This is a genomic window from Profundibacter sp. (genome assembly GCF_965277155.1).
Lineage (GTDB): Bacteria > Pseudomonadota > Alphaproteobacteria > Rhodobacterales > Rhodobacteraceae > Profundibacter.
Genome location: NZ_CBDIBV010000007.1, coordinates 1 through 112,408 on the forward strand (window position 1 = coordinate 1; position 112,408 = coordinate 112,408).

At 58.0% G+C, this 112,408-nt stretch carries 106 protein-coding genes and 10 pseudogenes (1 of these 116 cut by a window edge); 59 read left to right on the forward strand and 57 right to left on the reverse strand.

The genetic code is table 11. The annotated features are described in order from the left end of the window. Positions 1-1,016 precede the first annotated feature (1,016 nt). Positions 1,017-2,243, forward strand: coding sequence for an IS256 family transposase (locus ACQY4M_RS06280; RefSeq protein WP_428539582.1), 1,227 nt, complete (start codon positions 1,017-1,019; stop codon positions 2,241-2,243). Positions 2,244-2,491: 248 nt separating this feature from the next. On the opposite strand, the gene ACQY4M_RS06285 is transcribed toward ACQY4M_RS06280, so the two are convergent. Beyond that, the gene (locus ACQY4M_RS06285; protein ID WP_428542196.1) at positions 2,492-2,911 is read right to left on the reverse strand and encodes a PaaI family thioesterase; all 420 of its coding nucleotides are present in this window, start codon (positions 2,909-2,911) and stop codon (positions 2,492-2,494) included. Positions 2,912-2,967: 56 nt separating this feature from the next. On the opposite strand from ACQY4M_RS06285, the gene ACQY4M_RS06290 reads away from it, so the two are divergent. The 3 genes from ACQY4M_RS06290 to ACQY4M_RS06300 all read left to right on the forward strand — a co-directional run bounded on the left by ACQY4M_RS06290 (position 2,968) and on the right by ACQY4M_RS06300 (position 5,248). Then, entirely contained in the window at positions 2,968-3,756 is a 789-nt protein-coding gene (locus ACQY4M_RS06290; protein ID WP_428542199.1) for an enoyl-CoA hydratase, read from the forward strand. A gap of 64 nt (positions 3,757-3,820) precedes the next feature. Beyond that, entirely contained in the window at positions 3,821-4,477 is a 657-nt protein-coding gene (locus ACQY4M_RS06295) for an IS1595 family transposase (RefSeq protein WP_428539609.1), read from the forward strand. A gap of 114 nt (positions 4,478-4,591) precedes the next feature. Further along, on the forward strand, positions 4,592-5,248 hold the full coding sequence (locus ACQY4M_RS06300) for a hypothetical protein (protein ID WP_428542202.1): 657 nt from the start codon (positions 4,592-4,594) through the stop codon (positions 5,246-5,248). A gap of 59 nt (positions 5,249-5,307) precedes the next feature. Here the strand turns inward: ACQY4M_RS06300 and ACQY4M_RS06305 are convergent, their stop codons facing one another. The 7 genes from ACQY4M_RS06305 to ACQY4M_RS06335 all read right to left on the reverse strand — a co-directional run bounded on the left by ACQY4M_RS06305 (position 5,308) and on the right by ACQY4M_RS06335 (position 13,521). Then, positions 5,308-6,630 carry a 3-deoxy-D-manno-octulosonic acid transferase gene (locus ACQY4M_RS06305; RefSeq protein ID WP_428542205.1) on the reverse strand — a complete coding sequence of 441 codons (1,323 nt, stop codon included), beginning with the start codon at positions 6,628-6,630 and terminating at the stop codon, positions 5,308-5,310. Beyond that, on the reverse strand, positions 6,627-8,132 hold the full coding sequence (locus ACQY4M_RS06310; protein ID WP_428542208.1) for a GMC family oxidoreductase: 1,506 nt from the start codon (positions 8,130-8,132) through the stop codon (positions 6,627-6,629). Before ACQY4M_RS06310 ends, ACQY4M_RS06305 begins: the two co-directional genes overlap by 4 nt. Further along, complete coding sequence (locus ACQY4M_RS06315; protein WP_428542211.1) at positions 8,107-8,811, reverse strand: cytidylyltransferase domain-containing protein; 705 nt, start codon at positions 8,809-8,811, stop codon at positions 8,107-8,109. Before ACQY4M_RS06315 ends, ACQY4M_RS06310 begins: the two co-directional genes overlap by 26 nt. 3 nt (positions 8,812-8,814) lie before the next feature. Beyond that, positions 8,815-9,951 carry a DegT/DnrJ/EryC1/StrS family aminotransferase gene (locus ACQY4M_RS06320; protein WP_428542214.1) on the reverse strand — a complete coding sequence of 379 codons (1,137 nt, stop codon included), beginning with the start codon at positions 9,949-9,951 and terminating at the stop codon, positions 8,815-8,817. A gap of 78 nt (positions 9,952-10,029) precedes the next feature. Further along, on the reverse strand, positions 10,030-11,508 hold the full coding sequence (locus ACQY4M_RS06325) for a carboxypeptidase M32 (protein ID WP_428542217.1): 1,479 nt from the start codon (positions 11,506-11,508) through the stop codon (positions 10,030-10,032). A gap of 4 nt (positions 11,509-11,512) precedes the next feature. Next, positions 11,513-12,655, reverse strand: coding sequence for a heme A synthase (ctaA, locus tag ACQY4M_RS06330; RefSeq protein WP_428542220.1), 1,143 nt, complete (start codon positions 12,653-12,655; stop codon positions 11,513-11,515). 110 nt (positions 12,656-12,765) lie between these two features. After that, positions 12,766-13,521: an RNA methyltransferase gene (locus ACQY4M_RS06335; protein ID WP_428542223.1), complete on the reverse strand. Its 756-nt coding sequence runs from the start codon at positions 13,519-13,521 to the stop codon at positions 12,766-12,768. 108 nt (positions 13,522-13,629) lie between these two features. On the opposite strand from ACQY4M_RS06335, the gene ACQY4M_RS06340 reads away from it, so the two are divergent. The 4 genes and pseudogenes from ACQY4M_RS06340 (at position 13,630) to ACQY4M_RS06355 (ending at position 15,953) form a co-directional block, all read left to right on the forward strand. Continuing rightward, a complete protein-coding gene (locus tag ACQY4M_RS06340) occupies positions 13,630-13,926 on the forward strand; it encodes a thiamine phosphate synthase (RefSeq protein WP_428542226.1) in 297 nt (98 codons plus the stop codon). 32 nt (positions 13,927-13,958) lie between these two features. Beyond that, positions 13,959-14,713 (forward strand): annotated as a pseudogene (locus tag ACQY4M_RS06345) (IS5 family transposase). 13 nt (positions 14,714-14,726) lie between these two features. Further along, a pseudogene (locus ACQY4M_RS06350) lies at positions 14,727-15,110 on the forward strand (thiamine phosphate synthase); the annotation flags it as partial. Positions 15,111-15,341: 231 nt separating this feature from the next. Next, positions 15,342-15,953 carry an efflux RND transporter periplasmic adaptor subunit gene (locus tag ACQY4M_RS06355; RefSeq protein WP_428542229.1) on the forward strand — a complete coding sequence of 204 codons (612 nt, stop codon included), beginning with the start codon at positions 15,342-15,344 and terminating at the stop codon, positions 15,951-15,953. Between the two features lie 12 nt (positions 15,954-15,965). Here ACQY4M_RS06355 and ACQY4M_RS06360 read toward each other — a convergent pair whose 3' ends face one another. Beyond that, positions 15,966-17,192 (reverse strand): IS256 family transposase, encoded by a 1,227-nt coding sequence (locus tag ACQY4M_RS06360; RefSeq protein WP_428539582.1) that lies wholly within the window; start codon positions 17,190-17,192, stop codon positions 15,966-15,968. A 45-nt stretch (positions 17,193-17,237) separates the two neighbouring features. Between ACQY4M_RS06360 and ACQY4M_RS06365 the strand changes: the two genes are divergently transcribed. Continuing rightward, positions 17,238-17,753 (forward strand): efflux RND transporter periplasmic adaptor subunit, encoded by a 516-nt coding sequence (locus tag ACQY4M_RS06365; protein WP_428542232.1) that lies wholly within the window; start codon positions 17,238-17,240, stop codon positions 17,751-17,753. Then, positions 17,753-18,811 carry an efflux RND transporter periplasmic adaptor subunit gene (locus ACQY4M_RS06370; protein ID WP_428542235.1) on the forward strand — a complete coding sequence of 353 codons (1,059 nt, stop codon included), beginning with the start codon at positions 17,753-17,755 and terminating at the stop codon, positions 18,809-18,811. Before ACQY4M_RS06365 ends, ACQY4M_RS06370 begins: the two co-directional genes overlap by 1 nt. A gap of 191 nt (positions 18,812-19,002) precedes the next feature. On the opposite strand, the gene ACQY4M_RS06375 is transcribed toward ACQY4M_RS06370, so the two are convergent. The 3 genes from ACQY4M_RS06375 to ACQY4M_RS06385 all read right to left on the reverse strand — a co-directional run bounded on the left by ACQY4M_RS06375 (position 19,003) and on the right by ACQY4M_RS06385 (position 21,873). Beyond that, complete coding sequence (locus ACQY4M_RS06375; RefSeq protein WP_428539227.1) at positions 19,003-20,046, reverse strand: IS5 family transposase; 1,044 nt, start codon at positions 20,044-20,046, stop codon at positions 19,003-19,005. Between the two features lie 75 nt (positions 20,047-20,121). Beyond that, a complete protein-coding gene (locus ACQY4M_RS06380) occupies positions 20,122-21,543 on the reverse strand; it encodes a tetratricopeptide repeat-containing sulfotransferase family protein (protein ID WP_428542238.1) in 1,422 nt (473 codons plus the stop codon). Positions 21,544-21,594: 51 nt separating this feature from the next. After that, positions 21,595-21,873: a DUF3572 domain-containing protein gene (locus tag ACQY4M_RS06385; protein WP_428542241.1), complete on the reverse strand. Its 279-nt coding sequence runs from the start codon at positions 21,871-21,873 to the stop codon at positions 21,595-21,597. Between the two features lie 94 nt (positions 21,874-21,967). Between ACQY4M_RS06385 and ACQY4M_RS06390 the strand changes: the two genes are divergently transcribed. Continuing rightward, entirely contained in the window at positions 21,968-23,350 is a 1,383-nt protein-coding gene (locus ACQY4M_RS06390) for a diguanylate cyclase (RefSeq protein WP_428542244.1), read from the forward strand. Between the two features lie 325 nt (positions 23,351-23,675). Here ACQY4M_RS06390 and ACQY4M_RS06395 read toward each other — a convergent pair whose 3' ends face one another. Together ACQY4M_RS06395 and ACQY4M_RS06400 are read right to left on the reverse strand one after the other, a co-directional pair. Continuing rightward, positions 23,676-24,350, reverse strand: a complete 675-nt coding sequence (locus ACQY4M_RS06395; protein ID WP_428542247.1) for an NUDIX hydrolase — start codon at positions 24,348-24,350, stop codon at positions 23,676-23,678. A gap of 41 nt (positions 24,351-24,391) precedes the next feature. Continuing rightward, positions 24,392-24,784, reverse strand: a complete 393-nt coding sequence (locus tag ACQY4M_RS06400; protein ID WP_428542250.1) for a DUF983 domain-containing protein — start codon at positions 24,782-24,784, stop codon at positions 24,392-24,394. 138 nt (positions 24,785-24,922) lie between these two features. Between ACQY4M_RS06400 and ACQY4M_RS06405 the strand changes: the two genes are divergently transcribed. Genes ACQY4M_RS06405 through ACQY4M_RS06420 form a run of 4 tightly spaced genes read left to right on the forward strand, consistent with a single transcriptional unit; the run spans position 24,923 to position 26,846 of the window. Next, positions 24,923-25,372 (forward strand): EF-hand domain-containing protein, encoded by a 450-nt coding sequence (locus ACQY4M_RS06405; RefSeq protein ID WP_428542253.1) that lies wholly within the window; start codon positions 24,923-24,925, stop codon positions 25,370-25,372. A gap of 45 nt (positions 25,373-25,417) precedes the next feature. Next, on the forward strand, positions 25,418-26,005 hold the full coding sequence (locus ACQY4M_RS06410; RefSeq protein WP_428542256.1) for an RNA polymerase sigma factor: 588 nt from the start codon (positions 25,418-25,420) through the stop codon (positions 26,003-26,005). Continuing rightward, a complete protein-coding gene (locus ACQY4M_RS06415; protein ID WP_428542259.1) occupies positions 25,995-26,351 on the forward strand; it encodes a hypothetical protein in 357 nt (118 codons plus the stop codon). Before ACQY4M_RS06410 ends, ACQY4M_RS06415 begins: the two co-directional genes overlap by 11 nt. Positions 26,352-26,354: 3 nt before the next feature. After that, positions 26,355-26,846 carry a periplasmic heavy metal sensor gene (locus ACQY4M_RS06420; RefSeq protein ID WP_428542262.1) on the forward strand — a complete coding sequence of 164 codons (492 nt, stop codon included), beginning with the start codon at positions 26,355-26,357 and terminating at the stop codon, positions 26,844-26,846. A 25-nt stretch (positions 26,847-26,871) separates the two neighbouring features. Here the strand turns inward: ACQY4M_RS06420 and ACQY4M_RS06425 are convergent, their stop codons facing one another. Further along, the gene (locus ACQY4M_RS06425) at positions 26,872-27,774 is read right to left on the reverse strand and encodes an EamA family transporter (RefSeq protein WP_428542265.1); all 903 of its coding nucleotides are present in this window, start codon (positions 27,772-27,774) and stop codon (positions 26,872-26,874) included. Positions 27,775-27,840: 66 nt separating this feature from the next. Then, positions 27,841-28,047, reverse strand: coding sequence for a DUF2061 domain-containing protein (locus ACQY4M_RS06430; RefSeq protein WP_428542268.1), 207 nt, complete (start codon positions 28,045-28,047; stop codon positions 27,841-27,843). Between the two features lie 101 nt (positions 28,048-28,148). On the opposite strand from ACQY4M_RS06430, the gene ACQY4M_RS06435 reads away from it, so the two are divergent. Then, positions 28,149-29,009: a helix-turn-helix domain-containing protein gene (locus ACQY4M_RS06435; RefSeq protein WP_428542271.1), complete on the forward strand. Its 861-nt coding sequence runs from the start codon at positions 28,149-28,151 to the stop codon at positions 29,007-29,009. On the opposite strand, the pseudogene ACQY4M_RS06440 reads toward ACQY4M_RS06435, so the two are convergent. Beyond that, a pseudogene (locus tag ACQY4M_RS06440) lies at positions 29,006-29,554 on the reverse strand (thioesterase family protein); the annotation flags it as partial. The gene ACQY4M_RS06435 and the pseudogene ACQY4M_RS06440 sit on opposite strands and share 4 nt — an antisense overlap. Before the next feature lie 85 nt (positions 29,555-29,639). On the opposite strand from ACQY4M_RS06440, the gene ACQY4M_RS06445 reads away from it, so the two are divergent. Both ACQY4M_RS06445 and ACQY4M_RS06450 read left to right on the forward strand, forming a co-directional pair. Continuing rightward, on the forward strand, positions 29,640-30,662 hold the full coding sequence (locus ACQY4M_RS06445) for an IS110 family transposase (RefSeq protein ID WP_428541975.1): 1,023 nt from the start codon (positions 29,640-29,642) through the stop codon (positions 30,660-30,662). A gap of 535 nt (positions 30,663-31,197) precedes the next feature. Beyond that, positions 31,198-31,626, forward strand: a pseudogene (locus ACQY4M_RS06450) (IS110 family transposase); the annotation flags it as partial. A 50-nt stretch (positions 31,627-31,676) separates the two neighbouring features. Here the strand turns inward: ACQY4M_RS06450 and ACQY4M_RS06455 are convergent. Next, a protein-coding gene (locus ACQY4M_RS06455; protein ID WP_428539245.1) for an IS3 family transposase occupies positions 31,677-32,809 on the reverse strand; the annotation gives its coding sequence in 2 pieces (ribosomal slippage) (positions 31,677-32,557 and positions 32,557-32,809; 1,134 coding nt in all). 73 nt (positions 32,810-32,882) lie between these two features. Then, positions 32,883-32,957: pseudogene (locus ACQY4M_RS06460) on the reverse strand (IS1595 family transposase); the annotation flags it as partial. Here ACQY4M_RS06460 and ACQY4M_RS06465 point away from each other — a divergent pair. From ACQY4M_RS06465 to ACQY4M_RS06480, 4 genes are all read left to right on the forward strand, one after another. Then, positions 32,922-33,503 (forward strand): hypothetical protein, encoded by a 582-nt coding sequence (locus ACQY4M_RS06465; RefSeq protein ID WP_428542568.1) that lies wholly within the window; start codon positions 32,922-32,924, stop codon positions 33,501-33,503. The pseudogene ACQY4M_RS06460 and the gene ACQY4M_RS06465 overlap by 36 nt on opposite strands. A 40-nt stretch (positions 33,504-33,543) precedes the next feature. Beyond that, positions 33,544-34,926: a pyridoxal phosphate-dependent decarboxylase family protein gene (locus ACQY4M_RS06470; RefSeq protein WP_428542274.1), complete on the forward strand. Its 1,383-nt coding sequence runs from the start codon at positions 33,544-33,546 to the stop codon at positions 34,924-34,926. A 9-nt stretch (positions 34,927-34,935) separates the two neighbouring features. Next, entirely contained in the window at positions 34,936-35,784 is an 849-nt protein-coding gene (locus ACQY4M_RS06475) for a TPM domain-containing protein (RefSeq protein ID WP_428542277.1), read from the forward strand. A 105-nt stretch (positions 35,785-35,889) separates the two neighbouring features. Then, complete coding sequence (locus ACQY4M_RS06480; protein WP_428542280.1) at positions 35,890-36,645, forward strand: SDR family NAD(P)-dependent oxidoreductase; 756 nt, start codon at positions 35,890-35,892, stop codon at positions 36,643-36,645. On the opposite strand, the gene ACQY4M_RS06485 is transcribed toward ACQY4M_RS06480, so the two are convergent. Beyond that, entirely contained in the window at positions 36,642-38,450 is a 1,809-nt protein-coding gene (locus ACQY4M_RS06485) for an ABC-F family ATP-binding cassette domain-containing protein (RefSeq protein ID WP_428542283.1), read from the reverse strand. The two genes, ACQY4M_RS06480 and ACQY4M_RS06485, sit on opposite strands and share 4 nt — an antisense overlap. 41 nt (positions 38,451-38,491) lie before the next feature. Beyond that, positions 38,492-39,214, reverse strand: coding sequence for a GNAT family N-acetyltransferase (locus ACQY4M_RS06490; protein WP_428542286.1), 723 nt, complete (start codon positions 39,212-39,214; stop codon positions 38,492-38,494). Between the two features lie 83 nt (positions 39,215-39,297). Between ACQY4M_RS06490 and msrB the strand changes: the two genes are divergently transcribed. Continuing rightward, on the forward strand, positions 39,298-39,687 hold the full coding sequence (msrB, locus tag ACQY4M_RS06495) for a peptide-methionine (R)-S-oxide reductase MsrB (protein WP_428542289.1): 390 nt from the start codon (positions 39,298-39,300) through the stop codon (positions 39,685-39,687). 49 nt (positions 39,688-39,736) lie between these two features. Here msrB and fdhF read toward each other — a convergent pair whose 3' ends face one another. The 3 genes from fdhF to ACQY4M_RS06510 all read right to left on the reverse strand — a co-directional run bounded on the left by fdhF (position 39,737) and on the right by ACQY4M_RS06510 (position 46,597). Next, the gene (gene fdhF / locus ACQY4M_RS06500) at positions 39,737-42,490 is read right to left on the reverse strand and encodes a formate dehydrogenase subunit alpha (protein ID WP_428542292.1); all 2,754 of its coding nucleotides are present in this window, start codon (positions 42,488-42,490) and stop codon (positions 39,737-39,739) included. Then, positions 42,490-44,178: an NAD(P)H-dependent oxidoreductase subunit E gene (locus tag ACQY4M_RS06505; protein ID WP_428542295.1), complete on the reverse strand. Its 1,689-nt coding sequence runs from the start codon at positions 44,176-44,178 to the stop codon at positions 42,490-42,492. The genes fdhF and ACQY4M_RS06505 overlap by 1 nt, the downstream gene beginning before the upstream one ends. Positions 44,179-44,503: 325 nt before the next feature. Continuing rightward, on the reverse strand, positions 44,504-46,597 hold the full coding sequence (locus ACQY4M_RS06510) for a bifunctional aldolase/short-chain dehydrogenase (RefSeq protein WP_428542298.1): 2,094 nt from the start codon (positions 46,595-46,597) through the stop codon (positions 44,504-44,506). Positions 46,598-46,663: 66 nt separating this feature from the next. On the opposite strand from ACQY4M_RS06510, the gene ACQY4M_RS06515 reads away from it, so the two are divergent. Beyond that, on the forward strand, positions 46,664-47,635 hold the full coding sequence (locus ACQY4M_RS06515; RefSeq protein WP_428542301.1) for a sugar-binding transcriptional regulator: 972 nt from the start codon (positions 46,664-46,666) through the stop codon (positions 47,633-47,635). Between the two features lie 159 nt (positions 47,636-47,794). Here ACQY4M_RS06515 and mtnA read toward each other — a convergent pair whose 3' ends face one another. Together mtnA and mtnK are read right to left on the reverse strand one after the other, a co-directional pair. Beyond that, a complete protein-coding gene (mtnA, locus tag ACQY4M_RS06520) occupies positions 47,795-48,895 on the reverse strand; it encodes an S-methyl-5-thioribose-1-phosphate isomerase (RefSeq protein WP_428542304.1) in 1,101 nt (366 codons plus the stop codon). Beyond that, complete coding sequence (gene mtnK, locus ACQY4M_RS06525) at positions 48,892-50,166, reverse strand: S-methyl-5-thioribose kinase (protein ID WP_428542307.1); 1,275 nt, start codon at positions 50,164-50,166, stop codon at positions 48,892-48,894. The genes mtnA and mtnK overlap by 4 nt, the downstream gene beginning before the upstream one ends. 196 nt (positions 50,167-50,362) lie before the next feature. On the opposite strand from mtnK, the gene ACQY4M_RS06530 reads away from it, so the two are divergent. From ACQY4M_RS06530 to lsrF, 6 genes are all read left to right on the forward strand, one after another. Further along, a complete protein-coding gene (locus tag ACQY4M_RS06530; RefSeq protein WP_428542310.1) occupies positions 50,363-51,895 on the forward strand; it encodes a sugar ABC transporter ATP-binding protein in 1,533 nt (510 codons plus the stop codon). A gap of 6 nt (positions 51,896-51,901) precedes the next feature. Next, positions 51,902-52,948 carry an ABC transporter permease gene (locus tag ACQY4M_RS06535; RefSeq protein ID WP_428542313.1) on the forward strand — a complete coding sequence of 349 codons (1,047 nt, stop codon included), beginning with the start codon at positions 51,902-51,904 and terminating at the stop codon, positions 52,946-52,948. Between the two features lie 35 nt (positions 52,949-52,983). Next, positions 52,984-54,036 carry a substrate-binding domain-containing protein gene (locus ACQY4M_RS06540; RefSeq protein WP_428542316.1) on the forward strand — a complete coding sequence of 351 codons (1,053 nt, stop codon included), beginning with the start codon at positions 52,984-52,986 and terminating at the stop codon, positions 54,034-54,036. 76 nt (positions 54,037-54,112) lie between these two features. Next, the gene (locus ACQY4M_RS06545) at positions 54,113-54,556 is read left to right on the forward strand and encodes an RbsD/FucU family protein (protein WP_428542319.1); all 444 of its coding nucleotides are present in this window, start codon (positions 54,113-54,115) and stop codon (positions 54,554-54,556) included. Between the two features lie 10 nt (positions 54,557-54,566). Then, positions 54,567-55,244, forward strand: a complete 678-nt coding sequence (locus tag ACQY4M_RS06550; protein ID WP_428542322.1) for a ribulose phosphate epimerase — start codon at positions 54,567-54,569, stop codon at positions 55,242-55,244. Between the two features lie 23 nt (positions 55,245-55,267). Continuing rightward, on the forward strand, positions 55,268-56,149 hold the full coding sequence (gene lsrF / locus ACQY4M_RS06555; RefSeq protein ID WP_428542325.1) for a 3-hydroxy-5-phosphonooxypentane-2,4-dione thiolase: 882 nt from the start codon (positions 55,268-55,270) through the stop codon (positions 56,147-56,149). Positions 56,150-56,271: 122 nt separating this feature from the next. On the opposite strand, the gene ACQY4M_RS06560 is transcribed toward lsrF, so the two are convergent. From ACQY4M_RS06560 to ACQY4M_RS06570, 3 genes are all read right to left on the reverse strand, one after another. Next, entirely contained in the window at positions 56,272-57,882 is a 1,611-nt protein-coding gene (locus ACQY4M_RS06560; protein ID WP_428542328.1) for a phosphate ABC transporter substrate-binding/OmpA family protein, read from the reverse strand. Beyond that, positions 57,848-57,973, reverse strand: a complete 126-nt coding sequence (locus tag ACQY4M_RS06565) for a hypothetical protein (RefSeq protein WP_428542331.1) — start codon at positions 57,971-57,973, stop codon at positions 57,848-57,850. Before ACQY4M_RS06565 ends, ACQY4M_RS06560 begins: the two co-directional genes overlap by 35 nt. Before the next feature lie 65 nt (positions 57,974-58,038). Then, complete coding sequence (locus ACQY4M_RS06570; RefSeq protein ID WP_428539227.1) at positions 58,039-59,082, reverse strand: IS5 family transposase; 1,044 nt, start codon at positions 59,080-59,082, stop codon at positions 58,039-58,041. Between the two features lie 93 nt (positions 59,083-59,175). Here ACQY4M_RS06570 and istB (ACQY4M_RS06575) point away from each other — a divergent pair, with 93 nt between their 5' ends. Both istB (ACQY4M_RS06575) and ACQY4M_RS06580 read left to right on the forward strand, forming a co-directional pair. Further along, a complete protein-coding gene (gene istB / locus ACQY4M_RS06575; RefSeq protein WP_428542334.1) occupies positions 59,176-59,871 on the forward strand; it encodes an IS21-like element helper ATPase IstB in 696 nt (231 codons plus the stop codon). A gap of 121 nt (positions 59,872-59,992) precedes the next feature. Next, complete coding sequence (locus ACQY4M_RS06580; RefSeq protein ID WP_428542538.1) at positions 59,993-60,376, forward strand: GFA family protein; 384 nt, start codon at positions 59,993-59,995, stop codon at positions 60,374-60,376. A 110-nt stretch (positions 60,377-60,486) separates the two neighbouring features. Here the strand turns inward: ACQY4M_RS06580 and ACQY4M_RS06585 are convergent, their stop codons facing one another. From ACQY4M_RS06585 to ACQY4M_RS06620, 8 genes are all read right to left on the reverse strand, one after another. Beyond that, on the reverse strand, positions 60,487-61,728 hold the full coding sequence (locus ACQY4M_RS06585) for a 4Fe-4S double cluster binding domain-containing protein (RefSeq protein WP_428542541.1): 1,242 nt from the start codon (positions 61,726-61,728) through the stop codon (positions 60,487-60,489). Between the two features lie 113 nt (positions 61,729-61,841). Further along, positions 61,842-62,426, reverse strand: coding sequence for an HNH endonuclease (locus ACQY4M_RS06590; protein WP_428542337.1), 585 nt, complete (start codon positions 62,424-62,426; stop codon positions 61,842-61,844). A 134-nt stretch (positions 62,427-62,560) separates the two neighbouring features. Continuing rightward, a complete protein-coding gene (locus tag ACQY4M_RS06595) occupies positions 62,561-63,226 on the reverse strand; it encodes an alpha/beta hydrolase (RefSeq protein WP_428542340.1) in 666 nt (221 codons plus the stop codon). Next, on the reverse strand, positions 63,223-63,891 hold the full coding sequence (locus tag ACQY4M_RS06600; protein ID WP_428542343.1) for an alpha/beta hydrolase: 669 nt from the start codon (positions 63,889-63,891) through the stop codon (positions 63,223-63,225). Before ACQY4M_RS06600 ends, ACQY4M_RS06595 begins: the two co-directional genes overlap by 4 nt. Further along, a complete protein-coding gene (locus ACQY4M_RS06605) occupies positions 63,892-64,458 on the reverse strand; it encodes a DNA-3-methyladenine glycosylase family protein (protein ID WP_428542544.1) in 567 nt (188 codons plus the stop codon). It abuts the gene before it with no gap. A 53-nt stretch (positions 64,459-64,511) separates the two neighbouring features. Then, positions 64,512-65,246: a cobalt-precorrin-6A reductase gene (locus ACQY4M_RS06610; protein WP_428542346.1), complete on the reverse strand. Its 735-nt coding sequence runs from the start codon at positions 65,244-65,246 to the stop codon at positions 64,512-64,514. After that, the gene (locus ACQY4M_RS06615; protein ID WP_428542349.1) at positions 65,243-66,292 is read right to left on the reverse strand and encodes a cobalt-precorrin-5B (C(1))-methyltransferase; all 1,050 of its coding nucleotides are present in this window, start codon (positions 66,290-66,292) and stop codon (positions 65,243-65,245) included. Before ACQY4M_RS06615 ends, ACQY4M_RS06610 begins: the two co-directional genes overlap by 4 nt. A 269-nt stretch (positions 66,293-66,561) precedes the next feature. Continuing rightward, positions 66,562-67,605 carry an IS5 family transposase gene (locus ACQY4M_RS06620; protein ID WP_428539221.1) on the reverse strand — a complete coding sequence of 348 codons (1,044 nt, stop codon included), beginning with the start codon at positions 67,603-67,605 and terminating at the stop codon, positions 66,562-66,564. A gap of 100 nt (positions 67,606-67,705) precedes the next feature. Between ACQY4M_RS06620 and ACQY4M_RS06625 the strand changes: the two genes are divergently transcribed. From ACQY4M_RS06625 to ACQY4M_RS06645, 5 genes and pseudogenes are all read left to right on the forward strand, one after another. Next, on the forward strand, positions 67,706-68,437 hold the full coding sequence (locus ACQY4M_RS06625; RefSeq protein WP_428542352.1) for a hypothetical protein: 732 nt from the start codon (positions 67,706-67,708) through the stop codon (positions 68,435-68,437). Continuing rightward, positions 68,434-69,111, forward strand: coding sequence for a hypothetical protein (locus tag ACQY4M_RS06630; RefSeq protein WP_428542355.1), 678 nt, complete (start codon positions 68,434-68,436; stop codon positions 69,109-69,111). The genes ACQY4M_RS06625 and ACQY4M_RS06630 overlap by 4 nt, the downstream gene beginning before the upstream one ends. A gap of 38 nt (positions 69,112-69,149) precedes the next feature. Then, positions 69,150-69,839, forward strand: a pseudogene (gene cobA, locus ACQY4M_RS06635) (uroporphyrinogen-III C-methyltransferase); the annotation flags it as partial. 48 nt (positions 69,840-69,887) lie between these two features. Continuing rightward, positions 69,888-71,159, forward strand: coding sequence for a cobyrinate a,c-diamide synthase (locus ACQY4M_RS06640; RefSeq protein WP_428542547.1), 1,272 nt, complete (start codon positions 69,888-69,890; stop codon positions 71,157-71,159). A gap of 76 nt (positions 71,160-71,235) precedes the next feature. Further along, positions 71,236-72,450: an MFS transporter gene (locus ACQY4M_RS06645; protein ID WP_428542358.1), complete on the forward strand. Its 1,215-nt coding sequence runs from the start codon at positions 71,236-71,238 to the stop codon at positions 72,448-72,450. Here the strand turns inward: ACQY4M_RS06645 and ACQY4M_RS06650 are convergent. The 3 genes and pseudogenes from ACQY4M_RS06650 to ACQY4M_RS06660 form a co-directional block, all read right to left on the reverse strand. Next, positions 72,431-72,721 (reverse strand): hypothetical protein, encoded by a 291-nt coding sequence (locus tag ACQY4M_RS06650; protein ID WP_428542361.1) that lies wholly within the window; start codon positions 72,719-72,721, stop codon positions 72,431-72,433. The genes ACQY4M_RS06645 and ACQY4M_RS06650 overlap by 20 nt on opposite strands. A gap of 74 nt (positions 72,722-72,795) precedes the next feature. Beyond that, positions 72,796-74,046 carry an IS256 family transposase gene (locus ACQY4M_RS06655; protein WP_428539230.1) on the reverse strand — a complete coding sequence of 417 codons (1,251 nt, stop codon included), beginning with the start codon at positions 74,044-74,046 and terminating at the stop codon, positions 72,796-72,798. 96 nt (positions 74,047-74,142) lie between these two features. Beyond that, positions 74,143-74,232: pseudogene (locus ACQY4M_RS06660) on the reverse strand (KPN_02809 family neutral zinc metallopeptidase); the annotation flags it as partial. Between the two features lie 120 nt (positions 74,233-74,352). Between ACQY4M_RS06660 and ACQY4M_RS06665 the strand changes: the two are divergent. Both ACQY4M_RS06665 and ACQY4M_RS06670 read left to right on the forward strand, forming a co-directional pair. Next, positions 74,353-74,931, forward strand: a complete 579-nt coding sequence (locus ACQY4M_RS06665; protein ID WP_428542550.1) for a YqaA family protein — start codon at positions 74,353-74,355, stop codon at positions 74,929-74,931. Continuing rightward, positions 74,928-75,386 (forward strand): disulfide bond formation protein B, encoded by a 459-nt coding sequence (locus ACQY4M_RS06670; RefSeq protein WP_428542364.1) that lies wholly within the window; start codon positions 74,928-74,930, stop codon positions 75,384-75,386. Before ACQY4M_RS06665 ends, ACQY4M_RS06670 begins: the two co-directional genes overlap by 4 nt. A 93-nt stretch (positions 75,387-75,479) precedes the next feature. Here ACQY4M_RS06670 and ACQY4M_RS06675 read toward each other — a convergent pair whose 3' ends face one another. The 3 genes from ACQY4M_RS06675 to ACQY4M_RS06685 are packed head-to-tail and all read right to left on the reverse strand — an operon-like array spanning position 75,480 to position 77,069. Beyond that, a complete protein-coding gene (locus ACQY4M_RS06675) occupies positions 75,480-76,157 on the reverse strand; it encodes an RES family NAD+ phosphorylase (RefSeq protein ID WP_428542367.1) in 678 nt (225 codons plus the stop codon). After that, positions 76,154-76,591 (reverse strand): MbcA/ParS/Xre antitoxin family protein, encoded by a 438-nt coding sequence (locus tag ACQY4M_RS06680; protein ID WP_428542370.1) that lies wholly within the window; start codon positions 76,589-76,591, stop codon positions 76,154-76,156. Before ACQY4M_RS06680 ends, ACQY4M_RS06675 begins: the two co-directional genes overlap by 4 nt. Before the next feature lie 49 nt (positions 76,592-76,640). After that, on the reverse strand, positions 76,641-77,069 hold the full coding sequence (locus ACQY4M_RS06685; RefSeq protein ID WP_428542373.1) for an Lrp/AsnC family transcriptional regulator: 429 nt from the start codon (positions 77,067-77,069) through the stop codon (positions 76,641-76,643). Positions 77,070-77,188: 119 nt separating this feature from the next. Between ACQY4M_RS06685 and rocF the strand changes: the two genes are divergently transcribed. Continuing rightward, positions 77,189-78,103, forward strand: a complete 915-nt coding sequence (gene rocF / locus ACQY4M_RS06690; RefSeq protein WP_428542375.1) for an arginase — start codon at positions 77,189-77,191, stop codon at positions 78,101-78,103. Positions 78,104-78,105: 2 nt separating this feature from the next. Then, positions 78,106-78,876 (forward strand): annotated as a pseudogene (locus ACQY4M_RS06695) (ornithine cyclodeaminase); the annotation flags it as partial. A gap of 17 nt (positions 78,877-78,893) precedes the next feature. Here ACQY4M_RS06695 and ACQY4M_RS06700 read toward each other — a convergent pair. Then, positions 78,894-79,550, reverse strand: coding sequence for an IS1595 family transposase (locus tag ACQY4M_RS06700; protein ID WP_428539609.1), 657 nt, complete (start codon positions 79,548-79,550; stop codon positions 78,894-78,896). Positions 79,551-79,595: 45 nt separating this feature from the next. On the opposite strand from ACQY4M_RS06700, the pseudogene ACQY4M_RS06705 reads away from it, so the two are divergent. From ACQY4M_RS06705 to gluQRS, 4 genes and pseudogenes are all read left to right on the forward strand, one after another. After that, a pseudogene (locus tag ACQY4M_RS06705) lies at positions 79,596-79,883 on the forward strand (ornithine cyclodeaminase); the annotation flags it as partial. 249 nt (positions 79,884-80,132) lie between these two features. Beyond that, positions 80,133-82,787 (forward strand): DNA gyrase subunit A, encoded by a 2,655-nt coding sequence (gyrA, locus tag ACQY4M_RS06710; protein WP_428542553.1) that lies wholly within the window; start codon positions 80,133-80,135, stop codon positions 82,785-82,787. A gap of 80 nt (positions 82,788-82,867) precedes the next feature. Further along, entirely contained in the window at positions 82,868-84,235 is a 1,368-nt protein-coding gene (trmFO, locus tag ACQY4M_RS06715) for a methylenetetrahydrofolate--tRNA-(uracil(54)-C(5))-methyltransferase (FADH(2)-oxidizing) TrmFO (protein ID WP_428542378.1), read from the forward strand. 10 nt (positions 84,236-84,245) lie between these two features. Then, positions 84,246-85,094, forward strand: a complete 849-nt coding sequence (gene gluQRS / locus ACQY4M_RS06720; RefSeq protein ID WP_428542381.1) for a tRNA glutamyl-Q(34) synthetase GluQRS — start codon at positions 84,246-84,248, stop codon at positions 85,092-85,094. On the opposite strand, the gene ACQY4M_RS06725 is transcribed toward gluQRS, so the two are convergent. Beyond that, positions 85,091-85,915: a hypothetical protein gene (locus ACQY4M_RS06725; RefSeq protein ID WP_428542384.1), complete on the reverse strand. Its 825-nt coding sequence runs from the start codon at positions 85,913-85,915 to the stop codon at positions 85,091-85,093. The genes gluQRS and ACQY4M_RS06725 overlap by 4 nt on opposite strands. Positions 85,916-85,980: 65 nt before the next feature. Beyond that, positions 85,981-87,024, reverse strand: coding sequence for an IS5 family transposase (locus ACQY4M_RS06730; protein WP_428539227.1), 1,044 nt, complete (start codon positions 87,022-87,024; stop codon positions 85,981-85,983). A gap of 267 nt (positions 87,025-87,291) precedes the next feature. On the opposite strand from ACQY4M_RS06730, the gene ssb reads away from it, so the two are divergent. Then, positions 87,292-87,783 carry a single-stranded DNA-binding protein gene (gene ssb / locus ACQY4M_RS06735; RefSeq protein WP_428542387.1) on the forward strand — a complete coding sequence of 164 codons (492 nt, stop codon included), beginning with the start codon at positions 87,292-87,294 and terminating at the stop codon, positions 87,781-87,783. 148 nt (positions 87,784-87,931) lie between these two features. Here ssb and aroB read toward each other — a convergent pair whose 3' ends face one another. The 4 genes from aroB to ACQY4M_RS06755 all read right to left on the reverse strand — a co-directional run bounded on the left by aroB (position 87,932) and on the right by ACQY4M_RS06755 (position 90,890). Beyond that, positions 87,932-89,044 carry a 3-dehydroquinate synthase gene (aroB, locus tag ACQY4M_RS06740; RefSeq protein ID WP_428542390.1) on the reverse strand — a complete coding sequence of 371 codons (1,113 nt, stop codon included), beginning with the start codon at positions 89,042-89,044 and terminating at the stop codon, positions 87,932-87,934. Further along, positions 89,045-89,602: a shikimate kinase gene (locus ACQY4M_RS06745; RefSeq protein ID WP_428542393.1), complete on the reverse strand. Its 558-nt coding sequence runs from the start codon at positions 89,600-89,602 to the stop codon at positions 89,045-89,047. 244 nt (positions 89,603-89,846) lie between these two features. Next, positions 89,847-89,993 (reverse strand): hypothetical protein, encoded by a 147-nt coding sequence (locus tag ACQY4M_RS06750; RefSeq protein ID WP_428542396.1) that lies wholly within the window; start codon positions 89,991-89,993, stop codon positions 89,847-89,849. A gap of 12 nt (positions 89,994-90,005) precedes the next feature. Next, on the reverse strand, positions 90,006-90,890 hold the full coding sequence (locus tag ACQY4M_RS06755; protein ID WP_428542399.1) for an IS5 family transposase: 885 nt from the start codon (positions 90,888-90,890) through the stop codon (positions 90,006-90,008). A 176-nt stretch (positions 90,891-91,066) separates the two neighbouring features. Here ACQY4M_RS06755 and ACQY4M_RS06760 point away from each other — a divergent pair, with 176 nt between their 5' ends. The 3 genes from ACQY4M_RS06760 (at position 91,067) to ACQY4M_RS06770 (ending at position 94,942) form a co-directional block, all read left to right on the forward strand. After that, positions 91,067-92,599 carry a hypothetical protein gene (locus ACQY4M_RS06760; protein ID WP_428542402.1) on the forward strand — a complete coding sequence of 511 codons (1,533 nt, stop codon included), beginning with the start codon at positions 91,067-91,069 and terminating at the stop codon, positions 92,597-92,599. Between the two features lie 4 nt (positions 92,600-92,603). Continuing rightward, complete coding sequence (locus tag ACQY4M_RS06765; RefSeq protein WP_428542405.1) at positions 92,604-93,533, forward strand: site-specific tyrosine recombinase XerD; 930 nt, start codon at positions 92,604-92,606, stop codon at positions 93,531-93,533. A gap of 101 nt (positions 93,534-93,634) precedes the next feature. Then, the gene (locus tag ACQY4M_RS06770; RefSeq protein ID WP_428542408.1) at positions 93,635-94,942 is read left to right on the forward strand and encodes an HlyC/CorC family transporter; all 1,308 of its coding nucleotides are present in this window, start codon (positions 93,635-93,637) and stop codon (positions 94,940-94,942) included. Between the two features lie 10 nt (positions 94,943-94,952). Here the strand turns inward: ACQY4M_RS06770 and ACQY4M_RS06775 are convergent, their stop codons facing one another. Then, on the reverse strand, positions 94,953-95,156 hold the full coding sequence (locus ACQY4M_RS06775; RefSeq protein ID WP_428542411.1) for a hypothetical protein: 204 nt from the start codon (positions 95,154-95,156) through the stop codon (positions 94,953-94,955). A gap of 68 nt (positions 95,157-95,224) precedes the next feature. After that, the gene (locus tag ACQY4M_RS06780) at positions 95,225-96,709 is read right to left on the reverse strand and encodes a helicase HerA-like domain-containing protein (RefSeq protein ID WP_428542556.1); all 1,485 of its coding nucleotides are present in this window, start codon (positions 96,707-96,709) and stop codon (positions 95,225-95,227) included. Between the two features lie 505 nt (positions 96,710-97,214). Here ACQY4M_RS06780 and ACQY4M_RS06785 point away from each other — a divergent pair. Further along, on the forward strand, positions 97,215-97,901 hold the full coding sequence (locus ACQY4M_RS06785) for an invasion associated locus B family protein (protein WP_428542414.1): 687 nt from the start codon (positions 97,215-97,217) through the stop codon (positions 97,899-97,901). Positions 97,902-97,987: 86 nt separating this feature from the next. On the opposite strand, the gene lpxD is transcribed toward ACQY4M_RS06785, so the two are convergent. Further along, on the reverse strand, positions 97,988-99,076 hold the full coding sequence (gene lpxD / locus ACQY4M_RS06790) for a UDP-3-O-(3-hydroxymyristoyl)glucosamine N-acyltransferase (RefSeq protein WP_428542417.1): 1,089 nt from the start codon (positions 99,074-99,076) through the stop codon (positions 97,988-97,990). A gap of 33 nt (positions 99,077-99,109) precedes the next feature. Beyond that, positions 99,110-100,705 carry a L,D-transpeptidase family protein gene (locus ACQY4M_RS06795; protein WP_428542420.1) on the reverse strand — a complete coding sequence of 532 codons (1,596 nt, stop codon included), beginning with the start codon at positions 100,703-100,705 and terminating at the stop codon, positions 99,110-99,112. A gap of 341 nt (positions 100,706-101,046) precedes the next feature. Here ACQY4M_RS06795 and ACQY4M_RS06800 point away from each other — a divergent pair, with 341 nt between their 5' ends. Both ACQY4M_RS06800 and ACQY4M_RS06805 read left to right on the forward strand, forming a co-directional pair. Further along, positions 101,047-101,631, forward strand: a complete 585-nt coding sequence (locus ACQY4M_RS06800) for a YcbK family protein (protein WP_428542423.1) — start codon at positions 101,047-101,049, stop codon at positions 101,629-101,631. Positions 101,632-101,876: 245 nt separating this feature from the next. Next, a pseudogene (locus tag ACQY4M_RS06805) lies at positions 101,877-102,203 on the forward strand (acyltransferase family protein); the annotation flags it as partial. Between the two features lie 66 nt (positions 102,204-102,269). Here ACQY4M_RS06805 and ACQY4M_RS06810 read toward each other — a convergent pair. Next, positions 102,270-103,496, reverse strand: a complete 1,227-nt coding sequence (locus ACQY4M_RS06810) for an IS256 family transposase (RefSeq protein ID WP_428539582.1) — start codon at positions 103,494-103,496, stop codon at positions 102,270-102,272. Between the two features lie 282 nt (positions 103,497-103,778). On the opposite strand from ACQY4M_RS06810, the gene ACQY4M_RS06815 reads away from it, so the two are divergent. After that, a complete protein-coding gene (locus tag ACQY4M_RS06815; RefSeq protein WP_428542426.1) occupies positions 103,779-104,054 on the forward strand; it encodes a hypothetical protein in 276 nt (91 codons plus the stop codon). A 118-nt stretch (positions 104,055-104,172) separates the two neighbouring features. On the opposite strand, the gene ACQY4M_RS06820 is transcribed toward ACQY4M_RS06815, so the two are convergent. Together ACQY4M_RS06820 and ACQY4M_RS06825 are read right to left on the reverse strand one after the other, a co-directional pair. Continuing rightward, positions 104,173-104,481 (reverse strand): hypothetical protein, encoded by a 309-nt coding sequence (locus ACQY4M_RS06820; protein WP_428542429.1) that lies wholly within the window; start codon positions 104,479-104,481, stop codon positions 104,173-104,175. A 199-nt stretch (positions 104,482-104,680) separates the two neighbouring features. Next, a protein-coding gene (locus ACQY4M_RS06825; protein WP_428539245.1) for an IS3 family transposase occupies positions 104,681-105,813 on the reverse strand; the annotation gives its coding sequence in 2 pieces (ribosomal slippage) (positions 104,681-105,561 and positions 105,561-105,813; 1,134 coding nt in all). Positions 105,814-106,186: 373 nt separating this feature from the next. Here ACQY4M_RS06825 and istA point away from each other — a divergent pair. The 6 genes from istA to ACQY4M_RS06855 form a co-directional block, all read left to right on the forward strand. Beyond that, entirely contained in the window at positions 106,187-107,686 is a 1,500-nt protein-coding gene (istA, locus tag ACQY4M_RS06830) for an IS21 family transposase (protein ID WP_428539289.1), read from the forward strand. Further along, positions 107,683-108,414: an IS21-like element helper ATPase IstB gene (gene istB / locus ACQY4M_RS06835; protein WP_428539322.1), complete on the forward strand. Its 732-nt coding sequence runs from the start codon at positions 107,683-107,685 to the stop codon at positions 108,412-108,414. The genes istA and istB (ACQY4M_RS06835) overlap by 4 nt, the downstream gene beginning before the upstream one ends. A 37-nt stretch (positions 108,415-108,451) precedes the next feature. Continuing rightward, positions 108,452-108,643: a hypothetical protein gene (locus ACQY4M_RS06840; RefSeq protein ID WP_428542432.1), complete on the forward strand. Its 192-nt coding sequence runs from the start codon at positions 108,452-108,454 to the stop codon at positions 108,641-108,643. After that, positions 108,636-109,349: a DUF4391 domain-containing protein gene (locus ACQY4M_RS06845; protein ID WP_428542435.1), complete on the forward strand. Its 714-nt coding sequence runs from the start codon at positions 108,636-108,638 to the stop codon at positions 109,347-109,349. The genes ACQY4M_RS06840 and ACQY4M_RS06845 overlap by 8 nt, the downstream gene beginning before the upstream one ends. Positions 109,350-109,420: 71 nt before the next feature. Further along, positions 109,421-110,671 carry an IS256 family transposase gene (locus tag ACQY4M_RS06850; RefSeq protein ID WP_428539230.1) on the forward strand — a complete coding sequence of 417 codons (1,251 nt, stop codon included), beginning with the start codon at positions 109,421-109,423 and terminating at the stop codon, positions 110,669-110,671. Positions 110,672-110,708: 37 nt separating this feature from the next. Beyond that, positions 110,709-112,408: the 5' portion of an efflux RND transporter permease subunit gene (locus ACQY4M_RS06855; protein ID WP_428542438.1), read on the forward strand. The gene runs 1,255 nt beyond the window's last position; 1,700 of the gene's 2,955 nt are visible here — the first part of the coding sequence; the start codon lies at positions 110,709-110,711; the stop codon falls past the right edge of the window.

The following is a 112,408-nucleotide window of genomic DNA, read 5'->3' on the forward strand; positions in this document are numbered from 1 at the left end:
CCATCAGCGCGTCGATCTTCGACAGAACGTCATCCGCGCCGATCCGTGCCGCCGCTTCGTGCAGGAAAAGGTCCATCTATTCACCCCAGAGATTTCCCGGCTAGCTTACCAAAACGGCCAACCCGGGGGAATCCCGATGTTATGCAGAGGTCTTGTGTATAAAAAGGGAGACTAGTTTGTATTAGTATAAAGGCATATCACAGTTTTGGTCGCACCCATTATAAGTAGGCGCTCCGAGGATACCGAGTGCAATAACGAAAAATTTGAAGGGAGGATTAATGATGTTTGGATTGCGATCAATCGGAAAAACAATATTACCCGTTGGGGCTGTTGCGCTGATGGCATTGGCTTTAAGCGGTGCAGCAAATGCACAAGAAAACAAGACTGTCACTCTTAAATCTGTGGGCGGTGAATTGAAACTGATTGGTGAATTGGATGAATTCACCGACGGAACATATTTCATCACTGTTAAAGGGATGGGCAATATAGAGATCAATGCGAATGACGTGACTTGTGAAGGTGCTGCATGTCCGGTGATCAAGCAATATGAGCCATATTTCGGCATTTACGGTTCAAGAACCGTTGGAACAAATCTGATACCCAATCTGATGCGAGGTTATGCCAAGCATGTCGGCGCGACATATGAAATCGCGGCAACCGATAAGGCGGCTGAACGGAAAATCCGCCTGACGAACCCTGATGGCACCCTTCGGTTGGAGGTCGATCTTCAATCGCGCGGCTCGGGCACAGCCTTTCCTGCGCTGGCGGACGGGTCTGCCATGATCGGGGTGGCTGACCGCCGGATGAAGGATAGCGATCTTGCCAAATTACAAGCGGCTGGGATTGGCGAACTGCGTGATACCGACAATGAAATTGTCATCGGTGTCGACGGGATTGTGGTTATCCTTAATCCGGATGGTAGTGTCGCGAGTTTGGTGGAAATTCGAGGACGGCGTAATCTCCGGGTGCATCGAAGCCACCCAACCGGCGGCTGGAACCGCCAAGGAGATCACGCCATGACAAAGAATACAGCAACATCGACATCCGCGCTACTGGCCAATGAAGCAGGCTATGACCCGATTGAAGACCGGCTGCGCCAGAACATCCGCGCGACGATCGAGGCGGTTTTCGAAGAGGAGCTGGAGCAGTTTCTGGGCCGTTGCCGGTATGGCCGCAGCGGCGGGGCAAAGGCCGGATACCGCCACGGGCATCGCGAGCGGCAACTGGTCGGAACATTTGGAACCGAAACGGTGCGCGTGCCGCGTGCGCGGATCACAGGCGAGGCCGGCAAGGCCAGAGAATGGCGCTCGAAGGCATTGCCCCGCTACCAGCGGCTGACGAAGAAGGCCGAGGCGCTGATCGCTGCTGTCTACCTTTCGGGCACCAACACACGGCGGGTAAAACGCGCCCTGTTCGGCCTGTTTCAGGGGGCGGTCAGCAAGGATGTGGTGAGCCGCGCCTGGCGCAAGGTGAAGGTGGACTGGCAGGCGTGGTGCGCCCGCAGCCTTGCGGATGAAGACATCGTGCGGCTGATCCTGGACGGCACCGTGATCAAAACGCGGATTGACAGGAAGGCCACCAATATCTCGGTTCTGGCCGCGATTGGCGTGCGCCGGGATGGGCAGAAGGTCTTGTTATCACTGATGAACATGGGCGGCGAAAGCACCTCCGCCTGGCGTCAGTTCATCAACGATCTGGATGCGCGCGGGTTGAAACGGCCCGAATTTGTCATCGTGGACGGGGCACCGGGACTTGAGGTCGCTCTCATTGCCCTCTGGGGTGAAGATCTGCCGATCCAGAGGTGCACGGTGCACAAGCACCGCAACCTTCTGGCCAAGGCACCCAAGCGTATGCATGATGAGTTGACAGAAGATTACCGCGACATGATCTACGCCAAAACACCCGAGGAAATCGCCACCCGCCGCAAGGCATTTCTGCGAAAATGGCGGCTGAAATGCAAGGCCGTCGCTGACAGCTTGGAAGAAGCAGGAGATAAGCTTTTCACCTTCACGCGTCTGCCACAAGGCCAGTGGAAATCGGCCAGAACGACAAATGCGATCGAACGCCTGAACGAGGAATTCCGCCGCCGCATCAAGACCCAGACCGTGCTGCCATGCGCCGAGACCGTGCCGATGCTGCTTTGGGCTCTGATGGCCTCGGGGCAGATCGTCATGCGAAAGGTCGATGGCTGGGAAACGCTCGCTCAGCCCGTCGCCGACGCAACCCTTGACCAAGCCGCCTGACCGGCGCATAACTCAACCCGCTCGGAGGTGCCTGAAATCAATTTCCACCACTTTCGAGACACAACCGCAAAGTCGGCCATCTGGCCAGTGCCGCGTTCGAAACCTGCGATCGCTGTCTGTGCACTCGGATTGCGTGCGTTGTCATGGCGCTCCCGTGGAAAACCTGTCCCGTAATGCTTCCTTCTGATGATTGCACCATCATTACCAGGGACTAAATACCTAGCGTTTGCGCTCCATCATATCCCTTTTTATTTCGGAGGAATTGAATAGGTCATCCCTGCCCGTGCCACCGGCGCCCCCTGCCCGTCGGAATAGATCAGCACATCCCCCACCGCCAACACACGGCCCAGTTTCAGGATCTGCGCCTTGCCGATCAGATCCTTGCCTGCCGCCGGTTTACGCATGAAATCAATCGAACAATTCGTGGTCACCGCCAGCGCCAGCGGCCCGATCATCGCCATCAGCGCCAGATAGAATGTCACATCCGCCAGCGCAAACATGGTCGGCCCGTTTACCGTGCCACCCGCCCGCAGGTTGCGTTCACTCACAGGCAGGCGCAGGGTGGCGCGGTTCTCGGATACGCCTTCGACAATGAATTCTTCGGTCATATGCGGGAAATGCTCGGCCAGAAAGGCCTGCAACTGTTCCACATTCATCTTCATGCCCACTTCCCCTTTTGCATATCTCTGCGTAAACTTCGCGCGAAACCTATGAAAGAGCAAGCATGACCGACATTCTATTGCGCAACGATGCGGATGGCATCGCCACCCTGACCCTGAATTCCCCCCAGAGCCTGAATGCATTGTCCGATGCAATGCTCGCCGCCCTGCAAGCGCAGTTCGATGCACTGGCCACCGATATGGACACCAAGGTGGTGATCCTCGAAGGCGCGGGCAAAGTGTTCTGCGCCGGTCATGACCTAAAGGAAATGACACAGGGGCGACAGGCCGAAGACGGCGGGCGGGCCTATTTCCACGATCTGTTCACCCGTTGCAGCCGCGTGATGCAGTCGATCACCCGCCTGCCCCAACCGGTGATTGCCAAACCCCACGGCATCGCCACTGCTGCCGGTTGCCAGTTGGTCGCCACCTGTGATCTGGCTGTGGCAGCACATGGCACACGGTTCGGCGTGAATGGCGTTAACCTTGGCCTGTTCTGTTCCACCCCGATGGTGGCGCTAACCCGCAACATCCCGCGCAAACAGGCGTTTGAAATGCTGACCACAGGGTCCTTCATCAACACCACCCGGGCCGAAGAACTGGGCCTGATCAACCGCGCCGTGGATCATGACAATCTGGATGCCGCAACGCTGGAAATGGCGCAGGTGCTGGCCAGCAAGATGAAGGGTGTGCTGGGTATTGGCAAAGAGGCGTTTTACAAACAGATCACCATGCCGCTTAAGCAGGCCTATGAATACACCGGCGAGGTGATCACCGCCAATATGATGATGCGCGATACCGAAGAAGGCATCGCGGCATTTCTGGAAAAACGCGCGCCGGACTGGGAAAGGTAAACCTTTTCTCAACAAAAAATTGGGGCTGACCCAGATAACCTAAAAAGAGGTTATGATGGGAAGCATGAGAAAGAGTCGCCTGAGCCACTACAAGCAAGACCGTCTTACGGAGCATTTTGTTTCGGGATCGACAGCACGAACAGCAGCCAGTTTGTGTGGTGTAAACCGCAAGACCGCAGCGTTTTATTTTCTACGCCTGCGCGAGATAATCGCCTATGAGCTGGAGGCGGAAAGCCAAGCTATGTTCGGCGGAGAAATAGAAGTGGACGAAAGCTACTTTGGCGGCAAACGCAAAGGTAAACGCGGGCGTGGTGCGGCAGGTAAAATTCCCGTTTTTGGTATATTAAAAAGGGGTGGGAAGGTTTACACCAAGATCATCCCGGACGCCAAATCCGCCACTCTGATCCCGATCATAGAGCGCAAAGTCGTGCCGGATTCCATCGTCTATTCCGATTGTTGGCGCGGTTATAATGTGCTGGATGTGTCAGACTTCCACCACTTTCGCATCAACCATTCCAAGCTCTTTGCAGACCGTCACAACCACATCAATGGCATCGAGAATTTCTGGAACCAAGCCAAGCGCCACATGCGCCGATTTAACGGTGTCCCCAAGGCCCAATTTGGGCTATATTTGAAGGAATGCGAGTGGCGTTTCAACAACAGTGACCCTTCAGCTCAGTTATTGCAGCTAAGACAATGGGTTAAGCGTTACTTGAAGTAGTTATCTGGGTCAGCCCCCAAAAATTTTGTGAGGGATTAAACCCATGCCTTACGGTGTATTTCCAGTAAGGGGTCGCAACGGCACGCCTGTTTAGTTTCATACCGGAGTTCACAGATGACACTTCCAATCAAACATTCGATAGTAACGGCCCTTTTGCTTTCTGCAATCATCCTTGGCGGTTTTGCCACGGCGGCAAAGGCCAATATGGTGCAAGATCATATGAACCATATCACCGAAAGCTGGACCGACACGCCCGAGGAAAAGGGTTTGCTGCCGATTGCAATTGCCGAAGCGGAAATAGCGGTACTTCACGCACGGGTAGCCGCCAACCAGACACATGATCTGGTGTGGATGCAAAAACATACCAGACATGTGCTTCATGCGATTGATCCAAGTGTTGTTGATGATGGGCCTGGCTATGGATACGGAGTATTACGCGCGGCACAGGGTATTGCAAAGCAAATTACCCTTGCAGCCCAGCAGGACGATGCAAGTGAAAATGTAAAAACACACGCCGTCCATGTGGCGACATCAGCCAACAACACGATTGCGCGCGTTGCCCGGATCAAAGTGCTGATCAATCAGATTCTGGCCGCCGACAATGCCGAACAAGCCGCCCCTGTCGTCATCGAATTGGAAGAGGCCACCCATCAGTTGCTGGACGGTTTTGATGCCAATGGCGACGGCGAAATCACTTGGGAAGCTGGCGAAGGCGGGTTGAACGAATGCGCCAAACATATGGCTATTATGCGTGCCGGCGAAGGGGTGTAGGGCGGGGTTCACCCCGCCGCTTGCGAGCCATAAAAAGCAAAGGCGGGGTGAACCCCGCCCTACAGCAGCCCTGCATTTGATAGATGGTGCAGGGCTTTTTGCGTGGCACCGCCGTGTTGCGTCAGAAAATCCGTGATCTGTTTACCCGTGGCGCCGTTCTCGCGGCTCCAGTGTTCAAATAATTGATCCGGCGTTTCCAGTTTTACCAGCACTCCTGCCTCCAGCGCTTCGAGCGCCGGATATTCAATGCCCCAGATGCTGGGGCCAACCACCACGGGTTTGCCAAGGCTGAGCGGCTCGATGATATTGTGCGACCCTTCATCATTGAAACTGTCGCCAATGAACACGCGGTCGGACAGGGCAAAGTAGAAGTTGATTTCCCCCAGTGAATCCCCGAACAGCCCGTCCAGATTCTCAGCCAAGGGGGCTTTGGGCGACAATGCATCGTCCAGATCAGTCGAGCGTTGTAGCATGTTTACCCCCGCCGCCTGCAAACGCGCGCCCGTGGCCACAAAATCTTTGGGGTGGCGCGGGACATAGACGATGAAGGGGCGCGGTTTACCGGCCTGATTGGCTTCGTCCAACAATTTGCGCAGCACGGGGATCAGCAGCGCATCCTCGTCCGGCGCGGTGCTGGCAAGGCAGAACACTTGGCGCTCCGGTGCGATTTGTGCCCGCAGGGTTTTGGCGGCTTGCAAATGGTCGGGCGGGATTGGCTGTTCAAACCGCAATTCGCCCATCACCTGCACATTCTGCGCCCCAAGCTGGCGAAACCGTTCGGCATGGCGTTCGGATTTCGCCATGATCAGATCAAACGCCCGCACAACATGCGCCCTGATCTGCAAGCCTTTGGTATCACGCGCAAAACTCTTGTTCGGATATTGCGCCTGCGCCTGCACCAGCGGCAGACCTTTGGCGTGGCAAGTGGCAATCAGACGGGGCCAAAGCTCGATCTCCATGATCATGCCGAAACGGGGTTTGTGTTTGTCCAGAAACCGGCGGATGGCCCATGCATATTCCGCCGGACACCAGCGCACATGAAGTTGACCCTGCTTAATCGCATCGGCAAACAGTTTCAGGGTTTCGGCACGGCCTGCGGCGGTGATGTTGGTGATCAACACCTGTTCGCCCCGCTTAAGCAGCGCCTCAATCAGCGGCCTTGCCGCCCGCATCTCGCCCAGCGAAACCCCGTGAATCCAGATCGCCCCCGCTGGCACAGCCGCGCCGCCGCCAAAGCGTTCCGCCATATGCTGGCGATAAAGCGGCTCTTTGCGCCCGCGATGCCACAGATACAGCAACACCAGCGGCAGCCCCGCGTGCCACGCAATATCCCACAGCAGCAGCGCCAGCCGGTCAATCAGCCGTGCGGGGTATCGTTTCATGCCGCCCACCCCCGCTGTTGCGCAAACATCCGCGCCATGGCGATGGTCGGCAGATAGCTGTGACTGGACAAATGATCCGGCATCACCGAGGCATCGCAGATCGACAGCCCCTGCAACCCGTGCACCACAAAATCAGGCCCCACCACGCCGCTGCCTGCGTCCTGCGACATGCGGTTGCTGCCAATCAAGTGATAGCCGGAGTAGACGCCGCCACGCAAAACTTCCTCGTCCGGCGCAACCACTGGATCCGCCTCGAACCCCATTTCCGCCATCAACGCGCGGGCCTGCGCCATGCCGCGCAAGGAGGTTGCCACATCCGCCGGATCGGTCAAGAACCCCGGATCAATCTGCGCGCCTTCTTTGGTAATCCGCACCGACCCTTCGGATTTCGGCCACAGCGCATAGATTCCCAGCGATGCCTTTTGCGCCTGCTCGAACACGATACCCTTGTCGGACACCTGCGAGCGGTCCTGCGTGAAATGCACCAGTTGGATGCGGTAGGCATCACGAAAAATATCGCCATCGGCAAAATTCGCCCCGGCCGAGGCCCCCGGCCCCCTAAGGATGCTGTCCTTGCGCCCCAGTACGTATTTCACCCCTTCCCACAACGCCCGCACCCCGCGGGTTTTCTGGTTCAGCGTGTTGTAACCGGGGCAGGAAAATTGCAGGCGCAGGTTGGCGTGATCCTTCAAATGTTGCCCGACATGGGGCAGATCATGCAGTACGGGTAAGCCCGCCGCGTGCAACATTTCCGCCGCGCCTATGCCGCTGCGCATCAGCAACAGCGGCGAGGATATGGCACCAGCGCTTAACACCACTTCGCCCGCATAGATTTCGCCGCCTTCATAGGCTACACAGGTGGCGCGTTTGCCATCCAGTATGATCCGTTCCACCGGCGCGCGGATAATGCGGATATTTTGCGGCGCGGCATTGGCGCGGAAGGCTTCAAGATGGTTGTGGCGCAATCCATGCTTGGTGTTCACATGCAGCACCGAAGCGCCCGTGAATTCACCAGCAATATCAGGATCATCCACACGCGGCGCACCCAGTTTGGCAGCGGCCGTCAGGAATTTCTCCGACAAGCCATCGGCCCAACTGTGCGGGCGCGGTACATTAATATCGCCATGTAGCGCATTTAATACATTGGTATAATCATGATTAAGGCCCTCAAACACATGCCGATACCGCTCTTGTGGTCCCGCATAGGCCACATTGCCATTCACCCGCGATGAACCACCCAGCCCCCGCCCCGTCAGCACCGGCAATTTCCGGTTGCCAGCAGCCACTTGCGGGGCCGAATCCTGAGCATCGACAAACCGGCGATTGCCGATGATCTTGCCCACCATCAGCGGGATACGCTGGAACAAATGCCGCCCGTTTGGCGCGCCCTGTTCAAACAGCACCACTGCCAGCCCTTGGCGGGACGCCATCCGCGCCAGCTCCAGCCCGGCGGCACCGGCACCGATGATGATAATATCAGCGGCGCGGGCGGACAAATTCATACCCCTGCGCCTGCAGCCAGTCGTGCTGTGCCTCGGCCATGGCCCAATCGTGCGGCGTGTCGATATCAACGCCCGTTGGCATGGTCAGCGTGTGGTAACGGGTATCGGCGGGCAGAAAACTGTCGTGCTCGCGCAGGGTCTGCACCCGTCCCGCGTAATAGCTGCCGTCAACAAAGCGGTATTCGGTCGCCCGATCCTGCCGGCGGGCGGACTTAGGCGCGGCAATAGCGGGGGTTCCGTGTTCGCCATCCAGCACGATCAGGTCTTCGGGATGTTCACACGGGTTGGTGCAGGACACCATGGTTTCATGCGCCTGCGTTTCCGTCACCAAAGCCCGCAAATCCGCCACCAGCCGCAAGGGCGATGTCGGCTGCAACAGCACATAGCGGCTGGCCCCGAACCGTTTGCACACATCCAGTACCACCCCCGCCATGCCCGCATTATCATCGGCCAGATTGGCGGCGCGGTCGTGAATCAACACCTGATCCGCATAGTTCACCTGAACCAGCGCGCCAATGGCGGCGTCATCCGTAGTGCAGACCACTGGCGCGCCCAGATCGCAGGCAATCGCCAGCCCTGCGGCAAAGCTCCACTCGACCAGCGGCGCGCCGCGAAAATCTTTGGTATTCTTGCCCGGCACCCCCTTGGAGCCTTGGCGGGCAGGCACAATGACCAGCATCGGCTAACCCGTCAGCCCGTTCAGGGCCACCGCAAGTTCGGTAAATTCATCCACCGATTTGCCCAGCATCACCGGAATGGCAATTTGGCGTTCCAACAGCGCCAGCGTGTCCAGTTGTGCTTGCGTTTTGGTGTCAAACCCCATGTGATCCCAGAACACCGAACAATGCCAGTTCATCGCGTCCGGCAGGTTCTTGGTGCCAAAGCCCATGTCGCCCAGCAACTGGATCGCATGCTCCCTGATCTGCGCATCCGCCACTTCGACGATATAGGTGTCATAGGCCGGTTCCGCCCTCTCCGGCACCGCGCGTTTCTTGTAAACGCCTGATGTGATGCCCTGATCCAGCGCCTTATACCGCTTGCCGGATTCCGCGACGATATAGTCCAGCTTTTTCAACTGCGCCTGCCCCACCACGGCGCTTAACTCGCTCATCCGGTAGTTAAATCCGACCACCCCAGCCCGATCCAGCCCGCGCGGGATGTCGGGCAGGTTCATATGCCCATGATCGTGGTATTGCCGCGCGGTCACGGCCATATCGGCAACGTTCAGAATGACCAAACCGCCCTCGCCCGTGGTGATCGCCTTGCCATAGTCGAAACTGAACACGCCCGCCGCCCCCAAGGTGCCCGCGTAACGGCCGTTATACTTCGCACCGATCGCCTCGCAGGCGTCCTCGATCACGGGGATGTTGTGGCGGGCGGCGATTGCGAATATTTCATCCAGCCGCGCGGGCACGCCCAGCATATGCACCGGCATAATCGCCTTGGTTTTATCGGTGATCAGGCCCTCAAGCTGCTTTGGATCCATGTTCAGCGTATCATCCGATCCGGCCACCACGGGGGTAGCGCCGCAATCTATGATCGCCTCGAAATCGGCAATGAAATTAAAGCCTTGGGTGATCACTTCATCCCCAAAGCCAACCCCCAATGCTTTTAACGCCACCTTGATTGCCGCCGTGCCCGAGGATACGCAAAGCGCATCATGACAGGACAGGAATTCGCGAAATTCCGTCTCCAGTTCGCGCACGTGATACCGCTTGCGTTTGGCATCGAAACCGTGGGCAAAGAACACGCCGCCCTCGTCCATCAACGCGTTCAATGCGTCGCGTTCTTCCTGTCCGATCAACTCAAAGCCTGGCATGGTGCTGTCCCCTGTAATGCTTGGCAAATTTTTCGCACATCACAGGGGGCGCTTCAAGCGCTGTTCGGCGGGTAGGAGTTAAACCCCGTAAATGGCGCCGAATTTCGCTTCAAGATAATCCAGCAAGGGGGCCTCGGACGGAGCAAAGCCGCAGGCCTTTTCGATCAGTTCTTTGGGCCGGTACAACCCGCCGTATTGCTGCACATTTTCCCGCAACCATTCAGTTGCTGGTGCTGTGTTGCCTGCTACCAGTTCGGTATCCAGATCAGGCAGCGCATCGCGCATCGCCTTGTTCAGGCAACCGGCGTACACATTACCCAGACTGTAGGTCGGAAAATAGCCAAACAGCCCGACCGACCAGTGCACATCCTGCAAACAGCCGTTTGACGGCTTGTCCACCACGACACCGAAATCATCCTTAAACCGTTTGTTCCATGCGTCCGGCAGATCATCCACGTCCAGATCACCGGCGATCATCGCCCGTTCCAGATCAAACCGCAGCAGCACATGCAGGTTATAATGCACCTCGTCCGCCTCGGTGCGGATATAGCCGGAATTCACGCGGTTGACGGTGGCATAGAAGGCATCCGCATCCGCCACCCCGAAATCGCCAAACACTTCGTTCATTTGACCAAACAGCCAGCGGGTAAACGCCTGTCCGCGCCCGATCTGGTTTTCATAGATCCGGCTCTGGCTTTCATGCACCCCCATGGAAACGCCCTGCCCCAGCGGGGTCAACAGATAGGCATCATTGATGTTTTGCTCGTAACAGCCATGCCCCGTCTCGTGGATAGTGGAATAGAAACAGTTGAACGGATCATAGGGGTTGGTGCGGGTGGTGATGCGCACGTCGTGGCCCGAGCCCGAGGAAAACGGATGCACAGCCTTGTCGATCCGCCCGTGGGTCAGGTCATAGCCGAAGGTGACCGCCAGCTTGCGGGTCAGTTCCAGTTGCAGCGCCTCGTCAAATTTGTGCGACAGCGCGGCGGGCTGGTTTTCCGCCCCCAGCACCCGTTCCCGCAGTGCCACCAGACGCGGGCGCAGGGCGCCAAACATCGCTTCCAGCTCGGACGCCTTGGCGCACGGCTCGTAATCATCCAGCAGCGCATCATACAGATCACCGCCATCCGCCAGCGCCGCCGCCTCTTCGCGCTTCAGTTTCAGAACCTGCTTTAGCGTCGGGGCGAATGCTGTGAAATCCTCGGCCGCGCGGGCCTGTGCCCAGATGCCTTGCGCCATGGAATGCAGCTTGGCCTGCTCGCTCGCCAGCCGTGCCGGTATCCGCATCGTACGAGTATAGCCGCGCCGGATGTGGCGCATGTTGGCCTGCCCGACCGCGTCCAGCGTGGTGTCATCAATCGCGGCCAGCCAATCGCCCACCTTCGGGTCGGTGCGCCGCGCGTGCAAAACGGATGACATCGCCGCCATTTCCTCGCTGCGCTGCGTGGCCGCGCCACGGGGCATCATGGTTTCCTGATCCCAGCCCAAACGGCCCGAAACCTGCGCCAGCGCCTGCGTGTCGCGCTCATGCGCAATCAGATCATCATATGCTTTCATTGCCTTAGCCCCTTACACTCTGGGCTACAGGATAGCCCGCCAGAAAACGTGACCGCAGGATCATCACCCACAGCAGAATTGCACCAAACTGATGGGTCAGCGCCACATGCGATTGCGCCGCCATCATCACCGTTGTGATGCCCAGCACCACCTGCACCAGCACCATCGCCATCAGCATGTTGAACGCCGCCTTGGTCTTGCGATTGCCACAGGCGCGCGAGCGCCGCCAGACCACGATGGCAAAGGCCAGCACCAGATAACCGACCAACCGGTGAATAAATTGCACAAGGGCCGGGTTTTCAAAGAAATTGCTCCACCAGGGCTCAAAATCGAATATTTCATCCGGGATCACCTGCCCGCCCATCAGGGGCCAGTCGATATAGCCGCGACCGGCATCAATGCCCGCCACCAAGGCCCCCAGCAGGATTTGCAGAAAGACCAGATGCAGCAGGCCGGTAGAGATGGAAAACAGCTTGCCTTCCCTGCCCCGCCGCGCCTGCATGATCTCGGCCTCTGGTCGTGACAGCAGGAAAATATACCACGCCGAAAGGCCCAGAATGATAAACGCCAATCCTAGATGCGTCGCCAACCGGTACGAGGCCACATCGACCATCCGCCCCGTCAACCCGCTCGAGACCATCCACCAGCCGATCGCGCCCTGCAATCCGCCCAGAACCCCAAGGCCCAGCAAACGGGAAGTCCAGCCCGCCGGTATCTTTTTCGTCAGCCAAAAGAACAAAAATCCGATGGCCCAGACCACACCGATAAACCGGCCCAATTGCCGATGTCCCCATTCCCACCAGTAGATGGATTTGAATTCGGCCACCGTCATCTTGCTGTTTTGCAACTGGAATTCGGGGCTGGCTTGATATTTGGCAAATTCACTGGCCCAATCCGCATCATTCATCGGCGGGATTGCCCCCGTAACGGGCTTCCATTCGGTGATCGACAGGCCGGAATCGGTTAGCCGCGTGGCCCCGCCGACCAGAACCATCAAAGCGACCAAAGCAAAGATCAGCATCAGCCAGCCACGAATGGCCCGCCGCGCGCCTTTGGGGGCTTTGTCGATCACGCCGGTTTTGGGCGCAATTTCCTCCGGCTTCACATCAGCCCCGACCTCTTCAAAAATACTGCGCTTCTTGCTCATGCTCGCACCCTTCCTGTTTCCTGCTAAATTAGGCTGCGACTTTATCAAGGGCAAGCGCCAACTGCCCCATTATCGTTCCATAAATATCCGCGCCGCAGGCATAGAATCTCTTATTCCCCGCGATCTTTCCAGCGCACCAACTGGCGCAGCATCCCATGCAACGTCTGCACATCCGCCCGCGTCAGCGGCAATCGCGCCCACATGTTGCGCAGAGCCAGCTGCATCCGATCCGCCTTGGCCTCGGGAAAAAAGAACCCCGCCTCGGCCAAACGCTCCTCGAAATGGTCGCCCAGCTTTTCAATCTCCAGCCCCCCGGCGAATTCGGTTTTCACCATTTCCATCACCTCGGGCGCGGCCTGTTCCACCTGCCGGCGCCACTCATAGGCGGTCAGCAATACCGACTGCCCCAGATTAAGCGATGAAAACGCCGGATTGACCGGCACCGAGATAATCGCATTGGCCCGCGCCACATCGTCGTTTTCCAGTCCCGCGCGCTCGGGGCCAAACAGGATGCCCACCTTTTGCCCCTGATCCAGCAGGCCGCGGGTGTACTGCATCGCCCGTTCCGGTGTCATAACCGGTTTGGTCAACCCGCGGTGTCGTGCGGTGGTGGCAAATACATAGTTGCAATCGGCAATCGCATCTGCCGTGCTGTCAAACAGCCCCGCCTGATCCAGCAGCCGCCCCGCGCCCGAGGCCATTGCCACAGCACGTTCATTCGGCCAACCGTCGCGCGGCGCTACAATGCGCATCCGGTCCAGCCCGAAATTCCACATCGCCCGCGCCGCCGCGCCAATGTTTTCGCCCATCTGCGGGCGCACAAGGATCATCGCGGGCTGTGGTCCAGCCCATTCATCTTCTGCCATTTCACACTTGTTTATCCATCCCCGCCCTGATAGGGTGCAACTGCCCCGTGGTCAAACCGCAAAACCTGCGTTATATCCGGCAGCAACAGCCAGCCAAGGATAGTGATGATGAGCGAAGATTTTCCCGAAAAAGAACAGGCCCAGCTATACCTGATCACCCCGCCCGCCTTTGAACTGGCCAGCTTTGCCGATACCTTCCAGCGGGTGCTGGATGTTGCCCCCGTGGCTTGCGTGCGCCTTGCCATAGCCACCAAGGACGAAGACCAGATCGCCCGCGCTGGCGATGCCTTGCGCGAAATCTGCCATGGGCGCGACATCCCGCTGGTGATTGAAAGCCATCTGATCATGGTTGAGCGCCTAGGGTTAAAACCCAATCAACCTGTTGATTTTGCGATATGTGTCTGATTCACTGCGGGAAAACGAGCCGGAGGTGGATGATGACGGAAGGGTTTTGGCTCTCGGATCAAGCGTGGGCGGCGATCAAACCGCTGTTGCCGCACAATCAACCGGGCGCGCGCAGGAAAGATGACCGACGGGTGATCAGCGGGATCATCCATGTTCTGAAGTCGGGCTGTCGCTGGAAGGACTGCCCGCGCGAATACGGCCCGCCGACGACCATCTACAACCGGTTCAACCGCTGGAGCCGGCGTGGACTGTGGCAGAAGATTTTCGCGGAGTTGGTCGGACAGGCGGAAATCCCACACGAACTGAGTATCGATTCCACTGCCGTTCGGGCGCATCGCTCGGCGCATGGCGGAAAAGGGGGGCGAAGATTCACTGCATCGGGCGCTCGCGTGGCGGGCCCACGACGAAAATACACGCGTTGACAGATGGTTACGGGCGCATTGCCGCGTTCAGTCTGACCCCCGGAAACATTGCCGACATCTCGGCTGCCCCTGCTCTGCTGGCAACCATGCCCGCACCACGCCGCCTGCTCGGCGACCGGGGCTATGATGCAAACAGCCTGCGCGCAACTCTTGCGCGGGCCGGAACAGAGGCCGTCATCCCCTCCACCCGATCCCGAAAACGCCCCATCCCCCATGATGTGCAGGCTTATCGCGCTCGCAACCTGATCGAACGCGCCTTCTGCCGCCTCAAGGATTTCCGCCGCATTGCCACCCGCTATGACAAACTGGCTCAAAACTTCCTGTCAGCCGTCGCTATCGCTGCCTTTATCCTGTGGTGGACTTGATTGAGTCTCGACCCTAGGCCTTGACGGGGTGCATCTGACCGATGGTGCGCGTTCCGTGCGCTATGCCCGAGGTGAGCTGTCGGACGAAGCCATCATCGGCAGCTATTGCGGCACCTCGCGCCATGACGGGTTGAACGCAGGCGAGGCCAGCGCCGATTATGTCAGTTTCGGCCCTTGTGGTGAAAGCGCACTTGGTGACGGCTCAACCGCCCCGCTGGACCTGTTCCAGTGGTGGAGCGATGTTGTCGAAGTTCCGGTCGTGGCCGAAGGTGCGTTGACGGTCGATCTGATCAAAACCCTGTCCCCGTTTACCGATTTCTTTGCGATTGGCGAGGAAATCTGGAACGCCGATGATCCAGCCGATGCCTTCAAAACACTGGCACAGGCCATCGTATAATATTGGGCGGGGCGACAAACCGGTCGCTTTATCCCCATTCCTGAGTTAAATTGTCCCATCTACACAGGTTATGGGCGGCTGTGCATTTGTGCGGCTTGATAAACTATACTAATCGGTTTAGTTGTGCCGGACATCCGCACCGGATTCGATTTACCACTCAAATATATACGAGGGCATACCATGCGATACGGGACGTTCTTATTGGCCCTGACAAGTTCGGTGATCTTGTCTATGGCCCCGGCCCTTGCCCAACGGGCCTTGCCGGTCGAAACCGTGCAAATCCAGCCCGAACTGGGGTTGGAAACCCTGACCTTGACCGGCCAAATCATTGCGCGTGACGAAGTGGGCCTGTCTTTCCCGATGGGTGGGCGGATCATGTCGATCCTGGTGCGCGAAGGCGATCATGTGCAAAAGGGCCAGGAACTGGCCCGCCTTGAATCGGTGCAGCAGGAACAGGCTATGCGCGGCGCCGAAGCGGCGCTGAATGCAGCGCAGGCGGATCTGTTTCAGGCCAGAGAAGAATTCGAACGGCAAGATGTGTTCCTGCAACGCGGCGCCACAACCCGCATCCGCCGCGACGAGGCCGAGCGCCGTTTCCGCATCGCCGAGGCCAGCGTGGAACAGGCCCAAGCAGACCTGAACCGTGCTCGTAAAGCCTATGAAGATACCTTCCTGCGCGCCAGTGCCGACGGGGTCATCACGGCCCGTCTTGCCGATCCGGGCGAAGTTATTGCCGGTGCCCACCCGGTGCTAAAGCTGGCCCTGGGAACAGCGATGGACGCAGTTTTCGGTTGTGTCTCGAAAGTGGTGGAAATTGATTTCAGGCACCTCCGAGCGGGTTGAGTTATGCGCCGGTCAGGCGGCTTGGTCAAGGGTTGCGTCGGCGACGGGCTGAGCGAGCGTTTCCCAGCCATCGACCTTTCGCATGACGATCTGCCCCGAGGCCATCAGAGCCCAAAGCAGCATCGGCACGGTCTCGGCGCATGGCAGCACGGTCTGGGTCTTGATGCGGCGGCGGAATTCCTCGTTCAGGCGTTCGATCGCATTTGTCGTTCTGGCCGATTTCCACTGGCCTTGTGGCAGACGCGTGAAGGTGAAAAGCTTATCTCCTGCTTCTTCCAAGCTGTCAGCGACGGCCTTGCATTTCAGCCGCCATTTTCGCAGAAATGCCTTGCGGCGGGTGGCGATTTCCTCGGGTGTTTTGGCGTAGATCATGTCGCGGTAATCTTCTGTCAACTCATCATGCATACGCTTGGGTGCCTTGGCCAGAAGGTTGCGGTGCTTGTGCACCGTGCACCTCTGGATCGGCAGATCTTCACCCCAGAGGGCAATGAGAGCGACCTCAAGTCCCGGTGCCCCGTCCACGATGACAAATTCGGGCCGTTTCAACCCGCGCGCATCCAGATCGTTGATGAACTGACGCCAGGCGGAGGTGCTTTCGCCGCCCATGTTCATCAGTGATAACAAGACCTTCTGCCCATCCCGGCGCACGCCAATCGCGGCCAGAACCGAGATATTGGTGGCCTTCCTGTCAATCCGCGTTTTGATCACGGTGCCGTCCAGGATCAGCCGCACGATGTCTTCATCCGCAAGGCTGCGGGCGCACCACGCCTGCCAGTCCACCTTCACCTTGCGCCAGGCGCGGCTCACCACATCCTTGCTGACCGCCCCCTGAAACAGGCCGAACAGGGCGCGTTTTACCCGCCGTGTGTTGGTGCCCGAAAGGTAGACAGCAGCGATCAGCGCCTCGGCCTTCTTCGTCAGCCGCTGGTAGCGGGGCAATGCCTTCGAGCGCCATTCTCTGGCCTTGCCGGCCTCGCCTGTGATCCGCGCACGCGGCACGCGCACCGTTTCGGTTCCAAATGTTCCGACCAGTTGCCGCTCGCGATGCCCGTGGCGGTATCCGGCCTTTGCCCCGCCGCTGCGGCCATACCGGCAACGGCCCAGAAACTGCTCCAGCTCCTCTTCGAAAACCGCCTCGATCGTCGCGCGGATGTTCTGGCGCAGCCGGTCTTCAATCGGGTCATAGCCTGCTTCATTGGCCAGTAGCGCGGATGTCGATGTTGCTGTATTCTTTGTCATGGCGTGATCTCCTTGGCGGTTCCAGCCGCCGGTTGGGTGGCTTCGATGCACCCGGAGATTACGCCGTCCTCGAATTTCCACCAAACTCGCGACACTACCCAGTTTTTCGACACGCCCGAGGATCTGCCCACCCGCACCCCCAAGGATCTGACCATTGAATTATCCCTGCTCGACAATCCCGAAGTGCGTTTTCAGGGCCGCGTCCGCAAGGTTTCCCCTCTGGTTGATCCGCGTCGCGGCACTATCGAGGTCAGCGTCGGTGTCGACACCCCCCCCAGGCAAGTCACTTACGGTGCGGCTGTAAAAGCCAGCATCACAATCCCGCACCCCGACCAGATTATCGTCCCCTATAGCGCCCTGTCCGCCATCGAAAGCACCCCTGCGGTCTGGGTGGTGAACCCTGACACGATGCGCGCCACCCTGACCCCTATCGGCATCGCCCGTTATTCGGACGGCACGATCATGATCAGCGACGGTCTTGAAACCGGCGATATTGTCGTCACCAGTGGCGCCCAATTGTTGTACCCCGGGCGCCTTGTCCGCCTGAACGGAGGCAAGTGATGCAAATACGGTCCCTGTTCCTGATTGCCGCATTGGTCTTGCCAATGGTCCACCCTGTTATTGCACAGGAAACACCCCGTCCGGTGGTTTCCGAGATTATCGGTGAAGGCCCGGAAACGGCACGTGATTTCATCGGCACCGTTTCAGCCAGAATCGAGGTTGATCTGGGCTTTCCGGCCTCGGGTACCATCGCCAGCCGTCCTGTTTCCCTTGGGGATACGGTGAAAGAAGGCGATGTGCTGGCCCAACTGGACCCCGAAGCTCTTGAGGCCGGTGCATGGGCGGCGCGTGCGGGTGTGGTGATTGCTACGCAGGGATTGAAATCGGCACAGGACGCACTGGATCGCGAGAAGATACTGGTTGAGCGGGGTGTCGAAAGCCAAACGCGACTGGAGGACGCAGAGCGCCAGTTTGCCGCCGCCAAAGCGCGACTGGAACAGGCCAAAGCAGCCCTGATCCGCGCCGAGGATATTCTTGATTCTGCCGTTTTGCGCGCGCCCCATGACGGGGTTATCACACGGGTTTTTGCCGAACCCGGCGCCTCGGTTTCTGCCGGTCAGCCGGTGATCCGTCTGGCCGCCACCAACGAGCGCGAAGTGGTGATTGACCTGACGGAATCCGAACTTGCGATTTTACCCGAACAGGCCCTGTTTGACGCCACTCTGCTGGCTGTCAGCACTGTGCACGCACAAATCCGCTTGCGATCCGTCGATCCGGTGGCCGACACCCGTACCCGCACCCGTCGTGGCCATTTCACCCTTCTGAACGCGCCCGAGGAATTCCGTATCGGCGCGCTGGTCAAGGCAAAACCACAGCTTGAAGATATCAAGGTGATGACCATCCCCACCGGCGCGATATTGCGTGAAGACGGCAAACCCTTCGTCTGGGTTATTTCGCGCCCCGATGGCATTGCCCGTAAAACGGCGATCACCCTTGGTCATGCCGTTGCTGCGCGCAGCATTGTGACCTCGGGCTTGCAGATCAATCAGGAAATCCTGACCAAGGGCATCCACTCAATCAAGGACGGGCAGATCGTTGGCCCGCGCGTAGGCAAATGAGCGAACGTTTCAACCTGTCCGACTGGGCGCTTAACCATAAGGGAACCTCTGTAAATTCCCGTTTTCGCCTTCTTCGCGGCGGGGTGGACGGTTTTTCGCCTGTCCCGCCTGATTGCTTCGGATCATAAACCCATTTTCACCGGTTTCAAGCCGGTTTTGGGTATTTCAGGCACACCTCACCCCATGAACCCTTATCCCGGCGCCGCCAGGCCGCATTCGAACTGGACGAAGCGCTTCATGTTGTAGACCAGGTTCATCATCCCGATGCGAAATCGCGCCCGCTTCAGGCCGATGGAGCGGATCAGCTTGCCGCCCATGGAGCGCTCCTGAAAAGCGAATACATGCTCGACCCGGACCCGCACTTTCGAGCGCCTCCGGTTGGCCTTTTGCTGGCGCTCGCCAAGCGGCTTGCCGCGCCTGCCCTTGTGATGGATATGGCTGTGAAGCCCCCGCTCTTCCAGCTCGCTTTCGATCTTTTGCGAGCGATAGGCGCTGTCGGCCCACAGGTCCGATGAGGTGTTGCTCGCATCAATCAGACCGGCAAGCGCCTGGCTGTCATGCACGGCGGCATCGGTGACATCATAAGCGCGGATGAATTTGTGCCGCCGGTCGACATTGATGTGGTTCTTGTAGCCGTAATAGCTCTTGCCGTGCTTCTTCGTCCAGCGCGCATCCACGTCCTTCTGGCGCTTCTTGTGGGGTTTTTCCTCCCACTCTTCAGGCGTTTCGCCCGCCTTGATTTTCTCGTTCTCGTCCCTTTTGTTGTGCTGGCGCGGCGCCGGAACGATGCTCGCATCAACAATCTGCCCGCCCATCGCCAGATAGCCCTTTTCGCGCAGAAAGGCATCGAACTTGTCAAACAGCTCCTTCATCTTCCCGGCCCCGGCCAGCCTTTCACGGTAGGCCCAGATGGTCTTGGCGTCAGGTACGCTGTCTTCAATGCCAAGGCCGAGAAACCGCATGAACGACAGGCGGTCGCGGATCTGATACTCGATCTGATCGTCAGAGAGGTTGTAGAGCTGCTGCAAAACCATCGTCTTGAATATCAGCACCTCATCCCAAGGCGGGCGGCCAGCGTTGGATTTGCGCTGTTCGGGCGGCGTGCGCCATATGGCCTTCAGCTCGTCCCGGTAATCCTCGAACGGCACCATGTCGTTGAGCAACACCAGCGGATCACCAGATTTGTCCAGTCCCGCGTATCGGCTGGAAAGATCAAAAAATCCCATCTGACCCATGACAAAACCCCGTCGGTCGAATCATTTTCATCCTGATGACGATTCTACCCCGTCAGGCCGGATTTTGGGGGATTTTTAGAGGTTCCCAAAGGTATATCCCATTGCCGGTCTTGGAAAATAGGCCCGCCACATCGACAGCGCCACATCGCGCGGATCACGTTGCAGCCAGACAAACCGGGCCTGCGGCAAGGCGCTCGCCAGAAACCCGACATAACGGTAATTGGCAGGCATCTTGTCAACAAAGGCGCTGGCGGTTTCCGGAAGATCAGGCAGGGACTGAATATAGTCCGCAGCAAAACCCTCCGGATCAAACCCTTGCCCGCCTTGCAACACAGATTCGACCAAACGCCCCGCTGTAGCCAGTTCCCCAAAACCGGCAACCTCGGGGTGCAAGGTTAAGATTTGTTCCGTCAGGGTGGTGCCGGATCGGGGCTGGCCGATCACGAAGACAGGTGTCGGGCCATCCGCGGACCTGGAGATTGCTGGCGGGGACCCAATTGGAAACAGCGCCAGTATATCCGCCATCTCTTGCGTCTCGCGCGCCATATCGAACGGATGCTGGCGGGCGTATTGCCCGTTCGCGGCCTTTAACGCCCGCGCGGCGGCAACTATGTCACCGGCCTGCCAGTGGATCACCGAAAGGGCAAAGTTCAACGCAACCCGGTCCGGTGCGTTGTTCGGCATTTTTGCCAACGCCTTTTCGATCAACGGCAACAAGGCGGCATTTTCTTCTGCCGTCTGTATCTGGGCCAGCTGATGCATGGCATCGCCCTGCGCGGGATAGGCTGCCGATAATGTATGCAACGCCGCCTTTGCCTCCTCCTTGCGCCCCAATTCGTTCAACTGGGATGCATATCGCTGCATTGATGCCAGATGTGACGGGTTGATCCGCAAGGCCCGCTCAAGCGCGGTCAAGCCTTCTTCTTCGCGGTTCAACCGCGACAATGGCAGGCTGAGATTGGCAAGGGTTTCCGGATTGTCAGGGGCAATGGCCAATGAGGCCTCATAGTCCGCCACCGCATCCGCATCACGGCCCATTTCGCTGTAAATGATACCCCGCAGGTTATGCGCCTTGGCGTGGGACGGGTTTGCCTCCAATGCCTTAACCAAAGAATCTAATGCCATATCCCCATTACCGGATCGCATCTGCGACATGGCCAGTTGGTAATACAGATCGGACGTATCCGCCCGTTTGGCCAACAGCTTGCCAATCAGCGCCTGAGCCTTTTCATGCTGCCCCGACATCACCAGCGCCTGCACCAGATTGTTCTGGTAATTCTGATCTTTAGGCGCCATGCGCAGCGCCTTGTTGAAAAACAGGGCCGCCTCGCGTTCGTTCCCCGCTTGCGCCAGCGCCATACCGGCTAGATTGGCGAAATACGGCTCTTTGGGGAATTTCTTGTGCGCGGTTTTAGTGCCTTTGACAGCGCGAGCGAAATCACCAGCCTGCATTTGCGCCATTATCTTGTCTGCCAAAGCTTTAGCATTGGTCGCCATGTTCTGCCCTGCCCGTGTTTATTATCCCTGCAATATAGGTGCAGGCCCAACTTAGGTCCAGTTCACATCGGCCCCGCCGGGCAAGGCCTGCCGCGCCCGCATCAGGGTTTCATATGGCAGCCCCTCGCCATCGCAATAGGCCATCACCCAGGCATCATCCATCATCACAAAATCCAGAACCGAGCCAAGAAACTCTGATTCTCCGGCCCGCGCGCGCAGATCGGATTCGCTGGCACCGGTGGCCCCCAGAAATACCGGTAGCAACTCTTCGTTGCCAACCAGCCAGATCAACACACTTAATGCGCGAACTTCCGCTTGTTTATTGTCCATTTCACACTCTGTTACTGCTTTGGAAACTATTTGTTAACCTATCTGACCCAAAAACTAAATCAGAACAGGAAACTATTTAACAAGTGAGAGTGAAATGGCGGGACGTATCCTGATTGCAGACGACGTTGCAACAAATCGCATCGTCATGAAAGTGAACCTTATGGAGGCCTGTTACGAGGTCTCGCAGGCCTCGTGCGGGGCCGAGACCATTGCGCGTGCCCGCAAAGATTTACCTGACCTGATCCTGCTTGACCTGTTGATGCCCGATATGGACGGGATCGAAGTTTGCAAGGTCTTGAAAAGCGACCCTCTCACCGCAGGGATTCCGATCATCGTGGTAACAGCCAAGCATGACAGCCCCTCGCGGCTGGAAGCCTTGCGTGCCGGGGCCGACGATTTCATGACAAAGCCGCTGGATGAACAAATCCTGCTTGCCCGTGTACGCAGCCTGTTGCGTGCCCGTGATACGACTGAAGAATTGCGTCTGCGTGATAACACGCGCCAAGCATTAGGATTTGCCGAAGACGCCGAAAATTTTGATCAGCCGGCAACCATAGCCATCATTGCCGGCCAGTTTAACAAAGCGTTGAAGTGGAAAAACGCCCTTTCCCAGAAACTCGCCGATCAATTTGTGGTCTTCACCAAGGAAACAGCCTTGCTCAGCAGCCATGGCACCCATGCGCCGGATGTCTATGTGATTGCCTGTGATTTAAACAAACCCGACGAAGGGCTGCGTCTGATGTCGGAATTGCGCAGCCGCCCGAACACGCGCCATAGCGCCATCCTGATGGTGATCCCCAAGGACGCGCCCCACAAGGCGTCGACTGCACTGGACCTTGGCGCAAATGATCTGATGGTCGATGGATTCGACCCCGATGAAATGGCCCTGCGACTGAAAACCCAGATCCGGCGCAAACGTCAGTCCGACCGTTTGCGTAAAACCGTACATGACGGGTTGCGCATGGCGGTGATTGACCCGCTGACGGGGCTATACAACCGCCGCTATGCCGAACCGCATCTGTTACGGATTGCCCAGCGGGCCAAAGAAACCGGACGTCCTTTCGCGGTGATGGTACTGGATCTGGACCGGTTCAAGAATATCAACGACACCTACGGCCACAGCGCCGGCGATGTGGTTTTGAAAGAGATCGCCAACCGGATCAAGGACAACCTGCGCGGCGTCGATATGGTGGCCCGTATCGGCGGCGAGGAATTTTTGGTGGCGATGCCTGACACTCAGCTGGATCAGGCCCGCCATGCCGCCGAACGGCTGTGCCGCATTGTCGATGAAACACCGGTGCAGATGGATGACGGCAACACCGTTATACCGGTTTCCATGTCAATCGGGGTTGCTATGGGCGGGCTGCATGATGACGTCCGCAGCGTCGAGCATTTGCTCGAACTGGCTGACCGTGCGCTTTATGCCGCCAAATCGGACGGGCGCAATCAGGTCACGATCAGCCTGTCTGCAGCCTAAGGCGTGTCGACTTTTTGTTGTAATTCTTATCATGGCCTACCAGAGAGGCCGTGATTGCATAGCCATGGCGATTACTGGCAGGGCATGATCAAAAGGGATCCCATAGGCCGGTTTTCATTCAAGCCTGCTGACCTGCCCCACATGCACCACCCCGATCCGGCGCGCGCTCTCCCCCAGTAAAACCACCGCATAATTCACCCCTGACGGCGGCGAAAGCCATGCAGGCGGTGGGTCCTCGCCCAACAGCGCCAACACCCCCACAGCAACCGTCGCCCCGATCTACGAGAGGCGATGTAATACGCCATCGCCCGTCCCGTCATTTTGTTTAAGGGCGCGCCCCACCCAACCGCAAAAACAGGCTTTCCTCGTCATCATTGCGGAAAAACGGCACTGTGTCAGGTGTTTCCCCGTTGCGGATCAGGTTTGTCACTTCGGCCATAACCACCTGTGTGATAAACGGCAGATCAAAGTGACGCACATCGTCCAGTTTAATCCATTGCAGATGCGATAGCTCGTCACAGGCGTGGGTGAAGTCGTCCACATCGCCACAAACCTGCCGGTCCGCGTCTACCATAAAGAACCGCGCGTCAAACCGGCGCGGGCGCCCCGGCGGGGTGATGGCACGAAACACAAAGGTCAGGCCAGCGGCCGAAGGCAGATAACCGGCAGCCGCAAAACTGGCCCAATCCTTGGGCGGGGGCGTTGGCCATGTGCCGGATTCACCCAGTATCAGACCGGTTTCCTCCCAAACCTCGCGGATGGCGGCTGTGGCCAGCGCGGGGTCGGTTTCGTGCGACAGTTGCGCGATACAGCGATCCTGCAACGGGGTGGCCAGCGGGATGTCGGCATCACCAGCATCCACCGCCCCGCCGGGAAAAACGAATTTGTTGGGCATAAAGGCGGCTTTGGACCCGCGTTGTCCCATCAGGATACGCGGATCCGTTTGCGCATCCCGCACCATGATCACGGTTGCCGCATTGCGAATTGCTGTCTTGTCCATTGGCCGCCCTTTGTCTTGTCTTTGGTCGGGCGTATGACGGGTCAGGCAGTGTCTTCGCCAAACCCGTGCATGCGTTTGGCCCATTGGATGGCCACGATCACGCCCTTCAGTCTGGGCAGAAGGTAAAGCGAAAGCGCCACACAGCCAACCGTGAATATTGTCGCCAGCACGATTGGCGCGGGGCGGTATTTAACGAAGGCAATCAGGATCAGCGGCGCCATCAGGTGACCGACAAACAGGATGGTCAGATAGGCCGGCCCGTCATCGGCGCGATGGTGGTGCAGCGGTTCATCGCAAACCGCACAGGTATCGCGCACTTTCAAATAGCCAGAAAGCATCGGGCCTGACCCGCAATTGGGGCATTTGCGGCGCCAGCCACGAAACATCGCGGGGCGCATGGGGTGGTCTTGTCCGCCATCGGTGGTGGTGGTCATTTATTCTGCCTTTCCTGTTCGCCTGCTCTGTTTAGCGCAAATTCAAAACGCGTGCAGCATTTCTTTGCCCATGCGCGACGGAAAACCGCAACAGGTGCGTTTAACCTTGTAATGACGGTTAAATAAAAGGACGACAACATGACCAAAACATATTGGATTGCGGGCCTTGTAGCGGCCGGTTTGGGGATCGCGGGCATTGCCCAGGCCAACCCCGGCGGCATCGGGCGGATCAGTTTCGAGCAACTGGACACAAATGGCGATGGCCGCCTGACCAAGGATGAAATGGCCACCCGCGGGCAGGCCCGATTTGCCAAGGCTGACGCCAATGGCGACGGGATGCTGACAGCGGACGAGATGATGGCACAGGGTCGTGCAAGGATGGAACAGCGCATCAACCGGATGATTGAAAAACGCGATGCCAACGGCGACGGTATGCTCAGCATGGAAGAAATGCGCGCCAACAATGTGGGGGATCGCCTGTTTGCGCGGGTTGATACCGATGGCGATGGCGCTGTAACGGCCGAAGAATTCGCCGCCGCCAAGGCCAAGTGGCGCATGCACCGCGCGGGCAAACCGGCGACCGAGTAACCGCGATATTGCCGCAAGCAGGGTAACACGTTAGGCAACAGGACAATGACCATGCCCTTTGACGCCATGAACGATGTGCCGGATGATGCCCTGCTTGTGCTCTATGCAAACGGGGACGCGGATGCGGCGCGGGCGCTGACCATGCGCCTGACGCCGATGGTTCTGGGCTATGCCGCGCGACTGTTGAACGACGCGAGCGAGGCCGAGGATGTGGCGCAAGAGGCCATGTTACGCCTGTGGAAAATCGCACCAGACTGGCGACAGGGCGAGGCCAAGGTCACAACCTGGCTTTATCGTGTGGTCAGCAACCTGTGCACGGATCGCATGCGCAAGAAACGCGGTGTGGCGCTCGAGGCCGTACCCGAGCCTGTGGACGAACGGCCCTCGGCATCCGAAACAATGATCGAGGCCGAGCGGGCAGCGGCCCTGCAAGCGGCATTGGCCACCCTGCCCGAACGCCAGCGGCAAGCGGTGGTGCTGCGCCATATCGAGGGGGCAACAAACCCCGAAATCGCGCAGATATTGGAAATCAGCGTCGAGGCGGTCGAAAGTCTGACCGCCCGGGGCAAACGCGCATTGGCCGCCGCTTTGGCCGGACGACGCGCAGAACTGGGGTATCAGGATGACGGATAAACATGACGAATTCGGGCTGGACGCCTATTTCGATGCAGGACGCAAGGTAACAAAGATACCTTCGGGCGATCTGATGGCGCGTGTGCTGGCCGATGCCGAGGCGCAGCAATTGGCGCATGTTCCCGCCCCTGCCACGCAACCCGGGCTGTTTGCCAGCCTATGGGCCGCGATTGGCGGCTGGCCGACTGCCGCGGGCATGGTCACAGCAACGCTGGTGGGGATCTGGATCGGCATCAGCCCGCCTGCCCCGCTGGAACAAATCACCGCCGAGGTTCTGGGCAGCACTGATGATGCCTATCTGGTTGATCTTCTGCCCGCCTTTGGCGATGATTTCGTGGAAGGATAAGACATGGGCGACAACATGGGCGACGTGAAAACCAAAGTATCGACCGGCCGCTGGGTCAAGGTTTTGCTGGCGGTCTCGCTGGGGCTGAATATGCTGATTCTGGGCGCGGTCGGGGCGATGGTTTACACCCACCGCGGGGACGCACAGCAACCGCGCGACCTGCGCGACGCCAGCTATGGCCCCTATTCCCGCGCCCTCAGCCCGCAAGACCGCAAGATCATCGGCGAAGCCCTGCGGCGCGAGGCGGGATCGCTGCGACAAAACCTGCCAAAGATAAAGGAAACCTTTCAGGCCCTGATCCTTGCCTTGCAGGCCGAAGAGTACGACCGCGATGCGGTGCACGGATTGATCGCCGAACAACAGGCGCTGGGATTGAAACGCCAGCAGATTGGGCAACGGTTGTTACTGGAACGGCTGGATTCCATGACTGTTGAAGAACGCCGCGCCTTTGCCGAACGCCTGCAACTCACCCTTCGCCGCCGCCGCACCCCGTAGGGCAGGGTTCACCCCGCCGCACCGGTTATATCGCCAGCACCAGCAGCAGGATCGACACCAGCAGGATCACAATACCTGCCACCTCGCGCCATGTGCTGCGTTCCTTGAAATAGAAATAGGACGCCAGCGCCCCGAACAACAGTTCCACCTGCCCCAGCCCTTTGACATAGGCCACCGTTTGCAGGGCAAAGGCGGTGAACCAGCACAGGCTGCCAATCATCGACATGATCCCCATCAGCCCCGCCACGCGCCACGATGCCAACACCTGTGTGATTTGTCCGCGTTCGCGCGCCAGCAGCCAGACCGCCAGCACAACGCTTTGAAACGCCGTCACCACTGCCAATGTCAGGTTGGCCCGCAGGAAAGTATCCCCCTCGCCCAAGGCCAGCACCCCGCCGCGATAGGCCACGGCGGAAACGGCAAAAGACAGGCCCGACAACAGGCCCAGACCGGCGGCAGGGTTGAAGATACGGCGCAACAGGGGGCCGCTGTTGCCGGGCGCATCCGACAACAGGATCAACCCGACGAAACCGATCACAATCGCCAGCACGCCCCACAGCGATAGCCCCTCGCCCAGCACGATAAACCCGACCAGCGCCGACAGGATCACTTCGGTATTCTTGAAGGTCAGCCCGACTGCGAAATTGCGCTGCGAAAACAGCGCCACAACACACATCGTGCGGATGATCTGCCCCATGCCGCCAATCACCACATAGGCCCAGAACACCGGCTGAACCGGCGGCAGGTCGAACCCGCGCAACTGCATGTAGACCACCACAATCAACGCCACCAGCGGCGCGGAATAAAGGAAACGCGCAAATGTCGCCCCCGCCACCGACAGGCGTGTCGATTTCAGGTGCTTTTGCAGCATGAACCGCAGGTTCTGCGAAAAGGCCGCAGCAATGGTGATCGGTATCCAGAGTTCCATGCCCGCTTAGTGGCAGGCTCGCGCGGCCATGTCGAGGGAGCAGTGTCGAGGGTGCAGTGTCAAGGGTCAGGCGCCCTTGCGCCCCCAGCCAATCCGCGCCCACAGACGCTCGTAACCGATATAGGTCATCAATCCGACCGCCGCGTTGGCCATTGCCATCACCCCGCCAACCCGCATGGATCCGGTAAAGCCATAGCCAACCGCCGACATGGTGACCAAGCCCAGCAACTGCCAGCAAAGCGCCTTGACCCATGTGCGTTTCGGTGTGTCCATTTCGGTGATATTCCCTTCACAACAGGTCTATCCCGAACGCGGTTTTTTGTGTATTCAGCGTATGAAAAACATTTATACCCCATTGCAGGATTAATCCACCAATGCAGAATAAAACCGACAAACGTGATCGCGCCGCCCTGTTTCGCACCCGTCTTACGCAAGCATTAGAGCATAGCGGAATGTCCCGCAGCGCCCTGTCGCGGGCGGTGGGGGTGGATCGTTCGACCATCTCGCAATTGCTAAAGGGGCAAGGCACCCGCCTGCCAAATGCGCAGGTGGTGGGCGAATGCGCCGCCGCACTGGGGGTGTCGGCAGACTGGTTGCTGGGTTTGGCGGAACATCCGGAAATGGCGGTCGATCTGCTGGCCTCGGCGATGAGCATAACGCCCGCCTCGCGCGCACTGGTGGACGCGGAGATCTTCAACTGGCATCAGGAAGCCGCCGGTTACAAAATCCGCCACGTTCCGGCCACCCTGCCCGATATGCTGAAAACACCCGACTTGCTGGCATGGGAATACGAACCACAACTGGGCCGATCACCCGAACAGGCCACTGGTGCTGCCACCGATCTGCTGGACTGGATGCGCAACACATCGTCCGATTATGAAATCGCCCTGCCCCTGCACGAACTTAACTCATTTGCCCGTGGCGAGGGGTATTACACCAGCCTGCCCGCAAATGTCCGCCGCGCCCAGATCGACCGGATGCTGGAATTGCACGACCAGCTATACCCGTCCTTGCGGTTATTCCTGTTTGACGCACGACGCCTGTTTTCCGCCCCAATCAGCATCTTCGGCCCACTGCTGGCGGTGATCTATCTGGGCCGCAACTATCTGGCGTTTCGCGACAAGGAACGGGTGCAGGGGCTGATCGGCCATTTCGACTGGCTGGTCCGCGAAAGCGTGGTATCGCCGCGCGATGTGCCGGAGTATTTGCGCAAACTCAGGGCGGATATCCGTTAGGGGGTTCCTATAGCCATACCCGCCCCGTCCGGCCGATCCAACGCCGCGTGAGCTGTCGCAATCTCGCCCAATCGCGCAATAATTTGATCTGCCGGAACCGAGGCCCGGCGGGTGTCCAGACTGACATGGATCAGCATGTGCTCCCCCGTGGCCAGCAACCGGTCCCCCTCATACATCCGGTGAAACAGCTGCATTTTTTTACCCTCGCCCAGCAGGCATTGGGTTTCGATCCGTATCCGCGCGCCTGCGTGGACTTCGTCCAGGTGGCGGATGTGGGTTTCCACGGTGAAATAGCTACCGCCTGACGCGATATATTCGGCGTCACAACCGATGATTTCCATAAAGCGGTCGGTGGCGTCACCAAAGGCCTGTAAATAGCGTGCCTCGTTCATGTGGCCGTTATAATCGGTCCAGTCCAGCGGCACGGTGCGGGTCACAGTCGGGAGCGGCTGTTTGATGTCCAGCATCGGTTCCGCCTGCGCCGCGTCAAAGCGGTTCAGCACCGCCCCTGCCCCCGCATCCTGTGCCTTGAGCGCGCGCAACATGATGGGGTGGATGGCTCCACCCGCCGGCATCGCAATGTGCCATATTGGTGCTGTCGCAAACCAATAAGAGAAGGAGCCATCCACAATGGAGATTACAACACTCGGGATCGATCTGGCAAAGTCTGTTTTTCAGCTTCACGGCGTTGATGCTGCAGGACAGATTGTGCTGATGAAGAAATTGCGCCGCAATGCCGTTCTGGAGTTCATGAGCGCGTTGCCGCCTTGTCTTGTGGGAATAGAAGCTTGCGGTACCTCCCATTTCTGGGCGCGGGAGATTGCGGCGCTCGGCCATGATGTGCGGCTGATCCCGCCCGCCTATGTCAAACCCTATGTCAAACGGCAAAAGAACGACATGGCAGATGCCGAGGCGATCTGCGAGGCCGTAACACGCCCGAACATGCGCTTTGTACCGATCAAGACGCCTGGGCAACAGGGTGTCATGGTGCTGCACCGGACGCGAAAGTTGCTGATCCGGCAACGGACCATGATGCTCAATTCGTTTCGCAGCCATCTGGCCGAATTCGGCATCATTGCGCCACAGGGGCCGCAACATGTCGTAAGAATGGCGAAGGCCATGAAGGACGGAGAGCATGACGACCTGCCGGAGGTCGCGCGTACGGCGTTGCTGGGTTTTGCCCGTCAGCTTGAGACGCTCACCGTAGAAATCCGTTCGCTCGATAATCAGCTGCGTGCCTGGCATCGACAAAGTGCGGTGAGCCAGCGGTTACAGACGATCCCGGGCGTCGGGTTCATCACGGCAACCGCTATGGCCGCAAGCGTTCCGGACCCGGCTGCCTTCGCGTCGGGGCGCCAGTTCGCGGCCTTCCTCGGGCTCGTACCAAGGCAGAATTCGTCAGGAGGCAAGGACAGGCTCGGCCGAATATCCAAAATGGGCGATCCCTATCTGCGAACTCTGCTGGTAAATGGTGCCACATCGATCATTCGCAGAGTCGGACGCGACGACAGCGCCACCGGCATCTGGATCCGCAGATTGCTTGATAAAAAGCCCGCGCGTGTGGTCACGGTTGCCATTGCCAACAAAACAGCGCGCATCATCTGGGCCGTGCTGTTGCGCGGAGATGTTTATCGCCGCCCGGCAGTCAACTGACAGGAATCGCAGCGACCGGGATACGGGTTCGCCGCACCGAGTTGCGAGGGCAAAGATGAATGATGATGATCAACGAAAGCCGCCGCCGGGACACCCCGTATCGGTAGCCCGGGCATAAAAGCTCGTCTCCATGATTGGGACCCAGGCGACGCGGACTTCATCAGGGCCAGCGGTCAAACGTACCGCGCCAACAGGCCGAACACATGACCGCAACCGCAATGATCAAAACTTCAAATTAACCCTTGCAAAAAAGGAGCCATCCACACATGGCCACCATTGCCGCGTCCTGCGGCATATCCAGCCCTGACATCGCCCAGCACAGCCCCAGCCCGTTGCGCAATACCTCTGCGATCCCCTCCGCTGTAATCGCACCGTCGCTGATCAACCGGTCAGACTCGGCTTGCATCGCAGTTTGCAACGCCACCGAAACCGGCCCTTCGCCCTGTTGTTCCACTGATGGCGTGGATGGCCCCTGCTTCCGTCAACTCACTATGGCAAAGTGAGGGCCGTAGAAGTGCTTCACAAGGAGAGGATCATGAACAAGAAACTACAAGCAGAGGCTATCGTCACCGTCGGCCTCGACATTGCCAAGAATGTTTTTCAGGTGCACGGCATTGATATACAAGGGCAAGTGATTGTCCGACGCCAGTTGCGCCGCAGCCAGGTTCTTTCATTCTTTAGGCTGCTGAATTCCTGTCTGATTGGCATTGAGGCCTGCGCCGGAGCCCACTTCTGGGCGCGTGAGCTGACACGTCTGGGCCATAATGTGCGTCTGATGCCACCTTCTTATGTCAAGCCCTACATCAAGCGTCAAAAGACGGATGCCGCAGATGCGGAAGCAATATGCGAGGCTGTAACCCGGCCGACCATGCGCTTTGTGCCAGCCAAGACCGAAGAACACCAAGCCATCTTGATGCAACACCGCACCCGCGATATTCTGGTCCGGCAGGTCACAGAGGTGGTCCCACTTTTTTGACCAGTCAGCAGCCAGTTTAAGATGGATCAGGGTTTCATTTAGGCTGCCAAACTCATTGGTTTTGTTTTTCTGTCATAGGCTTCATCCGGGGTCAATATTCCGTGGGTGGAATGCGGGCGCTCGGTGTTGTAGTAAGCCAACCATTTCCCGATCCCGGCGCGGGTCTGCGAACCCGTTTCAAATGCGTTGAGGTAAATGCATTCGTATTTCAAGGATCGCCAAAGCCGCTCGATCATCCGGTTATCGACCCAGCGACCTTTGCCATCCATCGAGATTTTCACGTCGGCTTCTTTCAGCGCCTGCGTCCATTCAAACCCGGTGAACTGGCTGCCCTGGTCGCTGTTCATGATATCGGGCTTGCCGTATTTGGCCATAGCCTCTTTCAGGGCTTCAACGCAAAAATCTGCCTCCATGCTGTTTGACAATCTCCAGCTCAAAACCTTGCGGCTGTGCCAGTCCATGATCGCGACCAAATAGAGGAACCCGCGCTGCATCGGAATGTAGGTGATATCTACGCACCACACATGGTTTGGACGATCAATCGTCAGGTCTCGCAGCAGATACGGGTAGATCTTATGCTGCGGATGTTTCTTGCTCGTGTTGGGCGTCTGGTAGATCGGAACCAACCGCATCAGCCGCATCAAACGGCGGACCCTGTGGCGACCACACTTGTAACCTTGGCGCTGCATGTGCCGGGCCATTTGCCGTGATCCATACCACGGCGTCTGCAAGAATTGCTTGTCGATTATTGTCATGAACCGCAAATTTTCAGCACTTTCGCCTTTTGGCTGGTAATACAGGTTCGAGCGCGCCAGAGAAAGTAGCCCGCATTGTCGTCGCACACTCAGATCATGCTCACGGCTCACCATTTTTTGCCTCGCTTCCCGAGCAACTGTTGCGAGGCGTTGGCTAAAAAATCCCGTTCCACGACCAGCTGACCAATCTTGGAGTGCAGCTTCTCAATCTGGGCTTCATCAACCCGATCAGGATCACGGCCCCGTCTGGAAAATGCCGTGGCCATGTTTTCAATCGCTGCTCGTTTCCATGTGCCAATCTGGGTTGGATGCACACCATACTTCTTCGACAGCTCCGCCATCGTCATTTCCTCGCGGATTGCTTCAAGCGCAACGCGGGCTTTGAATTCGGGAGAATGGTTCTTTCGTTTCGTCATTTTGAATCGTCTTTCTCATAAGTCGATCCACCTTAACAACTGGTCCGAATTTCCGCGACCACCTCTCACCACACAAACTGGCTGCTGTTCGTGCTGTCGATCCCGAAACAAAATGCTCCGTAAGACGGTCTTGCTTGTAGTGGCTCAGGCGACTCTTTCTCATGCTTCCCATCATAACCTCTTTTTAGGTTATCTGGGTCAGCCCCAAGCACAAATATCCACCAATCCGCGCGGTTTTACCTTTTATGCGCTAGATGTTTTCCGCAACCTCGGGCTGCCTGCAATCCCTGACAGTATCCTGCTGGTCTATGACGCTGACAGCCCGCAGATCAGGGTGGTATTCGGCAATGGTTACACGCCGGTACAGCAGCACAGAATCCGGGCGGCCATGAAGCAGGCTGCCCTTCCCCTGCTGCGCAAATTCAATGCAAAGAACGCCCATATCTATGCGTTAACGGCCCTGTTGAACGAATTGCCGGATAAGCTGGCAGGTAAATCAGAACCCAAGTTTCCCCCCGCAGACCGGTCACCGGAAACCGCCACCCCGCCTTACTACACATGGGGGGCCGGGGTGCTGATTATGTTGATCCTAGGGGGTGGTATCACCTGGAATTACCGCAAATCCACCGCATCGCGCCGTGCGCGGGCGGCGCGGATATCGACCTATAAACAACGGTGGTGGAACAAGTCATAAGGGCTTGCCAAAGCCGCACCCGCATGGCCCTATCATGGTCATGAATCATGATGAACTGAACCACTGGTCAAAACGTGCCGCCGATTGGGCGCGGGACTATCACAAAACCCTGCGCGACCAACCGGTGCGCCCGCAACTGACCCCCGGTGACGTGGCCGCGAAACTGCCCGCGCAAGCGCCCGAGCAGGCCGAACCGATGGAACAGATCTTTGCCGATTTTGAAACCATCGTCCCCGGTGCGACAACCCATTGGCAGCACCCGCGTTTCTTTGCCTATTTCCCCGCCAATGCCTCGCCCGCCTCGATGCTGGCGGAACAGCTGGCCAACGCGATTGCAGGTCAGGCCATGCTCTGGCAAACGGCGCCTGCCGCCAATGAAATCGAAGCGGTGATGATCAACTGGTTGCGCGATGCCATGGGCCTGCCCGATGCATTCACCGGCACCATCCACGACAGCGCCACCACCGCCACGCTGGCCGCCATCCTGACCATGCGCGAACGAGCGCTGGACTGGCAAGGCAACAAAGCGGGCCTCTCTGCCCTGCCCCGCCTGCGCCTCTATGCGTCCGGCGAAACCCATTCCAGCATCGACAAAGGTGCACGAATTGCCGGGATCGGGCAGGACAATCTGGTGAAAATCCCCACAACTGAGGGTTTCGCGATGGATACAGATGCACTGGATGCGGCCATCCACGCCGATCTGGACGCAGGGTTCCTGCCCGCCGGCGTGATCGCCTGCACCGGCGGCACTTCGATCGGGGCCTGTGACGATATCCGCGCCACCATTGCCGTGGCCAAGGCGCATAACCTCTATACCCACGTGGATGCCGCATGGGCCGGATCCGCAATGATCTGTCCCGAGTTCCGTTTCCTGTGGGACGGGATTGAAGGCGTCGACAGCATCGTTTTCAACCCGCATAAATGGTTGGGCGCACAGTTTGATTGTGCTGTTCAGTTCCTGCGCGATCCCGCGCCACAGATCAACACGCTGGGCCTGCGGCCGGAATATCTGAACACGCTGGGGCAGGATGAAATCACCAATTACAATGAATGGACCGTGCCGCTGGGTCGCCGGTTCCGCGCGCTGAAACTGTGGTTCACCCTGCGCGCCTATGGGCTGGAAGGGTTGCGCAACCGCATCCGAAACCACATCAACTTATCACAGGAATGCCTTGAAACTATTGCGCAAATACCGAATTTCAAAATTGCTACCCCACGTTCTTTTTCCCTGTTCACCTTCCGCTACAATGACAGTGATAGCGAAACCGAAGCCCTGCTGTCCCGCATCAATGATGATGGCCGCATCTACCTGACCCAGACGCGGCACAGGGGGCAATTCGTGATCCGTGTGCAGGTCGGCCAGTTTGACTGCACCCGTGATGATGTGATGATGATACCCACAGTCTTAAAGGATTTAACCTAGGAGGCCCGAATGGCCCGTATTTTAGCATTTTTATTCATTTTACTCCCGACATTCACTTACGCCCAAAACTACCCCGATTTTGAAACTGCCTATGTGAACGATTACGCCGATATCATTGACGAGCAGACGGAAAAGCGTCTGACGGATCAATTGATGGCCTTGCGACAGGATCACGATGTCGAGGCCACGGTGCTAACCATCGACAGCCGAAAAACCTATGGCGACAGCCCCAGTCTGGAATATTTCGCCACTGGTCTGTTCAATAAATGGGGCATTGGCAATGCCAAGCGCAACGACGGCATTCTGATCCTTGTGATCCGCAATGACCGCGAAATGCAGGTGGAGCTGGGCAGCGGGTACGGCACCGGCTTTAACCGCGCCGCACAGGAAACCATCGATGATTATTTCCTGCCCTCGTTTCGCAATGACAAATACGCCCAGGGGATCGAACGCGGCACCACCGAAATCATCCGCCGCATTGCCCTGCCCTTTGCGCAAGGGCGTCCCGAGCCGGCAGATTCCGAACCTTCGGGTAAATCAGATGGGCCCATAGCCATTTTCATCGCAATGGCCGGCTTTGTGTTGTTTTCCCTTCGGCGCAAGATTGGCGATCTGCTGCTCAGGTTCAAAAAATGCCCCAATTGCGGCCGCAACGGCCTGCGTCGCAAACGCGAGACCCTGTATTCCGCCACCAGCACCACTGCCGGACAAGGCAAAAGCACCACGACCTGCGACTATTGCGATTACTACAAAACCGACACATATATTATCCCCCGTCTCGCAACCTCCTCGACGTCTTCCAGTGGCGGGTTTGGCGGTGGCTCGTCATCTGGTGGTGGTGCATCGGGGCGTTGGTAGGATGGAATTGAAAAACTGAACGCGTGGGACTTTTCCGAACAATCACTGGACAGATGGGCGCAACTTCCCTTAACTGAACGTATGTTCATTTAACCGGAGGTCCCCATGGAAATTGACCAGACAGCAGCCATCATCACCGGCGGGGCCTCGGGCCTTGGCGAAGCGACCGCACGCAGCTTGCGCAATGCAGGTGCCCAAGTGGTGATCTTTGACCGTGATACCGAACGTGGTGCCGATGTGGCCGACGAAATCGGCGCGGGCTTTGCCAAGGTAGATGTAACGGATGAAGACAGCGTTGCAGCGGGGATCAAAGCCGCAGTGTCACATATGGGCAGGATCAATGCCTGTGTGAACTGTGCAGGCATTGCCAGCGGCGAAAAAACCGTAGGCCGTGACGGGCCGCACCGGCTGGACAGCTTCAAGCGCACCATCGATATCAATCTGGTGGGCACCTTCAATGTGCTGCGGCTGGCGGCGGCAGAAATGTCGAACAATGAACCGGATCAGGACGGCGCGCGCGGTGTGATCGTCAACACGGCCTCTATCGCAGCCTTTGACGGACAAATGGGCCAAGCGTCCTATGCGGCGTCCAAAGCGGGCATCGCAGGGCTGTCACTGCCCGTGGCACGCGATCTGGCCCGCAACGGCATCCGCGTAATGGCGATTGCACCGGGGATATTCCTGACGCCGATGCTAGAAGGGCTGGGGCCGGAAATTATCGACGGGTTGGCTGTGGATGTGACCTTTCCAAAGCGGTTGGGCAAGCCTTCGGAATATGCCGCGCTGGTGAAATTCATCATTGAAAACGGATATTTGAACGGCGAAGTGATCCGGATCGACGGGGCGCTAAGGATGCGTTAACTCGACGCTTTTTCCTCAAGCATCATCCATTCTTCCTCGGCCGCGTCCAGCATTGCCTGACGTTCCACCAGCGCATCTGTGCCCTTTTGGAATTTCATCGGCTCCTTGGTGAACATATCGGGGTCCGACAGGAAATCGGCCAGTTTGTTGATCTCGGCCTCCAGCCGTTCGATCACGGCTGGCAATTCCTCTAGCCGGTGTTGTTCCACAAAGGACAATCCGGTTTCGGCGGGTTTATCTGCCGATATGGATTTGGTTTGCTTTTTCTTCTTTTCCGGTTTGTCGCCACCCGTCACAGCACCGCGTTGCGACTGGTAATCGGACCAGCCACCGGCATAGACCGTGGCCTTGCCGTCGCCCTCCATCGCGATGGTGGTGCGCACCACGCGGTCCAGAAAATCACGATCGTGGCTGACCAGCAAAACCGTGCCTTTATAATCGGTTAGCAGTTCCTGCAACAAATCGAGCGTTTCCACGTCCAGATCGTTGGTGGGTTCATCCAGCACCAGCAGATTGCTTTCCCGCGCCATGATTTTCGCCAGCAGCAACCGCGCCTTTTCCCCGCCCGAAAGCGAGCGAACAGGCGCACGCATCTGGGCCTCGTCAAACAGGAAATCCTTCAGATATCCGACCACATGGCGCGGATTGCCCCGCACCATCACCTGATCGGCCTTGCCCGAAACGCGCAGATCCATATCACCGGTCATGGATTCCCACAGGCTGACGTCCGGATCCAGTTGCGCGCGGTTCTGGTCAAACAGCGCGATATCCAGATTGGTGCCAAGCGACACGGTGCCGCTATCGGGTTCAAGGCGGCCAATCAGCATGTTCAGCAGCGTGGTTTTCCCCACCCCGTTGGGGCCGACAAAGCCGATGCAATCGCCGCGCTGGATTTTCAGGGAAAAATTGGAAACGATTGTTTTTCCATCATATTTCTTGGAAATATCAATCGCCTCGATCACCTTTTTGCCGGATTTCTGTCCAGCCTCAAGCACCATCTCCGCCGTGCCTTGGCGTTTGATCTGGGCCGATCGCGTTGCGCGCAATTCCTGCAAGGCGCGCACGCGGCCCTGATTGCGTTTGCGGCGGGCGGAAATGCCTTCAACCGCCCAGCGTGCCTCGGCCTTGATCTTGCGGTTCAGCTTGTGGCGGGCGTCGTCCTCTTCTTCCCACATCTTGTCGCGCCAGGCTTCGAATGCGGCAAACCCTTTTTCCTGGCGGCGCACCATTCCCCTGTCAATCCAAAGGGTTGCGCGAGTTAATGCATTCAGAAATGCACGGTCATGCGAGATAATGACATAGGCGGTGCGTGTGGTTTTCAGATAATCCTCGAGCCAGCCGATGGCCTGAATATCCAGATGGTTCGTTGGCTCGTCCAGCAGCATGAGTTCCGGCGCTTCGGCCAGCAGTTTTGCCAATGCCGCGCGGCGCCGTTCGCCGCCAGAAGCGGTGGAAACCGCGCCGGCAGGATCAAACTTCAGCCCCTCGGCCACGCGCTCGACCAGATAATCCTCGCCCTCCATCAACCCGCTGGAGGCATAGTCGCCAAGCGTTGTAAACCCAGCAAAATCAGGGTCTTGTTCCATATAGCCGACCTTGACGCCGGGCGATGTAACCACCGCGCCGCTGTCGGCCTCGACCAGTCCGGCCATCACCTTCATCAGGGTGGATTTGCCCGAGCCGTTGCGCCCGACCAGCGCCACACGGTCGCCGGGTTGCACGACCAGCGACAGGCCGGAAAACACCGGATCCCCGCCAAAGGTTAATGATATGTCGGTCAGTTGTAATAAAGGTGCTCTTGCCATGTGGGTTGGCTATGCGGTGGATTGAAAAAGGTCAATGGCTGTTATCCGGCAACCGCGCGCAACAGGCGTTTTCGGGTCTCGGGGATGGCGCTGATTTCAACACCGGTGAACACATGCAGGGTGTTCATTTGCCGATCTATCACCGCGTGGTCCGACACCCAGCCGCCCATCGCCAGATAGGTGCGCAGCAAGGGCGGGATGTGGCGGATAGCGTCCGGTGGAACGGGGGCATCCGGCAGTGGCACCACCTCGTCGGCTTTAACGCCAATGCGCCACGGGTCCGGTGCCAGATGGCGGGCGTTCAGCAGGGCAAAGGCATCCCTGTGGGCGCTGGCATCCGTGCCGCCGAACGACGAGCAGCCAAACAGCAGCCGCACCCCTTGCCCATCCACGATCCGCGTCATCGCCCCCCATGCGACACGGAGAATTTCGGGGTCGTGGTGGTCAGGGTGTGTGCAGAAGCGGCCCAGTTCCAGCAGCGGGGATTTGAACGCTTTTAACGCGGACAGATCATAGAATTGCGCGGAATAGCTTTGGTCAATCGCCACCCCGTCGGGCAGCAGCATCAGCCGGTAACAGGCCACCAGCGCCCCGCTGTCCTGATCACGCACCAGAATATGGTCGCAACGACTGTCGAACCCGTCCGCGTCCAACCCGCACTCATCCCCTGCGAACGCCAGCCCGCGCAGGCGTTGGGCCTGCGTGACCTCGTCCGGCGATTCCGCACGACTGGCGCGATAGCGCCCGCGGTTCAGGATGTCCATGTTCAACCCCTTGTGATGGCTCTTGCCTTTCATCACGTCTGCCTGAATATGGACATGGAAGTCGCGAAAGAACAGGGGAAAACATGGCGAAAATCAGCAAAACCGATGCAGAGTGGCGCGAACAGCTGTCCGACCTTGCCTATAACGTGACACGCAAGCACGGAACCGAACGGGCGGGCAGTCACGAGGAATTTCCAAAGGGGGCTGGTGTGTTTCATTGCGTCTGCTGTGGTGCGCCCCTGTTTGACCAATCGACAAAATATGAATCCGGCAGCGGTTGGCCCAGTTTTTATGCACCAATGGACGGTGCGGTGGGCGAATCCGAGGATCGCAAACTGTTCATGCGCCGCACCGAGGTGCATTGCGCAGCTTGCGAGGCGCATCTGGGGCATGTGTTTCATGACGGGCCACAGCCAACGGGGTTGCGGTATTGCATGAACGGCGTTGCCTTGCGATTCGAGCCCGAAGAATAAAAGATTCCATGCCTGCGGCGCGGATATTTGGGCCATTTGGAAAGGGCGGTTACGGGCCTGCTTTTTCCACTTTGACCGCTGAAAACTTGAACTCGGGGATTTTGCCGTAAGGGTCCAGTGCCGGATTGGTCAGGATGTTGGCCGCCGCCTCGACATAGGCAAAGGGCAGGAACACCATGTCGGTCGCCACCGCCCTGTCGGCCCGTGCCATGATTTCAACCGAGCCGCGCCGCGTGGTCAGGCGGATCATTTCGCCCGGTTCAACCCCCAGCTCCCGCAGGGTGCGCGGGTTGAGCGAACAATTGGCCTCGGGCTCAAGCGCGTCCAGCACGGTTGCGCGGCGCGTCATCGCCCCCGTGTGCCAGTGCTCCAGTTGTCGCCCCGTGGTCAGAATCATCGGATAATCGGCATCCGGTGCCTCGTCCGGTGCAATCACGTTGGCAGGGGTGAACAGGGCGCGTTTGTCGTCGCGCGGGAAACCGTCGCCAAATACGATCGCCTGCCCCGGATCATCAGGACCAAGCGATGGGTAGGTCACAGCACCTTCGGCTTGCAGCCGCTCCCATGTGATGTTGTTCAGGCTTTTCATATTCAGCGCCATTTCGGCGAAAACTTCGCGCGGGTGGGTGTAGGTCCAGTCCAGCCCCAGCCGTTTGGCCATTTCCGTTTCAATCCACCAATCTGTGCGGGCCTCGCCCGGCGGGTCCAGCGCCGCGCGGCCCATTTGCACCTGACGGTTGGTGTTGGTGACTGTGCCGTGTTTTTCCGCAAACGCACTGGCGGGCAGGATCACATCGGCATAATTGGCGGTTTCGGTCAGGAAGATATCCTGCACCACAAGGTGATCGAGTTTCGCCAGGGCTTCGCGGGCGTGGGTCACGTCGGGGTCGGACATGGCGGGATTTTCGCCCAGAATATACATGCCGTTGATCTGCCCGGCATGGACGGCCCCCAGAATTTCGGTGACGGTCAGGCCCGTCTGATCGCTGAAATCGCCCGACTTCCAAACCTCGGTAAACGCGCTGCGAACCCCGTCATCGGACACCGACTGATAATCCGGCAGAAACATCGGGATCAGCCCTGCGTCCGACGCCCCTTGCACGTTGTTTTGCCCGCGCAACGGGTGCAGCCCCGCGCCGGGTTTGCCGACATTGCCGGTCATCAGGGCAAGGCTGATCAGGCAGCGCGAATTATCGGTGCCGTGGATGTGCTGACTGACCCCCATGCCCCAGAAAATCATCCCCGCCTTGCCTGCAGCAAAGGTGCGGGCGGCGGCACGGATCTCGTCGGTAGCAATACCACAGATACCGGCCATTTTTTCGGGGCTGAAATCGGCCAGGTGGTCCTTTTCTGCCTGCCAGTTTTCGGTGTATTTGGCAATATAGGCGTCGTCCTGCAGCCCTTCTTCGACAATCACATGCATCATCGCATTCAGCAGCGACACATCCGCACCGGGCCTAAATTGCAGCATATGCGTCGCATAGCGTTTTAGCGCCTGCCCGCGTGGGTCCAGCACGATCAGCTTGCCGCCGCGTTTGGTGAACTGTTTGAAATAGGTGGCGGCGACGGGGTGGTTTTCGGTCGGGTTACAGCCGATCACGATTGCCACATCAGAGTTGTTAATTTCGTTAAAGGTGGCGGTCACAGCGCCCGAGCCGACATTTTCCAGCAGCGCCGCCACGCTGGAGGCATGACACAACCGCGTGCAGTGATCGACATTGTTGTGGCCAAAACCCTGACGGATCAGTTTCTGGAAAAGATAGGCTTCTTCATTGGTGCATTTGGCCGAACCGAAACCGGCCACTTTGGTGCCGCCCAGACCGGACAGCCCTTTGGCGGCGAACTCCAATGCCTCGTCCCAAGTTGCCTCGCGGAAATGGGTCAACGGGTTGGCGGGATCGACATTCAGCCCCTTGGCGGGTGCATCCTTGCGCCGGATCAGCGGTTTTGTTAAACGGTGGGCGTGGTGGATATAATCAAAGCCAAAGCGGCCTTTGACGCACAGACGCCCCTCGTTGGCAGGACCATCCAGCCCCTCGACATATTTCACCTTGCCGTCCTTGACCTTTAGCGAAATCTGGCAGCCGACACCGCAGAAGGGGCAGACGCTGGCGACCTCGCGGTCAAAATCGGCACTGTCCCCCTGCCCTGTTTTATCCAGCACGGTGGCAGGCATCAGCGCGCCGGTCGGACAGGCCTGCACACATTCGCCACAGGCCACGCAGGTGCTGGCGCCCATCGGATCATCCATGTCGAACACCGGATAAGCGTCATGGCCACGGCCCGCCATGCCGATCACGTCATTCACCTGCACTTCGCGACAGGCGCGCACGCACAACCCGCATTGGATACAGGCATCCAGATTGACCCGCATCGCCACATGGCTGGCATCAAGCAGCGGCACACGGGCGGAATCAACTGCGGGAAAACGGCTGTCTGTCACGCCGGTTTGCGCGGCCACATCCCACAGGTGGGCGGATTTATCGTGCGCCTTGTCCTGTTCGGGCTGATCGGCCAGCAGCAGTTCCACCACCATCCTGCGCGCGGTTTTTGCACGGGCGGAATTGGTGGTGACCTTCATCCCCTCAGACGGGGTGCGGATGCAGGAGGCGGCCAATGTACGCTCGCCCTCGATCTCCACCATACAGGCGCGACAATTGCCGTCGGGGCGGTATCCTTTGGCCGGTTTATGGCACAGATGCGGGATTTTCAGACCGCGCCCGTTGGCCACTTCCCAGATGGTTTCGCCCTCTTGCGCGATGGCCTCTTTGCCATCCAGAATGAAACGGATTTCCTTGGCCATCACCCTACCTCGCCCTTGAAATGTTTCATGGTCAGCCGGATCGCGTTCGGCGCAGCCTGCCCCAGCCCGCAAATGCTGGCATCCGCCATCGCCTGACACAGCTCTTCCAGCAGCGGCATGTCCCAGTGATCGGCCTGCATCAGTTTCACCGCCTTTTCGCACCCCACCCGGCAGGGGGTGCATTGGCCGCAGCTTTCATCCTCGAAAAACCGCAGCATGTTCAGGGCGGCGGCCCGCGCGCTGTCCTGATCGGACAGGATCACCACGGCGGCCGAGCCGATGAAGGAGCCATGTGGCTGCAGCGTGTCGAAATCCAGCGGGATATCGTCCATGCTGGCGGGCAACAGGCCCGAAGACGGCCCGCCCGGCTGATAGGCCATGAAACTGTGACCCTCCAGCATTCCTCCTGCCGCCGCTATAATATCGGTGATGGTGGATCCGGTCGGCAGCAGATACACACCTGGCCGGTTCACCCGCCCTGACACGGAATAGCTGCGCAGCCCTTTGCGGCCGTTCTTCTCGACCGAATTCAGCACCTCCGGCCCCTCGCGACACACCCGCGCCACCCAATGCAGGGTCTCGACGTTATGCACCAGCGTGGGGCAGCCAAACAGGCCGACTTCGGCAACAAACGGCGGACGGTGCCGGGGCAAACCGCGCTTGCCCTCGACGCTCTCGATCATCGCGCTTTCCTCGCCGCAGATATAGGCGCCCGCGCCGCGCCGCAGCTCGATAAAGCCTTTTGGAACAATAGCTTTGCCTTCCAGCGCCTTGATTTCACGACGCAATATCTCAATCACTGCCGGATATTCATCGCGCATGTAAATATAGCAACGCTCGGCCTCAACCGCCCAGGCGGCAATCAGCATCCCCTCCAGCATCAGATGGGGGGTGCGTTCCAGATAGTAACGGTCCTTGAAGGTGCCCGGCTCGCCCTCGTCCCCGTTCACGGCCAGATAGCGCGGGCCAGCGTTACCCCGCACGAACCCCCATTTGGTGCCGGAGGGAAACCCTGCGCCGCCAAGCCCGCGCTGGCCGGACGTCAGGATTTTCTCCTGCACCCGCTCCCAGTCCCCGCTATCACGCAGGCGCTGCAATTCAACGTACCCGCCATCGGCCATATAGGCCGCCAAATTCTGATAGTCAGGGATATGCACATGGGTATCCCCAGCCGCAACCGCCGCCTGAACCGTTTCAACCGTCGCGTGGTCAATATGGTTATGTCCCAGTTCCACCACCGGCGCGGTGTCACAACGGCCCATGCAAGGTGCGCGAACCACCCGCACTTCACCCGCGTCCAGCCCGCTTTCCAAAGCCGCCTGCAACTGCGCCGCCCCCGCCATTTCACAGGACAGGCTATCGCAAACCCGAATAGTTAACGCAGGTGGCGGGGTCTCGCCCTCTTTCACCACATCAAAATGGGCGTAAAAACTGGCGACCTCGTAAACCTCGGCCTGACTGATGCGCATTTCTTCGGCCAGAGCGCGAAGATGGGGGGCGGACAGATGGCCATAGGTATCCTGCAAAATATGCAGGTTCTCAATCAGCATATCACGGGCCATCCGGTCGGACGTAATCAGCCCCCGAACCTCGTTCCACGCGCTGTCATCCAGTTGCCGCCCCTTGGGAACATGCCGCCCCTTGCCACGCCCCGATTTCCAGATGCCGGATGTATCGTCCTTGGCCATGTCCTTGCCCCGCTGCAAAACAATCTCGATTGTGAGTCTCTGCCCCTAAGGGGCACAGTTCAAGATTTAATTACACCTAATGGGACGATCATCATATGTAATCCGCGACATTGGTGTGGTGATTGGCGACATGGGGTTGTGCCGCCTGACGGCGTCACCCAGCGCGCGTCACCCCTGCCGGGGCGCGCGCTTTTGCCTCCGGCGGAGGTATTTTCAGCAAGAAGAAGCCCATCGCCTTTCTTCTTGCCACAAATACCTCCCGAGCGGAGCGGGAATCGCCCCGAAGGGGCCAAAAACAGAGCGCGCCGCAAGGCGCACCGCTGAATCAGCGCAACGCGGCTTCGATATTGCCGCCGTCCACCGTCATCACATGCGCCGTGGTGCGTTCGGACATCGCCAGCGCCACGAAAGCATCGGCCACATGGCGGGCCTCGACCTCGCGGCGGATCAGGTTGCCGGCCATATAGGTGCCCTCGTCAATGCCGCGGGCCTTTGCGCGTTCCTTGATGAAATCATCATCCAGCAGGCCCGAGCGGATACGATCGGCGTTGATGCCGTTCACCCGCACGCCCATAGGTCCCAGCTCCAGTGCGAACTGGCGTAGCAAGAAGAACGTCGCGGCCTTGGGCAGGCCATAGGCGCCGAACCCCTTGCCCGGGTTCACCGCCTGTTTCGAGACGTTATAGAGCAACTGCCCGCCGCGCCCCTGTGTCTGGAACACCTTCGCGGCAGCCTTGGAGAATGTCTGATGGGCAAAGAAGTTCAACTCGAAGCTTTTGCGTAAGCTTGCGTCATCCAGATCGATCATTTCACCCGTCCAGGCCGCGCCCGCGTTGGAGACCAGAATATCCACCCCGCCAAAGCGCGCCACGCAGGCATCAATCGCCTTTTGCGCCGCCCCACCGGCCGTGATGTCCAGCGCAATGCCGTCGTGGTCCGGCCCCAGTTGTTCCAGCCCCTTGTCCAGCGCCTCGTCAAACAGATCGACCAGCAGGATATTGGCGCCCAGATCGGCAAAGGCCTGTGCGGTGGCCAGCCCGATTGCCCCGCCGCCACCGGTAACGATCACCGTATGGCCGGCAAAACGCGGGTAGTTGCGCGAGGGCAGTTTGGCCTGTTCCAGCGACCAGTATTCCATGTCGAACAGATCTTCTTCGCCCACAGGGTGGAATCCGCCGCAATCCTCGCCCATGCTCATGGCGGCAATGTTCTGTTCCGCCAGATCGGCGGCGATACGGGCCTCGCCTGCGTTTGCGCCCATGCCGATGATGCCGATCCCTTCGATCCAGGCCATATCCGGCACAGGGTTCAGCATGATCTTGCCGCCGCCAACGCGGGCGTTGTTGCGTTCGAAATAGGCCTTGTAATCCGCGATATAGGCGTCAACAGCGGAGGCAATCGCATCGGCGCCACCGGCCAGTATTTGCGTGGTCAGAACCAGTGGGAAATTCTTGGTGCGGATCACATGATCGGGCGTTGCCACCCCGCGTTTGGCCAGGTCCTGCCAATCCGCGCGGGCCAGAAATTCCTGCACATTGTCGCCTGCCCGCAGATCCATCACCGGCATGAAAGTATCGCGATTGCCCAGAAATTCGGCGCGCCGCGCGCCAAGAATACCGCGCAGAACCGGCATCACCTGAACCGCTTTGGCCTTGGTTGCCGCATCCGCCGGGCCGGACAGTTTCAACTTGCGTCCCATCTTCTGCGCCACCCAGTCCTCGACCATGTTCACATGGGTGATCATCCGGTCATAAGCCAGCTTTGCGCTGTCGCCAAAGGTGAAATGCCCGTGGTTCAGCAAAAGCAAACCCTCGACTTCGGGATTGGCCTCGTAAACTGCGGCCGCCGCCTTGCCCAGATCAAACCCCGGCATGTGGAAGGGCACAACGGCCACCTTGCCGCCGAAAATCTCGTCCACCACCGCAGCCGCATTCGGCAGATCGGCAATCGCCAGCATCGTGGTGGCGTGGGTGTGGTCGATAAAACCGTGCGGCAGATAGGCGTGCAGCAGGATTTCAACCGACGGATTCGGCCCGCTGGCGTCCAGCATGTTGCAACGCACGGTGTTCACCATGTCCTCGTCACTTAGGCCATCCAGTGCGCGCAGGGCCAGCAGCGGCTCCAGCCGCACCGCCGGCATCCCAGCCGGGGTGATCTGCGCCAGATCATGGCCGCTGCCCTTCACATGCAGCACCTTCACATCATTGCCGAACAAATCCTTGCGCACCACCTTGCAGGATGTATTGCCGCCGCCGTGCTGCACCAGCGCCATACCGGCCCCCAACAGCCGCGAGGCATAAGCCTGAACCGCCAGATCCTGATCGGCCGGATCACCCCCCGCCTCTGCCGCAATCTTTTTTGCCTCGATGTCGTCCCAACGGTTTGCAACCATGATGCACCTGTGTAATTTCTGATCCATGCCTCGCCAAACGGGGCTTTTTGACAATTGTCAGTATATAGTGTCAAATATAAATAAGGAATAGAAATGGCAACAGTCACGCGCAGACGAAACACCGGGCAGGTCACGGGCGAAAGCATCGTGATCGAGGCGGCGTGGCTGTATTACCATGATGGCATGAACCAGACCGAAATTGCCAGCCATCTGGGCGTTTCGCGCGCCACAGTGGTCAACTACCTGCAAGAGGCCAAGGAACGCGGGTATATCCGCATATCGCTGGCGCCCAAGGCATTCACCACCCACCGGCTGGCCGAGGAAATGCGCGAACGCTTTGGCTTGGCGGCGGTTTATGTGGTGCCCGACGGCACCGGTACCGAGGAAGACGCACTGTTGCGGGTGGCGCGCGGGGCGGCGGAATGGCTGCCATCCTTGCTGGAACCGGGTGACAAGCTGGGCGTGTCCTGGGGGCGCACGGTTTACGAGATGGCCGAGGCCATGCCGCAGGTGCAGACCGATCATATCACCGTGTCGCAACTGGTGGGGTCGATGGCCACGCCCTACGGGTTTACCGCCGAAATCTGTTCCGCCCATCTGGCACAGCGGCTGGGCGCCAAATTGATCAACCTGCACGCCCCGGCGGTTCTGAGCGATCCCGAACTGGCGGCCCGCCTGCGGGCCGAGCCGATTATACGAGATCAAATAGACGCGTTAAGCCACTGTAACAAAGCGATATTTGCCGCTGGCTCATGTGACCACAGCAGCCATATCGTCAGCAGCGGCTTGGCCAGCCATTCCGATCTGGACTGGTATATTAAACGTGGAGCTACCGGCGTGTTATGCGGCCGGTTCATTGACGCTGCCGGGCAGTTCATTCCGGGCGAACTGGATGACCGGATGATCGGGGTGGAGCTGGACAAATTGCAAGGGCTGGACATGGGCCTGCTGGTTTCGGTCGGGGCCGACAAGGTGGCCCCGATGCTGGCGGCAATCGCCGGTGGCTATGTGACCCATGTGGTGACCAGCGTGGCCACCGCCAAGGGGATGCTGACGGCAAGCTGATAGCTGCTATTCCAAGGATTGTTCGAGCGGTAGATTGCTGTGCGGCCATTGCCGCTAACAAATCTGTCTAGATAAATCATCTGTCAGAAAAAAGCCCCGCCTGATCTCTGGTTACGATAAATAACATATAACAGGCGGGGCTGATCCGTGAGTGGATCTCTAGTTCTGCACCCTGTCAGGGAACATCGCGGCCAACCCTTCTGGCGAGGCTTCGCAAACGCCGCGTTCGGTGATCAGGCCGGTGACCAGACGCCGTGGTGTGACGTCGAATGCCGGGTTGCCCCCCGGCGTGCCATCGGGGCTGATCTGCACTTCGGTCACGGTTCCGTCGGCCAGTTTTCCCTGCACATGGGTGACTTCGGTATCGGTGCGTTCCTCGATCGGGATTTCGGCAACGCCGTCCTTGACTGTCCAGTCGATCGTGGGGGATGGCAGCGCCACATAGAAGGGCACGTTGTTGTCCTTGGCCGCTAGCGCCTTCAGGTAGGTGCCGATCTTGTTGCAGACATCGCCATGCGCCGTGGTGCGGTCGGTGCCAACGATGCAAAGGTCAACCTGCCCGTGCTGCATAAGGTGTCCACCTGCGTTATCGACGATCAGGTGATGCGGAATGCCGTGGCTGTTCATTTCCCATGCAGTCAGCAAAGCGCCCTGATTGCGCGGGCGGGTTTCATCGACCCAAACTTGGATCGGGATGCCGTCCTGCACCGCATGATACATCGGGCTGGTGGCGGTGCCCCAATCGACCGTGGCCAACCAGCCTGCGTTACAGTGGGTCAGGATATTCACCACCTCGCCCGGCTTTTTCTTGGCAGCGATTTCGCGAATGATCTCAAGGCCATGCACGCCGATCATGCGGTTGCATTCCACGTCTTCATCGGCAATTTCATGCGCCCGTTTCATCGCAGCCGCCGCGCGTTCACCTTCAGGCAGCGGTTTTAGCAGCGCGGTCATTTCGTCCAGCGCCCAACGCAGGTTGATCGCGGTGGGGCGGGTTTCGTGCAGGATGTTCCATGTTAAAACCAGCGATTTGTCGGACGGGTCTAACGCCATCTGCACGGCCACACCATAGGCGGCGGTGGCGCCGATCAATGGGGCGCCCCGCACCCACATATCGCGGATCGCCACCACGAAATCATCGCGGGTTTTTAGGTCAACCACGCGGAATTCATGCGGCAGCCAGCGCTGGTCAATGATCTGCACCTGCCCGCTTGGCTGATCGAACCAGATCGAACGGTAATGTTTATCGCCTACTTTCATGACTCTTTCCTTTGTCCAATCATACGCGCCTGTGAAATCACGTTGTCCAAATCTGCAAATGCCGCCCTGTTCACGGCCAGCGAGCGGCCCAAGCGCAGGCCCCTGCCCTCGCACTCGGCGCGCATCGCTTCATCCTCGATCAAATCGTTTTCGGCGATATGGGCCAGGCTAAGTGTGCGGCGGATCATTTCCACACCGGCAAAGCCCAGTGTGTCCTCGAAAATATGCTTGAGCCGCGCCGCAAGCGCCTGTTCCGACGCCAGATTGTCGCCCTGATCTTCGAACAGGCTGGCCTGATACAGGATGCCGTTGCGCTCGGTCCGCCACAGGTGCGAGAATTCATCGCAGAACCCGTGCCAGATTTCGCTGATCACGCCCAGAATCCATTCCTGATAGTCCGCCCGCGCCCCTTCGGATTCGGCGTGACCGGGTTGGGCGTAATAGGCCATAAAGAAGTTGGCCAGCAACATGCCGATGTCAAAGCCCATCGGGCCATAGGTGACAAATTCGGGATCAATCACCATGGTATCGGTGTCTGTCACCATGATCGAGCCGGTGTGCAGATCGCCATGCAGCATGGTTTCGGCGTTGTTGGCGAATTTCGCCTTCATGTCCTGCGCAGCGACCTTCAGGTCAATGTCGGCCCGCAGCCGTTTTACCAGATCATCCAGACCCGGCGTGTGGTGGTTCAGCTCGGCCTCAAAGTAAGGGTCGGAAAACACAAGGTTTTCGGTGATGTCACATAGTTCGGCATTGTCGGCAAACAGTGCCAGATCGGCCTTGCGTTTGGCGGTGTCCATCGACAGGTCCGAGCCACGGAACATGGTCTTGCCCAGATAATCCCCCATCACAGCGGCAAGCCCGTCATGTTTTTTGCCGGCCATCAGCGAATGGCGCAGGATGATGTGCGGCGTTAAGAACTCCATCACGATCAGCGCCTGATCCTCGTCGAAATGATAGATTTCCGGCACCAGACCCGGCGCGCGTTCCTCTTGGCGGATCAAGGCGTGATATTCAAAGAACGCCCGTTTCAGCGGCAAGGGCCAACTGTCACCGACCAGCCGCACGTAAGGCAGCGCTTGTTTAACGATCACGGCGCCCTTGGGGCTTTTGACGATGAACACAAGGTTCAGGTTGCCATCCCCCACTTCATCCGCAACCCATGCGGATGTATCCTCTCCCAAGCGTTCCGTAACAGCCGAAATCCCGCCCAACCGCGCGGGAATCGTTTCTACCGTTAAGGGTTCGTAACCGGAGCTTTGTTCTGACATGGTCCCCTCCATCCTTGGGATCGGCCCCGTTTAACCCTATATTTCAAAGGGTTTCGGACAGATCCGCTTTATCGCCCCGTCCTTGAGAAACGCGGCTTGTTAGACATAGCATTGTAAACAGATCGTCATTTGTCAATGGCCATTGACATTTGATCACAACGCCATAAGATTGCTTGATATCGGGGGAAGGATAAGCATGTCCAAGGCTGCTGTTGAAATTCAGGGACTGACAAAAGCGTTCGGCACAAACCGTGTGCTGCGTGGTATTGATCTGGAACTGAATTCTGGCGAAGTGACCGTGTTGATGGGCGCCAATGGCGCTGGAAAATCAACGCTGGTCAAGGTGATCTGCGGCGTTCACCCTGCTGACACCGGCACAATCCGTCTGCACGGGGAAGAGTTGAAAACCACCACCCCGTCCGAGGCAATCCGCGCCGGTATCGTCACCGTTCACCAGAATATCAATGACGGGGTGATTCCCGATCTGGATGTGGCCTCGAACCTGATGCTGGACACGTTGGCCGAACCCAAAAGCGGGTTTTTCCTGAAACGCCGCGAGATCCGGCAAAAGGCACGCGAACTGGCCGGGTCCATGGGGCTGGATGTGGACGTAAACCAGCCGGTTAACGAGTTGGCGCTGGCCGACCGCCAGTTGGTCGCCATTGCCCGCGCGATGGCACATGAACCCAAACTGATGATTCTGGACGAACCCACCTCGTCCCTGTCTGCAACCGAGGCCGCGCGGCTGTTCACCCTGCTGGACCGTTTGCGCGATGCGGGTGTGGCCATTCTGTATATCTCGCACCGGACCAGCGACATCCACCGCATCGCCGACCGGATTGTCAGCATGCGTGACGGCGAAATTGTTGGCACATTCGAGCAAAAGCCGCTGGATTACGAGGCCGCTGTAAACGCCATGCTGGGCCACAAAATGTCCGAGGTTGATCTGGACATCAAATCCGCTGGCCAGCCGGTGCTGGAACTGAAAGACCTGCAAATTCGCGAAGGCACAGCCAAAATAAACCTGACCGTCCACGCAGACGAGGTTCTGGCGATTACCGGTCTGGTCGGATCGGGCAAATCCGAACTGGCGGCCATTCTGTATGGGCTGAAGAAACCCGCAGGCGGCAGCATGTCCCTGCTGGGAAAACCCTATAATCCGAAATCCCCGCGCCATGCGATTGATACCGGTGTGTTCATGTGCGCCAAGGATCGCGGCACCAATGGTGTTTTGCAGGATCACAACCTGACCAAAAACATCACTGCCCCGTTTCTGGCGCGGTTTTCCACCCTGTCCTTTGTCAACCGCCGGCGCGAGGCCCGCGCAACCCGAAATATGATTTCGGACCTGGGCATTGTCTGCCAGTCCGAGCAGGACGATATCGGCACCCTGTCGGGCGGAAACCAGCAAAAGGTGGTGATCGGCCGCTGGTTAAGCCAGCCATCCGATTTGTTGATACTGGACGAGCCGTTTCAAGGCGTCGACATCAAGGCCCGCCGCGACATCGGTGCAAAAATCCGCGAAACGGCCAAGGGGCGGGCGACCATCGTTCTGGCCGCGGAAATGGACGAGGTTCTGGAAATCGCCGACCGGATCATTGTGCTGGCGGATCATGCCATCGTTGGCGAGCACCGCAACATCGATCTGGACGTAAAACAGGTGGTGGCCGAAGTTGCAGGCATGACAAACGGCACCAATGGACAAACCAATACTCAAGTGAACGGATAACCGAAAATGCAGGACGGCACGAATACGCACAAAGACATGGCGCCAAAGAAAACGCTGGTGGATTATGCCATCCGTTACGGGTTTCTGACCCTTCTTGCGGGGCTGCTGATCTTTTTCTCGGTGGCAACCGACGGCTTCCTTAGCCCCTATAGCGCGGTGTTCATTTTCCAGTCGGTCGCGATCACCGGTATTCTGGCGCTGGGTGTCACATTCACACTGGTGGTGGACGGGTTCGACCTGTCGATCGGATCGACCGCCACCTCGGCGCTGATGCTATCGGCCTATATGATGGTGGTGCTGGGCACCGGCGTGGTGCCTGCGGTGCTGGCCTGTCTGGTAATGGGCGCGCTGATCGGGCTGGTGAACGGGCTGCTGATCGTAAAGATGAAGGTGCCCGACCTGTTGGCGACATTGGGTATGATGTTCCTGCTGATCGGTTTGCAACGGATCCCGACCGAAGGACGGTCCATCGCCACCGGTATGAAACTGCCCGATGGCAGCACCGCGAATGGCACGTTTTCACCTGAATTCCTGTGGCTGGGCCGTCACCGGTTCGATTTTTTCATTGATAACCTGATCCCGGTTTCGGTGGTCATTCTGGTGATCGTGGCCATCCTGTGCTGGGTGTTTTTGGAACTGACCCGCCATGGTCGGCTGATGTATGCCATCGGATCGAACCAGCGGGCAGCGGCACTGGCGGGAACCAATGTGAATCGCTATAAAATTCTGGCCTATATGATTTCCGGCGTGCTGGCCTCGGTCGGGGGTATCCTGCTGGCGGCGCGTCTGGGGCGGGGTGATATCGCCTCGGGCAATAACCTGCTGCTGGATTCCGTGGCCGCCGCATTGATCGGTTATGCGGTGATGGGTGCGGCCAAACCGAACGCCTTTGGCACAGCCATCGGGGCGCTGTTTGTCGGCATCCTGCTGCAAGGGCTGACGATGATGAACGCCCCTTACTATACACAGGATTTCGTTAAGGGGGCGGTGCTTGTGATTGCCCTCGTCTTTACCTTCGTGCTGACGGGTCGGCGCGGCGGATCAACCCACTAGACTGCACTACAAATTAAAAAAGGGAGAACCATAATATGAAACTTACACGACGTATCGTTCTGGGTATGGCAGGCGGGATTGCAGCACTTGCAACCGGCTTTGCCAGCCCGACATTCGCAGGCGACATGCCGGCACCTTTCGACAATGCAGGGGATGTGAAAATTGCACTGGTGCGCTATCTGTCCACCGGCGATTTCTTTCAGGCCTATCTGTCGGGTGTTGAAGCACAATCCGCTGCCCTTGGTGTTGACCTGCGGGTATTCGACAGCCGCCAGGACGCCGCATTGCAGGCCGACATGGTGGACCAGGCCATCGCCCTTGGGGTTGATGGCATCATCATCCAGCACGGTCTGACCGAATCCATGCAAGAGGCCGCACAACGTGCCATTGATGCCGGGATCAAGGTTGTGGCGTTTGACGTGAACGTCAAAAATGACGCGATCCCGCAAGTCGAACAATCCGACCGTGATCTGGCCCGTCTGGCGCTGGAACAAGCGATCAAGGACAATGGCACATCATTCAAGGCCGGTTACGTTTACGTTGCCGGTATTGCCCCGCTGGATCGTCGCGACGAAACATGGGTCAAGGTAAAAGAAGCCAACCCGGGCATCGAAGAAGTCGCCCAGTTCGGCACGCTGGACAACCCGATTGCCAACTCTGTTGCCAATCAGGCCCGTTCGGTTCTGCAGGCCCATCCCGACATTCAGGTGATGTTCGCCCCCTACGACGAATTCGCCAAAGGTGTCAAAATCGCTGTGGACGAAGCCGGCCTGAACGAGCAGATCAAGATTTATTCGGCCGACGTGTCCACCGCCGACATTTCCGCCATGCGCGAACCTAACAGCGCATGGGCCGCAACTGCCGCCACCAACCCTGCTGTTGTGGGCGAAGTTTCGGTGCGGGCATTGGCAATGTTGCTGGCTGGCGAAGACCCAGGCCACAACGTGATCATTCCGCCCACCCTGATCACTCAGGCCATGCTGCAAGACAAAGACATCAAGAATATGGAAGAACTGTCGGCCAAACTGCCCCAGTTCGCCCACGCCGATGTTGCCGTGCCAGCATGGATGCCCCTGCCCCCGCGCTAAGGGTCAGGTGACGTGATAACAACGGGGGCTGCGGCAAAACTGGTCGCGGCCCCCATTTACGGTAAAGGAGCAGATGATGCTGATCGGAATAGACGCCAATATGACGCCTGATTTGCTGGATTGCCTGATGCGCATGGGGCATGGCGATGAAATCGTTGTTGCCGATGCCAATTTCCCTGCCACCTCGACCGCCGCCCATACCCAATGGGGCGACGTGATCCCCCTGCCCGCCATGATGGCCCCCGATGCGATCAAACTGATCACCGGCGTGATGCCTCTGGACGGGTTCGCCGATGCTTGCGCCCTGCGCATGCAGATTGACAATACGCCCGACGAAATGGGCGAGGTGCATAGACAAGCCTTTGACATTCTATCCGCCGCCATGCCCGAAGGTGCCGCCCTTGGCAGCCTGGAGCGACAGGAATTCTATCAGCGCGCCCGTGATGCCTTTGGGGTAGTTGCCACCACCGACATGCGGCCCTATGGCTGCTTTATCTTGCGCAAAGGTGTGATCTTTTAGGAACGACATGATGAGCATCGACGATCTGAAATCCCGCGCCAAAGGCATCAGCCTTGGCCTGTTTGCCGCCGATCTGGGAAACCTGCGCCGCGCGGCGCAAAACGTGGCCGAGTGGGGTTGCAACATCCTGCATTTCGACATCATGGACGGCGTGTTCGTGCCACAGATGATCGGTGGCCCCGGCTTTGTCGCCGCGATGGACCTTGGCCTGCTGCGCGATGTGCATCTGATGGTGCAAAACCCCGCCGCCCATGTGGAAAGCTATATCAAGGCCGGTGCCGATATGATCACCGTTCACGCTGAATCCGATAACGCAACCGAAGCGATCAAAATCATTCAGGCATCCAACCGCCCCGTCATGGCCGGTCTGGCCCTGATGCCCGGCACCACGCTGGAGGATGCAGCCCCCCTGCTGGCGCTGAACCCCGATATGATCCTTGTGCTGTCACTGGACCCGCGTGGCACCCGAGCCGACATCACCGCCGCCTGCACCCGCCTGACCGAGCTGCGCGAAACCGCCCCCAATGCGGTGCTTGCCTTTGATGGCGGTGTCACGCTGGACAGCATTACAGAAATAGCTGCCTGCGCGCCCGATATGGTGGTCAGCGGCAGCGCCGTTCTGGGCGCCAAGAAACCCAAACGTGCCTTTGCCGCAATGGTCAAGGCGCTTGAAACCGCTAACACTTAAACCCGAAAAGACAGGAACACGACATGGCAGATATTGATGACATCAAGGACGGCAAAGACTTTGGCCTGAACACCCCGCAGGACAAACAGGGCTTTTTCCTGAAGGGCCTTGCCAATTACGACTGGGGCATCAAAAATAAGATGAGCCGCATCTTTAACCCGAAAACCGGCCGCACCGTTATGCTGGCCTTTGACCACGGCTATTTCCAGGGGCCGACAAAGGGTCTGGAACGGATCGACCTGAACATCCTGCCACTGGCCGAACATGCCGATGTGTTGATGTGTACCCGTGGCGTTCTTCGCTCGATGATCCCGCCAACCCTGACCAAACCGATTGTGATGCGCGCCTCTGGTGGTAACTCGATCCTGTCGGAACTGTCGAACGAAACCATTGCGGTTGCGATGGATGATGCGGTTCGCATGGGCGTTTGCGCGATGGCCGCACAGGTCTATATCGGGGCGGAATACGAACATAAGTCCATCACCAACGTGATCCGCCTGATTGACGAAGGCATGCGCGTGGGCATCCCGACACTGGCCGTCTCCGGCGTTGGCAAAGACATGGCCCGCGATGCGCGCTACTTTGGTCTGGCCACCCGGATCGCTGCCGAAATCGGCTCGCATTACGTCAAAAGCTACTTCATCGAGGAAGGCTTTGAAAAAGTCGTTGCCGGTTGCCCTGTGCCGATCGTGATTGCAGGTGGTAAAAAGCTGCCCGAACTGGACGCGCTGGACATGGCGTTCCGCGCTGTTGATCAGGGCGCTGCCGGTGTCGATATGGGTCGCAACATCTTCCAATCGGACGCCCCTGTTGCAATGATCAAAGCGGTTTCCAAGGTTGTGCATGAACTGATGCCCGCCAAGCAGGCCTATGAACTGTATAACGATCTGAAATCCGAAGGCTGATAGAGCCTTCAGGCGAAACAGGTTTAAGGGCGGCCTTTCGGGGCTGCCCTTTTTCATACCGGACATAAAAAAACCGCGGCCGTTTTACCGGTCGCGGTTTTGTTTTTCAAAAGGTTATGACCCTAACGCAATTTGTCCTGGTTCGAGCCACGGATCCATACTTCGACCCGACGGTTCAACTGGCGTCCGTCCAGCGTTTCGTTACACCCAACCGGCGCAACCGGACCAAACCCGAAAGTTTTGACGTTTGCGGCGTCCAGAATACCGATAGTGCTGTTCAGAATATCGGCCTTGGCGCGTTCGGCACGGGCCTTGGACAGGGCGATGTTGTTGTTGAACACACCTACCGTATCACTAAAGCCAACCAACAGGATGTCGTTGCCGTCAACCAGTCCGTTGCGAACCAGTTCGGAAATCCGGCGAACATCGCGCAGGGCGCGCTCGTCCAGCTGGGCCGACCCGGATACAAACCGCAATGTTGTCGACAAACGGTCTGCTGTCGAAACCTCGGCCAGATAATCGCGATAGGCATTGATACCGGCGCGGTCAATTGACGAGGCAAGCATCGCGGACAACAGACGTTCGCCCTGCTCGCTCATCGGTTGCTTGTCAATTGCCAGACCAACCAGACCGGCCTCCTGTGCAGCGGCCTGTCCTTCGTTCGAGGACAGGTATTCTGCCAAGCTCTTGGAAAGATCGGGCACATCCTGACCCTGAAGGGTATACAGGTGCCAGCCCATGGTCAGCGGATATTCTTCGGTTTGCAGCGAAAAGGAATTCGCGCTTGAGAAGATGTTACATGCATTGCGGGTTGTCGGAATGCTGTTGCCTTTGTTTTGTGAACGATAAGATACCGCAAACGCCATCGGATCATCGGCAATCGCTTTGTTCAACTCGTCCAGTGTTTCATGGACCATCACATTCGCAGCCAACCGCAAACCGCGCGGTGCCAGAATATCGCGCTTGATCACCCGTGCCAAATTGCTATCTGCATTCAACACATGCAACTGGATCGCACCATCATCGCCGCCAACATCTTTCCAGTTGGTAACCCGCCCGGACAGAACATCCCCCATCTGTTTAAGTGACATGGAACGCACGCGGTTTGCAGGGTTCATGGTTGCTGTCAAAGCATCAAGCGCAATTGTCTGGGCATTCAGACGCGCGGCCACATCACTGGCCCGCATGTTAACGATCCCTGCAATCTCTTGTGTGGTGAAATCTTCGCGGGTCAGGGCAAAAGCCGCGTCACCCGAAAACAGCGCCTTGAGGGATGCAATATCATCAGTCGGTGTGACCGTGATACTGGCCACCAGTTCACCTGTATTATTCCCCAGCAGATAGTTCATTTGGGTTCCGTCATAAGAAATCGAACGCGTCACATTCAGGGATTTTTCATTGGCAAACCGGTTCAGTGCTTTGCCGATAAACTGCTCGCCAACACCAGCCGGGGATGCGACCTTGAATTCGGCCACAACTGGGCCAAGATCGGGGCAGACATCGCCCACACATGTCACAAATTCACTGCGGACTGTCAGAACACCCTGTTCGCTTTCAATCACATAGTTTGTGCCATCATATTCTTGCAGAGTACCGGTAAAGCGTGTGCCGTCCCCCGAAATCAGGCTAACCGTTCTGTCCACTTGCTCTTCGGCCTTTTCGCTTGGGCAAGAGGCCCCCTCGCAGCTTACGAATTCGCTACGGATGGTCAGAACACCCACAACGGTTTTCAACGTATGGGAACCTCTGTAAATTCCCGTTTTCGCCTTCTTCGCGGCGGGGTGGACGGTTTTTCGCCTGTCCCGCCTGATTGCTTCGGATCATAAACCCATTTTCACCGGTTTCAAGCCGGTTTTGGGTATTTCAGGCACACCTCACCCCATGAACCCTTATCCCGGCGCCGCCAGGCCGCATTCGAACTGGACGAAGCGCTTCATGTTGTAGACCAGGTTCATCATCCCGATGCGAAATCGCGCCCGCTTCAGGCCGATGGAGCGGATCAGCTTGCCGCCCATGGAGCGCTCCTGAAAAGCGAATACATGCTCGACCCGGACCCGCACTTTCGAGCGCCTCCGGTTGGCCTTTTGCTGGCGCTCGCCAAGCGGCTTGCCGCGCCTGCCCTTGTGATGGATATGGCTGTGAAGCCCCCGCTCTTCCAGCTCGCTTTCGATCTTTTGCGAGCGATAGGCGCTGTCGGCCCACAGGTCCGATGAGGTGTTGCTCGCATCAATCAGACCGGCAAGCGCCTGGCTGTCATGCACGGCGGCATCGGTGACATCATAAGCGCGGATGAATTTGTGCCGCCGGTCGACATTGATGTGGTTCTTGTAGCCGTAATAGCTCTTGCCGTGCTTCTTCGTCCAGCGCGCATCCACGTCCTTCTGGCGCTTCTTGTGGGGTTTTTCCTCCCACTCTTCAGGCGTTTCGCCCGCCTTGATTTTCTCGTTCTCGTCCCTTTTGTTGTGCTGGCGCGGCGCCGGAACGATGCTCGCATCAACAATCTGCCCGCCCATCGCCAGATAGCCCTTTTCGCGCAGAAAGGCATCGAACTTGTCAAACAGCTCCTTCATCTTCCCGGCCCCGGCCAGCCTTTCACGGTAGGCCCAGATGGTCTTGGCGTCAGGTACGCTGTCTTCAATGCCAAGGCCGAGAAACCGCATGAACGACAGGCGGTCGCGGATCTGATACTCGATCTGATCGTCAGAGAGGTTGTAGAGCTGCTGCAAAACCATCGTCTTGAATATCAGCACCTCATCCCAAGGCGGGCGGCCAGCGTTGGATTTGCGCTGTTCGGGCGGCGTGCGCCATATGGCCTTCAGCTCGTCCCGGTAATCCTCGAACGGCACCATGTCGTTGAGCAACACCAGCGGATCACCAGATTTGTCCAGTCCCGCGTATCGGCTGGAAAGATCAAAAAATCCCATCTGACCCATGACAAAACCCCGTCGGTCGAATCATTTTCATCCTGATGACGATTCTACCCCGTCAGGCCGGATTTTGGGGGATTTTTAGAGGTTCCCCTCAGGTTGCATGGAATGGCAGCTTGCGCCCATGATCTGCTGTCCGCGCGCAAGCCGCCAAGTCTGACCACAGCGATAAGGCAACTGATCGACGCCGAGACTGTAGAGCGCCGGGTGCGCTCCATCCAGTATCAAATGAGGGTTGCGAAGTTCCCCCATCACAAGGACTTCGCCACCTTCGATTACAGCGCCGCCGCCCTCACCCAGGCCCAGATCGAACCATTCTGCACCGGCCAGTTCACAGAGGAGGCCCATAACCTCATCCTGGTGGGCGGAACCGGCACGGGCAAAACCCACATCGCCATCGCGCTGGGAACGACGCTGATCAACAACGGCAAGAAGGCGCGCTTCTTCAACGCCGTCGATCTGATCAACGCCCTGATCAAGGAACAGGCCGACGGCAATGCAGGGAAGATCATCCGGCAGCTCTCGGCTTTGGACTGCGTCATCATCGACGAGCTGGGCTACATCCCGTTTCCCAAATCCGGTGGCGCGTTGCTCTTCCATCTGATCAGCAAGCTCTACGAGAAGACCAGCATCATCATCACAACCAACCTTGAGTTCGGTGAATGGGTCTCGGTCTTCGGGGATGCCAAGATGACAACCGCCCTTCTGGATCGCGTCACTCATCACTGCAACATCATCGAAACCGGCAATACCTCATACCGGTTCGCCCAGAGTAAACGCCGTAGAAAAAACTAGCCGTTCCGCAAGCAAAGCCCCCAGACGGACTCGCTACATGAAGGCGGCCCGACTGGGGGCTTTGCGCCACAAAGGGGGGGGCAAATTTAAATGCCGAAACCGGGTCAGTTTTAAATGCTCATTGACAGGCAGTTGCCTCTGTGGCAAAGTTCAGATTATTGCATCGGGGCGTCCATACTGGGTTGGAATCTGTTACTGCCTTGATTGCCGCAAATTCCATGGCACACTTTTTCACGCTTCTGCAGTGTTTCCGCAGGACGCTGTGACGATAAAAGGTGAAACACACGACTTTGAGGGGCGGTTTTCCTGCCCCCACTGTGGCTCATCCGTATTCTCCCGCAGCGATGACGAAATCGAGGTTAACCTTGGATCACTGGATGCTCCTGATCAGCTGATACCAACTTACGAACTCTGGACCATCCGTCGTGAATCCTGGTTGCCACCGTTTCCGCAGGCAAGGCAATACGAGCGTAACCGTGACACCGACAGCCGCTTTGGGGGTTAAGATAAGATCCACAATTCAGCCCGCCCACTGCGCCAGGCTTCGCCTCTTTGGCGGGGCAAGCTGTTCGGTCTAACATCTTGTTTTCTTTTAAAGAAAACAGCCGAAATCTTTTAAAGATTCCGGCCCCCCTTCAGCCGCCTCCACCATTCTGTAGGCTTTAACCGCGCCCGCATCCCTTTACGCGCATGCCACTTGCGCGCCAAGGCCCGCCCCCGCGCGCCATGGTCCAACGCCAGACGGCGCCAGAACTCATCCGCCTTGCCGCCGCGCCGGTTAAACGGGCATACCCGCATGCAGATGGCGCAATCGGTCTTGATCTTGGCCCAGTAGCCAAAGCATTTCTCGCAATCGGCCGACCATTTCTTCACGCCCTTTACGGTTGACACACTGTCCGACCCAACCTTGGCCGCATCAAACGGCAATGCCTTTGGCGGGCAGGCATCTGCGCAAACTGTGCATTCATTACAATAAGTTGCCATGCCAAGCTGACGTGGATAATCCGCCAGAAGTGGCAGATTGGTAAAGATTTTCGAGAACCGCACCCGTGGCCCGAATTCCGGCGTCAGCACCATCTGGTTGCGCCCGTATTCCCCCAGCCCCGCCTTGATTGCATAGGGGATCACCAGCGCGGTATCGTTCATCGAGGCCACCGCCTGATACCCCAGATTTCGGATATAGGCCGCCAACTGGATCGAGATCGCCGCCTCGTGACTGTATTCCAGCCCTGTCGAGGCCCCCGCCAATGCGCTGGGATAGGTTTCCACCAGATCAAAATCCATCGCGTGGCCCATGACGATCACATGGCTGATGCCTTCGGGCAGTTCATTGGCCACAGGCGTCATATCGCGCACATCGGGGCGGTGGGTGTAATGCCAGCGCTCGTCGATTTCCGTGATCCCGACCAGATCGGCCCCGAACATTTTCGCCAGTGCCTTGATCTCGGCGGTTTCATCGGCGGGATCGCCCAGATCGGCCCGCATCGGCGCCACCGGCGTATCATGGGCAATCGCGCCCTGAAACCCCTCGCGCAGGCCTGTCGCCGCAGCGCGGTCGGAAATGATGTCCGAAATCGCCCAGGCCGCGTTGCGCAGGGCGAAATCCTTTTGGCTGAACCCGCCTGCCCCGCGCGGTGCTGCCTCCATCCGGTAGCTGGCAAAAAACGCATCGGTATCGTCGGTCCTGACCAGAGGATCCCAGAACGCCCGCGTAAACATGTCGTTCATCTGGCTGAACGGCACAAAATCGCGCGTCACCTCGAACCCCGCCTCGGCGTCACTGTCGGCAAAACGGCGCTGCCAGTCGTCCCATTGTTCATCGGAAACGGCTTCGGGGGAATTCGAGGGCCAGACCATTAGAGCGTTTCGCGCCCGATTGGATACAAGCATTCACCGTCAGGACCGAGGCAGCGTTCGCAATAGCGAATGCGTTCGGTCCGGTCGGTGAATTCAATTTGGTGCGACATGCTCTATTCTTCCAGTTCGGCATCCCAATACAGAAAGTCGATCCAGCTTTCATGCATCAGGTTCGGGGGGAATCTGCGCCCCATATTGCGCAATTGTTCGGCCTGCGGCTGACGCGGCGGTTTGGTCAGTTGCAGACCCGACGCTCGCAAGGATTTCGATCCCTTGCGCAGATTGCACGGGCTACAGGCGGCCACCACATTCTGCCAGCTTGTAATCCCGCCCGCCGCACGCGGCACCACATGGTCAAAGGTCAGATCGCCCTTTGATCCACAATACTGACAGCGAAACCCGTCGCGCAGGAACAGGTTGAAACGGGTAAAGGCGACTTTGGCCTGCGGCTGAACATAATCACGCAACACCACCACGCTGGGAATACGGATTTCCATCGTCGGGCTGTGCACCACCTGATCGTATTCCGCCAGAATATCCACCCGGTCCAGATAGGCCGCCTTGATCGCTTCTTGCCAGGGCCACAGTGACAAAGGGTAGTAGGATAAAGGCCGGTAATCCGCGTTCAGCACCAATGCCGGATGGTGCCGCAACCCGCTGGGTTCCCTGACAAATTCGGTCCTGAAATCACCTGACATATCTTCTTCACCCCTGCAGCGCGTGCAAAGATGGATCGGACGTCCGATACCGGCACGCTCAAGGGCGACTATATATCCTGTGGGGCGCATGACAACCCCCACTATATGTAGCTGATTTCAGGCCCTAAACAGCCTTAGGCAATGCCCAGTTTTTCCCGCATGAACGCCGCCGCCACACTTAACCCGTCCGGCGCGATTCCGTGGGCGGTGCCCTTCATCACATGGGCGTAAACCTCGAACCCCGCCGCCGTCAGCGCGTCTGCCGCTTCGGGCAGGCTGGCCGGTGGCACAACATCGTCCTGATCCCCGTGCACCAGCAGCACAGGCGGCTTCACAACCGCTTCATCTGCCAACAATTCCGGCGACATCAGGCGGCCGGAAAAGCCGACCACACCGGCCACCGCTTGCGCGCGGCGCGGGGCGACATAGAGCGCCATCATCGTGCCTTGGGAAAAACCGAAAAGGATGGTTTTATCGGCGCTTATGCCTTCTTCTTGCATCACCGTATCCAGATAGGCATTCAGATCCCCCACTGCACGCTCCATACCGGCGGCAGAGTCTTCTTCACTACTGCCGTCAATCCACGGGATCGGAAACCATTGAAACCCCATCGGGCTTCCGGCGCAGTGTTCGGGCGCATCCGGTGCAACAAAAACCGTATCGGGCATGTGCTGTGCCAGAGGATCGGCCAGCCCCAGCAAATCCTGCGCATTGGCCCCGTACCCATGCAGGAACACCACCAGTGACGTCCCCTTGCCCGACGCCGCCGCGCGTCGTTCGCTGTTTAAAATCCGTGTCATCCCTCGATCCCCAGTTTTTCCCGCAAAAACCCCGTTGCCACGCTTAACCCGTCGCTGGCAATCCCGTGTGCGGCGTTTTCCATCACAAAGGCGTAGACCTCGAACCCCAGCGCATCAAGCGCGAATTCCGCCTTGTTCAGCGCCTCGGGCGGCACCACCTCGTCCTTGTCGCCGTGCAACAACATCACCGGCGGTTTTGAAACCACTTCATCGCGCAAATCATCCGGCAACATCAGGCTACCGGAAAAACCGACAACCGCCGCCACTGGTTTTTTGCGCCGCGGGGCAACCTGTAGCGCCATCATTGTGCCTTGGGAAAAGCCGAACAGCACGATCTGGTCCTCGCTTACACCCTCGTCCACCATCACCTTGTCCAGAAAGGCGTCCAGATCACCGGCGGCGCGTTTCATCCCTGCCACCGCGTCTTCTTCGCTGGAATTGTCAATCCACGGCACCGAAAACCATTGCAGCCCCTGCGGATTGCCCACGCATTCCTCGGGCGCATCAGGGGCCAGAAAAACCGTGTCGGGCAGATAGGGGGCCAAAGTGTTCGCAAGCCCCATCAGATCGTCGCCATTGGCGCCATATCCGTGCAGAAACACCAGAACGGATTTCGTGTTGCCCGATTTGGCGCCGCGCCGCAGGGTTTTCAAGTCTCGTGTCATTTACCGGATGCCTTCGCGTTGTTTCACCACGCGGTAATAGGACCATAGGCAGCGCGCCGCAACCGCCCGCCACGGCGACCATGCTGCGGCCATTTGTCGGAACTCGCGCTCGCTCGGGCGTTTGTCCAGATCGAACAGCACACGCGCCGCTTCTTGCAGGGCCAGATCGCCGGGCGGAAACACATCCGCATGGCCCAGCGAAAACATCGCGTATATTTCCGCCGTCCACGGGCCGATGCCGGGCACTTTGACCAGGGTCGCGATCACCTCGTCGCTGGGTGTGTCGCGCAGGGCGTTGTAATCGATCCGCGCCTCGGCCAGCGCGCGGGCATAGCGGATTTTCTGGCTGCTGAGCCCGCAAGCGCGCAGATCATCGTCGCTGGCCCACTTGATCTTGCGCGGGCCGGTCAGTCTGGCGGTTTTCATCCTGCCCCAGATCGCGCTGGCGGCCGCTACCGAAATCTGCTGGCTGACAATCGCGTCCAGCAGCGCAGTAAAGCCGTCCTTGCGCAGCCGCAGGGGCAGCGGGCCGGTTTCCTGCAACGCCGCGGCAAAGCGTGGCTCCATTTTCGCCAGTGCCACCGCCCCTTCGGCAACACAGGCATCCGAGGTGATGATCCTCACAACAGCCCCCTGACCCAGTCCAGCGCCGTTTTGTCCGTTTCCACCCGATTGCAGGGCAGCAGCGGCGGGCGGTTGATCAGCAGCACGGGAATTTTCAACTGCCGTGCCGCCACCAGCTTGGTGCGGCTTAACATCCCGCCTGCATTTTTCACCACCAGCCAATCGACCTTGCGCCGCGTGAACAGCTCCACTTCTTCTTCCACCGAAAACGGCGGTCGCCCGATCAGATATTCCCCGCCTTCATACGGGAATTCCCCCTCGGAAGTTTCAATCTGTCGGCAAATGATCTGCCGTCCGGTCAGGTTGTCAAACCGGTGCAGTGTCTGGCGTCCCGTGGCCAAGAACACCGTATCCCCTTGCGGGATATGCTGCGCGGCCTCGCTTTCATCATCAATGAAAGTCCACAAATCCCTCGGTTCCGGCTCCCACGCCGGGCGCAGGATTTGTAAGTGCGGGATGTCCAGCTCCTGCGCCACCTCGAAACAGCGTTTGCTAATGATCTGCGCAAACGGATGGGTGCCATCAATCACCGCATCAAACCCTTGATCTTGCAAGTATTTCCGAAACGCATCACGCCCGCCAAACCCGCCCGAACGCATCGGCACCGGCAGGTCCAGCGGCTCGCGCGTCACACCGGCAAGCGAGGCGATCACGTCTATTTCCGGTATTTCGGCCAAAGCCCCCGCCAAACGGCGTGCTTCGCTTGTGCCCGCCAATAATAACAGCTTCATTCACCCGCCCTTGCAATGATGTTTCCAGCGCGGTCAATAATCACGATATCCACATTGGTATCCGTATCCCGCAATATATCCTGAACAGCCAGCAGCGCCTGTGTGGCTACTTTGTCAGCCATCTTTTTACCAGCTATTTCATAGGCTTCCAGTGCGGAATTCACTTTTGCCAGCCGATCATCCCCCGCCATCCCCGCCAGCGCCGCGAAATCCACCTGCGAGCGCCCCGAATGCAGATCAACCGCCCCCTGCGCCAGCTTGGTGATCTTGCCGATACCCCCGCCAATGGTCAGCCGCGCCACCGGATGCCGCCGGATATATTTCAGCAGGCCGCCCGCGAAATCGCCCATATCCAGCATTGCGTGATCGGGCAGATCATAAAGCGCCTGCACCGTGGCTTCGCTGGTCGCGCCGGTGCAGCCCGCCACATGGGGCTGTCCCGTGGCCCGCGCCACATCCACCCCGCGGTGGATCGAGGCAATCCACGCCGCACAGGAGAACGGTCGCACCACGCCGGTGGTGCCCAAAACCGACAGGCCCCCTTTGATGCCAAGGCGTGGGTTCCATGTTTTCAGGGCCAGCGCCGCCCCGTTTACAATTGAAACCGTTAGGGTAATATCCGTTCTTTTCCCGTATGTTGTGGCCATTTCCTCAACCACGCCAAGCATCATTTCGCGCGGTTTCGGGTTGATCGCAGGCTCGCCCACCGGCACCGGCAATCCGGGCTTGGTGACAATCCCCACACCATCGCCCGCCGCAAACACCACGCCGCCTGTGCTAGCCGAAACCCGCACCCGCACCTCGGCCCCGTGGGTCACATCGGGATCATCGCCCGCGTCCTTGATGATCCCTGCCTCGGCCCAGCCCTTGCCTGCGCGCGTATTCACCACCGTGAAATCCGGTGTCTCGCCTTTGGGCAGGGTGATCGACACATGTTCGGGAAATCCCTCGCCCCACAGCGCCATCAACGCCGCCTTGGTGGCAGCGGTGGCACAGGCGCCAGTGGTCCAGCCACGGCGCAGGGTTTTGGCGGGGTCCTGTTTCATGGGGGGACTATAATGTCCGAAGTCACAGCGGCAAGGGTGAAGGAATTGTTTTCTTTAAAAGAAAACAGCCGAAATCTTTGAAAGATTTCGGGGGCGCAGAGAACCGTAAGGGGAGCTTTTCATTGCATTTACGCAATCCCTTGAATAAGCTTCCCACAATCTATCAAAGACCTCTGCATGAGGCCATGGCTTTCGGTTGAAGCAAGATTTCGGCCGCCCACCTTGCGCCCCTGCGGGTCCGGCGGACAGACGGGTGGCGGGGTTTGGGGCTATGCGATTGCGGGGGTTTGCGGGTTGAGGGTGATCCTGTTTGCGGCCTTGAGCAGGTTTTGCGCGATGGCGGCCATGACCATCTGGGCATGCACCCTGGCGCGCCCGAAATATCTCGCCCGCTGCAGGCCGAAGAGGCGTTTCATCGTGCCGAAAGTCTGCTCGATGCGGAAGCGGCGTTTCGAAATCAGCCGGTTGAAGCGTTTCTCCGATTGCCGCAGGGGGCGGCCGCGCGCTGCCTTGCGCAGGATGCCGTCGCGGTATTTGCCGCGCAGCATCTGGCGGTTGGCCTTGCTCGCATAGGCCTTGTCGGCCAGCACCCGCTGCGCCTTTGCGCCCGCGATCATGGTGGCGAATTCGGGGCTTTCGGCGGCATTGGCGGGCGTGGTGTGCACCTTGTCGATAAAGCCCTCTTCGTCGCAGCGGGCAAAGCCCTTGTAGCCGAGCGTGCTCTTGCGGCCCTTCTTGACCCAGCGGGCATCAGGGTCGGCGCTGAAATGCAGCTGTGCCCCGTCGGGTGAGACCTCGGGCGGATCATCCGGCGTCCCTTCCCTTGCCCCGTCCTCTGCCCGGTCCTGCGGGGCGTCGATATGGGTGCGCGGGCGCGCCGCCGCCGCGATCAGGGTCGCATCAATGATCGCCGCCTCAGCCTCTTTCAGCTTCAGCCCATGCGCCTCGATCTGGCGGCAGACCTCGGCCAGCAGCTCATCGTAAACGCCACCCCGGACCAGCGCATTGCGGAACCGGCAGTGGGTCGTCTCATCCGGCACCGACGCGTGCAGATCGAGCCCGCAGAACAGCATGAAATCCAGCCGCACCTTCAAGGCCCGCTCCAGCTTCGGGTCGCTCAGCCCGTGCCACTGGCCAACCAGAAGACACTTGAACAGAACCAGCGGATCATAGCCCTGAGGCCCGATCCCCGAGCGCCCCAGACCGCGCCGCAGGATCGGCAAAAACGAGTTCCAATCCATCAGCGCGTCGATCTTCGACAGAACGTCATCCGCGCCGATCCGTGCCGCCGCTTCGTGCAGGAAAAGGTCCATCTATTCACCCCAGAGATTTCCCGGCTAGCTTACCAAAACGGCCAACCCGGGGGAATCCCGATGTTATGCAGAGGTCTTTATCATTGTGAATGCGTGACGAATGCCAACACTTCTCAAATACCGCCAACCCCTGCCGACTACCCTATTAACGGCTGGCATTGTCGCCTTTACTGTCTGGGTCTTGGCCAACTACATCACCGGAACCGATTACCTGTGGTTTCGGGTAACAAGTGTATTTGCGCTTGTACTGCTTACCCCCGCCGTGCTCGAACCCGTTGCCGTTGCCATTACCAATTCTCCGGAAGATCGCAATTTGCGGCTATTGTATGGGGCCTTGGCAGCATATATATTCTGCCTTTTCCCGATTATCGCCTTCTTTGGCTATATCCAGTATTCCTCGTCTTTCAGCAAACTGCTGCTGGTTACCGTTGCATTGGGAGTCGGCCTCTACGCAGGTCGCAAAACACCTGACATCCCCACGGACATCGTTGAAATCTATAAACCTGTTAAAAGCGAGGACCGGAACGGATTTTTTTGGTTCTACTTTCACTACATCTTTCCGCTTCTCTTGATTTTTGAGGTATATAATTCATTGATTACACCAACCTTGACTGATGAATCGGCAACAAGAGGCACCGATTTAGCAACTTTGCCGCTCATGTTGGTGATAATTCTCGTGGGTCTATTTCCACTGGATACCACACGTCCCAGGAAAAAGGTTTATCTTAGAGGCAAATATATTACCCGCAACGAGGACATCTCTGTTCTCATTGCCACACTAATCGTATTGGCCAATACGATTTCACGGCTCCTGTTAAAGGCCTACTCATGATCGACCTGCTCCGCTATCGCCAACCTATCCCCGTCACCCTTGCGCTGACCTTGATGATGGCGGCAATGGTCTGGGCCGTCGCCACACTCGTCACCGGAACCGATGCCCTGTGGTTCAGGATGGTGTACAGCGCCGCGCTTATCGCGATTACCCCTTACGCCCTTGAGCCGCTCTCGGTTGCTTTGGCACTGGACCCCGACAATCACTGGCGCAGGGTGGTCTATGGTGTTTTCAACGTATTTCTGGTGGTTCTGCTGGATGCGGCTGCGGGGTTTCCCTATGTTCAAACGGCGCCTGCAACCGTCAAGCTGGCGGTGCTGCTGGTTGCCATCGCTTTCGGTGTGATGGCCACAATACGCATCCCGCAACCCCCTGACTATATTGTGCAGGATTATGACAGGAACAAGTTGCGCACAGACTGGCTTTCCATATTTTTCGTTCCCCTGTTCATGTTCGTGCTAACCTATATCTTGTTGTCGGCCGACTTTGTTTCCGCCAAGCACCAGTCCAACAGAGGCGACCAGATCATCTTTATAGTGTCTGCAGTCATATTTATTAACGGCGGGCAGAATTCAGTAAAACGCTTTGCGGGCAAATCCGTCCATAACAAACCGGTTTTGTTGCTGGCCAAAGCCGCCATTATCTGTGCCGTTTTGTTCCTTTTACACAGCTAACCCTTCCCGCCCCGCATCTGTTTCGCCATAACAGGACCATGAGCGAATCTGTCCCCCTTCCCGATTTTCCCGCCGGCCATGTATGGCTGTGTGGTGCCGGTCCCGGTGATGCGGGGCTGTTGACGCTGCATGCAGTGAACGCGCTGAAACAGGCCGATGTGATCGTGCATGACGCATTGATCGGGGCGGATATACTGGCGCTGGGCAATTCGGCGGCTGAACGGGTTTACGTAGGCAAACGCGGCGGGCAGTCGGCCACGCAGGCGCAGATTTCGAAAACTCTGGTGGAACTGGCACAGGATGGCAAGCGGGTGTTGCGGCTAAAGGGGGGCGATCCCTTTATGTTCGGCCGCGGCGGGGAAGAGGCGCAAGTGCTGGCCACCGCGAACGTCCCATACCGTGTTATTCCCGGAGTCACGGCCGGAATTGGCGGGCTGGCGATGGCGGGTATTCCCGTCACCCACCGCGATGTCAATCAGGCGGTGATTTTCGCCACCGGCCATGATCCGGCCACCGACTGGGCCGCGATTACCCGCGCGGCACCGGTGATCGTGATCTATATGGGGCTGAAACGGATTAGCGCGATTGCGGATGCGTTGATGACGGCAGGTCGCGGCGCAGATGAACCCGTGGCGATTGTCACGGATGCCAGCCTGCCGACACAAAAGATATTGCAAACCACACTGGGCCGCATCACCGATGATCTGGCCATCCACCCCATGTCCCCCCCGCCGTTATTTGCATTGGCGGCACCGTGGATATTTTGGAGAGCACCAATGGGTAATGGCCTGATCCTGTCCGCCCCCAATTCGGGCGCTGGCAAAACCACCATCACGCTGGGCATCCTGCGGGCCTTGGCCAAACGCGGGGTCATGGTGCGCGGTGCGAAATCCGGCCCCGATTACATTGATCCGCGCTTTCACGAGGCCGCATGTGGCATCCCCTGCCCTAATCTGGACGCCTGGGCGATGACGCCCGATCGTATCCGGTCACTGGCCGCCGGTGACGGTTTGCTGATGGTAGAGGGCGCAATGGGTCTGTTTGACGGCGCGCCCCCTGTTGGCAAAGGCGCCACCGCCGATCTGGCGCGACTGCTGGACCTGCCCGTGGTGTTGATCGTGGATGCCGCCAAGACTGCGCAATCGGTCGCCCCGCTGGTGGCCGGATTTGCGGGCCATGACAAAGACGTGCGGATCGCGGGCATCATCCTGAACAACGTCGGCTCGCCGCGCCATGAATCCATGCTGGCCCGCGCCCTTGCCCCGCTGGGCATCCCGGTTCTGGGCGAGGTGTACCGCCAAAGCGGGCTGGAGCATCCCTCGCGCCATCTGGGGCTGGTGCAGGCTGGCGAGCATCCCGATCTGGCGGCCTATCTGGATCGCGCCGCCGAAGCTGTGGAAAAGGCTCTGGATCTGGACGCCTTGATGAAACTTGCAGCACCCCTGCCCAAAGCCAGCACGCCAAAGCGCCTGAAACCACCGGCCCAAAGCATCGCCATCGCGCAGGACCGCGCCTTTGCTTTTGCCTATCCGCATATCCTGCAGGACTGGCGGGAAAACGGGGCGCAATTGCAGTTCTTTTCGCCATTGGCAGACGAACCTACACCAAAAGCTGACATGATATTTCTGCCGGGTGGCTATCCCGAATTGCATGCAGCACAACTGGCGGCAGCCACCGCATTTCGAACCTCGATGCAACTGGCACAGGTGAACGGCACGCTGATCTATGGCGAATGCGGCGGCTATATGGCCCTTGGCAACGGGTTGACCGATGCCGATGGCACCCGCCATGAAATGCTGGGCCTGTTGCCGCTGGAAACCTCGTTTGCCAAACGCAAACTGCACCTTGGCTATCGCAACGTGGCCGCCACCGAAGGGCTGTTCACCGGCCTTTATGCCGCGCATGAATTCCATTACGCCAGTACGATCCGCGCCGAGGGCACGCCGCTGTTCATGGCAGAAGACGCCGAAGGCAAAGACCTGGGACCAATGGGCCTGATCCACAACAATGTCAGCGGATCCTTTATCCATCTGATCGAAAAGCTGTAGGGCAATTCGCGTTGAACCCTGTAGCGATACAATTTCGGGGCTTTTCCTGCGCCGCCTTCCCCGCTAGGGATGGGACATGATTGCTGACGTTTCCATATCAACCGCCAAACGCAATGTGGCCATTCTGGTGATGGCGCAGGCCCTTTTGGGTGCGCAAATGCCGATCATCTTTATTCTGGGCGGTCTGGCGGGCCTTAGCCTTGCCAGTAATCCGTGTTTTGCCACCCTGCCGATATCGGTGATCATTCTGGGGTCGGTCCTTGCCGCAACACCGCTGTCGGCCTTCATGCAGAAATACGGCCGGCGCGCGGGGTTTATGCTGGGCACCGCCTTTGGCGCACTCGGCGCATCTATCAGCGCCTATGGTCTGTTTATCCAGTCGTTTCCGGTGTTCATCGCCGGATCCCTGTTCACCGGTGTTTATATGTCGGGTCAAGGATTCTACCGTTTCGCCGCCGCCGATACCTCGACCGAGGATTTTCGCCCCAAAGCGATTTCCTATGTGCTGGCGGGTGGATTGGCCGCCGCCGTGATCGGGCCGCAACTGGTGAAACTGACAGCGGACGCAATGGTGATCCCGTTTCTGGGCAGCTATCTGACGGTGATTGTGATTAACCTTGTCGGGTCAATGATGTTCCTGTTCCTGAATATCCCCACACCCCCTGCACCGGTCGAGGGCGCACCGGCAGGACGCAGCCGGATGGAACTGCTGAAAACCCCGAAAATCGCAGTGGCCATCATCTGTGCCATGGTGTCCTACGCGCTGATGAACCTGATCATGACATCCACTCCGCTGGCCGTTGTCGGTTGCGGCTTCCAGCGCAATACCGCCGCCGATATCGTATCATCCCACGTTCTGGCCATGTATATCCCGTCGTTTTTCACCGGTCACCTGATCGCCCGCTTTGGCCCCGTCAAGATCATCTCGATCGGGCTGGCCATTCTGGCATCGGCCGGATTGGTGGCGCTGACGGGGGTGGAACTGGACAAGTTCTTTATCGCGCTGATCCTGCTGGGCGTTGGTTGGAACTTTGGCTATATCGGCGCCACATCCATGCTGGCGGCGTCATACGAGCCAGAAGAACGCGGCCGGATCCAGGGGCTGAACGATATGCTGGTGTTTGGCGGCGTGACGCTGGCATCATTAGCCTCTGGCGGGTTGATGAACTGCTCGGGCGGGAATGCACAGGCGGGATGGCAGGCCGTGAACATGGCAATGATCCCGTTCCTGACGCTGGCCGAGGCTGCGTTGATCTGGCTGGTGTTGAGGCCTAGCCCAGAAGGCCAATAACCAGCAGCGACAGCTTGCGCCGGAAAGCCGAGGTCTGCAAACGGCCCTGCAACACCCTTTCGGGCTGTTTCACCACCCGCTTCAATACCCGCGCGCTATCCCAGCCGGACCGCAAGGCAGGCCCGGCGCAAACGGGTTTTGCCTTGGCCACCTGTGCCAGCCTGTCCAATCCGTCCTGAGCAAGCGCGGCCAGTGCTTCGGGGCTTTCATCGGGCAAAGGGTGGCGTCCGCGCGGCTTAAGTTCCGGCACCGCGATCAGGAAATTCGCCAACCCCACAGCCGTTCCGTAATTGCGGATCGCATCATAATGACGAGAGCTATGCCCAAAAGTTGGTGACGCAGTAATCAGGCGGCATGTTTTTCCTGCTTGATCCCGTCCTTAAATTCAACCCCTTCGATGATTTCCGGCAATCGGAATGCGCCGTCGAGTTTACGCCATTTCTTCTTTGCCGACATCATCAGGCGGAAGGTCATTGCCAAGGCGGTCTTGCGCCCGAGGCAGCCTTTGGTCTTCTTCGTTCGGTGCCGCACGGTGGCAAATATGCTTTCGATGGGGTTGGATGTGCGGATGTGTTTCCAGTGCTCGGCAGGGAAGTCGTAGAAGGTCAGCAGCACGTCCCGGTCCTTGGTCAGCTTCCCCACGGCACGCTCGTATTTCACGCCATAGGCTTCGATGAAGAAATTGAACGCGGCCTCGGCGTCCCGTTTGTTCTCGGCCATCCAGATGTCCTGTAGATGGCCCTTGGCTTTGGCTTGCAGCGACTTCGGCATGGCATTCAGGACGTTGCCGGTTTTATGCACCCAGCAGCGCTGCTCCCGGGTCTCACCGAACACCTCCCGCAAGGCGTTCCAGAAGCCGAGCGCGCCATCACCAACGGCCAGATCAGGGGCTTTTCTGAGGCCACGACGTTGCAAGTCCAGCAGCAGTTCACGCCAGCTCTGGCTGCTTTCTCGATACCCGTCCACGAGGCCCAGAACATCCTTGTTACCCCACTCGTCCGCGCCGATGATCACCAGCATGCATTGCTTGTCAGCATCCGTGCGCGGCTTGAAATAAACCCCGTCGGCCCAGAAATACACATAGCGTTTGGCCGACAGGTCACGCCGGTTCCAACGCTCGTATTCTGCCCACCACTCCGCCTTCAGGCGCGAAATCGTGCTCGATGTCAAACCACCCGCATCAGGCCCCAGAAGGGCCGCCAGTGCTTCGCCGAAATCACCCGTGGAAATACCTTTGAGATAGAGCCAGGGCAACAACTCCTCGACCGACTTTGCCCGGCGCAGATACGGCGGCAGAAGCGTCGAGGTGAACCTGATCTTCTCCGCCCCCGTGCCACGATCACGCACCCGAGGCACATTCACCGGGACAGGGCCGATCCCCGTCATCACCTCGCGCTCCGGCAGGTATCCGTGGCGAACAAGGCGCTGGCGACCGGCCGAATCCCTCAAATGCGCGTGTTGCGCCATCAGATCACAAACCTCGGCCTCGACCGCCTGTGCCAACAGATCCCGCGCGCCTTTGCGCAAGATATCCGTCAGCGGATCAGGTGAAATTCCGGCTGGATCGGTAAACTCCAAAATAGTATCGTCTTCCATGTGGCATATCCTTTTCTCTCTGAGAATCGCGGCGCGTCAACACCGCCATGATATGCCACCCAATCACCCCATCACCAACTTTCGGGCATTACTCGCACCAATTCCGCCAACCCCTGCAGTTTTACCTACAGACATCCTGCGACGATCCTCGATATTCCGGCTTCCTCGACGTCCCTGCCACTTCATAGCACTCTCCACATACAGTTTCTCCGCCAGAATAACGGATGATTTACGCCTCGCAATAGCAGATATGCTTGACCTCGCGGCCCTGTCATGGTGGATGGACTGAAAACGGGCACAAAAACAATGATCAGGCGACTATACAACTGGACTTTGGCACTGGCCGACAGCCCCTATGCGCTGTGGGCGCTGGCGTTCGTGGCGTTTCTGGAAAGCTCGGTCTTTCCGATCCCGCCCGATATTATCATGATCCCGATGATCCTTGCCCGCCCCAGCCGCGCCTTTCTGATTGCCGGTGTGGCGCTGGTGGCCTCGGTGACTGGAGCCTTGCTGGGCTATTATATCGGTGCCAGCCTGTTTGACGTGGTCGGCAAACCGATGCTTGAATTTTATGGCAAAACGGACGCGGCCGAACAATTTAACCAGCGTTTCCAAGATTGGGGCGCATGGGCGGTGCTGATCGCGGGTGTAACGCCATTTCCATTCAAGGTGATCACCATCATGTCCGGCTGGACGGGGCTGAACCTTGGGGTTTTCATCGTCTCGTCCATCATCGCACGGGGCTTGCGGTTCTTTATTGTCGCGGCCCTTTTATGGAAATTCGGCGCACCAATTCGTGACTTTATCGAAAAACGGCTTGGCCTTATGTTCACGTTGTTTATCCTGCTGCTGTTGGGCGGCTTCTATCTGGTGAAATACATATGACACGCAATAATCTGATTATCGTCGCCGCTGGCGGCTCTCTGGCCCTGTTACTCGGGGCCTTTGCCTTTCAATATATCGGTGGCATGGCGCCCTGCAAACTGTGCATCTGGCAACGCTGGCCGCACGGGGTGGCGGTTGCGGCTGGCCTGCTGGCGCTGATGATGCGCGGCAAGTTCTGGCCATTGGTCGGGATGCTGGGCGCGGCAACCACAGGGGCAATTGGCATCTACCATACAGGGGTAGAGCGTAACTGGTGGGAAGGACCGACGTCCTGCACGTCCTCTGGCACATCGGGCATGTCTGCCGACGATCTGCTGGAACAGATTATGGCCGCCCCCCTGATCCGCTGTGACGAAGTGCCGTGGGAAATGTTCACCCTGTCGATGGCCACATGGAACGCGATTATTTCCTTCGGTTTGGCCGCGATCTGGCTGATGGCATGGAAACGCAGCTAGGCGCAAACCTCTATTAAATATCACTAATCTGCCTTGGCTGCGGTTCAATCAACATATCCATTAAACCGGTTTAATGGATATGTTAGCATTGCATTATTCCACCGAAATCACCGGCACCGGATCACCCTCCCAAGTGAACCTGTATGTCGGTCCTTTGCGCACATTCCCCACCATCGCGGGGCGGAAACAGGCGATACAATCGCCCTTCGTGCGCACCGATGGATACAACACCCCCGCCGACCCATCTGCCAGTAGATGTTCCGCCAGGGTTTGCGAGGCCACATAGCTGTCCGCTCTCAGGCAATCGGCAAAATCACCCTGCCTGCGAATATCGTGAAAATCCCCGCCGAAATCGGCCAGATAATCGTCATAGGTGACGCTTTGCTGCCACCAGTTCACCTCAGCCAGTTCCAGCGCCTTGTGAAATGCCACTTCGGCTTGCGAGGTCTCAACCTCGAACCCCGCATACCACGCGCCACGATCCGGCTCGTTGAACCGCGCGCCGGTGGGGGCCGCATGGCAAAAGGCGGCATTCACCATCCGGTAATGCGGCACCCCGAACACCAGTTCGTCAATGCCGATGCCGGGCAGCAAATTATTCTCTGCCATCAAACGATCGTTTGTTGCGTGGTCCAGATCGAAAATATCGGCCAGATGCCCGTCATCATCGGCAATCCGCGCCAGCACGCTATCGCCCCCCTCGCTATACTTCGAGGGCACAAGATGATGCGTGTCCAGCTGGCGCAGGGTGGTCAGCGGCGGCAGCTTCACCGCCCGCCCCGCCGGGCATCCAGCAGGCGGCGTACGGTTTGAAACGCAGGCTGGCCACCGCGCAGCATGTAATCAAGCGGTGCTTTGCCCCCGAAAATCCGGTTGCTGTTGGGCAGGGTGATCCACCTGTCGGCAAGATCTTGATCATAAAGGACATTAAGCGCCTTGAAGATGCCGACCAGATAGGAAATCCGCCTGATCCGGTCCTCGTCCAGCCGTTTGCCGCTACCTTTTTTCAGCGTATAGAACGCCCCGTTCGACATGCCGCCCAACAGCGCCTTGGCCTGCGTATCATTGATTTTCCAGGCCTCCATGATGTTGAAAAATGCCCGCACCGCACCATCCGACAGCCGCTCGCGCGTGTCGCGATCCGTCAAGTCGATCAGCGGGGCGTCTGTGTATTTGGGTTCTGGGGCGACAAGGGTCAGTGCCATTTGCGATACTCCTGTATTGAAGTATATATAACTCCATATCTGTAGTATTTCAACCCTTCCCTCCGCGCGTGGACAACAGCAGGTTGGTTTCACTGCGCATCACCCCGTCAATCCGGCGGATAGCGAATAGCACCTTGTCCAGCTCCTCAAGCGTGTCGGTGCCGATTTCAGCGATCAAATCCCATTTGCCATTGGTTGAATGAACCGCCTGCACCGCCGCGATCCCCAGCAGGCGGTGCATGATCTTTTCCGCCCCGCGCCCCTCGATCCCCAGCATCATCATGCCACGCACGGGGGCATGGGCAATGTCGCTTTTCAGACGCAGGGTGAACCCCAGAATTTCACCCCGCTTGATCAGGCGTTCAATCCGGCTGCGCACAGTGGTGCGCGACAGGCCCAGTTCCGCTGCCAGACTGGACAGCGGCGCGCGGGAATCGCGGCGCAGGGTGGCAATCAGCTTTTGATCAGTATCATCCATATCGGAACCTTTAGCATCCATATTGACCATTCTTCCTCCGATATAGCCGTTTTGCCTCCTTTGAGCCAGCCTATTTATCAAATTACACATAGGAACAGCGACAGAACAGGTTTTACAACATGCGAAATATCACCCTGATCGGGGCGCCCGTGGACAGCGGCAAGCGCCGCCGCGGCTGCCTGATGGGACCGGATGCCATGCGCACCGCCGGTCTGGAACAGGCCATCACCGGCCTTGGCCACAGTGTCACCGACATCGGCAATCTAACCCCTGCCCCCGTGGACATTCCCGAGGATGGCAAAAGCCACGCCCTGGCCGAAACCGTGGGCTGGACCCAAACCCTGATGCAGGCCGCGCAGGCGGCCATGCGCGACAGTCTCCCGATCTTCCTTGGCGGCGATCATGCGCTGGCACTTGGCACGGTGGCCGGTGTCGCCGCCTATGCTGCCGAAGTGAATCGCCCGCAGTTTGTGCTGTGGCTGGATGCCCACAGCGATTTCCACACGCCACAAACCACCGCCAGCGGCAATCTGCATGGCACGCCCTTGGGCTATGTCACCGGCTTGCCGGATTTTGACGCCTTCCCCCCGCTACCTGCTGTGGTGCCGATGAACAACCTCTGCCTTATCGGCCTGCGCTCGGTCGATCCGGCAGAACAGGCAGCGCTGGTGGAAAACAACATCCGCAGTGTCGATATGCGTGCCATTGACGAGGGCGGCATCAAACGCCCGCTCGAAGCGTTTCTGGACGATGTTTCCCGCGCCAACGGATTGCTGCATGTGTCTTTGGACGTAGACTTCCTTGATCCAGCCATCGCGCCCGCCGTTGGCACCACCGTTCCGGGCGGCGCCACCTTTCGCGAGGCCCATCTGGTGATGGAAATGCTGCACGACAGCGGGCTGGTGACATCGCTGGACCTTGTTGAACTGAACCCCTTTCTGGACGATCGCGGCAAAACCGCAAAACTGATGGTGGACCTGACGGCCTCCCTGCTTGGCCGCCGCGTCTTTGACCGCCCCACACGGAGTTACTGAACATGACCATTCCCGCCCCCTCGAAACTGGCCTATGTGCCGTTTGTATCGGTCGACAACATGATGAAGCTGGTGCATCACATCGGCATTGAACAGGTGCTGGCCGATCTGGCACGCTATATTCAGGATGATTTCGCCCGCTGGGAATTGTTCGACAAAACCCCGCGCGTGGCGTCCCATTCGACCGAAGGCGTGATCGAACTGATGCCCACCTCGGATGGGCAGGTTTACGGGTTCAAATACGTTAACGGCCACCCCTCCAACATGAAGAAAGGCCTGCAAACCGTTACTGCGTTTGGGCTTTTGGCGGATGTGGCCAGTGGTTATCCGGTGATGCTATCGGAAATGACCATCCTGACGGCGCTGCGCACAGCGGCGACATCGGCGATGGTGGCGAAACATCTGGCGCCCAAGGGCGCGAAAACCCTTGCGATGATCGGCAACGGCGCGCAAAGCGAATTTCAGGCGCTGGCGATGAAAACCGTCTGCGGCATCGAAAACCTGCGACTGTACGATATAGATCCCGCCGCCACCGCCAAATGCAAGGCCAATCTGGCCGATAGCGGGCTGAATATCACCGCCTGCCCCAGCCCCGAAGCGGCAATTGAAGGCGCGCAGATCATCACCACCTGCACCGCCGACAAACAATACGCCACCATCCTGACCGACAATATGGTCGGGGCCGGTGTGCATATCAACGCGATTGGCGGCGATTGCCCCGGCAAAACCGAACTGCACCGCGATATCCTGCTACGCAGCGATATATTTGTCGAAGGGGCTGACCCAGATAACTACTTCAAGTAACGCTTAACCCATTGTCTTAGCTGCAATAACTGAGCTGAAGGGTCACTGTTGTTGAAACGCCACTCGCATTCCTTCAAATATAGCCCAAATTGGGCCTTGGGGACACCGTTAAATCGGCGCATGTGGCGCTTGGCTTGGTTCCAGAAATTCTCGATGCCATTGATGTGGTTGTGACGGTCTGCAAAGAGCTTGGAATGGTTGATGCGAAAGTGGTGGAAGTCTGACACATCCAGCACATTATAACCGCGCCAACAATCGGAATAGACGATGGAATCCGGCACGACTTTGCGCTCTATGATCGGGATCAGAGTGGCGGATTTGGCGTCCGGGATGATCTTGGTGTAAACCTTCCCACCCCTTTTTAATATACCAAAAACGGGAATTTTACCTGCCGCACCACGCCCGCGTTTACCTTTGCGTTTGCCGCCAAAGTAGCTTTCGTCCACTTCTATTTCTCCGCCGAACATAGCTTGGCTTTCCGCCTCCAGCTCATAGGCGATTATCTCGCGCAGGCGTAGAAAATAAAACGCTGCGGTCTTGCGGTTTACACCACACAAACTGGCTGCTGTTCGTGCTGTCGATCCCGAAACAAAATGCTCCGTAAGACGGTCTTGCTTGTAGTGGCTCAGGCGACTCTTTCTCATGCTTCCCATCATAACCTCTTTTTAGGTTATCTGGGTCAGCCCCTTGTCGAATTCCCCGAACAAACCCGGATCGAGGGCGAAATCCAGCAGTTGGACCCCGATCACCCCGTGACCGAGATCTGGCAAGTGATCAACGGCACCGCCAAGGGCCGCACGTCTGATCGGCAAATCACCCTGTTTGACGGCGTCGGTTTCGCGATCGAGGATTTTTCCGCCCTGCGCTATGTGCACGACCAGTTGCAGGATGGTAATTTCTATCAGGATCTGGATATGGTCGCCGATCCCGATGATCCGCGTGATCTGTTCGGCATGTTGCAGCGGGCCAAAAGGTAAACCGCCGCTCATCAGCCCTTGCGGGCTTCTTCGCTGCCCAGCGAAGAAAGCCGTCAGGCTTGATGAGCGGCCATTTTCAGCGAAAAAATCCGCATCCCCATTGCACACAACATGTGCCATCCTGTATAGTCAAAGCAACAAAATACAGCTTCAGGCGAACAGGCGGAAATCCACGTGAACGACACTCCGGAAACACCAGAAAACGAAGAAGAAAACCAGAATCCGGCATATGTATATGACGGCCCTTCGATCTCGATTACCTCCGAGATGAAAACATCCTACCTCGACTACGCGATGAGCGTGATCGTTTCACGCGCGATTCCCGACCTGCGAGACGGGTTGAAACCGGTGCACCGGCGTATTCTTTATGCGATGTACGAGGGCGGAAATACCGCCGATAAACCCTACCGCAAATCGGCCCGTGCGGTCGGCGATGTGATGGGTAAATACCACCCGCACGGCGATAGCGCGATCTATGACGCGCTGGTGCGGATGGCGCAGGATTTCTCGATGTCGCTGCCGCTTTTGGACGGTCAGGGCAACTTTGGCTCGATGGATGGCGATAACGCCGCCGCGATGCGTTATACCGAGGTTCGGCTGGACAAACCCTCGGCCTTTCTGACCGCCGACATTGAAAAAGACACGGTCGATTTTCAGGACAATTACGACGGCAAGGATCAGGAACCCACCGTCCTGCCCGCCCGTTATCCCAATATGCTGGTCAACGGCGCTGGCGGTATTGCTGTGGGCATGGCCACCAACATCCCGCCGCACAATCTGGGCGAGGTGATCGAGGCCACTTTGGCGCTGATCGAAAACCCCGATCTGACCACGGAAGAGCTGATTGAATACGTCCCCGGCCCGGATTTCCCCACTGGCGGCATTATGCTGGGCCGAGCAGGTGCGCGCAAAGCCTATCTGGAAGGGCGTGGCAGCGTTATAATCCGCTCCAAAACCCGCACCGAGGAAATCCGCAAGGACCGTTACGCCATCGTCATCGACGAAATCCCCTATCAGGTGAACAAGGCGTCTATGATCGAAAAGATCGCCGAACAGGTGCGCGAAAAACGGATTGAGGGTGTCAGCCACGTTCAGGATGAATCCGACCGCAACGGTGTGCGCGTGGTGGTCGAGCTGAAACGCGACGCCACCCCCGAAGTGGTGCTGAACCAGCTGTTCCGTTTCACCCCGATGCAGACCAGTTTCGGCTGTAACATGCTGGCGCTGAATGGCGGGCGGCCCGAAACCCTGACCCTGCGCCGCTTCCTGACTTCTTTCATCAGTTTCCGCGAAGAAGTAGTCGCGCGCCGCACCGCCTTTGAATTGCGCAAAGCCCGCGAACGCAGTCACGTTCTGTGCGGTCTGGCCGTGGCTGTATCCAACGTGGATGAAATCGTCGCCACCATCCGCTCCTCTGCCGATCCTGCCGAGGCCCGCGAAAAGCTGATGACGCGCCGCTGGCCGGCGGGCGATATTCTGGAATATATCGCGCTGATTGACGATCCGACCCACAAGGCCAATGATGACGGCACCTACAACCTGTCCGAAACACAGGCCCGCGCCATTCTGGAATTGCGCCTACAACGGCTGACCGCGATGGGCGTCAAAGAAGTTACGGACGAATTGCAAACGCTGGCCGCCGCCATCCGCGAATACCTTGATATTCTACGTTCCCGCGACCGGATCATGGCGATCATTTCCGATGAATTGCGCGAGGTGAAGGAAAAATTCGCCGTGGACCGGCGCACCACCATCGTCGACTGGTCCGGCGACATGGAAGACGAAGACCTGATCGAACGCGAGGACATGGTCGTTACTGTCACCTCAGGCGGCTACATCAAACGCACCCCGCTGGCCGATTTCCGCGCCCAGAAACGCGGCGGCAAGGGGCTGGCCGGAATGCAGACCAAAGAAGAGGACGTGATCACCAACCTGTTCGTCGCCAACACCCACACGCAGCTGTTGTTCTTCACCACCGAAGGCATGGTTTACAAGCTGAAAACATGGCGCTTGCCACAGGGCGGACGCACCGCCAAGGGCAAGGCGATCGTCAACATCCTGCCGATCCCCACGGGCGTTTCCGTGGCCGCGATCATGCCGGTCGATGCGGATGAAAAGGACTGGGGCGATCTGCAGATATTCTTTGCCACCGATGCCGGTGACGTGCGCCGCAATGCGCTGTCCGATTTCACTAACGTGCGCGCCAACGGCAAAATCGCGATGAAACTGCCCGAGGGCGTGGAGCTGGTCAACGCGCGCATCTGCACCGAAGACGACGATGTGATGCTGTTCACTGCCGGTGGCCGTGCCATCCGCTTCCCCACCACCGCCGTGCGGGTGTTCAAGGGCCGCGACAGCACCGGCGTGCGCGGGATCAGGCTGAAAGACGGCGAAAAGGTCGTCTCGATGTCGATCATCCGCCATTTCGAGGCAACATCCGAAGAACGCATCGCTTACTTGAAAATGCGCCGTGCGCTGGCGGGTGCCGATGATACCGAGGTCGAAGCCGAAGAAGAAGGCGAAGGCGCCATCACACAGGAACGCTTCGAGGAAATGCAGGCCGTTGAGAACCTGATCCTGACCATCACCTCGGGCGGCTCGGGCAAACTGTCCTCCAGCCACGACTACCCCGTGCGCGGTCGCGGCGGCATGGGCGTTGCGGCGATGGACAAGGCAATGCGCGGCGGCGATCTTGTGGCCTCCTTTGCGGTCGAAATGGAAGACCAGATCATGCTGGCCACCTCCAAGGGCCAATCCATCCGCTGTCCGGTCAACGGCATCTCGTTCCGCTCACGCTCGGCTGGCGGGGTCAAGGTGTTTGACACAGCCAAAGGCGAAGTTGTGGTCTCGGTTGCGTGGATCGCTGAACGCGACGAGGACGATGCGGAAGAATCCGAAGAATAGACTCTTTCATTATCGTTCCCTAAATATCCCGGGGGTGCGGGGGCTGGCCCCCGCTTCTGCCCGACACAAAAGGCATAGATATGACCGATACACTCCACATCATCGGCGGTGGCATGGCCGGCGCCGAAGCCGCATGGCAAGCCGCGCAAATGGGCGTGCCTGTGGTGATCCACGAAATGCGGCCTAAGGTAAAAACCTTTGCCCACCGCACCGGCAATCTGGGGGAAATGGTTTGCTCCAATTCTTTCCGCTCGGACGATGACGAGGCAAACGCGGTCGGCCTGCTGCATTGGGAAATGCGCACAGCGGATGGCATCATCATCACCAGCGCCGATCAACACGCCCTGCCCGCCGGCTCTGCCCTTGCGGTGGACCGCGACCCGTTCAGCGAAACCATCACCAAACGCCTGCTGGACCATCCGCTGATCACCCTTGATGGCAACGAGATCACCGAACTGCCGATCGATGGCAACTGGATCATCGCCACCGGCCCGCTGACCTCATCCGCCCTTGGCCAATCCATCGCCGCCCACACCGGCGCTGATGCGCTGGCATTTTTTGACGCCATTGCGCCGATTGTCTATGCCGAAAGCATCGATATGGACACCTGCTGGATGCAGTCGCGTTACGACAAAGGCGACACCGAGGAAGAGCGCAAAGCCTATCTGAACTGCCCGATGGACAAACCCCAGTACGAGGCCTTTATCGACGCACTACTGGCCGCTGACAAAACCGAATTCCACGAAGGCGAAGCTGGTTCCTCCCCCAACCCCACCCCCTACTTTGACGGTTGTCTGCCGATCGAGGTGATGGCCGAACGCGGCCGCGAGACCCTGCGCTTTGGCCCGATGAAACCCGTCGGCCTGACCAACCCGCACCGTCCCGATGACAAACCCTATGCCGTGGTGCAATTGCGCCGCGATAACGCCTTGGGAACGTTGTATAATATCGTCGGATTCCAGACCAAAATGAAATACGGCGCCCAGACCGAGGTGTTCAAAATGATCCCCGGTCTGGAAAACGCCAGCTTCGCGCGTCTGGGCGGCATCCACCGCAATACATTTATCAATTCGCCCACCCTGCTGGATCATCAGTTGCGCCTGAAATCCCGCCCCAATGTCCGGTTTGCGGGGCAAATCACCGGAGTAGAGGGCTACGTTGAATCCGCCGCAATGGGCCTGCTGGCGGGCCGGATGGCGGCAGGGGAAATACTGGGCCGCCCCGTGGAAACCCCGCCGCTGGATACCGCGATGGGCGCTTTGGTCAACCACATCACCGGTGGCGCTGCGGCCAAGACGTTCCAGCCGATGAACGTCAACTTTGGCCTGTTCCAACCGATTGACGCCAAACACGGACGCAAGAACCGCAAAACCCGTTACAAGGCCTACACCGACCGCGCCAAAGCGGCGTGGCAGCAATGGCTGGACGCGCAAAACGCTTCCACCTAACGTGACGCCCATGCGCACCCGATTTGCCCCTTCCCCGACCGGCCCGCTGCATCTGGGCCACGCCTATTCCGCAATGCTGGCCTATGACATGACCACCAAGGCGGGCGGTGAATTCCTGCTGCGAATCGAGGACATCGACCAAAGCCGCGCCCGCCCAAAGTGGGAGGCGCAGATTTATGACAATCTGCACTGGCTGGGGCTGGAGTGGCCGGAACCGGTGATGCGCCAATCAGACCGGATGCCCGCCTATCATAATGCCCTTGCGAAACTGGAGGGCATGGGCCTTCTGTATCGCTGCACCTGCAAGCGCCGCGATATCGAAACCGCCGTTTCCGCCCCGCAAGAAGGGGTTGAACCCGCCTATGGGCCGGACGGGTTGATCTATCCTGGCACATGCCGAAATGCGGGCCACAGGGATAGAAACGCCGCCCTGCGTCTGAATATGGCCAAAGCCTGTGACATGCTGGGAAATCCGGTGCTGGAGTTTAGCGAAACCGGCCCCGCGCATAAAGGCATCCACCGGATTACCCCTGATGGTCTGATCCACCGCGTTGGCGACATCGTTCTGGCGCGCCGCGATATGGGAACCTCTTATCATTTGTCCGTGGTGCTGGATGACGCAGCGCAGAAAATCACCAATGTAATTCGGGGTGAGGACCTGTTTAACGCCACCAAAATCCACGTCCTGCTGCAAACCCTATTAGGCCTGCCCACCCCCACCTATCATCACCACCGCCTGATCCGTGATAACACCGGCAAACGCCTTGCCAAACGCGACGATGCCCGCGCTATCGCAAAATATCGAGGCGATGGAGCATGCCCTGCGGACATCCGCAAAATGGTCAGTTTGCAAGCCTAGTCCAGCGACCGCCAGGGTTTCGGCAAGAGCACCCAGTGATTATTCACAAAAACCAGCCCGTCAAAGGCCAACCCGCTGGTTTCGCCCTTTTTCACAAACTTGAACCGCACAATTGGTACATCGGTTTTGAAATACTGCACCACTTTTCGATAGCCACCAGGAAATTCATCCATAGCCGGATCGCCCGCCGCCAGCTTACCGGTGGTGGTATAGACCATATACAGATCATCATGCTCGGGCTTGGGACCAAATTTGATGCCCGGTTTCAAAGCAGCAGCATAGGTTTCAATCATTTTCGAGGCCAGCGGATCACTGTAAACCGCACGCACATCTTCGGGCCTGGGCAACAATTCCGCCGTCAGTGCCACAAGATCTTCGTTCGGATCAAAAAACCGCATCAACAGCGCCCGTGCCTCGGCTTCGCTTCCCGAGGCGGCTTTTCCTGTCTCACCCGAGGCTTTGTCACCTCCGACAAGATCCAGCAGGCTTGCAGTCTGATCCTTGACGCACCGTTTTCCTAGATTACGGATAACTGCGTTCAGATTATCCCGGCTCACCGGTCGCACCGCCGATTCCGAGGCTGCAAGATAACCGAATATCCACGCTCCGACCTGATCCAGCGTTGCCTCGTCCGCATTGCCGATAATCAGGCTACAGGGTTGGCGCGGATCAAAGCCCTGACCACTGGCAGGTATTGCAGACGCTAACGAAAGGCTTGCGGAAATGGCAAATATAGGGAACCTCTGTAAATTCCCGTTTTCGCCTTCTTCGCGGCGGGGTGGACGGTTTTTCGCCTGTCCCGCCTGATTGCTTCGGATCATAAACCCATTTTCACCGGTTTCAAGCCGGTTTTGGGTATTTCAGGCACACCTCACCCCATGAACCCTTATCCCGGCGCCGCCAGGCCGCATTCGAACTGGACGAAGCGCTTCATGTTGTAGACCAGGTTCATCATCCCGATGCGAAATCGCGCCCGCTTCAGGCCGATGGAGCGGATCAGCTTGCCGCCCATGGAGCGCTCCTGAAAAGCGAATACATGCTCGACCCGGACCCGCACTTTCGAGCGCCTCCGGTTGGCCTTTTGCTGGCGCTCGCCAAGCGGCTTGCCGCGCCTGCCCTTGTGATGGATATGGCTGTGAAGCCCCCGCTCTTCCAGCTCGCTTTCGATCTTTTGCGAGCGATAGGCGCTGTCGGCCCACAGGTCCGATGAGGTGTTGCTCGCATCAATCAGACCGGCAAGCGCCTGGCTGTCATGCACGGCGGCATCGGTGACATCATAAGCGCGGATGAATTTGTGCCGCCGGTCGACATTGATGTGGTTCTTGTAGCCGTAATAGCTCTTGCCGTGCTTCTTCGTCCAGCGCGCATCCACGTCCTTCTGGCGCTTCTTGTGGGGTTTTTCCTCCCACTCTTCAGGCGTTTCGCCCGCCTTGATTTTCTCGTTCTCGTCCCTTTTGTTGTGCTGGCGCGGCGCCGGAACGATGCTCGCATCAACAATCTGCCCGCCCATCGCCAGATAGCCCTTTTCGCGCAGAAAGGCATCGAACTTGTCAAACAGCTCCTTCATCTTCCCGGCCCCGGCCAGCCTTTCACGGTAGGCCCAGATGGTCTTGGCGTCAGGTACGCTGTCTTCAATGCCAAGGCCGAGAAACCGCATGAACGACAGGCGGTCGCGGATCTGATACTCGATCTGATCGTCAGAGAGGTTGTAGAGCTGCTGCAAAACCATCGTCTTGAATATCAGCACCTCATCCCAAGGCGGGCGGCCAGCGTTGGATTTGCGCTGTTCGGGCGGCGTGCGCCATATGGCCTTCAGCTCGTCCCGGTAATCCTCGAACGGCACCATGTCGTTGAGCAACACCAGCGGATCACCAGATTTGTCCAGTCCCGCGTATCGGCTGGAAAGATCAAAAAATCCCATCTGACCCATGACAAAACCCCGTCGGTCGAATCATTTTCATCCTGATGACGATTCTACCCCGTCAGGCCGGATTTTGGGGGATTTTTAGAGGTTCCCTAATGATATACGATCACACACAAGTATCTGCATATACCTTTGGTTTATGGGTGAAATCCCCCTACAATACATAAAGTTTGCCCCAAGAATGGTGATATTTACCTTTCCTTCATTCGCACGGGGTGATGTAACCCTAGAAACAATTTGAATAAGATTCGACGAAAGCAAGGGAGATCACGCATGGCGGGTTCGGTTAACAAGGTAATATTGATAGGCAATCTGGGCGCTGATCCCGAGGTGCGCACATTCCAGAATGGCGGCAAGGTTTGCAATCTGCGGATTGCAACATCCGAGACATGGAAAGACAAAAACACCGGCGAGCGCCGCGAGAAAACAGAATGGCACACAGTGGCCATCTTCTCGGAAGGGCTGGTGCGGGTCTGTGAGCAATATCTGAAAAAAGGCTCGAAGGTTTATATCGAGGGCGCATTGCAAACGCGCAAATGGCAGGATCAGTCGGGCAATGACCGGTATTCGACAGAAGTGGTTCTGTCCGGGTTCAACGGCACATTGGTTATGCTGGACGGCCGTAGTGGCGGCGGATCCGGTGGTGGCGGCTATGGCGGCGGTGATCAGGGCGGTTATGGCGGCGGATCATCCGGTGGCGGCTATGACAGCGGCCCACAGCAAGGTGGCGGTGGCAGCAATATCGACGACGAAATCCCGTTCTAGAAAACGGAAAAGGATTTTTTTACAAAGGCCCTGATGAAAATCGGGGCCTTTTTTTTGTTTTCAGGGTTTGCGCCGCCTGACGGCGTCGCCCCGCGCGCCCTGTCGGGCGCGTTTGCCTCCGGCGGAGGTATTTCAGGCAAGAAGAAGATTAGCGAGCGGCCAGAGCCTGCTCCAGAACGGCCCGTACCACGGCTTTATCCACATCGGATGTAACAAAAGCCTGCCCGATCCCGCGCACCATGATATAATGGATCGCACCATCAATCACCTTTTTGTCCTGCCCCATCAGGGCAATCAGCGCATCGGCATCCGGCAGATCCCCCTCAATATCCGACAGGTCGACCTTCATCCCCATATTGCGCAGATGGGCGCGCACACGGCTGGGGTCTTCCTGACTGCACAGGCCCAGACGGGCCGAGACCTCGAAGGCCAGCGCACAACCGATTGCCACACCTTCCCCGTGCAACAGACGGTCGGAATAGCCGGTCGCGGATTCAAGCGCATGACAGAAGGTGTGCCCGAGGTTCAACAGCGCACGGTCCCCCTGCTCGGTTTCGTCCCGCGCCACGATGTCGGCCTTGGCCTGACAGGACCGGCGCACGGCCTCGGCCCGTAGGGCCATGTCACCGGCGGCCAATGCAGGGCCGTTGATCTCCAGCCATTCAAAGAAATCCAGATCCCCCAGCATCCCGTATTTCACCACCTCGCCATAGCCGGCCAGAAAGTCGCGCGGGGTTAGCGTGCCCAGAACGCCAATATCAGCCAGCACCAGGGACGGTTGATGAAAGGCGCCGATCAGGTTTTTGCCCTGCGGCGCATTAATGCCGGTTTTGCCGCCGACCGAGCTGTCCACTTGCGCCAGCAGGGATGTCGGGATTTGCACGAAGTGCACCCCGCGCCGCAGCACAGAGGCGGCAAAGCCGACCAGATCACCAATCACCCCGCCACCAAAGGCCACCACCACATCGCGGCGCTCGATCTTTTGATCCAGCAGCCATTCCACCGTGCGGGTGAATTGTGGCCATGCCTTGGTCGCCTCGCCTGCAGGCAGCACCAGTGACACCATGTCGATGCCAGCATCTGCCAGACCGGCGCGCAGGGTCTCCAGATGCAACGCGGCGACGTTTTCATCCGACACCACCGCCACACGGGGACGCGCCAGCAAGGGGGCGATTTCGGCGCCAGCCTGTTTGATCAGCCCGTCACCTATCCGGATATCATAGGCGCGATCGCCCAGTTCCACACGCAGGGTTTCAACCATCTAATCTGCCTCCAGCACATCGGGGCGGGATTTCAGCGCATCCAGCACCGATGACGCCATATCGTTGATCGAATATTCCGCCCGCCCCTGCACGGCCAGATCGGCCTTTGCGTAAAGCGGCTCGCGGGCCTTGCACAATTCGCGCAGGGTTTCACGCGGGTTATCCGTGCGCAAAAGGGGACGTGTGTTTTTGTGGCGCACCCGTGCCCATAACAAATCCAAATCCGCCCGCAACCAGACCGCAATGCCCTTGTCAGCGATGACATTGCGGTTCCGTTCGGTCAAAAATGCCCCGCCACCAGTGGATAAAATGCCTGTCTTTTCTTCAAGAAGTCGCGTGATCACCTCGGTTTCGCGGGCCCGAAAGAAGACCTCGCCATCGCGTTCAAACACTTCAGCAATCGACATATTGGCGGCCTTGACGATCTCGTCGTCGGAATCCAGAAACGGCACCGAAAGGCGTTCGGCCAGGGCCTTGCCGACGGCGGTTTTGCCCGCCCCCATCATGCCCACCAGCACAACCGTCTTTTTCAACACATATGACAAACCGGCAGTCACCCGCTTAATTCCTAATTATTTACATTCAATGGCGTGAAATTTCATAAAAGGCCATATATAAATCGGGCAAACTGCGTCATAATGCAGGCAAAACAAAAAGGCAGACGATAATGGGGCGATTGCTAAAGGCACTTATTTTCCAAGACCTCTGCATGAGGCCATGGCTTTCGGTTGAAGCAAGATTTCGGCCGCCCACCTTGCGCCCCTGCGGGTCCGGCGGACAGACGGGTGGCGGGGTTTGGGGCTATGCGATTGCGGGGGTTTGCGGGTTGAGGGTGATCCTGTTTGCGGCCTTGAGCAGGTTTTGCGCGATGGCGGCCATGACCATCTGGGCATGCACCCTGGCGCGCCCGAAATATCTCGCCCGCTGCAGGCCGAAGAGGCGTTTCATCGTGCCGAAAGTCTACTCGATGCGGAAGCGGCGTTTCGAAATCAGCCGGTTGAAGCGTTTCTCCGATTGCCGCAGGGGGCGGCCGCGCGCTGCCTTGCGCAGGATGCCGTCGCGGTATTTGCCGCGCAGCATCTGGCGGTTGGCCTTGCTCGCATAGGCCTTGTCGGCCAGCACCCGCTGCGCCTTTGCGCCCGCGATCATGGTGGCGAATTCGGGGCTTTCGGCGGCATTGGCGGGCGTGGTGTGCACCTTGTCGATAAAGCCCTCTTCGTCGCAGCGGGCAAAGCCCTTGTAGCCGAGCGTGCTCTTGCGGCCCTTCTTGACCCAGCGGGCATCAGGGTCGGCGCTGAAATGCAGCTGTGCCCCGTCGGGTGAGACCTCGGGCGGATCATCCGGCGTCCCTTCCCTTGCCCCGTCCTCTGCCCGGTCCTGCGGGGCGTCGATATGGGTGCGCGGGCGCGCCGCCGCCGCGATCAGGGTCGCATCAATGATCGCCGCCTCAGCCTCTTTCAGCTTCAGCCCATGCGCCTCGATCTGGCGGCAGACCTCGGCCAGCAGCTCATCGTAAACGCCACCCCGGACCAGCGCATTGCGGAACCGGCAGTGGGTCGTCTCATCCGGCACCGACGCGTGCAGATCGAGCCCGCAGAACAGCATGAAATCCAGCCGCACCTTCAAGGCCCGCTCCAGCTTCGGGTCGCTCAGCCCGTGCCACTGGCCAACCAGAAGACACTTGAACAGAACCAGCGGATCATAGCCCTGAGGCCCGATCCCCGAGCGCCCCAGACCGCGCCGCAGGATCGGCAAAAACGAGTTCCAATCCATCAGCGCGTCGATCTTCGACAGAACGTCATCCGCGCCGATCCGTGCCGCCGCTTCGTGCAGGAAAAGGTCCATCTATTCACCCCAGAGATTTCCCGGCTAGCTTACCAAAACGGCCAACCCGGGGGAATCCCGATGTTATGCAGAGGTCTTTTTCCTTCTTTTGCTGGGCTTTGTCGCCCTGACGGGCTATGCCTATCTGGGGGATATGACCCCCGAGGTAAAAGAGGTTAACCAGCCGGTTACACTGGATGTCGAGTAAAAGGTTTTTCATTTTCACAGCCCTTGTTCTGGGCAATGCCGCGATTGCGCTGGCAGATGCGCCGCTTTCGGCGATTGACTGGCTGTCCGATACGGTGGCCACACCGGTTGTGATGCAACCGCCCACGGCCACGGATGTTACCCGCGATGCCTCGGTCGAGGATATCACCGTCACAACGCTGGATGGGCCAACGCCGGATGCGGTGGGGTTGTTGCCAGTGTCGGTTACCGGGTTGCCGCGCAACTTCTGGGGCGCCACTCCCAGCGAGGAGTTGGCCAATCAGGTGCGGCGTCAACCGGTTCAAAGCCTGCCCGCACTAGAGGATCTGCTGAAAATGATCCTGCTGGCCGAACTGGATGCGCCACTGGATGCCGATGGCTCCGGCGCGCTGTTTTTGGCGCGGATCGACAAATTGCTGGATATGGGATCACTGGATCAGGCGCAGGCCCTGCTGGAACGCGCGGGGCCGGACACGCCTGACCTGTTTCGCCGCTGGTTCGATGTGGCCCTGCTGACCGGCACCGAGCATGCCGCCTGTGCCAAGCTGAAAGACAAGGCCGATATCGCCCCCACCTATCCGGCGCGGGTGTTTTGTCTGGCCCGCAACGGGGATTGGAACGCCGCCGCTGTGACTTTGGAAACCGCCAAGGTGCTGGGCTATATCACCAAAGAGGAAGACGCCCTTTTGGCGCGTTTTCTGGACCCCGAATTATTCGAAGGCCTACCGCCCCTGCCCGTTCCCAAACATGTCACGCCGCTGATTTTCCGCATGCGCGAAGCGATTGGCGAGCCGATCCCGACAGCCAACCTGCCGCTGGCCTTTGCCAATGCGGACCTGCGCAGCAACACCGGTTGGAAAACCCAGATCGAGGCCGCCGAACGGCTGGCCCGCACCGGCGCGATTGATCCGAACCGCCTGTTGGGAATTTATACCGAACGCCTGCCTGCTGCTTCGGGCGGTATATGGGAACGCATCGAGGCCGTGCAGCAATTTGATACCGCCATGTCCACCAACGACCCGGGGGCCGTGGCCACGGCCCTGCCCGCCGTCTGGCAAGAAATGCAGCACGCGCATCTCGAAGTGCCCTTTGCCACGTTATACGGCGAGCGACTGGAACGGTTACCATTGCAAGATGAAGCGGCAGAACTGGCGTTTCATATCGGCTTGCTGTCTGCGGATTACGAAAAGGTGGCGGACCATTACAAACCGGTCACGGTGATGGACAAATTTCTGGTGGCGATCGCGCAAGGGGACGTGAGTGGCGTGGCTTCGCCCGATGCCAAGGGCAATGTGGTGAAGCCCGCGTTTCAGGCCAACACGGCGCCGGTCGAATTTGCCCCGCTTCTGGCGGACAACCAGTTGGGCAAGGCGATATTGCAAGCCATCACCCTGTTTGCCCAAGGGGCGGATGGGGATCTGAAAGATGTGCGCAAGGCCTTGTTATTGCTGCGTTCTGTCGGATTAGAGGACACGGCGCGGCGGGCGGCGATACAATTGATGCTGCTGGAACGGCGCGGCTAGGCCGATGGACGCCCGCCACTGGATCAGCACCTATCTGGACGCCCAAGCCGCCGAAATGGACGCGGCCGCCAACACCCAGTCCGCCTATGCCCGCGACCTGATGGATTTTGCCGATTGGCTGTCTGGCAAGGGGCCGGATTTTGCCAGCGCCACCCGCGCCGATGTCGAGGGCTATCTGATCCATTGCGAGGCGCAAGGATTGGCCCAAGCCACCCGCGCACGGCGGCTGTCGTCGATCAAGGGGCTGTACCGGTTTGCATTCGAGGAAGGCTGGCGCGACGACAATCCCGCAATCCAGATCAAAGGGCCGGGGCGGGCCAAAAGCCTGCCCAAAACCCTGAGCATTGACGAGGTCGAAGCCCTGCTGACCGCCGCCCGCAGCCATGGGCGCAATACTTCGGACCGGCTGCGCAATACCTGCCTGATGGAACTGCTCTATGCCACGGGGATGCGGGTAACCGAACTGGTGTCGCTGCCGGTGTCTGCCGTGCGGGGTGATCCACGGATGATACTGGTGCGCGGCAAGGGCGGCAAGGAGCGCATGGTGCCGCTGTCCCCCCCTGCCCGTGCGGCATTGGTGGCATGGATCAAACTGCGCGACGAACAGGATGATGCGGCCCGCGCCAAAGGGGCTGCACCCTCGAAATTCCTGTTCCCGTCGCGCAGCAAGCTGGGCTATATGACCCGCAACCGGTTTTATCTGCTGATCAAGGAGTTGGCGGTGCATGGCGGCGTTTCCCCCGCCAAAGTCACCCCACACACCCTGCGCCATGCCTTTGCCACGCACCTGTTGGCCAACGGGGCCGATCTGCGGTCGATCCAGACGTTGCTGGGCCATGCCGATATTTCCACCACCGAGATTTACACACATGTGCTTGAGGAGCGGCTAAAGGAACTGGTGCTGGAGCATCATCCGCTGGCCAAGGACAATTAACCCAACCAAAGGCGGGGTGAACCCCGCCCTACGGACAGCCACTTGAACCGGCGCGCAACAAGCCCCATAAAGGCAGATAACCCCTTTTAGATGTGAGAGAAATGCCCGAAACCGCCCCTTTCCTTGATACTGCCTTCTGGATCACCTCGGGCTTTATCGCCCTGTTGTTGCTGTTATCGGCGTTCTTTTCCGGCTCGGAAACCGCATTGACGGCGGCATCACGCGGCAAATTGCGCGCACAGGCCGACAAGGGCAACAAAGGCGCCAAACAGGCGCTGGATGTGACCGAAGACACCGAACGGCTGATCGGCGCGGTGCTGCTGGGTAACAATCTTGTAAATATCCTTGCGGCCTCATTGGCCACCGCCCTGTTCACCCGCCTGTTTGGCGAAAGCGGCGTGGCGTTGGCCACTTTGCTGATGACCTTCCTTGTGCTGGTTTTCGCCGAGGTGCTGCCCAAAACCTATGCCATCACAAACCCCGAAACCGCCGCCGCCCGCGTGTCGCCGGTTATCCGGCTGGTTGTCAGCGTTTTTTCCCCCATTGTCAGCGCAATCCGCTGGTTCGTGCGCCTGATGCTGCGGCTGTTCGGAGTCAAGGTGGATCCGGACGGCCAGATGCTGGCTGTGCGCGAGGAAATCGCAGGGGCCATTTCGCTGGGCCATTCCGAAGGCGTGGTTGAAAAAGAGGACCGCGACCGCATTCTGGGCGCGCTTGATCTGGGCGAGCGCACGGTCGAGGAAATCATGTTGCACCGCTCGAAGATCGAGATGATCGACGTTGCGGATGATCCGCAAGATGTTTTGGCGCAATGCCTGAATTCCGCCCATACCCGTCTGCCGCTATTCCGCGATGATCCGGAAAACATCATCGGGGTGATCCATGCCAAAGACCTGCTGCGTGCCATGCACAAGTTGATGGTGCAAAAAGAGGCGTCTTTCGAAGCCCTGAATGATTTTGACGTTTTGAAAGTGGCCAAGAAACCCTACTTCGTACCGGAAACCACCACGCTGGACGACCAGATGCGCCAGTTCCTAAGGCGTCACGCGCATTTTGCGCTGGTGGTGGATGAATATGGATCGTTGCAGGGGCTGATCACGCTCGAGGATATTCTGGAAGAGATCGTCGGCGAAATCACCGACGAGTTCGACAAGGACGACGAGCCAACGATCGGTAAATCCGACGACGGGGGATTCGTGGTCGAAGGCGCAATGACCATCCGCGATCTGAATCGTGCCACAGACTGGAACCTGCCGGATGAAGAGGCCATCACGGTTGCCGGGTTGGTCATCCACGAGGCCCAGATGATCCCGTCAGAAGGCCAGGTGTTTTCCTTCCACGGGTTTCGCTTTGAAGTGCTGGAGCGGCAGGCCAACCGGATTATGAAGCTGAAAATCCGGCCTTTATGATCACAGGCAGCTACTGTTGCTTCATGCGGTTTCTTAGGAAGAGCACCATGACCACAAGTCCAAGGCAAACCAGCAGCAGCGTGATCCAGACAAGCCCTGCCTGCTCGACATAGACCATGCCCGTTTGCGGATCATAACAACGCCCCAACTCGTTGAAACAATCGCGCCACCGGTAATAGCGATCAAAATAGGCAAAGCCGAACAATGCGGCCATGCCCAGCAAGACCGCCAAGATAAGGTTGAAAACCACGGTCACGATGAACGGAATTGAAAGGTGATCAATCAGCGCCCCTTGAACAAGGTGCCGAATATCCCGCGCACTATCCGGCGACCCGTGGTGCCCTTCAGCTCTTTCAACACAACCGAACTGATCGCATCACCCCAGCTTGCCTCTTTGCGGGTTTTGCGCGAGGTTGACCGCCCCACACGCGCGCCTGAATAGCGGCGACCGGCCTTGTATTCGCGCAAGGCCATGTCGGCCTCTTCCTCGGCCTTTTCCGCCTCTTCCGCGGCTTTGGCCGCATCCTCGGCGCGTTTTTTCAGCATTTCATAGGCCGACTGTCGATCCAGCTTTGCCTCGTATTTACCGGCCAAGGGGGATCCGGCAATCACCGCGCGACGCTCGGCATCGGTGATCGGCCCCAGTTGCGAGGATGGCGGGCGGATCAAGGTGCGTTCGACCATGCCCGGCACGCCCTTTTTCTGCAGGAATGATGTGACGGCTTCGCCCACGCCCACCTCGCGGATGGCCTGGGCGGTATCGAAACGCGGATTGTCGCGATAGGTTTCGGCCGCCAACCGCAACTGTGTGCGATCCCGCGCGGTAAAGGCGCGCAGGGCGTGTTGCACGCGGTTGCCCAACTGGCCCAAAATATCCTCGGGAATATCGCCGGGATTTTGCGTTACGAAATACACACCCACCCCTTTTGAACGGATCAGGCGCGCGACCTGTTCGATCTTGTCGATCATCGGCTTGGGGGCACCGTCAAACAGCAGGTGGGCCTCGTCAAAGAACAGCACCAGCTTGGGTTTGTCGGGGTCGCCCACCTCGGGCAGTTCCTCGAACAATTCGCTGAGCAACCAGATCAGGAAGGTGGCATAAAGTTTTGGCGCCGCCATCAGCGCATCCGAGGCCAGAATGTTGATCCGCCCGCGTCCGTCAGGATCGACCATCATCATATCGGCCAGTTCCAGCGCCGGTTCGCCAAATAGGTTTATCCCGCCCTGATTTTCCAGCACCAGCAAGCGGCGTTGGATGGTTCCGACCGAAGATGGGGATACATTGCCATAGCGCAGCGACAAATCCTTGCCATTCTGCCCGACCCAGACCAGCAGCGATTGCAAATCCTTCAGGTCCAGCAATGGCAGCCCCTGTTCGTCGGCGACACGGAAGGCAATGTTCAAAACACCCTCTTGTGCTTCTGACAGTTCAAGCAGACGCGAGATCAGCAGCGGTCCCATTTCCGCCACCGTGGTGCGGATCGGGTGGCCGGATTTACCGAACAGATCCCAGAAGGTAACGGGGAAACTGTCGTAGGTGTAATCGTCAAACCCGATCTTTTGTGCCCTACTCATGAAAGCATCGTGCAGTTTGAAGCTTTCGGACCCCGCCACGGCCAGCCCCGACAGATCACCCTTTACGTCCGACATGAACACCGGCACACCCGCCGCCGACAATTCTTCGGCCAGAATTTGCAAGGTTACGGTTTTCCCCGTCCCTGTCGCCCCGGCAATCAACCCGTGGCGGTTGGCATATTTCAGCAGCATATCTTGCGGTACGGCATAATTTTCGCCGCCACCCCCTACAAAAATCCGGTCTTTGCTCACTGCGACTTCCCCCGCTTTGATTTTGTTTTCATCTCATTCTTGCACATGAAAATACAATGTTAATCATGTTAATCATATTGTGCCAGTGTAGTTTTACATCTCGGGTGTTTGTCCTCTTTCGTCCGGATGTATTTCCTCCCTGTTAGACTGGCCGCGCGTAAAATGCGCGGCCTTTTTTCGTGAAATATCAGCGCATCCTCTTGAAAAACATAACCGTTGACCCATGCGTCAAAACGCCGTAGGTTGTGTTTAATAAAAGTCGGCCAGTCCGATGGGGAGCACAGATATAGGAAAAGGGTCCGATACGCGGACCCTTTTTCTTTTCGGCCCCCCGTAATGGCAAAAAATTGCCCGCAGACATTGATTACACAGAAAACTGACCTGACACTTCTGTTTAGTCATGATAGATGGCGGGTGACGTGACATAGATAATATGGAAAAACACATGCCCGATTTTCTGAGACTCATTACGCTTACCGCCGCAATTGCAATTGGCAGCAGCGCTTTTGCCCAAGAGACGACAACCCCGAAACCTGAAGGGGAAACAGCCGCACCAACGACCGAAACGGCCCCGGCAACTGAAACGACCGATACTGGAACACCGGCAAATGGCGAAACAACGACTGATAATCAGGTGCCATTAAACATGGGCCAGGAAGTTGTCGATGAGCGCGGGCCCGGGACCACTTATGTAAAAGAACGATTCGAGGCATGGGAATTGCGTTGTGTACGGGTCGAGGATGGCCAGAAAGAACCCTGCCATCTGTTCCAGTTGATGAAAGATGACAAAGGCGTTCCGATTGCCGAGATGAACATTATTGCATTGCCCAAAGGTCAACAGGCCGCTGCCGGTGCAACAATTGTCACCCCGCTTGAAACCCTGCTGACGAAACAGCTGACCCTCGAGATCGATGGCGGCGCCAAGAAACGCTATCCTTTCACCTGGTGTGGCAATGTCGGATGCTATTCCCGCGTTGGCTTTACCAATGGTGATATTGCCGCCTTTAAACGCGGCGCCAAAGCAACACTGACCATCGTGCCTGTGTTTGCACCGGATGAAACAATTTCAGTGACACTTTCACTTGCGGGTTTCACCGCAGGCTATAAGGCGCTGCAAGAGACCCTGCACTAATAGGTCTTAAGCATTGGAAGTAATGGAAACGCCACCCGCATCATGGGGTGGCGTTTTTTCATTTTGTAACCTAACTGGAATACCCGTTATTCTTTGTCGTTTTTCGCAAGCATTGCTTTCAGTTCAGCCACCTGTTTTGCAAGCCTTGGCAGGCGGCGCAGGGCCTTTTGCATATCCATATGGGTTTCCATTTTCACGGCTGGTGATCCCAGCAATATCCTTCCAGCCGGGGCGTTGGTGAAAATTTTGGTGGCGCCGCCGGCCACCACATCATCACCAACGAAAATATTGTCCGAAACCCCGCATTGCCCCGCCATCACTACACGGTTGCCGATGCGCGATGACCCTGCAATGCCAACCTGACCGCACAGCAGGCAATCCTCGCCCACCTGCACGTTGTGGCCGATGTGCACCTGATTATCCAGCTTGGTACCGCGCCCGATGGTGGTGGCGCGAATGGTGCCTCGATCAATCGTCACATTGGCACCGGTTTCCACATCATCACCGATTTCAACCGTGCCCAGCGAATGGATACGGGTCCAGCTTTGGGCGCTGGCCTGAACATCCTTGCCCAGTTTTTCGCGGGCCTGTTCCACCGTGGATTTTTCCGGCGTGACAAATGAAAATCCGTCCGATCCGATCACACCGCCCGGCTGCGCAATAAAGCGATCGCCGATCACCACTCGCGCACCTATCTTCACACCTTGCAACAACAGCGCATCATCACCAATCCGCGCGCCCTCGGCCACGCTGACATGGCTTGCAATCCGTGCGCGGGCGCCAATCACCGCCCCGCGCCCGATTACCACGAACGGGCCAATCGCAGCCCCGTCTCCAATCACCGCTTCTGGATGGATCACCGCAGTTGCATGAATACCGGCCTCGATTTCCGGCCCCGCATCCAGCAGCGCCGTCAACCCCGACATCGCATATCGTGGGCGGGGTACGAAAATGGCGGCCTTAAGTCCCAACGCCTGCCAGTTCGCCCCGTCCCAAAGAACAGCGGCCAAAGCCTGTCCCTGAGCAAGCCCGTCTGCATATTTCGGATCCATCGCCAGAGCCAGATCCCCTGCCCCTGCCGTTGCCGGCTCAGAGGCACCATTGATCACAACGTCAACAGCGCCAACGGCTTTCGCCCCCAGCGCTGTTGCAATTTCTGAAACTGTATAGCCCATCTGCAGCCCCCAACGGTTATGTCGGGAACAGATTTAACCCCGAACCGCGCGCAGCACCACCCCGGCTTTGCTAAGGGCATTGAAAATCTTGGCGTCCCGTCCGTAAACGTCCCGACGATATTCCATTCCCCCCTTTGGCTTGGTGATGGCTGTGCGGTAAATCAGGTGCACAGGTACAGGTGTTTTCAGATCAACCTTTGTCTCGCGTCCGGTTTTCAGGATTGCCTGAAAATATTCCTGCGGGTTGGACATCTGTTTTGCCAGCAATGCATAGGCAAAATCAAACGGCTGTTGCAACCGGATGCACCCGTGGCTGAACGCCCGCACATTGCGGTTGAACAGGTTTTTCGACGGGGTGTCATGCAGGTAAATGTTGTACCGGTTCGGAAACATGAACTTGACCAGCCCCAACGCATTCCCGCGGCTGGGCGGCTGTTTCAGGTTAAACGGAAAGGTTTTCTCATTGTATTGCGAGAAATCGACCGCGCTACGGTTTACAGTGCGCCCACGTGAATCCACCAAACGCAAGTGCCCCACCGCATTCGGGTTGCGTTTCAACAGCGGCAGATATTCCTTGATCGCGATAGACCGCGGCACATTCCATGTTGGATTGATGATCATGAATTCCATCACATCCGAAAATTCCGGTGTGCGACGGTCGCCTTCATTTTTCCCGACAACCGAACGGGTTACGAAAGTCACTTTGTTATTGTCGATGATTTTCGCAGTGAAATCGGTCAGGTTAACCAGAATATGACGCTTGCCGCGCGGCTGGTTGAACCAACGCTCGCGTTCCAGGGCGACGATAATCGACCGCAGCCGGTATTCGGCCGGTTTATTGATTTCGGCCATCGTGGCCTTGCCGGCAACACCATCTGTCGGCAACCCGTGATCCCGCTGAAACAGCTGAATCGCCTTTTGCATTTTGGCATCATAGGTTTGCGATGAGGACCGCTTCAGATACCCCATTGCCATCAAACGGTTCCGCAACGCAACGACACTTGCGCCGGTCGCACCCGGTTTTAGGGATGCAGCGCCGACTTTGGGTCCGAAACCACCCCGCCCCAGCAGTTTTTCCAGCTTGCGCTTTTCTTTCATCAGGCGCAGATATTCGGGCGTTTTAGGGGGCAGTTTTTTCAGAAACCCCGCCGGAGAACTTTTGGCAAAAGCCTGTAGAGTTTGCAGCCGATCATAATGAAGAACCTGACGCACCATGCCACTGTCGATTTTGCGCGGATTCACCACACCAGACCGAATATCTTCGGCGTATTGCAAAAACAGCCGGCTCATCTCGACTTCCATGCGGCCACGATCACGGCCGGTTCTGGCCGCCTTCAGCCGTGCCCGCAGGCCATCAACATCATAGCGTTTAACGGGCAACCCGTGGTCCCCGGCCTTGGCCAACACCGAAAGAAACGCTTTGCGTCGCTGCCCGTCTTTGCCAATACGGCCTGTCCATATTGATTTGTAATTTCTGGATTTATAGAATTCAGCCAAAGCCGCATCATTGGCAGCAGCCGTCGCAACAGCCTGTTTATATGCGGTAACCTGCGCATTCGCGGATCCGCTTGATATTAACAATGACAAAACAACGGCCAAAGCCGCGACAAATCTATACCCAAAACGCATTTGAAATAGCGCTCTATACATTCCGAACCCCTAAACAGTTTTTTCCATAGTTTCCAATGACGCAGACAATCGTTAATAATCCGGGCCAAGTCCATTCACATTCGCATCATTTTGCCACAAACAATCAGGGCGACGCAATAATGCATCCAAGATTCATCTAAAATACAACAGATTCCAGATTTCAGCAGATTATTGCCGATTTTACTGGTTTTAAACAAAATTGAGCAAAGATCGCTTGGCGGTTGATTCGAGATGTGTAATAAGTGGCAAACATCTGGGGATGTATAAGCAATAGTTTGTTTTTAAAAGCAAACGGTAGCTGTGGGACAGGCGATAAGACAATGACAGACAAGACGACTTCGGGCACGACCAAATCCTTAATCACGCGACGCGGTGTTTTGCGGGCTTTTGCCGCAACAACACTCGTGGCCGCGCCAACTTACGCCAATGCTGCGGGTTTCCTGCGCGGAGCTGGCGATGTTCGCCGCCTGCGCATGTATTCCGGCCGCACGGGCGAGCATCTGGATACGATCTACTGGATCGAAGGCAAGTATATCAAAGACGCCATCAAGGAAATCAACTATTTCATGCGCGACTGGCGTGAAGACGCTGTCAAAAGCATGGACATACGGAATTTCGATATTATTACAGCAGCACATAATCTGCTGGACACAACCGAGCCATATCTGTTGCTATCGGGATATCGCACCCCCAAAACCAACGCGATGCTACGCTCGCGCTCACGCGGGGTCGCCAAGAACTCTCTTCATATGAAGGGGCAGGCCAACGATGTGCGTTTGAAATCGCGTACAGTCAGCCAGATTTACAAAGCGGGCAGAGCATGTGGCGCTGGCGGTGTTGGCAAATATTCTCGCTCCAATTTTGTGCACATGGACTGCGGCGCAGTTCGCACATGGGGCAGCTGACGACCGCCTTCCTGTCAGGAAATCTGCCCCTACATAATTCCCTAGACTCAAAGCACGTTTTGGGACGGTGAGGCGTTATGTAACCACCTTGGATATTCAATAGTATCAGGTCAGTAACGACCCGGGTCCTTATCCGAGCAAAACACTGTAATCGTTGTTGTATTTTGCCTTTTTTACTTGCATTACTCTAGGCACAAGCAGATGAAGACAGCGTATGTATTTAACGAGGGACAGCAGTAGCTGGTATGCAATACAGGCGGGAAATCGACGGCTTGCGCGCGATTGCGGTTTTACCCGTCATTATGTTCCACGCCGGGATCACCTCCTTTCGCGGCGGCTATGTTGGCGTTGATATCTTCTTTGTCATTTCCGGCTATCTGATAACCGGTATTATCCTCGAGGATCTACAACAAGGCCGCTTTTCAATACTGCGATTTTATGAACGGCGGGCGCGGCGCATTCTACCCGCGCTTTTCCTGATCGTCCTTGTTTGTATCCCTTTTGCCTGGATGTGGATGCCCCCCCAACACTACAAGGATTTTTCGCAAAGTGTGGTTGCGGTATCCGTATTTGGTTGTGTCTCGAAAGTGGTGGAAATTGATTTCAGGCACCTCCGAGCGGGTTGAGTTATGCGCCGGTCAGGCGGCTTGGTCAAGGGTTGCGTCGGCGACGGGCTGAGCGAGCGTTTCCCAGCCATCGACCTTTCGCATGACGATCTGCCCCGAGGCCATCAGAGCCCAAAGCAGCATCGGCACGGTCTCGGCGCATGGCAGCACGGTCTGGGTCTTGATGCGGCGGCGGAATTCCTCGTTCAGGCGTTCGATCGCATTTGTCGTTCTGGCCGATTTCCACTGGCCTTGTGGCAGACGCGTGAAGGTGAAAAGCTTATCTCCTGCTTCTTCCAAGCTGTCAGCGACGGCCTTGCATTTCAGCCGCCATTTTCGCAGAAATGCCTTGCGGCGGGTGGCGATTTCCTCGGGTGTTTTGGCGTAGATCATGTCGCGGTAATCTTCTGTCAACTCATCATGCATACGCTTGGGTGCCTTGGCCAGAAGGTTGCGGTGCTTGTGCACCGTGCACCTCTGGATCGGCAGATCTTCACCCCAGAGGGCAATGAGAGCGACCTCAAGTCCCGGTGCCCCGTCCACGATGACAAATTCGGGCCGTTTCAACCCGCGCGCATCCAGATCGTTGATGAACTGACGCCAGGCGGAGGTGCTTTCGCCGCCCATGTTCATCAGTGATAACAAGACCTTCTGCCCATCCCGGCGCACGCCAATCGCGGCCAGAACCGAGATATTGGTGGCCTTCCTGTCAATCCGCGTTTTGATCACGGTGCCGTCCAGGATCAGCCGCACGATGTCTTCATCCGCAAGGCTGCGGGCGCACCACGCCTGCCAGTCCACCTTCACCTTGCGCCAGGCGCGGCTCACCACATCCTTGCTGACCGCCCCCTGAAACAGGCCGAACAGGGCGCGTTTTACCCGCCGTGTGTTGGTGCCCGAAAGGTAGACAGCAGCGATCAGCGCCTCGGCCTTCTTCGTCAGCCGCTGGTAGCGGGGCAATGCCTTCGAGCGCCATTCTCTGGCCTTGCCGGCCTCGCCTGTGATCCGCGCACGCGGCACGCGCACCGTTTCGGTTCCAAATGTTCCGACCAGTTGCCGCTCGCGATGCCCGTGGCGGTATCCGGCCTTTGCCCCGCCGCTGCGGCCATACCGGCAACGGCCCAGAAACTGCTCCAGCTCCTCTTCGAAAACCGCCTCGATCGTCGCGCGGATGTTCTGGCGCAGCCGGTCTTCAATCGGGTCATAGCCTGCTTCATTGGCCAGTAGCGCGGATGTCGATGTTGCTGTATTCTTTGTCATGGCGTGATCTCCTTGGCGGTTCCAGCCGCCGGTTGGGTGGCTTCGATGCACCCGGAGATTACGCCGTCCTCGAATTTCCACCAAACTCGCGACACTACCACCGTTTCCCCTGCGGTCAGGATTACGGACTGGTCTGCTTTGTCGGCGGTGACCGAAAGATCGGTGCCGTGACGGAAAGATATATCGAAATCATCCACAGCCCGGATACACCGCGTCCCAGCACGCTCAGGTTTCACAACCCGGATGTTCCGCAGCCGTGGTTGAAGAAAGTGGAGAGTAACCATGAGCATTAAGAAATACGCCAATGCCGAACACATCCTCCCGAGAGAGCTGCTCAAGGAGGTACAGAAGTATCATTCTGGCATTCTTTGGATTCCAGCGCCGGGCAGTTTTTACAAGGAACGCAGACAGCTGGTTATCGCCCTGAAAAGTCAGGGAATCGAAACCGATGAAATCGCCAGCCTCGCCGGTATCACACGTCGCCGGGTCAATCAGATCCTCGCGGACCACAGAAAAGAAACCGATGCCCGACAGGTTGAGGACCCTTCCGGTATGTAAGGCTTGAGGTGCGGGAAAACGGGCTAAATCCGCCTTCCGCCCCGAACCCCGACTTAGCAAAACGAAAATGAAGAACCGGAGATAAACCTTGGCGATATCTAAAACAGACAAAAGCAGCTTAGACCGATGGCATCGGAATGAGGGTAAAGCCGAACACTCCGAGGCCATGAAAAACAAGGTGGAAGTCATGCAGGGCAACCTTCAAACCCTCAAGCATGGCATCTTTGCTGACCGCTGTCTGACTCCGGAAGAAAAGGTCATGTTCGACAGCATCATTGAAAAGCTGCACGAGGATTTTCAGTTCAACAAATCCAGCGACTTCCTGCAGGTCGAGCTGGTGGGCATCTACTCGGTGAAGCTGGTCCGGGCTCAGGTTGAAGGAAACACACAGGCCGCCGAGAGTCTCGACCGGATGATCCGCTGTCATATGAAGGATCTCAAGACTACCAAGATTGCCCGCGAGGGTGAAGAGCCGAAAGGTTCGCAGACTTCACCGGCCGAATGGGCCTCCGCTCTTCTTGAAAAAGTGAGTGAGGCCGCCGCACAGAAGACCGCTGCCGTGAAAAAGAGGTGGTCCCACTTTTTTGACCAGTCAGCAGCCAGTTTAAGATGGATCAGGGTTTCATTTAGGCTGCCAAACTCATTGGTTTTGTTTTTCTGTCATAGGCTTCATCCGGGGTCAATATTCCGTGGGTGGAATGCGGGCGCTCGGTGTTGTAGTAAGCCAACCATTTCCCGATCCCGGCGCGGGTCTGCGAACCCGTTTCAAATGCGTTGAGGTAAATGCATTCGTATTTCAAGGATCGCCAAAGCCGCTCGATCATCCGGTTATCGACCCAGCGACCTTTGCCATCCATCGAGATTTTCACGTCGGCTTCTTTCAGCGCCTGCGTCCATTCAAACCCGGTGAACTGGCTGCCCTGGTCGCTGTTCATGATATCGGGCTTGCCGTATTTGGCCATAGCCTCTTTCAGGGCTTCAACGCAAAAATCTGCCTCCATGCTGTTTGACAATCTCCAGCTCAAAACCTTGCGGCTGTGCCAGTCCATGATCGCGACCAAATAGAGGAACCCGCGCTGCATCGGAATGTAGGTGATATCTACGCACCACACATGGTTTGGACGATCAATCGTCAGGTCTCGCAGCAGATACGGGTAGATCTTATGCTGCGGATGTTTCTTGCTCGTGTTGGGCGTCTGGTAGATCGGAACCAACCGCATCAGCCGCATCAAACGGCGGACCCTGTGGCGACCACACTTGTAACCTTGGCGCTGCATGTGCCGGGCCATTTGCCGTGATCCATACCACGGCGTCTGCAAGAATTGCTTGTCGATTATTGTCATGAACCGCAAATTTTCAGCACTTTCGCCTTTTGGCTGGTAATACAGGTTCGAGCGCGCCAGAGAAAGTAGCCCGCATTGTCGTCGCACACTCAGATCATGCTCACGGCTCACCATTTTTTGCCTCGCTTCCCGAGCAACTGTTGCGAGGCGTTGGCTAAAAAATCCCGTTCCACGACCAGCTGACCAATCTTGGAGTGCAGCTTCTCAATCTGGGCTTCATCAACCCGATCAGGATCACGGCCCCGTCTGGAAAATGCCGTGGCCATGTTTTCAATCGCTGCTCGTTTCCATGTGCCAATCTGGGTTGGATGCACACCATACTTCTTCGACAGCTCCGCCATCGTCATTTCCTCGCGGATTGCTTCAAGCGCAACGCGGGCTTTGAATTCGGGAGAATGGTTCTTTCGTTTCGTCATTTTGAATCGTCTTTCTCATAAGTCGATCCACCTTAACAACTGGTCCGAATTTCCGCGACCACCTCTTTCAATTCATCATACGCGGCTCTCTATTATCCGTGGCTTGAGATCAGCGATCCCATCACCGCCCGCAAGAAATATATCCCTCCCTGTAGCGCTGTAGCCGGGTGCTGTGCCCGAAGCGACCAGAAGACTTACGTCTGGTGGGCTCCGGCTGGAATCGATCGTGGCCGCATCTTCAACGCGGTATCGGTCGCTGTGAATCGGCGTGCAAAACTGACCCACTTGGGTGGGTTATGAGCGAGTAAAATTGACCCACCTGTTTCGTTAACATCCGCGCAAAATTGTGCGGAGGAAAGAGCAGGTGATATTGATGGAAAGCGTATCGAAGATCCGGCGCTGGGTGCTGGTTGAAGGGCGCAGCATCCGGTCTGTGGCGCGGGCGACGGGACTGTCGCGGAACACGATCAAGAAGTATTTGAAGGACGAGAATCCGCCGAGCTACCAGCGCCATGCGCCGCCAGTTCGGCACAAACTGTGCAATGGGTTTGATCTTCGGCTGCAGGAACTGTTTGATCAGGACTCGAGGCGACCACGCCGGGAGCGGCGGACGGCCCAGAAGCTATACGAGCAGCTTGTGGCAGAGGGCTATACCGGGTCCTATTCGCCGGTTCAGCGTTTTGTTCGTGAGTTGAAGCGCGCCGGGGCCTGTTCGGGAGATGCGTTTATCCCGCTGCATTTTGCGGCGGGTGACGCGCTGCAATTTGACTGGAGCGAAGAACGGGTCGTACTGGGTGGTGTCGAGCAGAAGGTGAAGGTCGCTCATTTCCGCCTGTGTCACAGCCGCAAGCCTTTCGTGATTGCCTATCCCGGTGAAGCCCAGGAGATGGTGCTGGATGCTTTCGTGCAGGCGCTGTCCTTTTACGGAGGCGTTCCGCGCAGGGTGATCATCGACAACCCCAAGACCATGGTGACCTACGTTTCGCGCTCGAAGGAGCGGATATTCCATCCCCGGTTCCTGGCCTTGATGAACCACTATGTGATGGAGCCGGTGGCCTGCACGCCCGCTGCGGGCTGGGAGAAGGGACAGGTCGAGAACCAGGTCCAGTTCTTGCGGGGCCGGTTGTTCGTTCCCGAACCGGCCTTTGATGATCTCGAGGCGCTGAACGCGTGGCTGCGTCTGCGTTGCGAAGATCTGGCAGAGCGTCCCCATCCCGAGCAGCAGGATCGCACGATTACCGAAGTGTTCGAAGACGAGCGCGCCGAACTGCGCCCCCTGGGTCGGGCCTTCGACGGCTACGTGGAAAAGACCGTCCGTGTCCGCTCCACCTGCCTGGTTCAATATGCCAGCAATCGCTACAGCGTGCCCTCCCGCTTTGCCGGGCATCATGTGTCGCTACGCGCCTATGCCGGCCGGATCGTGGTGGTCTCCGGTCAGGATGTGATTGCCGAGCACAGGCGTCATTTTACCCGCAATATCAGCTATTTCGAGCCCTGGCATTACGTTCCCCTGCTGGACCGCAAGCCTGGTGCCCTGCGCAATGGCGCCCCCTTTGTGGGCTGGGAACTGCCCGAGGCCATGCATCGGATCAGGGAACATTACATGGCTGGTAAAGGCGGGGATCGGGAGTTCGTCGACCTGCTCCTGCTGGCACAGGATCACGGGATCGAGGTGGTCGAGACGGCCTGCAATCTGGCGGTGGCACAAAACACCCTGCGGCTGCCCGCCATCATCAATCTGATCAACCAGTTGGTGGAACCGGTCATCACACCGCTCAGCGATGCCTGCGCTTATCCGCAGCTGACCTTGCGGCCCGAAGCCGATTGCAAACGCTATGAGACCCTGTGCTCGGCTGAGGAGGTTGCCGTATGAATGCCTTGATCGACCAACTGACAGCCCTCAGGTTGCATGGAATGGCAGCTTGCGCCCATGATCTGCTGTCCGCGCGCAAGCCGCCAAGTCTGACCACAGCGATAAGGCAACTGATCGACGCCGAGACTGTAGAGCGCCGGGTGCGCTCCATCCAGTATCAAATGAGGGTTGCGAAGTTCCCCCATCACAAGGACTTCGCCACCTTCGATTACAGCGCCGCCGCCCTCACCCAGGCCCAGATCGAACCATTCTGCACCGGCCAGTTCACAGAGGAGGCCCATAACCTCATCCTGGTGGGCGGAACCGGCACGGGCAAAACCCACATCGCCATCGCGCTGGGAACGACGCTGATCAACAACGGCAAGAAGGCGCGCTTCTTCAACGCCGTCGATCTGATCAACGCCCTGATCAAGGAACAGGCCGACGGCAATGCAGGGAAGATCATCCGGCAGCTCTCGGCTTTGGACTGCGTCATCATCGACGAGCTGGGCTACATCCCGTTTCCCAAATCCGGTGGCGCGTTGCTCTTCCATCTGATCAGCAAGCTCTACGAGAAGACCAGCATCATCATCACAACCAACCTTGAGTTCGGTGAATGGGTCTCGGTCTTCGGGGATGCCAAGATGACAACCGCCCTTCTGGATCGCGTCACTCATCACTGCAACATCATCGAAACCGGCAATACCTCATACCGGTTCGCCCAGAGTAAACGCCGTAGAAAAAACTAGCCGTTCCGCAAGCAAAGCCCCCAGACGGACTCGCTACATGAAGGCGGCCCGACTGGGGGCTTTGCGCCACAAAGGGGGGGGCAAATTTAAATGCCGAAACCGGGTCAGTTTTAAATGCTCATTGACACCCGGCGGCACCGTCATCAATAAAAACAGCTTTAAAGGCATGGATGACTTTGAAGTGGTCAGCTACCTGATCCTTTTGGGTGAGGAGGCGGACGATGAATAAGGCCATTGAAAATATCTGGAATGCCATCTCCTTTCCGGAGGCGGCTCTACTGGGCAAACGGGTTCCTAAAAAGCAGTTTCTTGAAAGTGGTGAACTTGTCGCCAGCGATAAAAAGCTGTTTCGGGAAAACGTAAAGAACGTGTATTGGGAATACACCCTGAAGCCCTCAACCTGCCCGGTTCTTCCCTACAGGGACAATGAGCGGGAATACCTTGAGGTGGCGGTTTTGCAGGTCGAAATGAATTCTCAGAAAGGCCACAAACGAATCGCAGAAATTATCCACTGGGTCATCCCGTATCCATTGATGCTGGGCTTCTATACCGAAAGCGGAGATATAGCCCTGAGCATCGCTCCCAAGCGGTTTAGTCAGGCAGAACATGGAGCTTTTGTTGCCGAGCGTTTCTATACCACCGGCTGGATAAACAGTGAGACATTGAACGATCAAGAATCTGCCTTTGTCGCATCACTGGCATGGGGCAGTATGCCGCTTCAGACCTACGGTACTTTATACAATGCCTGGACGGATCGCTTCACGGGATACGAATGTTCGGTGTTGTCCGGGACCTTTACGATCGGCAAAGCGGTTGACCGGCTGGAAGGGTTAACAAGGTGCCGGGAAATTGAATCAAGAATATCGGAGCTGCGCGGGCAGCTGAAGAAAGCGGCTTTTAACCGGCAGGTGGGAGTAATGCCCGAAAGTTGGTGATGGGGTGATTGGGTGGCATATCATGGCGGTGTTGACGCGCCGCGATTCTCAGAGAGAAAAGGATATGCCACATGGAAGACGATACTATTTTGGAGTTTACCGATCCAGCCGGAATTTCACCTGATCCGCTGACGGATATCTTGCGCAAAGGCGCGCGAGATCTGTTGGCACAGGCGGTCGAGGCCGAGGTTTGTGATCTGATGGCGCAACACGCGCATTTGAGGGATTCGGCCGGTCGCCAGCGCCTTGTTCGCCACGGATACCTGCCGGAGCGCGAGGTGATGACGGGGATCGGCCCTGTCCCGGTGAATGTGCCTCGGGTGCGTGATCGTGGCACGGGGGCGGAGAAGATCAGGTTCACCTCGACGCTTCTGCCGCCGTATCTGCGCCGGGCAAAGTCGGTCGAGGAGTTGTTGCCCTGGCTCTATCTCAAAGGTATTTCCACGGGTGATTTCGGCGAAGCACTGGCGGCCCTTCTGGGGCCTGATGCGGGTGGTTTGACATCGAGCACGATTTCGCGCCTGAAGGCGGAGTGGTGGGCAGAATACGAGCGTTGGAACCGGCGTGACCTGTCGGCCAAACGCTATGTGTATTTCTGGGCCGACGGGGTTTATTTCAAGCCGCGCACGGATGCTGACAAGCAATGCATGCTGGTGATCATCGGCGCGGACGAGTGGGGTAACAAGGATGTTCTGGGCCTCGTGGACGGGTATCGAGAAAGCAGCCAGAGCTGGCGTGAACTGCTGCTGGACTTGCAACGTCGTGGCCTCAGAAAAGCCCCTGATCTGGCCGTTGGTGATGGCGCGCTCGGCTTCTGGAACGCCTTGCGGGAGGTGTTCGGTGAGACCCGGGAGCAGCGCTGCTGGGTGCATAAAACCGGCAACGTCCTGAATGCCATGCCGAAGTCGCTGCAAGCCAAAGCCAAGGGCCATCTACAGGACATCTGGATGGCCGAGAACAAACGGGACGCCGAGGCCGCGTTCAATTTCTTCATCGAAGCCTATGGCGTGAAATACGAGCGTGCCGTGGGGAAGCTGACCAAGGACCGGGACGTGCTGCTGACCTTCTACGACTTCCCTGCCGAGCACTGGAAACACATCCGCACATCCAACCCCATCGAAAGCATATTTGCCACCGTGCGGCACCGAACGAAGAAGACCAAAGGCTGCCTCGGGCGCAAGACCGCCTTGGCAATGACCTTCCGCCTGATGATGTCGGCAAAGAAGAAATGGCGTAAACTCGACGGCGCATTCCGATTGCCGGAAATCATCGAAGGGGTTGAATTTAAGGACGGGATCAAGCAGGAAAAACATGCCGCCTGATTACTGCGTCACCAACTTTTGGGCATAGCTCGGTCTGATGGCCTATGTCACTATCGGTCGCCAGGAAGACCCGGATTTCACCATCAAAACCATGGTGATCACCGCCGCATTGCCCGGGGCAACGGTGCAGGAAACGCTTGATCAGGTCACCGACCGGATCGAAAAGAAACTGCTGGAAGTGGACGAGCTGGACTTCACCAAATCCGTCACATGGCCCGGTGTGTCGATCGTTTATGTAAACCTGCTGCCCACCACCCGTGGCCCGAAAATCCCGCCGATCTGGCAGGAAATCCGCAATATGATGGGTGATATTCGCGGTGAATTCCCGCACGAATTCGCCGGTTTCAAGTTCAACGACCGCTTTGGCGATGTATACGGCAATATCTATGCCTTTACTTCGGATGGTTTCACCCCGCGCGAAGTGCGCGACATGATCGAGGACATCCGCCGCGAGGTGCAGCAACTGGATGATGCAGGCGATGTGGTGATCTTTGGCGACCGCGAAGAAGCGATTTACCTCGATTTCTCGCCCGAGAAAATGGCGGCGCTGGGTGTTAATCAGGAACAGGTGCAGGCCACGCTGGCCGCACAAAATGCGATTGTGCCATCCGGCGTGATCGAGGCCGGACCCGAGCGGGTCTTGGTCCGGGTCAGTGGTAAATTCCTGAATGCCCAAAGTCTTGAGGATGTGAACCTGCGTGTCGGGGACCGGTTTTTCCGGCTGACCGATGTGGCTACGGTGCGGCGAGGCTATAAAGATCCCGCATCAGAATTTTTCCGTTTCAACGGAGAAGAGGCGATTGGCCTTGGCGTCGGGATGCGCAAAGGGGCCAATATTCTTGAGTTCGGTGAAAAACTGGATGCGGTTATCGAACGGGCAAAGGCAGATCTGCCAATCGGGGTGGAAATCCACAAGGTATCTGACCAGCCAAAAATTGTGGACGAAGCTGTGGGACATTTCACCCGTGCCTTGACCGAAGCCGTCATAATTGTGATGGCCGTTAGTGTGCTGGCCGTCGGCCTTCGGGCGGGTATGGTGGTGGCACTGGCTGTGCCTTTGACGCTGGGTATTACTTTTGTTGTACTGGACTACACCGGCTTTACCCTGCAACGGATTTCACTGGGAGCGTTGATTATCGCCCTTGGTCTTCTGGTTGATGATGCGATGATTGCTGTGGAATCCATGATTTACAGGCTGGAAAAAGGCGATAGCCGCCACGATTCGGCATCCTATGCCTGGCGCACCATTGCTTTTCCTATGCTTTCGGGCACGCTGATCACTGTAGCGGGCTTCATTCCCATCGGGTTGAACAGTTCAAACGCGGGTGAATTCACATTTTCATTGTTTGTAGTAATTGCTGTTTCACTTTTGGTCAGCTGGATTGTAGCCGTATTGTTCAGCCCGTTACTGGGGGTGACATTCCTGCCCAAAAACCTGGCTCACAAACACAAAGGCCCCGGGCTGGTCATGCGGCTGTTCATGGCGACCCTCAAGGGTGCCATGCGCGCGCGCTGGTTGGTGCTACTGGTCATTGTCGCGGCTTTTGCCGCCTCGATTTACAGTATGCGTTTTGTTGAACAACAATTCTTCCCCAATTCCGACCGCACCGAATTGTTGGTCAATATGACCTTGCCACAAAATGCCTCGATCGAGGAAACCTCGAACCAGATAAAACAGATGGAAACCCACCTGCAAGATCATGACGGGGTGGCTTATTGGTCCAGCTATGTTGGCCG

What these genes read in the sequence shown, in the direction of transcription:
- ACQY4M_RS06280 (WP_428539582.1), top strand. Translation starts at nt 1,017, where the DNA reads ATGACAAAGAATACAGCAACATCGACATCCGCGCTACTGGCCAATGAA.
- ACQY4M_RS06290 (WP_428542199.1), top strand. Translation starts at nt 2,968, where the DNA reads ATGACCGACATTCTATTGCGCAACGATGCGGATGGCATCGCCACCCTG.
- ACQY4M_RS06295 (WP_428539609.1), top strand. Translation starts at nt 3,821, where the DNA reads ATGAGAAAGAGTCGCCTGAGCCACTACAAGCAAGACCGTCTTACGGAG.
- ACQY4M_RS06300 (WP_428542202.1), top strand. Translation starts at nt 4,592, where the DNA reads ATGACACTTCCAATCAAACATTCGATAGTAACGGCCCTTTTGCTTTCT.
- ACQY4M_RS06305 (WP_428542205.1), bottom strand. Translation starts at nt 6,630, where the DNA reads ATGAAACGATACCCCGCACGGCTGATTGACCGGCTGGCGCTGCTGCTG.
- ACQY4M_RS06310 (WP_428542208.1), bottom strand. Translation starts at nt 8,132, where the DNA reads ATGAATTTGTCCGCCCGCGCCGCTGATATTATCATCATCGGTGCCGGT.
- ACQY4M_RS06315 (WP_428542211.1), bottom strand. Translation starts at nt 8,811, where the DNA reads ATGCTGGTCATTGTGCCTGCCCGCCAAGGCTCCAAGGGGGTGCCGGGC.
- ACQY4M_RS06320 (WP_428542214.1), bottom strand. Translation starts at nt 9,951, where the DNA reads ATGCCAGGCTTTGAGTTGATCGGACAGGAAGAACGCGACGCATTGAAC.
- ACQY4M_RS06325 (WP_428542217.1), bottom strand. Translation starts at nt 11,508, where the DNA reads ATGAAAGCATATGATGATCTGATTGCGCATGAGCGCGACACGCAGGCG.
- ctaA (WP_428542220.1), bottom strand. Translation starts at nt 12,655, where the DNA reads ATGAGCAAGAAGCGCAGTATTTTTGAAGAGGTCGGGGCTGATGTGAAG.
- ACQY4M_RS06335 (WP_428542223.1), bottom strand. Translation starts at nt 13,521, where the DNA reads ATGGCAGAAGATGAATGGGCTGGACCACAGCCCGCGATGATCCTTGTG.
- ACQY4M_RS06340 (WP_428542226.1), top strand. Translation starts at nt 13,630, where the DNA reads ATGAGCGAAGATTTTCCCGAAAAAGAACAGGCCCAGCTATACCTGATC.
- ACQY4M_RS06355 (WP_428542229.1), top strand. Translation starts at nt 15,342, where the DNA reads ATGGCCCCGGCCCTTGCCCAACGGGCCTTGCCGGTCGAAACCGTGCAA.
- ACQY4M_RS06360 (WP_428539582.1), bottom strand. Translation starts at nt 17,192, where the DNA reads ATGACAAAGAATACAGCAACATCGACATCCGCGCTACTGGCCAATGAA.
- ACQY4M_RS06365 (WP_428542232.1), top strand. Translation starts at nt 17,238, where the DNA reads ATGCACCCGGAGATTACGCCGTCCTCGAATTTCCACCAAACTCGCGAC.
- ACQY4M_RS06370 (WP_428542235.1), top strand. Translation starts at nt 17,753, where the DNA reads ATGCAAATACGGTCCCTGTTCCTGATTGCCGCATTGGTCTTGCCAATG.
- ACQY4M_RS06375 (WP_428539227.1), bottom strand. Translation starts at nt 20,046, where the DNA reads ATGGGTCAGATGGGATTTTTTGATCTTTCCAGCCGATACGCGGGACTG.
- ACQY4M_RS06380 (WP_428542238.1), bottom strand. Translation starts at nt 21,543, where the DNA reads ATGGCGACCAATGCTAAAGCTTTGGCAGACAAGATAATGGCGCAAATG.
- ACQY4M_RS06385 (WP_428542241.1), bottom strand. Translation starts at nt 21,873, where the DNA reads ATGGACAATAAACAAGCGGAAGTTCGCGCATTAAGTGTGTTGATCTGG.
- ACQY4M_RS06390 (WP_428542244.1), top strand. Translation starts at nt 21,968, where the DNA reads ATGGCGGGACGTATCCTGATTGCAGACGACGTTGCAACAAATCGCATC.
- ACQY4M_RS06395 (WP_428542247.1), bottom strand. Translation starts at nt 24,350, where the DNA reads ATGGACAAGACAGCAATTCGCAATGCGGCAACCGTGATCATGGTGCGG.
- ACQY4M_RS06400 (WP_428542250.1), bottom strand. Translation starts at nt 24,784, where the DNA reads ATGACCACCACCACCGATGGCGGACAAGACCACCCCATGCGCCCCGCG.
- ACQY4M_RS06405 (WP_428542253.1), top strand. Translation starts at nt 24,923, where the DNA reads ATGACCAAAACATATTGGATTGCGGGCCTTGTAGCGGCCGGTTTGGGG.
- ACQY4M_RS06410 (WP_428542256.1), top strand. Translation starts at nt 25,418, where the DNA reads ATGACCATGCCCTTTGACGCCATGAACGATGTGCCGGATGATGCCCTG.
- ACQY4M_RS06415 (WP_428542259.1), top strand. Translation starts at nt 25,995, where the DNA reads ATGACGGATAAACATGACGAATTCGGGCTGGACGCCTATTTCGATGCA.
- ACQY4M_RS06420 (WP_428542262.1), top strand. Translation starts at nt 26,355, where the DNA reads ATGGGCGACAACATGGGCGACGTGAAAACCAAAGTATCGACCGGCCGC.
- ACQY4M_RS06425 (WP_428542265.1), bottom strand. Translation starts at nt 27,774, where the DNA reads ATGGAACTCTGGATACCGATCACCATTGCTGCGGCCTTTTCGCAGAAC.
- ACQY4M_RS06430 (WP_428542268.1), bottom strand. Translation starts at nt 28,047, where the DNA reads ATGGACACACCGAAACGCACATGGGTCAAGGCGCTTTGCTGGCAGTTG.
- ACQY4M_RS06435 (WP_428542271.1), top strand. Translation starts at nt 28,149, where the DNA reads ATGCAGAATAAAACCGACAAACGTGATCGCGCCGCCCTGTTTCGCACC.
- ACQY4M_RS06445 (WP_428541975.1), top strand. Translation starts at nt 29,640, where the DNA reads ATGGAGATTACAACACTCGGGATCGATCTGGCAAAGTCTGTTTTTCAG.
- ACQY4M_RS06465 (WP_428542568.1), top strand. Translation starts at nt 32,922, where the DNA reads ATGCTCCGTAAGACGGTCTTGCTTGTAGTGGCTCAGGCGACTCTTTCT.
- ACQY4M_RS06470 (WP_428542274.1), top strand. Translation starts at nt 33,544, where the DNA reads ATGAATCATGATGAACTGAACCACTGGTCAAAACGTGCCGCCGATTGG.
- ACQY4M_RS06475 (WP_428542277.1), top strand. Translation starts at nt 34,936, where the DNA reads ATGGCCCGTATTTTAGCATTTTTATTCATTTTACTCCCGACATTCACT.
- ACQY4M_RS06480 (WP_428542280.1), top strand. Translation starts at nt 35,890, where the DNA reads ATGGAAATTGACCAGACAGCAGCCATCATCACCGGCGGGGCCTCGGGC.
- ACQY4M_RS06485 (WP_428542283.1), bottom strand. Translation starts at nt 38,450, where the DNA reads ATGGCAAGAGCACCTTTATTACAACTGACCGACATATCATTAACCTTT.
- ACQY4M_RS06490 (WP_428542286.1), bottom strand. Translation starts at nt 39,214, where the DNA reads ATGGACATCCTGAACCGCGGGCGCTATCGCGCCAGTCGTGCGGAATCG.
- msrB (WP_428542289.1), top strand. Translation starts at nt 39,298, where the DNA reads ATGGCGAAAATCAGCAAAACCGATGCAGAGTGGCGCGAACAGCTGTCC.
- fdhF (WP_428542292.1), bottom strand. Translation starts at nt 42,490, where the DNA reads ATGGCCAAGGAAATCCGTTTCATTCTGGATGGCAAAGAGGCCATCGCG.
- ACQY4M_RS06505 (WP_428542295.1), bottom strand. Translation starts at nt 44,178, where the DNA reads ATGGCCAAGGACGATACATCCGGCATCTGGAAATCGGGGCGTGGCAAG.
- ACQY4M_RS06510 (WP_428542298.1), bottom strand. Translation starts at nt 46,597, where the DNA reads ATGGATCAGAAATTACACAGGTGCATCATGGTTGCAAACCGTTGGGAC.
- ACQY4M_RS06515 (WP_428542301.1), top strand. Translation starts at nt 46,664, where the DNA reads ATGGCAACAGTCACGCGCAGACGAAACACCGGGCAGGTCACGGGCGAA.
- mtnA (WP_428542304.1), bottom strand. Translation starts at nt 48,895, where the DNA reads ATGAAAGTAGGCGATAAACATTACCGTTCGATCTGGTTCGATCAGCCA.
- mtnK (WP_428542307.1), bottom strand. Translation starts at nt 50,166, where the DNA reads ATGTCAGAACAAAGCTCCGGTTACGAACCCTTAACGGTAGAAACGATT.
- ACQY4M_RS06530 (WP_428542310.1), top strand. Translation starts at nt 50,363, where the DNA reads ATGTCCAAGGCTGCTGTTGAAATTCAGGGACTGACAAAAGCGTTCGGC.
- ACQY4M_RS06535 (WP_428542313.1), top strand. Translation starts at nt 51,902, where the DNA reads ATGCAGGACGGCACGAATACGCACAAAGACATGGCGCCAAAGAAAACG.
- ACQY4M_RS06540 (WP_428542316.1), top strand. Translation starts at nt 52,984, where the DNA reads ATGAAACTTACACGACGTATCGTTCTGGGTATGGCAGGCGGGATTGCA.
- ACQY4M_RS06545 (WP_428542319.1), top strand. Translation starts at nt 54,113, where the DNA reads ATGCTGATCGGAATAGACGCCAATATGACGCCTGATTTGCTGGATTGC.
- ACQY4M_RS06550 (WP_428542322.1), top strand. Translation starts at nt 54,567, where the DNA reads ATGAGCATCGACGATCTGAAATCCCGCGCCAAAGGCATCAGCCTTGGC.
- lsrF (WP_428542325.1), top strand. Translation starts at nt 55,268, where the DNA reads ATGGCAGATATTGATGACATCAAGGACGGCAAAGACTTTGGCCTGAAC.
- ACQY4M_RS06565 (WP_428542331.1), bottom strand. Translation starts at nt 57,973, where the DNA reads ATGATCCGAAGCAATCAGGCGGGACAGGCGAAAAACCGTCCACCCCGC.
- ACQY4M_RS06570 (WP_428539227.1), bottom strand. Translation starts at nt 59,082, where the DNA reads ATGGGTCAGATGGGATTTTTTGATCTTTCCAGCCGATACGCGGGACTG.
- ACQY4M_RS06585 (WP_428542541.1), bottom strand. Translation starts at nt 61,728, where the DNA reads ATGGTCTGGCCCTCGAATTCCCCCGAAGCCGTTTCCGATGAACAATGG.
- ACQY4M_RS06590 (WP_428542337.1), bottom strand. Translation starts at nt 62,426, where the DNA reads ATGTCAGGTGATTTCAGGACCGAATTTGTCAGGGAACCCAGCGGGTTG.
- ACQY4M_RS06595 (WP_428542340.1), bottom strand. Translation starts at nt 63,226, where the DNA reads ATGACACGGATTTTAAACAGCGAACGACGCGCGGCGGCGTCGGGCAAG.
- ACQY4M_RS06600 (WP_428542343.1), bottom strand. Translation starts at nt 63,891, where the DNA reads ATGACACGAGACTTGAAAACCCTGCGGCGCGGCGCCAAATCGGGCAAC.
- ACQY4M_RS06605 (WP_428542544.1), bottom strand. Translation starts at nt 64,458, where the DNA reads ATGGAGCCACGCTTTGCCGCGGCGTTGCAGGAAACCGGCCCGCTGCCC.
- ACQY4M_RS06610 (WP_428542346.1), bottom strand. Translation starts at nt 65,246, where the DNA reads ATGAAGCTGTTATTATTGGCGGGCACAAGCGAAGCACGCCGTTTGGCG.
- ACQY4M_RS06615 (WP_428542349.1), bottom strand. Translation starts at nt 66,292, where the DNA reads ATGAAACAGGACCCCGCCAAAACCCTGCGCCGTGGCTGGACCACTGGC.
- ACQY4M_RS06620 (WP_428539221.1), bottom strand. Translation starts at nt 67,605, where the DNA reads ATGGACCTTTTCCTGCACGAAGCGGCGGCACGGATCGGCGCGGATGAC.
- ACQY4M_RS06625 (WP_428542352.1), top strand. Translation starts at nt 67,706, where the DNA reads ATGCCAACACTTCTCAAATACCGCCAACCCCTGCCGACTACCCTATTA.
- ACQY4M_RS06630 (WP_428542355.1), top strand. Translation starts at nt 68,434, where the DNA reads ATGATCGACCTGCTCCGCTATCGCCAACCTATCCCCGTCACCCTTGCG.
- ACQY4M_RS06640 (WP_428542547.1), top strand. Translation starts at nt 69,888, where the DNA reads ATGGGTAATGGCCTGATCCTGTCCGCCCCCAATTCGGGCGCTGGCAAA.
- ACQY4M_RS06645 (WP_428542358.1), top strand. Translation starts at nt 71,236, where the DNA reads ATGATTGCTGACGTTTCCATATCAACCGCCAAACGCAATGTGGCCATT.
- ACQY4M_RS06655 (WP_428539230.1), bottom strand. Translation starts at nt 74,046, where the DNA reads ATGGAAGACGATACTATTTTGGAGTTTACCGATCCAGCCGGAATTTCA.
- ACQY4M_RS06665 (WP_428542550.1), top strand. Translation starts at nt 74,353, where the DNA reads ATGATCAGGCGACTATACAACTGGACTTTGGCACTGGCCGACAGCCCC.
- ACQY4M_RS06670 (WP_428542364.1), top strand. Translation starts at nt 74,928, where the DNA reads ATGACACGCAATAATCTGATTATCGTCGCCGCTGGCGGCTCTCTGGCC.
- ACQY4M_RS06680 (WP_428542370.1), bottom strand. Translation starts at nt 76,591, where the DNA reads ATGGCACTGACCCTTGTCGCCCCAGAACCCAAATACACAGACGCCCCG.
- ACQY4M_RS06685 (WP_428542373.1), bottom strand. Translation starts at nt 77,069, where the DNA reads ATGGATGATACTGATCAAAAGCTGATTGCCACCCTGCGCCGCGATTCC.
- rocF (WP_428542375.1), top strand. Translation starts at nt 77,189, where the DNA reads ATGCGAAATATCACCCTGATCGGGGCGCCCGTGGACAGCGGCAAGCGC.
- ACQY4M_RS06700 (WP_428539609.1), bottom strand. Translation starts at nt 79,550, where the DNA reads ATGAGAAAGAGTCGCCTGAGCCACTACAAGCAAGACCGTCTTACGGAG.
- trmFO (WP_428542378.1), top strand. Translation starts at nt 82,868, where the DNA reads ATGACCGATACACTCCACATCATCGGCGGTGGCATGGCCGGCGCCGAA.
- gluQRS (WP_428542381.1), top strand. Translation starts at nt 84,246, where the DNA reads ATGCGCACCCGATTTGCCCCTTCCCCGACCGGCCCGCTGCATCTGGGC.
- ACQY4M_RS06725 (WP_428542384.1), bottom strand. Translation starts at nt 85,915, where the DNA reads ATGATCCGAAGCAATCAGGCGGGACAGGCGAAAAACCGTCCACCCCGC.
- ACQY4M_RS06730 (WP_428539227.1), bottom strand. Translation starts at nt 87,024, where the DNA reads ATGGGTCAGATGGGATTTTTTGATCTTTCCAGCCGATACGCGGGACTG.
- ssb (WP_428542387.1), top strand. Translation starts at nt 87,292, where the DNA reads ATGGCGGGTTCGGTTAACAAGGTAATATTGATAGGCAATCTGGGCGCT.
- aroB (WP_428542390.1), bottom strand. Translation starts at nt 89,044, where the DNA reads ATGGTTGAAACCCTGCGTGTGGAACTGGGCGATCGCGCCTATGATATC.
- ACQY4M_RS06750 (WP_428542396.1), bottom strand. Translation starts at nt 89,993, where the DNA reads ATGAAACGCCTCTTCGGCCTGCAGCGGGCGAGATATTTCGGGCGCGCC.
- ACQY4M_RS06755 (WP_428542399.1), bottom strand. Translation starts at nt 90,890, where the DNA reads ATGGACCTTTTCCTGCACGAAGCGGCGGCACGGATCGGCGCGGATGAC.
- ACQY4M_RS06760 (WP_428542402.1), top strand. Translation starts at nt 91,067, where the DNA reads ATGTCGAGTAAAAGGTTTTTCATTTTCACAGCCCTTGTTCTGGGCAAT.
- ACQY4M_RS06765 (WP_428542405.1), top strand. Translation starts at nt 92,604, where the DNA reads ATGGACGCCCGCCACTGGATCAGCACCTATCTGGACGCCCAAGCCGCC.
- ACQY4M_RS06770 (WP_428542408.1), top strand. Translation starts at nt 93,635, where the DNA reads ATGCCCGAAACCGCCCCTTTCCTTGATACTGCCTTCTGGATCACCTCG.
- ACQY4M_RS06775 (WP_428542411.1), bottom strand. Translation starts at nt 95,156, where the DNA reads ATGGCCGCATTGTTCGGCTTTGCCTATTTTGATCGCTATTACCGGTGG.
- ACQY4M_RS06780 (WP_428542556.1), bottom strand. Translation starts at nt 96,709, where the DNA reads ATGCTGCTGAAATATGCCAACCGCCACGGGTTGATTGCCGGGGCGACA.
- ACQY4M_RS06785 (WP_428542414.1), top strand. Translation starts at nt 97,215, where the DNA reads ATGCCCGATTTTCTGAGACTCATTACGCTTACCGCCGCAATTGCAATT.
- lpxD (WP_428542417.1), bottom strand. Translation starts at nt 99,076, where the DNA reads ATGGGCTATACAGTTTCAGAAATTGCAACAGCGCTGGGGGCGAAAGCC.
- ACQY4M_RS06795 (WP_428542420.1), bottom strand. Translation starts at nt 100,705, where the DNA reads ATGCGTTTTGGGTATAGATTTGTCGCGGCTTTGGCCGTTGTTTTGTCA.
- ACQY4M_RS06800 (WP_428542423.1), top strand. Translation starts at nt 101,047, where the DNA reads ATGACAGACAAGACGACTTCGGGCACGACCAAATCCTTAATCACGCGA.
- ACQY4M_RS06810 (WP_428539582.1), bottom strand. Translation starts at nt 103,496, where the DNA reads ATGACAAAGAATACAGCAACATCGACATCCGCGCTACTGGCCAATGAA.
- ACQY4M_RS06815 (WP_428542426.1), top strand. Translation starts at nt 103,779, where the DNA reads ATGAGCATTAAGAAATACGCCAATGCCGAACACATCCTCCCGAGAGAG.
- ACQY4M_RS06820 (WP_428542429.1), bottom strand. Translation starts at nt 104,481, where the DNA reads ATGACAGCGGATCATCCGGTCGAGACTCTCGGCGGCCTGTGTGTTTCC.
- istA (WP_428539289.1), top strand. Translation starts at nt 106,187, where the DNA reads ATGGAAAGCGTATCGAAGATCCGGCGCTGGGTGCTGGTTGAAGGGCGC.
- istB (WP_428539322.1), top strand. Translation starts at nt 107,683, where the DNA reads ATGAATGCCTTGATCGACCAACTGACAGCCCTCAGGTTGCATGGAATG.
- ACQY4M_RS06840 (WP_428542432.1), top strand. Translation starts at nt 108,452, where the DNA reads ATGAAGGCGGCCCGACTGGGGGCTTTGCGCCACAAAGGGGGGGGCAAA.
- ACQY4M_RS06845 (WP_428542435.1), top strand. Translation starts at nt 108,636, where the DNA reads ATGAATAAGGCCATTGAAAATATCTGGAATGCCATCTCCTTTCCGGAG.
- ACQY4M_RS06850 (WP_428539230.1), top strand. Translation starts at nt 109,421, where the DNA reads ATGGAAGACGATACTATTTTGGAGTTTACCGATCCAGCCGGAATTTCA.